Source organism: Amycolatopsis oliviviridis, assembly GCF_014654365.1.
In the GTDB taxonomy this organism is placed as follows: Bacteria; Actinomycetota; Actinomycetes; order Mycobacteriales; family Pseudonocardiaceae; genus Amycolatopsis; species Amycolatopsis oliviviridis.
In genome coordinates, this window is sequence record NZ_BNAY01000006.1 from 55,702 (window position 1) to 169,741 (window position 114,040).

Consider the following 114,040-nt stretch of genomic DNA (forward strand, 5'->3'; position numbering starts at 1 on the left):
CGAAGCACCCGGCCGCAAGGGGGTCGTGAGTGGCGTTTCGGGTTCTAACCCGAAACGCCACTCACGACCACCGGCACCCGAAGCCTTACTTAGCCCACTTAGGACGCGGAGGAGGCACATAGTCCGCGAAGCCGTCCAGAAGCACCGAAGCGTCCGAGTCGATCGAGAGCATGTCCCGGTACCCCGCCGACAGGAAGCCCTCCGACACCATGTGGTCCGCGAACTTCAGCAGCGGCGCGTAGTACCCGCCGACGTCGACCAGCCCGATCGGCTTCTCGTGCAGCCCGAGCTGGGCCCACGTCCACACCTCGAACAGCTCCTCCAGCGTCCCCGCCCCGCCCGGCAGCGCGAGGAAGCCGTCGGACAGGGCGGCCATCTTCGCCTTCCGCTGGTGCATGTCGGCGACGACGTGCAGTTCGGTCAGGCCGGCGTGCGCGATCTCGACGCTGCCCAGCGCCTCCGGGATCACGCCGATCACCTCGCCGCCCGCGGCCAGCGCGGCGTCCGCGACGACACCCATGGTGCCGACCGAAGCACCGCCGTAGACCAGCCCGATCCCCCGCGAGGCCAGCAGCGTGCCCAACGCCCGCGCCTCGTCCGCGTAGCGCGGGTCGAAGCCCATCGACGAGCCGCAGAAGACGCAAACCCGGCGTGGAGCCGCCATCAGTGGGTGTCCTCCCATGCCTGGTACGAGTCCTGCACGACCCGGACTGCGTCGTCGATGTCGTCGGTGACGTGCAGCAGGTCGAGGTCCTTTTCGCCGATCTTGCCCTCGGCGAGCAGCGTCTTGGCGATCCAGTCGTACAGGCCGCCCCAGTAGTCGCTGCCGAAGAGCACGACCGGGAACTTCGTGACCTTCTTCGTCTGCACCAGGGTGAGCGCCTCGAACAGCTCGTCGAGTGTGCCGAAGCCGCCGGGCAGGCAGATGAACGCCTGCGAGTACTTGATGAACATCGTCTTGCGGGCGAAGAAGTACCGGAAGTTGACGCCGAGGTCGACCCACGGGTTCAGGCCCTGCTCGAACGGCAGCTCGATGCCGAGGCCGACGGAGAAGCCGCCCGCCTCGTTGGCGCCGCGGTTGACCGCTTCCATCGCGCCGGGGCCGCCACCGGTCATCACGGCGAAGCCCGCGTTCGCGAGGGCGCCGCCGATCTTGCGGCCGAGTTCGTACTCGGGGTGGTCCCGTTTGGTCCGTGCCGAACCGAACACCGTCACCGCGCGCGGCACCTCGGCCAGCGCGCCGAAGCCCTCGACGAACTCCGCCTGGATCCGCAGCACCCGCCACGGGTCGGTGTGCACCCAGTCGCTCGGCCCCCGCGAGTCCAGCAGGCGCTGGTCGGTGGTGCTGCCCTGGTCACGGCGATCCCGCCGCAGCACGACCGGGCCCTTGTGGCGCTCGATCGGACGTTCCGGGTACTGGCCGTCGGGGAACTCGCTTGTCTCACTCACCCCGCCAAGACTACGACGTCGTCACCGTCCGGAGCGGCAGCATCGCCGCGAACAGGAGTTGTCGGGTACGCGAACGCGGGGCCCGCCCGGACAGGCGGGCCCCGCGATCCCGGTCAGGAACGTCCGGCCAGGGAGAACGCGAGCATCGCCGTCGAGGTGAAGTCGATGGCGGGCTCGTTGCTCGGCCATGAGGCCAGGTCGTCGGTATAGCGGGACTCGGTGGTGTCGAAGGCGTCGTACGGCTTCGTGCACTCCTTCGCCCCGGCAGGGAACGGCAGGTCCGCGAAGTGCTCAGCCCCGTTCGGTCCATTCACGACCGCGCCGTAGAGCACCTTCTCCTCACCCGCGAGGTTGGCCGCCTGGTGGTGCGGGCACTTCGGCGACGTCGTGCCGACACCGACGACCAGCGAGATTCCCCACGCGTTCGCGCCGAGGGTGAAGTTCCGCTGCTGCGAGCCGAACGCCGCGTACCGCCGGTCGCCGGTCACGTCCGCGTACAGCCGCTCGGTCGCGGCGAACCCGAAACTCTTGCTGGCGGCGTCGAAGTCCTTGACCGACACGGCCGTCCGGAAAGGACTCTGAGCCGCGCTCGCGACCCCTTCGTCGAGCTGACGCCGGAGGTCACCGATCAGTTCTTTCGGGCCGAGCGCGGCACCCGGGACGCCGTGCCGCAGGAGCTTCGCCAGTTCGGCGTGCGCCAGCGCGCTGGTGTCGTACAGGTTGAGCGTGCTCTTCTCTTCGAGGTCGATGTACGCCTTCGCCCAGCGCGCCGCCTGCCTCGTCCATTCGCCTGCCCGCGGGTCCCGCAAGGCCTTGCCCGCCAGGGCGAGCTGCGTCGCGCCGAGTTCCATGTCGTCCCGCCAGGACGATTCCGGGTAGTACGCGTGCGGGAAGGCGGTGACCAGTTCGCCGACGTTCTCGGTCTTGGCCTGCGCGAAGACCGAGGCGGCCTCGGCGAGGTACTTCCTTGCCAGCGCGGGGTTCCGCTTCGCCTCGACCTGCGCGCCGAGTGCGAACGCCGCGGCGACGCGACCGGCGAGGTTCGGGCTGAGCGCCGAGCCGCCGGGGTTCGCCGGAAACACCGGACGATGCTTGACGAAGTACTTGGGATCACCGGGTTTCACGTCGAGCGCGTCGTCGTCGTGCGGGTTGCGCCAGACGTCGTGGTCGCCGAGGAAGCCGAACTTGTCGCTGCCCGTCCCGATCCCGACCTGGGCGTAGAGCGTCTTGCTCCGCTGGTCCCACATCTTGTCGAGCCAGTCGAGGCCGAGCTTGACCTCCTTGGCCAGCACCGGGTCGTAGCCCTCGCGGAGCACGTAACCCAGTTCCGCCAGCGAATACGCCGTGTTCGAGGTGAACTTGACGAAGTCGCCCGCGTCGACCCAGCCGCCTTCGACGTCGACCGGCCCGCCGATCGGCTTCAGCGGTTCGGCGATCTCGTCGCCGCCCTCGCCCACGAACACCGGCCAGTCGTAGACCGTGGCTTGTTTGTCGGCCAGATGCGAGGGTTTGCGGCCGAGCCTGCCGGGGATGACGTCGTCGCCGTCGCGCTGCGCCTGGAAGAACTCGTTGGTGGCGCGGACGAGCGGCGTGAACAGCCGGTCCTTGGTGTCCACCCGGAACGTCGGCGACGTCGCCGTGGTCTCGCCGCTGACCACGATCCGGTACTTGCCCGGCAGCCAGACCTTCGACAGGTCGAGCTGGTACACCGCCGGATACTTCGCGTTCCACGCGCCGAGCGAGGTGCCGGTCCGTCCACGGTGGACGGTCCGGCCGCGTTCGTCGACCACCGAGAACGAGCCCGGCGCGCTGGACAGGAGGTAGGCGTACTTGGTTTCGGTGATGCCGTAGCCGACCTGGTCGACCCGGACCTCACCCTGAACCGCCGCCGCGGCCGAAACCGCCGGAACCGTCAAACCCCCGAGGACCAGTGCCGTAACCGCGGCCACCGCCCGGGACCAGGAACTCACCATCATCGGCGCCTCGCCCAATTAGTTAAGAAAGTTTCCTTTTTATGGCGCAAGACGCTAGCCCCCGGGACCCGCCCAGTCAATATGTCCGATTCGCCGGGAGAAAGTCACAGGGTTGAGGCCGTTGTCAGCGGGTATCCCACCGGGATGACCACGACCTGGCATGAGCGCATGACCGGCTGGCACAAGTCGAGCCACACCCACTGGGAAGAGAACGCCTGCGTCGAAGTCGGCACCGACGGCACCCTCGTCGGCATCCGCGACACCAAGCAACGCGAACTCCCGGCCGAGGTCAGGCCGGTTCTCGTGGTCCCGGCGCCGGGTTTCACCGCATTGCTCACCCACTTGTCCCGCTGACCGGCGGAAACCGCCGGGAAATCGTCTACCGTGGTCCGGTGCCGTCCATGCCGCCCGGGGCAGAACCACTCGGCGCGCGAGTCAGGCGGTTGCGCCGGGCACGCGGGCTGACCCAGCGCGAGCTCGCCGAGCCCCGCTACGACCGCGGCTTCCTCGCCAAGGTCGAGTCGGGCCGCCGTCTGCCCTCGGACGACGTGGTGTCCCATCTGGCGCGACGGCTCGGGCTGACCGCGGACGAACTCCGCTTCGGCAGACCGCCGGGCGCCGCCGAAGAACTCACCGGCGCCCTGGAAATCGCCTATCGCCTTTTGCAACAAGGCGGACTCGAGACCGCCGAACGCGAATTCACCCGCGTGGAACGGCTCGCGGCGGAGTACCGGCTACCGGAAGTCCAATGCCACGCGCGGTTCTATCTCGGCGAGGTCCAGTGGCAGCGGTACGACATCCCGTTGGCGGACAAGGGCTTCGCCTACGCGATGGAACTCGCCGGCACCGCCTCGCCCCGGCTGCGCGCGATGATCGTCAACCGCGTCGCCGCCTGCCGGGCGCTTTCGGGAGACCTGGGCGCGGCGGTCGCGCTCGCCGAGAACGCGCTCGCCGGGCTCCGCGCCGCCGGTCCCGTCGATCACGACGCCGAGCTCGCGCTGGTGACCGCGCTGATCCACCCGCTCATCGAAATGGGCGCGCTCCGCCGTGCCCGGCGGGCGGCCGAAGAAGGGCGCCGCGCCCTCGTTTCCGCCCGACGCAAGGACATCTCCGCGCGGTACCACCGGCAGGCCGCGCAGCTGTGGCAGGCGATCGGCCTGGTCGACCGCGCGGAGAAGGACCTCTCGCGGGCGCTGCGGCTGTTCACCTCCATCGGTTACGACCGTGACGCCGCCCGGTGCCGCTGGGCGCGGGGTTTCCTGTGGCGCAGGCTGGGCAAGCTCGACGAGGCACACGCCGAACTGCTGCTCGCGCGCGATCTCCTGGCCAAAGCCGGTTCCCGGGAAGGCGTTCTCGGCGCGACCATCGAACTCGCCGACGTCCGCCGTCGGCAAGGGGCACTCGACGAAGCCGCCGAACTCGCCGAGGGGATCCGGCCGCTTCTGGATCGATCCCCCGACATCGAGGCCAGGGCCGAGGTTCTCCGGTTACTGGGACTCATCGCCCGCGCCCGCGGCGATCTGCCCGGAGCGACCGCGTTGCTCGAAGAAGCCGCCACCGCACAGGAAAATTCCGAATTGCTCGGCGCGCTCGTCGCCACCTCTCTGCATTTGGGCGACACGTTGCGCGCTCGCGGATTAATCGAAGAAGCGTCGGAGGCCTATCGCCGCGGCGTGCGCGCGGCCGCTATGTCCGATTCCGGGCCGTCGGACTGAAAACCATACGAAAGTCGCTATATATCGCGACCGGCGGGAAAATGCTTACTACACAGGGATTTCACTTCGCGTGGAATGATCTTCACGTGTGCCGCTAGGCCATCCGGCCCATTGACGCTCCCGGCGAGCAGCTCCTTTACTTCGAACGTGTCCATCGAGATAACTCCAGTTATCTGAACGGACACGCATCCCCGTCCCCCGCCGTGCTCCCGACCCGGTCGAATTCCCCGCCGCGCCAGTGGCCGTGCCGGGTACACGGTCCTGCCCATGGAAGGTTCCCATGACCGTTCAGCGAGGGCTCAGAACAGGGTTGGCGGCTGTCGCCGGCCTTGCCCTGAGCATGACGTTCCCGGCGATCCCGGCGAACGCGACCACCGCCACCATCCAGCCCGCGAGCCCCGACGCGGTGGCCGCGAGCGCGGCCGACCAGGCCGCCGCGGCTGGTGTAGACCACTTGCGGAAAGGTCCGCAGGAGGGTTTCCACCGGGTCGGGATGACACCGGGTGGCGGAGGCCTCTTCTACGCCGCTTACGAACGAACCTACCGTGGCCTGCCGGTCGTCGGCGGGGACGCGGTGGTGGTGGCCGACGGCGCCGGGCGCGTCCGCGGCACCAGCGCCGCGGAGACCGCGGCGATCTCGGTCGACACCAAGGCCAAGATCTCCGCGGCGAAGGCGACCGAGGTCGCCCGCGGCCAGCTGTCCAAAGTAGACAGTGTCGTGGCGCCGAAGCTCGTCGTGCTCGCGGGGAACTCCCCCAAGCTCGCCTACGAGGTCGTCGTCGCGGGCACCAAGGCCGCCGCGCCGAGCAACCTGCACGTCTTCGTGGACGGCGCCACCGGGGCGATCCTCGACACCCGTGACGACGTCAAGATGTCCAACATCCCGGCCGCCACGAAGGCCACGTCGAACGACGTCAGCACGCTGGGCGCCGGGAACAGCTACTACGTCGGCAACGTCACCATCGACACGACGAACTCCGGCGGCACGTACACCATGCGCGACCCGCAGCGCAGCAACATCAGCTGTGCCCGCCAGAACGGCTCGCCCTACAGCGGACCGGACGACAACTGGGGCAACGGCTCCGGCACCGACCTGGAAACCGCCTGTGTCGACACGCTCTTCGGCGTCCAGACCGAGTGGAAGATGCTGAGCGAATGGCTCGGCCGCAACGGCATCAACGGCAACGGCGGCGGCTTCCCCGCCTACGTCGGCCTCAACCAGGTCAACGCCTACTGGAACGGTTCCTCGACCACCTTCGGGCACTCGCAGGACAACCAGCGCCAGGCCACCCCGATGGACGTCGTCGCGCACGAGTACGGCCACGCCATCTTCCAGACCACGCCGGGCGGCGCGGGCAGCGGCAACGAGAACGGCGGCCTCAACGAGTCCACCGGTGACATCTTCGGTGCCATCACCGAGCACTACGCCAACAACGCCAAGGACCGTCCGGACTACGACGTCGGCGAGGGCGTGAACCTGGTCGGCCAGGGCCCGATCCGCTACATGAACCAGCCGAGCCGGATCTCGGGCAACCCGAACTGCTACTCGTCGTCCATTCCGAACACCGAGGTGCACGCGGCCGCGGGCCCGCAGAACCACTGGTTCTACCTGCTGGCCGAGGGCACCGCGCCGGTCGGCAAGCCTGCCAGCCCGACCTGCAACAACACTTCGATCACCGGTATCGGCATCCAGAAGGCCGCGAAGATCTTCTACAACGGCCTGCTGAAGAAGACCTCCAGCTGGAACCACAAGGCCGCCCGCAAGGCGACCCTGGAGGCGGCGCTCGCGCTGTACCCCGGTTCCTGCACCGAGTTCAACACCACCAAGGCGGCGTGGGAAGGCATCAGTGTCACCGCGGCGACCGGTGAGCCGACCCAGTGCACGCCGTCCGGCCCCGACTTCTCGGTCGGCGTCACCCCGGCGTCGGGCACCGTCAAGCCCGGCGAATCGGCGACCGTCACGGTGAACACCGCGACCGTCAACGGTGCCGCCCAGTCCGTCGCGCTCAGCGCGAGCGGCCTCCCCGCCGGGGCGACCGCGACGTTCAACCCGGAGTCCGTGCAGTCCGGTGCCTCCTCGACGCTCACCATCGCGACGTCGGCGAGCACCCCTGACGGCACCAGCACGATCACGGTGACCGGTACCGCGGCCAGCGGCTCGCACACCGCGCAGTACACGCTGACCGTCGGCACCAGCAGCAACATCCGGACGTTCACCAACGACACCGACTACGCCATCAACGACTACGGCACGGTGAACAGCCCGATCAGCTCGACCGCGACCGGCAACGCCGTGTCCCCGGTGAAGCTGACGGTCACCGGCACGCACACCTGCATCGAGGACCTCCGGATCAGCCTGAAGGCCCCCGACGGCAGCTCGTACTCGGTCAAGGCCACCGGTTCCCTGCCCTGCACCCAGTTCGGCACCAAGACCTACTCGGTCCCGGTGACGAACGAAGTCGCGGCGGGCACCTGGACGCTCGTGGTCTACGACGCCTACTCCGGTGACACCGGCAAGCTCGACAGCTGGTCGATCACCGTCTAGCTCCCCTCGCAGGCGAAGGACTCCTGCCCCCGCCGGGGGCAGGAGTCCTTCCGCAAATCCCGTCAAGGAAGGAAACCCCGGCATGAAGTGGGGAAAGCGAATAGGAGCGGCCGTCGTCGGCATGGCCGCCGTACTGGGTGTCGTCGTGACACCCGCGCAGGCGACCACCAACGCCGCGCCGGACATCTCGCTCGCCAACGTCAAGGCGCATTTGAGCGCGCTGCAGACGATCGCCAACCAGAACGGCGGCAACCGCGCCTCCGGTCGTTCGGGCTACACGGCGTCGGTGTCCTATGTGGCGCAGAAACTGCGCGACGCGGGCTACAACGTCACGCTGCAGACCTGCACGGGCTGCGCGGGCCAGAGCCAGAACGTGATCGCGGAATGGCCGCAGGGTGACGCCAGCCAGGTCATCATGCTCGGCGCGCACCTCGACAGCGTGAGTGCCGGCCCCGGCATCAACGACAACGGCTCGGGTTCGGCCTCGATCCTCGAAGTCGCGCTGACCCTGGCCCGCGAGAATCCGACGATGGCCAAGCGGGTCCGCTTCGGCTGGTGGGCCGACGAGGAGTCCGGCCTGCGCGGTTCCAAGCACTACGTGAACAACCTGCCCGCCGCCGAGCGCACGAAGATCAAGACCTACCTGAACTTCGACATGATCGGCTCCGACAACTGGGGCTACTTCGTCTATGACGACGTCGCCTCGGTCAAGGCGACGTTCGACGAGTACTTCAGGACCATCGGCATCCAGACCGAGGGCGACACCGAGGGCGACGGCCGTTCGGACCACGCGTCGTTCAAGAGCGCGGGCATCCCGGTCGGTGGTCTCGCGACCGGCGCCGGGTACACGAAGAGCGCCGCGCAGGCCCAGAAATGGGGCGGCACCGCCGGGCGCGCGTTCGACAGCTGCTACCACCGCGCTTGCGACACGCTGTCCAACATCCCGGACACCCCGCTGGAGAAGAACAGCGACGCGATCGGCTACGCGCTCTGGAAGCTCGCCGTCGGCGCCTCGACGGGCCCCGACTTCTCGCTCGGTCTCTCCCCGGCTTCCGGCACCGTCCAACCTGGACAGTCGGCGACCGTGACGGTCAACACCACGACGACTTCCGGTGCGGCACAGGCGGTTTCGCTGAGCGCCAGCGGCCTCCCCGTCGGGGCGACCGCGACGTTCAACCCGGCTTCGGTGCAGTCCGGCGCCTCCTCGACGCTCACCATCCAGACGTCGGCGGACACTCCCAACGGCACCAGCACGATCACGGTGACCGGTGACGGGACCGCCGTGGACCGCACGGCGCAGTACACGCTCACCGTCGGCAACGTCAGCGTCCGCACGTTCACCAACGGCACGGACTACCCGATCGCCGACTACGGCACGGTGAACAGCCCGATCACCTCCAGTGCGACGGGTACGGCGACCTCGCCGGTCAAGGTGTCGATCACCGGTACGCACACCTGCTCCGAGGACCTTCGCATCAGCCTGAAGGCTCCCGATGGCAGCTCGTACTCGGTCAAGGCCACCGGTTCGCTGCCCTGCACGGAGCTCGGCACCCGGAACTACTCGGTGCCCGTGACCAACGAGGCGGCTTCCGGCACTTGGACGCTCGTGGTCTACGACGCCTACTCCGGTGACACCGGCACGCTCGACAGCTGGACCATCACAGTCTGACCATCCGAATGGCGAGGGCCATCTCACGAGGACACCCGGCCTCGTGAGATGGCCCTCGTGCGTGAGAACGATTTTCGGACAACCTTTCGATATCTGGTCTAGACCACCCGATCGTCGGTAGCGGGAGCCGGGTACCGCGACCTATGTTGAGCCGAACGGCCGCTTCCTGTTCGTTCACTACCGCTTTCGAGATGGGAGCTGGGTATGTTCGGTCGCGTCTCACGGCTGCTCGCAATCACCGGCGCTGCGGTACTCGCCGTCACCACGCTGGTCGTCCTGACCCCGGCGCAAGCCTCGACGGACGCCGAGGTCTGCGCGGTCAAATCGAAGCCCGCGGGCAAAGTCCTGCAAGGCTATTGGGAGAACTGGGACGGCGCTTCGAACGGCGTCCACCCGCCGCTCGGCTGGATCCCGATCACCGACGCCCGGATCAAAGCCAACGGGTACAACGTGATCAACGCGGCCTTTCCGGTCATCCTGTCCGACGGAACGGCGAAATGGGAGGATGGGATGGACGCGACTGTGAAGGTCGCGACCCCGTCCGAAATGTGCGCCGCCAAGGACGCGGGTGCGACGATCCTGATGTCCATCGGTGGTGCCACCGCGGGGATCGACCTCAATTCGTCCACCGTGGCGGACAAATTCGTCTCGACCATCGTGCCGATCCTGAAGAAGTACAACTTCGACGGGATCGACATCGACATCGAAACGGGTCTCACCGGCGGCGGGAACATCAACACGCTTTCCGCGTCGCAGAAGAACCTCATCCGCATCATCGACGGCGTGCTCGCCGCGATGCCGTCAAACTTCGGGCTCACCATGGCACCCGAGACCGCCTACGTCACCGGCGGCAGCGTCGTCTACGGCTCGATCTGGGGCGCGTACCTGCCGGTCATCAAGAAGTACGCGGACAACGGCCGGCTGTGGTGGCTGAACATGCAGTACTACAACGGAAGCATGTACGGCTGCTCCGGCGATTCGTACCAGGCCGGGACGGTTCAGGGCTTCGTCAAGCAGACGGAGTGCCTCGACAAGGGTCTCGTGATCCAGGGCACGACCATCCGCGTTCCCTACGACAAGCAGGTTCCGGGGCTGCCCGCGCAGGCAGGCGCCGGCGGCGGTTACATGTCGACCGGCCTGGTTTCCCAGGCGTACCGCAGTATTCCAGGGCTCAAGGGCCTGATGACCTGGTCGATCAACTGGGACGGTTCGCGGAGCTGGACCTTCGGGAACAACGTGCGGTCGCTCCAGGGCCGCTGAACCGGCGCGAGTGGGTCGTGAGTGGTAAGTGTCGTTAGAACGACACTTACCACTCACGACCACCTGGACCGACCTCATGAGCCGCCGCTCGGGATCGGATCGGCGTACTCCCCCGAAGGACCCGAGTACTGCTTCCCGTCCGGATAGGGCCACGGGTTCGGGGCGCAGCCGTGCAGGCCCAGCGTCTGCTGCTGCATCACCGGCGCGAGCGCGCCCGGCACGGGGCATTTCTCGTGGCCGCGCCCGAGCCGGTGCCCGACCTCGTGCGTGACCATGTACTGGCGATACGCCGTCAGCGGCGCGCCGTACCCGGGAACGCCGTTCGCCCAGCGCGCCACGTTGAGCACGACACTGTTCCCGTTGCGGCACGAGGTGTAGCCGTCCGGCCTGCCGCACAGCGCGTCGCGCGTCCGAGGCGTGGCGAGGTAGAGCGTGAAATCGACCGGGCCGTCCTGGCCGGCCCGCTGCAGCCGCCATCGCCCGCCGCCGGTCCAGCCACGCGGATCGGCCAAAGTGGACTCGACCGCCTTGGCGAAACCGTCCGGGTTCACGCCTGCGATGTCCGTCTCGACGGCGACGCGATACCGCATCGGCTTCCCTGCTTGCCCGGCGACCGGACCTTCACCGGCGGGAAAGATCCACTGTCCGGATCCCGCCTGCGGAAAGGTGATTTCGGGTGACGACGGCGCCAGCACGGGCTTCGGCGAAGGCGACCCCAGCGACGTCGGCGGAGCGATGACCGGCACCGGTGTGGCCGCGGGAGGCGCGACCTCGTGAGCTTCACAACCGGCGTTCGCCAGGACGCACGCGGCGACGGCCAGGGCACGGCGCACGGTCATCGGTCCTCCCGCAGAACATCGGTCACATCCAGGGATACGGCCCGCGGCCGGGAGAAGTTGTGGGATCGCGCGCGCAACCTTTCGGCGCGTTCGCCCGTATCGTTCTCGGTCATGGGCGAGGAGGTCGGCGGACGACTGCGGCGGCTGCGTGCCGAACGTGGCCTCACCCAGCGCGAACTCGCCGAGCCGCACTACACCGCCGCGTACGTCTCGTCCGTCGAAACGGGAGCGCGGACGCCGTCCGGTGACGCGTTGCGCCACTTCGCCGCGCGACTCGGCGTGGACGTCGGAGAGTTGCTCGGCGTGACCTCGCCCCGCGACGACGTCCGGCTCGATCTGGACATCGCGGCGGCCGCGGCGGACTTCCTCGCCGGGAACGGCTCGGCCCCGAAGATGCGGCGGCTGGCCAGGCGGGCCGAGGAGATCGGCCGCCCCCGTCAGGCCGGGCTCGCCTGGCTGTGGCTCGCGCGGTTCACCGAGGGCGGCACGCGCTCGCGGCTGGTGGCCGCCTCCGAAGCCGCTCTCGCCGACGACATCCCGCCGTACCGCGAACTGGCCGCCGCGCTGCGAGCGAACGTGCTGATCAGTCTGGGCGAGCCGCATCACGCTATGCATCTGCTGGAGACCGCGCTCGACGCGAGCCTCGCCCGTCATCCGCATCCGGTGCTTCTGCTGACACTTCACGCGTACCTCGCCGAAGGGCGGCTCCGGCTCGGCGAAACCACCCAGGCCGCGCATCACGCGGGCGAGGCACTACGCCTGACGCGCGGCGGCGAGGAGATCCTGGCCGAACTCACCGGGAATCAGCACCGGCTGGCCGAGGCGTACCTCGCCGAAGGCCGGGTGCCCGACGCCGTCGCCGCCGTCTCGGTGCTGCACGACCTGCTCCACGAACGCGCCCTGCGGCCGGTGCTCGCCCGGTGCCTTTTCGCGCGGGCTCTGATCCGGCGTGCCGACGACCTCGAAGGCGCTCTCGCGGACCTTCGCGCCTCCCGGGCGGCCGCGGCCGATCACGCCGTCACCTTGGAACTCGCCGACGTCTGCCGCGAACTCGGCCGTCTCGACGACGCCGCCGCGCTGCTCGCCGAAGCGACCGAAGGCATCCCGGCGGGCTCGCCGCTCTCCGCGTCCCTCAAGTTTCAACAGGGCTCACTGGCCTTGGCCCGCGGAGACCTCGAAGGAGCCGAAGCGGGCTTCACGCACGCCATCGACGTCGCCGCTCTTCGCGATGCGCGCGGTGTCTTGGCTGCTTCAGTCGACAAAGCGGGAGAGTTGCTACGCGATCAGGGGCGCTCGGACGAAGCTGCGGATCTACTGCGGCGCGGACTGCTCCTGCTCGGCGCAGAGGAGGACGTCCCGACGTGACCCCAGTGGACTTGGAAGACATCGGCACCCGGTTGGTGGGCCGATTCGGTCCCGGCGCCGAAGGGTGGCTGGCCGGGGTTCCCGGCCTCGCCGCGCGGCTGGCGTCCCGGTGGGGTTTCGAGCTCGGCGAGCTGTTCGACAGCGGAGCCTCGTCCGTCGTCCTGCGCTGCCGGTGGTCCGACGGGACACCGGCAGCGCTCAAACTCAGCCCGGACGGGGCACTGCTGGCCAAGCAGATCGAGATGTTGCGCGTGTTCGCTCCGACGGGCCGGGTGCCCAGCGTGCTGGCCGCCGCCCCGGACGCGGGCGCGATGGTGCTGGAAGAGATCCGGCCGGGCACGGTCGCCGAGGATCTGCCTTCGGACTCCTTGCCAGGACGCTGGGGCGAGCTGCTCACCGCGTTGCATGCCATGGCCCCGCCGTCGGACTGGCCGTGGACGCTGCGCGGCCGGTTCGACGAGGCCTTCGACCGGATCGGCCGGAGGCTGGCCGAACCCGCCATCAACGCCCGGATCGGCCCGGCCGCCTGGCAGCGGGCGATCGATCGTTGCGAGTCCCTGCTGTCCACTCAGGACACGGTCGCGCTGCTCCACGGCGATCTCCACCTCGGCAACGTCCTGGACGGCGGCGCGTCGCGCGGCCTGGTCGCGATCGATCGCGCCCATGTTCGCCCTGGCTAGCTGAGGAATTCGCGCAGCACGGCGGCGACCTGCCGGATCTCGCCCGCCCGCACGTTCTCCTGCCGTGTGTGCGCCAGCGTCGGGTCGCCGGGCCCGAAGTTCACCGCCGGGATCCCGAGAGCCGCGAAGCGCGCGACGTCGGTCCAGCCCAGCTTCGCGACCGCCTTGCCACCGGCCGCCGCGACCAGTTCGGCCGCCGCGGGGGCACTCAAACCAGGCAAGGCACCTGGCGACAAGTCGACAATCTTGAGGTCGTAGCCCTCGAAGATCTCGCGAAGGTGCGCCTCGGCCTCTTCCGCAGAGCGGTCGGGCGCGAACCGGTGGTTGATCGTGAGCACGGCCTCGTCCGGCACGACGTTGCCCGCGACCCCGCCGCCGATCTTCGTGGCCTGGAGGCCTTCGCGGTAGGTCAGGCCGTCGATGTCGACCACTCGCGGCGTGTACTCGGCCAGCCTGCGCAGCGGTTCGGCGAGGCCGTGGATCGCGTTGACGCCCATCCAGCCGCGCGCGGTGTGCGCCCGGACGCCTTCGACGCGGATCTCGATCCGCATCGTGCCCTGGCAACCGCCCTCGATCCCGCCGTTCGACGGCTCGCCGAGGATCGCGAGGTCGCCTTGGAGCCACTCGGGCAGCTCACGCTCGATACGGCCGAGGCCGTTCTTCGTCGCTTCGATCTCTTCGCAGTCGTAGAACACGAAGGTGATGTCATGCCTCGGCTCGCGGAGCGCGGCGGCGAGGTGCAGGAAGACGGCGTCGCCGCTCTTCATGTCGACGGTGCCGAGACCGTGCAGGATCTCGTCGTCGCCGGTCCCCTCACGGCGGACGGGCATGTTCTCGTTCACCGGAACGGTGTCGAGATGCCCCGCCAGCACCACCCGCGAAGGACGGCCGAGGTTCGTCCGGGCGAGGACGGCGTCGCCGTTGCGGATCACTTCGAGATGCGGCGCCTGCGCCTGGAGCGCGGCCTGCACGGTGTCCGCGATCACCTTCTCCTCCTCCGAAACGCTGAAGATGTCCACCAGCGCGGCGGTGAGGTCGACGGGGTCCGCGTGCAGATCGAGCGAAGGCATGCCCGCACCGTACCGGCGCGGCCCCGGGGCTACCGTGAAGGCGTGCGCACCAAAGCGATCCTGCTCGCCCTTCTCCTGGTACTCAGCGGCTGTGGATCGAACGAGGTCCCGGTCACGGTGAAACCCACTCGCAGCGAGGGGCCGGACGTGCTGCCGATCAAGCTGAAAGCGCTGAGCACCGACCAGTGCTACCTGGCGCCGGGGACCGAATCGCCCAAGGGCTGCCAGAAGTACGTGACCGAACTCTCCAGCGCCGCGGGCAGCGTCCGCAAGCGCCGCCCGGATCTGTCGGCGCAGGCCGACCTCCTCGACCGGCCGATCTCCGTCTTCCGGACCGCGAACTGCCAGGACCAGGCCGCTCCCGGCGGTCCGTGCGGCCAGGCACTCGGCGACATGGCGGCTGCGCTGACCAGCGTGAAGAGCCTCGTCGGCGGCTGACGAGGGTCACTGGGTACCGTTCAGGACGTGAGCGAGCAGACCCCTGATCCCGAAACGACCGGCGCCACCGGCGTCGGACTGGCGACCGTCACGACCGACGGCACGGTGCTGGACACCTGGTTCCCGCTGCCCAAGCTGATCGACGGTGCCGACAGCAAGGCCGGCACGGTGCGGCTGACCGCCGAGGAGGCCTCCGAGGCCCTCGGCGAAGCGGCCGCCGCCCAGCTCGGCCCGGACACCGACCGCGGTGTCGAGGTCGTCGCGGTCCGCACGACCATCGCCCGCCTCGCGGACGCCCCCGGCGACACGCACGACGTCTACCTGCGCCTCCACCTGCTGTCGCACCGCCTGGTCCGGCCGCACGGCGCGAGCCTGGACGGCATCTTCGGCCTGCTGGCGAACGTCGTCTGGACCAACCACGGGCCGTGCCCCGTCGAGGGCTTCGAGGCGACCCGGCTGCGGCTGCGGGCGCGCGGAAACGTCACCGTCTACGGCGTGGACAAGTTCCCGCGGATGGTGGACTACGTCATGCCCGCCGGCGTCCGGATCGCCGACGCCGACCGCGCCCGGCTCGGCGCGCACCTGGCCAACGGCACCACGGTCATGCACGAGGGCTTCGTCAACTTCAACGCCGGCACGCTCGGCGCCTCGATGGTCGAGGGCCGGATCTCGGCGGGCGTCGTGGTCGGCGACGGCTCCGACGTCGGCGGCGGCGCGTCGATCATGGGCACGCTGTCCGGCGGCGGCAAGGAGACCATCTCGATCGGCGAGCGCTGCCTGATCGGCGCGAACGGCGGCGTCGGCATCTCGCTCGGCGACGACTCGGTCGTCGAAGCGGGCCTCTACGTCACGGCCGGCACGAAGGTCACCTTCGAGGGCAAGGTCGTGAAGGCGCTGGAGCTGTCCGGCATCTCGGGCGCGGTGTTCCGGCGGAACTCCGGGACCGGCGCCGTCGAGGTCGTCGCGCGCACCGGCGTCGGCATCGAGCTGAACGCGGCGCTGCACGCCAACTGACCTGCGGAACGAGAGCAAGGGACCTTTGCTGTCACTCTCCCCCGGAGAGCGACAGCAAAGGTCCCTTGCTTCTCTCAGGGCCTGGACCACCTTGCCTGTTCACCTAGAATTCATCTTGTGACAGCCGAGACCCTGCCGCGTAAGAACGCCCCTTCGACCACTCCGGCCGCGCTCGGGCTCGGCGACCGCCCCGCGAAAGCCGGGCCGGACGATCCGGCGGCCACCCATGTCCGGGTCAAGCTCGACGTCGAGATCCGCGCGCTCCTCGCCCACGAACCGGGCACCAAATCCGGCGCCGACCCCGAGGATCTGCACCAGATGCGAGTCGCGCTGCGCCGCATGCGGAGCGTCCTCAAACTCTCGGGCCGCCTCGTCGGCCCCGACGCCGAACCCGTGCGCGCCGAACTCGGCTGGCTCGGCCAATCCCTCGGCGACGTCCGCGACTACGACGTCCTCATCGGACACCTCCGCGAGGTCGTCGCCGAGTTCGAGGTGCGCGACCAGCCCGCCGCCCGCCGTCTCGTCTCGAAATTCGTCACCGAACGCGGGGTCGCGAAGCGGCGGCTCACCCGCGCCCTCACCAGCCCGCGGTACGCCTCGATGCTGCAGGACATCGGCCGTCTCGCCCGGCAGCCCGCCACCGTGGAGGCCGAGGAAAGTCCTCAGACGTCGGCCGATCTCGTCGCCGGCCTCGCGAAGCCGCATCGAAAGCTCGCGAAGGCAGTGAAGGCGCTTCCCAGTGATCCCCCGGATGATGACCTTCACGCGCTTCGCATCTACGGCAAGAAGCTCCGCTACGCCGCCGAGATGGCCAAGCCCGCAGCCAAGAAGAAGCAGGCGGAGCGGATCCAGCGGCTGATCAAGGCCACCAAGAACTTCCAGACCGTCCTCGGGGACCATCAGGACGCTTGCGTCGCAGCGGATCGGATGCGAGGTGTCGTGGCCTCTGTCGATGCCGAGATCGCCTTCATCGCGGGACGGATCGCGGAAAAGGAACTGCTGCGCCGTGCCGAGGTCCGCGCCGTGTGGCGCGACGTCTGGGCGGAGGTCGACGCCGCCGCTCAGGCGGTGAGCCCGCGGATATAGCCGTCCGGGCGGATCGACACCTGCCGCCCGTTCTCGGCTTCATAAGCGGCGAAGGCGTGCCCGCCGACGTCCTCGAAGTCCACATCGGACAGTGCGCTGCCCGCGGGCAGGATCCGCCGTGCGCCTTCGGGCGCCGGACCGTCACCGAACACCAGAACCGTCGGCTGCGGACCACGAAACAGCTCGAACAGCCGGACGGGCTTGCCGTTCGCGTCCCTCAGCGGTGCGTCCGGGGCGCGATCACCGGGCCGGATCCGGCCGGTCGCCTCGGGCGCGAGCGGGCCGCCTCGGTAGCCGATGTCGAGCTGACGCGTGTTCTCGCCGCGCTCGTGCGCGTCGTCCGCACCCTCCTTGTACTTCTCGAGGATCTCCGTGCTGACCTTCAGCACCCGCGCGGCGACCCCGCGACGCTCGGGTTCGTAGCTGTCGAGCAGCTCCGGCGCACCGTCGGCGAGCTTCCAGCCCAGGTTGTACGCGTCCTGGACGCCGGTGTTGAGGCCCTGGCCGCCGGTCGGCGGGTGGACGTGCGCCGCGTCGCCGGCGAGGAAGACGCGGCCATCACGGAACCGTTCGGCGAGCCGGATGTTGGGCCGCCACACCGTCGACCAGCTCAGATCGTGCAGCCGGACCCCGCCGCCGGACAGCTCGTCGAGCCGGGACTGCAGCGTGGCCAGTGACGCCTCGACCTCGTCTTCACCCAGCGGCGCGCCGAACTGGAAATGCGGCACCCCGGGCAGCGGCGTGAGCCCGATCCCCCTCATGGGGTCTTCGGGCTTCGCGAACCAGTGCCCGTACGCGCGATCGAGCCCCTCGGCCTGGACGTCGCCCAGCAGCATGCGGATCGATTCGTCGGTGGTGCCCTCGAACGCGATCCCGAGTGCCTTGCGCACAAAACTCTTCCCGCCGTCGGCTCCGACGAGGTAGTCGACCCGGATCCGCTCGCCCGGCAACTCGGCCGTCACGCCGTCGGCGTCCTGCTCGAAGCCGAGCAACGGGGTGCCGAGCTCGACCTGGACGCCGAATTCGGCGAGCCGGTCGCGCAGGATCCCCTCGGTCCGCGACTGGCCGAGGAAGAAGCCGTTCGGGTAAGGCACGTCCGGTGTCGGTTCGGTGAGCTCGGCCATCATCCGCTCGCCGACGACCTCGCCGCCCAGGTGGATCTTCATCGGCACCGGCGCCATCCCCGCGGCCAGCACCGCGTCCAGTACGCCGAGGTCCTCGAAGACCTCCAGCGTGCGCGGCTGCAGGCCGTCGCCGCGCGATCCCTCGAAGAACGTCTCGGCCTTCTCCACGATCCGCACGCCGACGCCGCGGCGTGCCAGGTCGATGGCCAGCGTGAGCCCGGTCGGCCCGGCTCCCGCGATCAGGACCTCGGTCATCTCTCCTCCAGTGAATTATGATTCAGTGAATCTATATTCACTATGATCGTTGCTAGCCTTCCGTGTCAAGGAGGTGCCGATGACGGCGACGAGCCGCAAGGAGAAGGCGGCGGAGACCGAGGCCGCGCTCAAGGACGCGGCGAAGCGCGTTTTCGCGGCGAAGGGGTACCTGAACACCAAGATCACCGACATCACGGCCGAGGCCGGACGCGCGGCGGGATCGTTCTACAACCACTTCGCGGGCAAGGAAGAGCTGCTCGAAGCACTCCTCGCGGACCTCGCGGCGGCGAGCGACGTCAATGCCTCCCTGCCGGAGCACAAAGCCGACTTCACCGACCCGGACGCGGTGCGCTGGCACGTCCGCGAGTACTGGAATTTCCACCGCGACAACGCCGCGACGATGCTCGCGCTGCGCCAGGCCGCGATGGTCAGCGACGACTTCGCGCGCACCTACGCGCGGTTCGGCTCCGATCAGGCGGCCGACCTCCTCGACCATCTCGGGTACATCACCGAGGCGGGGATAGAACTCCCGGCGTCGGAACGGCTCACGCTCGCGATGATGGCCGAGCTGGTCAACGGGTTCGCGCACACGTGGCTGGTCGACCCGTCGGCGTTCGCCGAGGAAGAGGCCATCGAGGCACTGACGCGGTTCATCTACCGGGGTTTCACCGGTCGCGACGTGAGCTGAAGCGCCCCTTCACCGCTGCAATGAGGGGTAGGGCAAAGGTGTCCTGCTCGCTCGCCCGCGAGCCGGCTTCGGACGTTGTGAAAGCCACCTTCACAACCTTCAACGTTGCGAAAGTGGCGTTCACAACACCCCGGCCAGCCAGACCGCGCTGGGTTGGGGGGCGTGAGTGGTAAGTGCTGTTCTCACGGACTTGTATTTACCTATCCACTGGTGTGACTGGCGGTCGGGTGTGGAGGATTGGGGACGTTGAACGTCCTGAATCCTCCACGCTCGGCCTTGGTGATGAGGGATTGGGGACAGCGAACGTCCTGGATCCTTCATCGGCGGGGTACGACCTTGATCAACGGAGGATCGGGGAGGTTGAGTGTCCCCAATCCTCCATTGATCAAGATCTGAGACCGGGCGACCTCACGCGACGGTGAAGGAATTGGGACATCCAACGTCCCAATTCCTTCACCGTCGAGCCCGGCAGCCGCGTATCCGGCACCCACGCGCAGGTCAGGCGTAGGTAGGTAAATGCAGGTCCGCTCTCACGTCACTTACCACTCACGACCACCCCGACCGACACCTCACCCGCCCCATCAGTCACATCAACCACACCGCGCTATGAAAGGCCCCTTCATTGCAAATTTTGCAATGAAGGGGCCTTTCATAGCACGTCGTGAGGCAAGCCAACCGCGCCGAAATCAGGCGGTGAGTCGCTCCACAGCCGCATCGATCCGCTCGTCCGTCGCCGTCAACGCGATCCGGACGTGCCGGCCACCGGTCGGCCCGTAGAACGTGCCCGGCGCGGCGAGGATGCCGCGATCCGCGAGCCAGTCGACGGTGTCGAGCGCGGATTCCCCGCGCGTCGACCAGAGATACAGTCCCGCCTCGGAGTGCGAGATCTCGAAACCGCTGTCCAGCAACGCCTTCCGCAGCACCAGCCGACGGCGCGCGTAGCGTTCCCGTTGCACGGCAAGGGCTTCGTCGTCCTTCAGCGCGGCGACCATGGCCTCCTGCACCGGCCGCGGCACGATCAGCCCGGAGTGCTTGCGGATCTCCAGCAGCCCGGCGACCAGCTTCGGGTCACCGGTGACGAACCCGGCGCGGTAGCTGGCGAGGTTCGCGGATTTCGACAGCGAATGGACGGCCAGCAGACCGTCGAGGGAGCCGCCGTGCACGGACGGGTGCAGGATCGACACGGGCTCGCTTTCCCAGCCCAGCGCCAGATAGCACTCGTCGGAGACCACGACGACGTCGCGTTCCCGCGCCCATTCGACGACTTTGCGCAGGTGGTCGGCACCCAGCACACGCCCGGTCGGGTTCGACGGCGAGTTCAGCCACAGCATCGCGGGCTTCTGCGGGCCCAGCGCGAAAGTGCTGTCCGCGCGAAGCAGGGAAGCACCCGCCAACAGCACGCCGACCTCGTAGGTCGGGTACGCCACCTCGGGGATGACGACCAGGTCACCGGGGCCGAACCCCAGTTGCCGCGGCAGCGACGCGACCAGTTCCTTCGAACCGATCGTCGGCAGCACGGCCGCCTCGGGAACGCCTTCGATGCCGTGCCGCCGCGAAAGCGCCTCGATCGCGGCGGCCCTCAGCTCGGGAATCCCGTGCGTGGTCGGGTACCCCGGGATCTCCGACGCGGACGCGAGCGCCGCGCGGATGCTCTCGGGGACCGGGTCCACCGGCGTACCGATCGACAGGTCGACGATGCCGCCGGGATGTGCCTGGGCTTTCGCCTTGGCTCCGGCGAGGGAGTCCCAGGGGAAATCAGGAAGAGCGACCCGGCTCATTCGCCCTGCGGGGGAAGAGCCTTGATGAAGGCGGGGTCGTGGCTGGTCTTGCCGACCTTGGACGCACCGCCGGGCGAGCCGAGCTCGTCGAAGAAGTCGACGTTGGCCTTGGTGTAGGGGTTCCACTCGTCGGGGACGTCGTCCTCGTAGTAGATCGCCTCGACGGGGCAGACCGGCTCGCAGGCACCACAGTCGACGCATTCGTCCGGGTGGATGTACAGCATGCGGTCACCCTCGTAGATGCAATCCACGGGGCACTCGTCGATACACGCCTTGTCGAGCACGTCGACGCAGGGCTCGGCGATCACGTAGGTCACTGCGTACTCCTGCTTATCTCTGCTTCACCAGTCTGCAACGGACATTACGCGCCCACAGGCGCGCAGGGCCCGCTTAGGCCACCCTTATCCGTACTCCGGGTATGGGCTTTCAGCGGTCCCTGCGGCGAGGCGGCGGAGTGGCCCTGCTGTCCCCAGTGATGACGAACTGCGGCGCGGCGGGCTTCGCCGCTTCCTCGTTCTTCTCCTCGGCGGCCTTTTCCGCGCCCAACGCCCGGTTGAAGCCGTCGGAGATCTCGCGGACCAGGTCTTCGTTGTGCCTGTCGTCCTTGCGCGCGATGCTCATCGGGGTCCCTCCACTGCCTTCCTTGGCACAATCTAACCGTGAACAGTGCGGAAATGCTCGAGCTCACCTGCAGCCAGGCCTGGACGCCCCTGCTGGAGCGCCGGATCGGCGACTGGAGGCTCCGTTGGGCGGACGGGTTCACCGCCCGCGCCAACAGCGCGCTGGCGATCGGTGACCCGGGAAAACCGCTGCCAGACGCCCTGCGGGCGGCCTGTGACTTCGCCCACCATCATGCCATTCCGCCGGTCGTTCAGGTGATCCAGAACACGTCCACGGAAGACGCCATCGCCGCCCACGGCTGGGTCCAGTATGTGGAACACCGGCCCGCGCACGAGGTCTCCGTGCTGACCGGGCCACTCTCGCGTGGGACCTCGGCGGGAGCGGTGGTCCTCGACGAGCCGACGTCCGGATGGTGGGAGATGACGACCGGCGGCGCCGAGCTGGCGGAGGCGCCAAGGCACGTCCTCGGCACCGGCAAGGTGGGCTTCGGGGTCGTGGAACTGGACGGCGTCACGGCCGGGGCGGTGCGCGGCGCGATCGTCGGCGAATGGCTGCACATCGGCAGGCTGGAGGTCCGGGCGGAGTTCCGGCGGCGGGGGCTGGCCCGCGGGCTGATGAACGCGGTGAGCGGCTGGGCGGCCGCTCAGGGGGCCACCGGGATCGTGCTCCAGGTCGCGGTGGCGAACTCCGGCGCGCTGAAGCTGTACGAGAACCTGGGCTGTACGGAGCACCACAGGTACCGCTACTGGGCCCCGGGTCCCGGCGCGTGCGAGGATCGCCCGTCGTGAAGGTCGTCATTTTGGTCGGCGGAGTGGGCGGGGCCCGCTTCCTGCTGGGGGTCAAGCAAGCACTGGGTCTGCCCGCGACCGGTTCCGCGCCGGAATCGCCGCACGAGGTGACCGCGCTGGTGAACACCGGGGACGACGTGTGGATGCACGGTCTGCGCATCTGCCCGGACCTGGACACCTGCATGTACACCCTCGGCGGGGGGATCGACGAAGAGCGCGGCTGGGGCCACTCCGGCGAGACCTGGACGGTCAAGGAGGAGCTCGCCGCGTACGGCGCCGAGCCCACCTGGTTCGGCTTGGGCGACAAGGACATCGCGACGCATCTGATCCGCTCGCGGATGCTGCGCGCGGGCTATCCGCTCTCGCAGGTCACCGAAGCGCTGTGCGACCGCTGGCAGCCGGGCGTGCGTTTGCTGCCGATGTCGGACGACCGCGTCGAGACGCATGTCGTGATCGACGACCCCGAGGATCCAGACCAGCGCAAGGCGATCCACTTCCAGGAGTGGTGGGTGCGCTATCGCGCCGAGCCGAAGGCGCATTCGATCATCGCCGTCGGTGCCGACGAGGCCAAGCCCGCGCCGGGAGTGCTCGACGCGATCGCGGGCGCCGACGTCGTGCTGTTCGCGCCGTCCAACCCGGTGGTCTCGGTGGGCACGACCCTCGGTGTCCCGGGAATCCGCGACGCGCTGCGCAAGACGCGCGCCAAGGTCGTCGGCGTCTCGCCGATCATCGGCGGGAAGGCGTTGCGCGGGATGGCCGACGCCTGCCTGAGCGCGATCGGCGTGGAAACCTCCGCCGAAGCCGTCGGACGGCATTACGGTTCCCGCAAGGAATCCCCGGAGGGCGTGCTCGACGGCTGGCTGGTCTCCGAGGGCGAAACCGTCGACGTGCCGGGTGTCGCCGTCCGCGACGTCCCCCTGCTGATGTCCGATGTGGACGCGACCGCGGCCATGGTGCGCGCGGCCTTCGATCTGGCGGGAGTTTCCGTTGACTGATCACGCTTCCTCGAAGATCGAGATCCTGCCGGTCGAGGGCCTGCCGGAGTTCCGCCCCGGCGACGATCTGACCGGCGCGATCGTCAGGACGGCCCCGTGGCTGCGCTCGGGCGACGTCCTGGTCGTGACCAGCAAGATCGTCTCCAAGACCGAGGGCATGCTGGTCCGTGTCCCGGCCGACCCCGAAGAGCGCGACGCCGCCCGGCGCAAGCTCGTCGAGGAGGAGTCCGTCCGGGTGATCGCGCGGATCAAGCGGACGGTGATCACCGAGAACAAGCTCGGCATCGTGCAGGCCGCGTCCGGGGTCGACGCGTCGAACGTGGCTTCCGGCGAGGTCGCGCTGCTGCCCGCCGATCCCGATGCCTCCGCGCTCGCGCTGCGGAACGGGCTGCGGGAACGGCTGGGGGTCGAGGTCGCCGTCGTGGTCACCGACACCATGGGCCGCGCGTGGCGGGTCGGGCAGACCGACGCCGCGATCGGCGCGTCCGGTCTGCGGGTGCTGCATTCGTACGCGGGCGAGATCGACGGCCAGGGCAACGAACTCGCGGTCACCGAGGTGGCGATCGCCGACGAACTCGCCGCAGCGGCGGATCTGGTCAAGGGCAAACTCGGCGGGACGCCGGTGGCCGTGGTCCGCGGCCTCCAGCTGACCGACGACGGTTCGACGGCCCGCAAGCTGCTCCGGCCCGTCGAGGAGGACCTGTTCCGCCTCGGTACCAACGAATCCCTCGCGCAAGGCCGCCGGGAAGCCGTGCTGGCGCGGCGTTCGATCCGCTCGTTCACCGACGAGCCGGTCGATCCCGAGGTGCTGCGCCGCGCGGTCGGGACGGCGCTGACCGCGCCCGCGCCGCACCACACGAAGCCGGTCCGGTTCGTGTGGCTGCGCGAGGAAGGCTTGCGCCGCAAGCTTCTCGACGCGATGAAGGCGTCGTGGCAGGCCGATCTCGAAGGCGACGACTTCACCCCCGAGCAGGTCGCGAAGCGCCTCAGCCGCGGCGACATCCTGTACAACGCGCCTGAGGTCGTGGTGCCGTTCCTCGTCGCCGAGGGCGCGCACACCTACCGCGACGACCGCCGAAACGCTTGTGAGCACACGATGTTCACCGTCGCCGGTGGCGCGGCGGTGCAGGGCCTGCTGGTCGCGCTCGCCGCCGAAGACCTCGGCTCGTGCTGGATCGGGTCGACCATCTTCGCCGCGGATATCGTGCGCGAGGTCCTCGGCCTCGACGACCGCTGGGAGCCGCTCGGCGCGGTCGCGATCGGCCATCCCGCCGCCCTGCCGCCCGCGCGCGGTCCCGTCGAACCCGGTGAAGGACTTCTCGAACTGTGACCCTGCACGACGATGTTGTGTCCACTTTGTCCGGTTGGCGACCGGCGGACGCCGCCCAGGAATCCTTGCGCCAGGCCTATCTCGGCTTCCTCGCCGCCCGCGACGACGTCTGCCGCCGTGAATGCGCGGCCGGGCACATCACCGCGTCGGCCGTCCTCCTCGACACCGACGCGGAGAACGTGTTGCTCACCTTGCATCCGCGAGTCGGGCGCTGGCTGCAGCTCGGCGGGCATTGCGAGCCGGGCGACGCGACGCTCGCGGACGCCGCCCTCCGCGAGGCGCGGGAGGAATCCGGCATCGAGGACCTGCTGATCGAGCCGGTCCCGGTGCATCTCGACGTCCACCCGATCACCTGCTCGCTCGGCGTGCCGACCCGGCATTTCGACGTACGTTTCGCGGTGCGCGCACCCCGCGGCGCACAACCGGTCCAAAGCGACGAATCGGACGATCTTCGGTGGTGGCCGGTGAATTCTCTGCCGAAAGGGTCGGAAGATCTCGCCGAACTGGTGGAAGCCGCACTGCCCGCGACGTCGGCCGGTTAGGGTGTCGGCTGACGTTTAAGGGGGAATGATGCTGACGACGCTGACGCCATACCTGGACCGGGTCCGGGTCCACAGCAGCGGGGACGGTGACGGCTTCGGCTGGTTCCTGTTGATCTTGGCGATCATCATTATCATCATCGTGATCGTGGTGATCATCGTGAAGGTCAACCAGGCGAAGAAGCCGCCGATGTCCTTCCCGCAGAACCCGAACTTCGGCGGTGGCGGCCCGGCCCCGGGTTTCCCGCCGCCTCCCCCGCCCGCCGGTGGCCCCGCCCCGCAGGGCAACTGGCAGCAGCAGCCCGGCTTCCCGCCGCCGCCTCAGCCTCAGGCCGGTTTCGGCCAGGCGCCCGGCTTCCCACCGCCTCCGGCCCCGGCTCCGATGGGTTTCGCACCGCCGCCCGGCGCCCCGGCGCCGAACCCGTTCGCGTCCCAGCCGCCGATGCCCGCGCCCGGCTTCCCGCCGCCGCCTCCGCAGGCCGGGCCGCCGATGGACCCGGGCGCGGACCGCACGCAGGTCGTCTCCCCGCAGCAGCAGGCGGACGCCGGCGCCGACCGCACCCAGGTAGCCTCGCCCGCGGGTGGCGACCGGACGCAGGTGGTGCCCGGCGGCGCGGGTGACGCCACCCAGGTCGTCCCCGGTGCCGACCGCACCCAGGTCATGCCGCCCCGCCAGTAGGAGCCCACCGCATGGTCCGCGTCGACCCGAATTCGCCGATCCCGCCCTTCGAACAGGTCCGCACCGCCTACGCGACGCGGATCAACGACGGGACGCTGCCCGTCGGGGCGAAACTCCCGACCGTGCGGAAACTCGCCGAAGACCTCGGCATCGCGCCGAACACCGTCGCCAAGGCCTACCGCGAGCTCGAAGAAGGCGGCCTGATCGAGACTCGCGGCCGGGCGGGGACCTTCGTCAGCGCCGTCGGCGACGAGACCCGCGAACGGGCGAGGCAGGCCGCCGCCGACTACGCCGCGCTGACCAGGAAACTGGGGCTCGACCGCGACGAGGCCAAGGCGATCATCGATGCCGCCCTGGGCTGATCTACCCTCCGCTGGGACTAACGAAGGGGGTCTGCCGTGATCGGGATCATTCAGCTGCTGGTCATCCTGCTCGTGCTCGCAGGCGTGGGGGTCGGGATCTTCTTCCTGATCAAGACCCTCAACAAGCCGAAGCCGCCGCCTTACCCACCCCAGTACCCGCCGCAGCCGCCTTATCCGCCGCAGGGCGGTCCTCAGGGGCCTCAGGGGCCGTACCCGCCGCAGCAGTACCCCGGCCCACCTGGCCCGCCCCCGCAGCAGCCGCCGGGCTGGTGACGGGTTTTCTCGAAGTACATGAAGGCCCCCTTCCTTGCGCCTGGCTCCGTGAAGGACCCCTTCATGTACTTGGGCCTGCCGCCGAGGCCTGCCGCCGAGTCACATCGCGCGGTAGTCGCGGAGCTCGATCTTCGGCCCGAACCTCGGGCGGCGGAATCCGGCCGTCGACAGGTAACGCACCGCCCGCTGCCGCTGCGGCGAATACGGCGCCAGCACCTCCGACATCCCGGCGTCGTCGAGTTTCGTGCCGACCAGCGCGTGCCCCACCATCGACGGGATGTTGTAGTCCCCGAAGCTCACCGCGTCCGGGTCTCCCCAGGCGCGCTGCGCGATCTCCGCCGCCGTCCACACCCCGATGCCGGAGACCTTCCGCAGCCACGCCCGTCCTTCGACGCCTTTGAGTTCGACGGCCTTCTCCAGCCGCGGCGCGACCCGGGCCGCGGTGATCAGCGTCGTCCGCCGCTTCAGATCCACTCCGGCGCGATGCCATTTCCAGTCCACAATGGAGCGAATGGCGACCGGCGTCGGCGGCACGCGCAGCCGTGACGGCCCCGGTCCCGGCGCCGCTTCCCCGAACCACCGGCACAACTCGCCCCACGACCGCAGGGCCTCCGCGCTGGTCACCTTCTGCTCCAGCACGGCGAGCACCAGCGCGTCCCATACCCGGCCGGTCGAGCCGAGGCGCAGTCCCGGGTTCAGGCGCCGCGCCGACGCGATGACGTCGTGGTGCGCCACGAATTCGGAGTCGTCGTCGTGCGCGCCCAGCATCGCCGGGACGCCGTCGAGCAGCCTGTCCGCGCCGGGTCCCCAAGCCTCCGCCTCGACCTCGCCGTCCGCGCGCCGCAGCAGCGCGAGCGTGCCAGGACCGTCCGCGGTGTTGGCGGCCAGCCAGGTGACCCCGCCCTCGGTGCGGACGACGTTGGGCGACCGCGACCCACGGCTCAGCGGACCCAGCACCGTGTCCAGGTCGAGCTCGTAGCCGGGGCGGAATCGCACACACGGAAACTACCCCGCACTCGGCTAGGGTTACGCGGGCCACCCGGTGCCCGGCACCGCCGCGGCTAAGCTGATGCCCCCCAACCGTAAGCCGACGGAGGACACCGACGATGACATCGCGACCGGCGAAGGCCTCGATCGTCAGTGGGTACTTCAACCCGCTCCACCAGGGCCATCTCGACCTGTTCGAGGCCGCGCAGGCACGGTCCGGCTACCTGATCGTCATCGTCAACAACGATCCCCAGCAGGTCCTCAAGAAGGGCCGGGTGATCCAGACCGAGGACGTCCGCGCCCGGATCGTCCGCGCGCTGCGCATCGTCGACGACGTGTACGTCGCCGTCGAGCAGGGGCCGGGTATCAACGAGTCGTTCGACCTGATCCGCGCGGCGTACCCGGACACGGAACTCGAGTTCTGCAACGGCGGGGACCGGCGCAACGTCGACGAGCTGCCGGCCGACGAGGTCGAGGCGGGGGCCCGCAACGACATCTCGATGATCTACGGCATCGGTGGCACGGACAAGGCGGACTCCAGCACCCGGATCCTCTCGGACATGGAAGCCTGAGTCCCTCGGAGCCGGCCGTGTGCTCGGCAACTTTGTCGGAAGACGTTTGCGGGTCTGCTGACGGCAGCCGCTCCTAGGGCCTACCCTAGACAACACACAGTCGGCCCTGAACCCAGAGGGCCCCAGGTCAGTCGGGAGGCCTAGGGGAATGGACCCCCGTGCTCGGGCGGACGCCTTGCTCGCACGCGCAAGCGCGCGAGGAGCCTTCGTCGTGACACCGGACAACGCGACGTCTCCGATGGACTCCGCGAACACTCAGCAGATCCCCCGATCGGTGGTCGCCGAGATCGACCGGTCATCGGACCCGGACACGACCACCCAGCTACCGGCCTCACTGATCGCGGAGAACGACCACCCGCTGGCGGGCCCCGAACCGACGACGCGGCTGGACCTGCCGCCGGCGCGGGGCGAGGGCTCGACCCAGCCGCAGCCGTATCCCCGCCGTCCCGGCCTCCAGCCGACCAGGCCTCTGCCGCAGGCGGCGACCCCGCTCACCCGGCGGCCGCCCGCCGCGCCGGTGCAGAGTCCCCTGATCGAGCAGCAGGAGCCGGAGACCGTCGAGAACGAGACCGGCGGCCTGGTGCCGACGGTGAAGCAGAACCCTTCGGGACGCTCGAACCTTTCGCGCCGGCTGGACGGCATCTAGCCCCTCACGCGCATGTCATGAAAGGGCCGTTCAGGACAAAAAATGTCTTGAACGGCCCTTTCATGACATTCGGGAACCGGCTCAGGAAGCCCGGATCACCCGATCGATTTCCTTGATCGCCGCACCCCCGCCATAAGTGGCGTTCGACAGCATCGCGACGTCCAGTCCCTCGCCCGGGTAGTGCCGCATGAGCGAGCAGACGCCGACGTTCCCGCCGTCCTTGTAGTAGTTCCGCACCGAACCGTCCTGCGCCAGGACGAATTCGAGGCCGAAGCCGTACCAGACGCCACTGCTGTGAAGCACCTGCGGCGTCAGGAACTCCTTCGTGCGCTCAGGGCTCAAGAGCCGTTCTTCGCGGATCGCCCGCAGCAGCCGGACGAGGTCGCCGACGGTGCAGTACGCACCCCCATCGGGTGAACCGATCGGCGGGTAGCTGAAGATGTTCTGCTTCCAGCCGGTGACCCGCTCGCCGTCGAGGATCGGGTCCCAGCCCTCGGCGACCCGAGGCTGCGGATCGCGCCGGTCGAAGAACCCCGAATCGGTCATCCCCGCGCGGTCGAGCACGGTCTCCCGGACGTGGTCGCGGTACGGCGTTCCGGTGATCTCCTCGATCACCAGTCCGGCGAGGATATACCCCGAATTGCAGTACCGGCAGCCCTCGCCCGGCGCGAAATTCGGTACCCGGTAAGCGAAATTGGGCAGATGGTCACGCGTGTCGACGACCGAGTACACCGGCTTGTCGACCCACAGCGCCTCGTAGCTCTCGCCCGCTTCCTCGTCGGCGTCGTCGGCGATCCCGGACGTGTGCGTGAGCAGCTGCCGCGTCGTCGCCCCCGTCGCGATCGTCGTGCCGTCGAGGTCGAGGAACTCGCCGATCGGACGGTCGAGGTCCAGCCGTCCCTCGTCGGCCAGGCGCAACGCGGCGATCGCGGTGAGAACCTTGGTGATCGACGCGGTGTCGTACCGGACGTCCGGCGCGTTCGGCACCGACCAGCGGCGGCTGGCCAGGCCGTATCCGCGCTCGAAGAGCGTCTCGTCGCCGCGCCGGATCAGCACGACGCCGGAAAAGCGGTCCTCCCCGGCGCGTTCGGTCAGCCAGGCGTCCAACTCGGCGAAGTCCATGCACCGACGGTAACGACGGCGGGGAGCCGAGTCGCGCGAGTTCCGGTGGCCGGAACGGCTACTTCTGGCGCGTCTCCAGCTTGAGCCGCAACGCGAGCCCGGCCTTCACCGCGAGCATGACCGGCTTCCACAGGAGACCGCGGTGACGGTCCGCGAGGTAGCGGTACGCGCTGTCGTGGTGCGCGCGCAGCATCTTCGCCGAAGCCTGCGAAGTCGAGTGCCCGCCGATGTGCATGACGCTGGACGAAGGCGCGTACACGTTCAGCCAGCCCGCGCGGGTCATCCGATCGCCGAGGTCGACGTCCTCGAAGTACATGAAGTAGCGCGTGTCGAAACCGTCGACCGAGTCGAAGGCCTCCCGGCGGATCAGCTGGCAGGAGCCGGAAAGCCAGCCCGCCGTGCGCTCGACCGGGGTGCCGGTCTCCTGGCGGTACTGCCGCGTCCACGGGTTGCCCGGCCAGATCTTGCCGAACGCCGCGTGCCCGATCCCGCGGCCGAACGACGGCAGCAGCCGGGCCGACGGGTAGACCGTGCCGTCGAGATCGTGGATGAGCGGACCGAACGCGCCACCGCGCGGCCAGCGCTCGGCGACCTCCAGCAGCGCGTCGAGCGAACCGGGCTCCCATTCGAGGTCCGGGTTGACCACGACGACCCAGCCGTAGCTGTCGTCGAGTTCCGCGACGCCCCGGTTGGCGGCCGTGCCGTAACCGACGTTCTCGCCGATGCTGAGCAGCTTGACGTTGTCCCGGCGGGCGGCCTTCTCCGGCGCGCCGTCCGTCGAGTCGTTGTCGGCGACGACGACCTGGACGTCCCGGTCGGTCGCCTTCTCGAGGGTGTCGAGGAACTTCTCGAGGGTTTCGCCGGGGAAGTACGTCACGGTCACGACGGCGATCCCGTCGCCGTAGCTGGGGTGCTCAGTCACGCGGCCATTGTCCACCCGTCACCGAACGCGACTCCGGGCGCCCACCCCGGGCAGCGGCGATAGCAAAGGTCCCTTGCTCCGTCGGCGGCCTCGCCGGGTGCTGGAAAGCGAAAAGCCCGCGAGACGACCGTCCGGACGCGTCGCGGGCTCCCATACTCGGCCCCACCGGGGCCTCGCGCTCGAAGCGTACCGCCATTTCAGCGGCCGCTGGTTGAGGCCGGAACACGACTTGCCACTCAAGACCCTCTCGGCCCGGCGCGGTCTGGTAGTCCGACAGTGTTGCGAAAGCGACCTTCGCAACGTTGAAGGTTGTCAAAGCCACTTTCACAACATCCGAAGCCGGCACGCCGGTGAGTGAACACGACACCTTTGGCCTACTCCTCGATATCACTCACGAAGCAAGTCAGCCCGCTCGCCGCTGCGCGTGCCGGTACCAAGCCTTCGCGTAAGCCTCCCGATGGCGCTCCGCCGTCGTCGCCCACGAGAACTCCTTCGCCCGCAGCTGCGCCGCCTCGGCCAGCTCGGCCCGCCGCGCGGGAGCGTCGAGCAGTTCCGAAATGGCCGCGGCGACGTCTCCGGCGCCGACACCGCAGTAGGCGACGGCGTCCCCGCCGACCTCCGGCAGCGAGAGCCGCCGGGTCGTGAGCACGCTCGCGCCGCACGCCATCGCCTCCAGCACCGGCAGCCCGAAACCCTCGCCGAGACTCGGATAGGCGACCAGTTCGGAGCCGCCGAGGAAGCCGGCGAGCGTGTCGAAGGGCAGGTAGCCGGCCCGGATGACCCGCAGCCGGTGCGGCACGGCGTCCAGGGCGCGTTCGACCTGCGAGTCCCAGCCCGGTTGTCCGGCCAGCACCAACGCGGGCGGGTTCGGCCTGCCGGTCACGGCGTGTGCGAAGCCGCGGATCAGGGCGGGCACGTTCTTGCGCGGTTCCAGCGCGCCGAGGAAGGCGACGTACGGCGTCTTCCCGAGTCCGACCGCCTTGCGCGCGGCCTCGATCTCGGCGGCCGAGGGCGGATGGAACCGGTCCGGTTCGACGCCGTGGTGGATGATCTCCAGCTCGGCGGTCCGCACCTGGCCGACGCGCTCCAGCTCGGCCGCCGTCGCGATGCTCGGCACGACACAGAGCGTCGCGCGGCGAAGCGCCGTCGCGGTCCAGGCGCGGAAGAAGCGCGCCTTCACCGAAGAGTGCAACACCGCGTCGGTGAAGAAGGTCGCGTCGTGCAGCGTCACCACCGAAGCGGCAGGGCTGGCCAGCGGCATCGTGTAGTGCGGTGAATGGACGACGTCGGCGGCGAGCCGCCGGACCAGCCGGGGCAGGGTCGCCTGCTCCCAGGTCAGCCTGGCCGTCCTGGTCGACGTCGACGGCGAGGTGGGCACGATCCGGGCGCCGGGCGCCAGCCGGTCGTACAGCACCGCGTCCCGCGGCTGGCAGACGACGGTGATCCGCGCGCCGTCCGCGTCCAGGGCCGCGACCAGCGAATCCACGTAACGACCGACGCCGCCCCTGTCCGCGGGGACGGCGGTCGCGTCGATCAGCACGCGAGGGTCTTCGGTCACCCTAGGAGGGTACGGCGGCCCGTCACCTCCGCGGTGAGGAACCGACAAACTGATCGCGCTGGTGGAGACCCCAAACGGCGGAAGCGGCACGCCGCCAGGTGAACTCACTCGAACGGCTGAGACCACTGTCACGCAGCGCGGCCGCCCGCTCCGGATGGTCCAGCACGTCCCGCAAAGCGTCGGCAAGCGTTTGCGCCTCCCCCACGGGGACGACGACGCCCGCTCCCCCGGCGACCTCGACCAGCGCCGGGACGTCCGAATGCACCACCGGCACCCCGGCCGCCATCGCCTCGATCAGCGGCAGCCCGAATCCCTCCGCCCGGCTCGGCATCGCCAGCACCGACGCGCCCCGCAGCACGGACGCCAGTTCCGCGTCACTCACCTTGCCCAGCACCCGCACGTCGGCGCCGTGCTCGCGCGCCAGCGCCACCGGGTCGATCCCGCCCCAGCCCGGCTGCCCGGCCAGCACCAGCGGCACCCCGATCCGGCCGGCGGCCTCGATCAGCACGTCGACGCCCTTGCGGGGCTCGATCGTCCCGATCGCGAGCATGTACCGCTCCGGAACGGTGACCTCGGCGAACTCGGAATGCGGCCGGACCCCGTGCGGGATCACGCGCACCGGCACGGACACCGGCACCAGCGCCGCGAGCTCGTCCGCAATCGCTTGCGTGGGCACCGTGAGCGCGGTCGCCTTCCGCGCGGCCCGCGTGATCACCGCCTTGTGCCACGCGACGCCGCGCGGGGTCAGCGTCCCGGGATGCGTCCACGGCACGGTGTCGTGCACCGTGACCGACAGCGTCCGCCCCTTCGGCATCCGGGCGGGCGCGAGCGGCGTCGGCGCGTGGACCGCGTCGCCGCCCGGCCACCACGGCAGCCCCAGCTGCCAGGCCGCGATCAGCGCCCGCGGCGGGATCGGCAGCACTCGCGGCCCCTCGACGCCGTCGACGACCGCGGCTTCGATGTCGGTGTGCCGCGCGACCACGCTCGACACCGTCCAGCCCGGCGGCGCGGTCTCGGCGAGTGCCCGCAGCAGCTCGGCGGTGTAGCGGCCGGTCCCGCCGGGGACCGGCGCCAGCAGCTGCTCGGCGAGCACGACCAGTTCGGGCATGGTCTCTATTCTCTCTGGCATGACCGACGCCGAACCCAGCACCACCGTCGTCGTGGTCACCTGGCGCGGCGCCGCGCACATCACCGCCTGCCTCGACGCCCTCGCCGCGCAGTCCCGCCCGCATCGCACCCTGGTCGTCGACAATGCCTCCGACGACGGGACGGCCGCGTTCCTCGCCGCCCACCCGTCGAAACCCCGGGTGCTGCGGCTGCGGCGCAACACCGGGTACGCGGGCGCCATGGCCGCCGCACTGGACAAAGTGGACACCCCGCTGATGGCGTGGCTGAACGACGACGCCGCGCCCGCCGCGGACTGGCTCGCGACCTGCGAAGACACCCTCGGCAAAGCTCCGCTCGCCGCCGCCGTGAGCGCCCGGCTGACGCTGGCCGACGGGACCGTCCAGTCCACCGGCGTCCGGCTGACCGCCGACGGCCACGGCGCCGACCTGCCCGGATCCGCCGGCGAGATCTTCGGCTTCTGCGGAGGCGCGGCCGTGCTGAACGTCGAGGCCCTCCGCTCCGTCGGCGGCGTCCCGGCCTCCTACTTCTGCTACTACGAGGACACCGACACCGCGTGGCGGCTGCGGCTGGCGGGCTGGGACGTCGTCAGCGCGGACGCCGACGTCACCCATCAGCATGGCGCGAGCACCCGGCCGGGTTCGGTCCAGTTCCACCTGTGGAACGAACGCAACCGCCTGCTGACCCTCCTCCGCTGTGCGCCGAGACAGGTCGCGATCCGGCAGCTGGTGAAGTTCGCGGTGCTCACCCTCGTCCTGCCTCTCCGGGGGAAACCACCGGCGCCGAACTTCCGTCCGAGCCTGAGATGCCGGGCCCTGGGCGCCGTCGCCGCCCGCCTGCCGCGCACGCTGGTCGAGCGGCGGGCCATCGGGCGGCGGGCGGCGCTCGACCGAGGCGCGGTCTGGGAGGCGTGGGCCGGGCTTTAAGCTCTGACAGAAGACGGAGATGAAGGTCGAGTCCGAGAAGGGCCTCGCAGGAGCCCGCCCTCGGCCGAAGGCCCCGCTTCGCGACGGCAGGGCGCCCCGGCACCAGCGGCGAGGGGCAGGCAGACGAGCGCCCTGGCGGCGCGAAGCGGTCGCGGGCTCTTCATTGACACCGTCCAATCGAGTGCAGGGAGTACGGCTTTGGCGCAGGGGGAAACGCAACCGGTCGTCTCGGTGATCGTGGTGAACTACCGGGGAGCGGCCGACACCGTCACCTGCCTGCGCGCCCTCGCTGAACACGATTACCCGAACCTCGAGGTCATCTGCGTCGACAACGCCTCCGGCGGCGAAGACGTGGCCGAGATCAAGGCCGCCGCCCCGGGCGTCAAGCTCGTCGAGTCCCCGGTGAACTCCGGTTTCGCGGGCGGCTGCAACCTCGGTGCCCGGCACGCCACCGGCACCGTCCTCGCCTTCCTCAACAACGACGCCCGTCCGGCGCCGGGCTGGGTGGGCGCGGCCGTCGCCGAACTGCGCGCGCAGCCGACGGTCGCCGCGGTGGCCAGCAAGGTCCTCGACTGGGACGGCACCGGCACCGATTTCGTCGACGCGGGCCTGACCTGGTTCGGCATGGGCTACAAACGCCACGCGGGCGGTCCCCTGGCCGACGTCCCCTCCGCCGAACACGAGATCGCCAAGGACGTCCTGTTCGCGACCGGTTCGGCGATGTTCGTCCGCGCCGGGGTGTTCGCCGAACTCGGCGGGTTCGACGAGCGGTTCTTCATGTTCTACGAGGACGTCGACCTCGGCTGGCGGCTGAACCTGCGCGGCTGGCGCGTGCGGTACGTGCCGGAGTCGCTGACCTATCACAAGCACCACGCCACGATGTCCACTGTGGACGCTCCCGATTCCGGTCGCGAGACGTTCCTGCTGGAGCGCAACGCCCTGGCCGCGCTGTACAAGAACCTCTCCGACGAGACCCTCTCGCGCGCACTGCCCGCCGCGCTCGCGCTGGCCGTCCGCCGGGCGACGGCACGCGGAGACCTCGACGCCACCCAGCTCGACCTCGCCCACGGTGTCGGCCCGGCCGAGACCGGTCCGGTCGAGGTCCCGAGGACCACGCTGGCCGGCGTGCTGGCGATCGACCAGTTCGTCGAGCTGCTGCCGTCGCTCGCGGAGTCGCGCGCCGCCGAACAGGCCGCCCGCGTCCGCACCGACGCCGATCTGCTTCCCTTGCTGCGCAAGGCTTTGGAGCCCGCGTATCCGCTGCCGCGCTATCTGGCCGCGCACGACATCCTGGTCGAGACGTTCGGCATCGACGCACTCTTCGGGCAGCGCCGCAAGGTCCTGGTGATCACCGGCGACGCGATCACCGAACGGATGGCGGGCCCGGCGATCCGCGCGTGGAACATGTCCGCGACGCTGGCCACCGAGCACGACGTCCACCTGGTGACGGTCAACCCGCTCGCCGACCCGCCGCCCGCGCCGTTCCGGGTCAGCGCGGCGACCCGCCGCGATCTGGAGACCCCGATCGCCTGGGCCGACATCATCGTCCTGCAGGGTCACGTGCTGGAACTCGCGCCCTCGCTCAAGAAGCAGTACGCGCACAAGATCGTGGTCGCGGACCTGTACGACCCGATGCACCTGGAACTGCTCGAACAGGGCAAGGGCGTCCCCGACGACAAACGCGCGCTGGACCTGATCGGCGTCACCAAGGTCCTCGACGCGCAGCTGGAACGCGGCGACTTCTTCCTGTGCGCTTCGGAGCGGCAGCGTCATTTCTGGCTGGGTCACCTCGCCGCGATGGGCAGGCTTTCGCCGCGCCTCTACGACGCCGACCCGACCACCCAGTCGCTGCTCTCGATCGTCCCCTTCGGACTGTCCCCCAACGCACCGGTCCGCACCGGACCCGGCCTTCGGTCCACTTTGCACGGGATCGGCGAGACCGATCACGTCGTGCTGTGGGCGGGCGGGGTCTACAGCTGGTTCGACCCGCTCACCCTGGTCCGCGCGATCGAGCAACTACGGCAGCGTCGCGGCGACGTCCGCCTGGTGTTCCTCGGGATGAAGCATCCCAACCCCGAGGTCACCGAGATGGACATCGGGGCGCGCACGATGCTGCTGTCGGACACGCTCGGCCTCACCGGCAAGCACGTGTTCTTCAACCAGCACTGGGTTCCCTACGAGGAGCGCCAGAACTGGCTGCTGGACGCGAACTGCGGCGTCACCACGCACTACGAGCACGTCGAGACGACGTTCGCCTTCCGCACCCGGGTGCTGGACTACCTGTGGGCCGGGCTGCCGATCGTCACCACCGACGGCGACTCGTTCGCCGACCTGGTCCGCGAGGAGAAGCTCGGCGTCGTCGTCCCCGCCGAGGACGTGGACGCGCTGGCCGCCGCGCTGGAAAAGGCGTTGTACGACGAGGAATTCGCCGCGGGCTGCGTCGAGCGGATGGCCGCCGTCGCCCAGCGCTACGCCTGGCCGGAGGCGCTGAAACCGCTGGTGGAGTTCTGCCGGAACCCGCGGCCCGCCGCCGACCGGCTGCCCGGCTCGGACGACCTCGTGGTCACCGCGCCGGTGCGGGGCAAGGAAATGCTGCGCCGCGACGTCGACCTGATCCGCGAGTACCTCGCCGACGGCGGCCCGAAGGAACTCGTGCGGCGCGTCGGCGGCCGGGTGGTCAAGGTCGCCAAGCAGAGGCTCGGCCGTGGCTGATCGTCCGTTGCGCGTCCTGCTCGACGGGACCCCGCTGCTCGGTGCCAGGACGGGTATCGGCCGGTACACCGTCGCCCTGTCCGAAGAGCTCGCCTCGATGTCCGAAGTGGACACTCGCGCGGTGGCGTTCACGTTGCGCGGCTGGCGACGGCTGCGGCACGTGCTCCCGCACGGTGTCCGGGCCCGCGGCATGCCGGTGGCGGCACGGCTACTGCGCAAGGCGTGGCTGCGTTCGCAGCTGCCGCCGGTGGAGCTGTTCGCCGGGCCGACGGACGTCGTGCACGGCACCAACTTCGTGCTGCCGGGACGGTTCCGCGCGGCGGGTGTGGTGACGATCCACGATCTGGCCTTTTTGGACGCTCCCGAGGAACTCGCGCCGAGCGATCACGAACTCCCGCAGCTGGTCCGGCGCGGCGCCCGGCTCGCCGACGCGATCTGCACCCCCACCAACGCCGTCGCCGATCAGGTCGCCGAACGGCTCGACGTGGACCGCGGCAAGATCATCGTCACCCCGCTCGGGGTGAACCCGGCCTGGTTCACCGCGCGCCCGCCGGACCCCGAGCGCCGCAAGGAACTCGGTCTTCCGGACAAGTACCTGCTCTTCGCCGGCGCTCCCGGGCCCCGCAAGGGTTTGCACTGGCTCCAGCAGGCGCACGAGGCGGCGCCGGATCTGCCGGATCTGGTGTTCGTCGGTCCCGGTTCGTTCGCGGTGGGCCCGCGTTCACGGCATGTGGGCTACCTGTCGGACGTGAACCTCCGGCGCGTCGTCGCCGGGGCCAGCGCGCTGGTGCTGCCGTCGCGCGACGAGGGTTTCGGGCTTCCGGTGCTGGAAGCGCTGGCGTCGGACGTGCCCGTCGTGTGCACGGACATCCCGGCGCTGCGCGAGGTCGCGGGGAACTGCGCGAGCCTGGTGCCCTACGAAGACGTCGACGGGCTCGTGGAAGCGCTGCGGATGGCCGTCAGCGATCCGCACGCCGTCGCGACTTCGGCCGCGCGCCGCGCCCACGTCGCGAACTTCACCTGGCGCGCGTGCGCCGAACTCACCGTCGCCGCCTATCGCCAGGCCAGCACCAAACACTGACCTCCCGCGTTTCGTCCTCTGAATGCGGTTCTTGCGTATGCAACTACAGTATTCAGAGGACGAAATGCGACAGGGTCAGGAAGCGAAGTAGGCCTTCAGGGCATCGGTCCAGTCCCGAAGCGGCGTGAGACCCGCCTCGCGCCACGAAGCGTTCGACAGCACCCCGTACGCCGGGCGCTTCGCCGGACGCGGGAACTCCGCCGTCGTACAGGGCTTCACCCGCGCCGGGTCCGCGCCGAGTTCGGCGAAGATCGCTTGAGCGAACCCGCACCACGTCGTCGACCCGCCGCCCGTGCAGTGCAGCACCCGTTGTGACGGACCCTCTCCGGCGACAACGCGACCGGCCAGCTCCAGCAGTCCGGCGGCGAGATCGCGGGACCAGGTCGGCGCGCCGGTCTGATCGTCCACTACGGACAGTTCTTCACGTTCTTTTTCCAGCCGCGCCATGGTCTTCACGAAATTCGACCCGGTCTTGCCGTACACCCAGGACGTCCGCACGATCCAGGACCGCGCCCCCGAACCGAGGACAGCGTCCTCGCCTGCCGCCTTCGTCCGGCCGTACGCGTTGAGCGGCCCCAGCAGATCCGTGACCTCGTACGGCGAAGTCGCGTCGCCGGTGAAGACGTAATCCGTGGACACGTGGATGAGCGGCACCCCGCGCGACGAACACGCCGCGGCGAGCACCCGGGGGCCGTCGGCGTTCACCGCGAACGCCCGCTCCTCGTCGGTTTCCGCCGCGTCGACCGCGGTGTAGGCGGCCGCGTTGATCACCACCGGCGACGTCCCCGCCGCCCGTGCCCGGTCCGCCAGTTCGGTGACCGCGGCGACGACCTTGCCGGTGTCGCGCACGTCCAGCTCCGCGGACGACGGCGTCGCGGAGTCCGGCGCCAGCGCCGCGATGTCCTGCCCCAGCTGGCCGGATCCGCCCGGTACGAGAACACTCAGCACTTTCAGGCCCCCGCGCGGTTCTTCAGCGGCTCCCACCACGAACGGTTTTCGCGATACCAGGCGACCGTGTCGGCCAGACCGTCCTCAAAGGACATCCGGGGCGCGTAACCGAGCTCGGCCGAGATCTTGGCGATGTCCACCGAGTACCGGCGATCGTGGCCCTTGCGGTCCTCGACCGGTTCGACGCTCTCCCAATCGGCGTCGACGGCGGTCAGCAGCCGCCCGGTCAGCTCGCGGTTGGTCAGTTCCGTACCACCGCCGATGTTGTAGACCTCGCCCGGCCTGCCGCCGTCGGCGACGAGCTGGATCCCGCGGCAGTGGTCGTCCACGTGCAGCCAGTCACGCACGTTGAGCCCGTCGCCGTACAGCGGGACCTTCTTGCCGTCGAGCAGGTTCGTCACGAAGAGCGGGATGACCTTCTCCGGGAATTGGTACGGACCGTAGTTGTTCGAGCACCTCGTGACACAGACGGGGAGTCCGTGGGTGCGGAAGAAGGAACGGGCCAGCAGATCCGAGGAGGCCTTCGACGCCGAATACGGCGAATTCGGCTCCAAAGCGTGGTCTTCGGCCCAGGATCCCTCGTCGATCGAGCCGTAGACCTCGTCGGTCGACACGTGGACGAACTTCCCGACCTCGGCCTCGAGCGCGGCCTGCAGCAGGGTCTGCGTGCCGAGCACATTGGTCAGCACGAAGTCGGCGGCACCGGCGATCGAACGGTCCACATGGGACTCGGCGGCGAAGTGGACGACGAGGTCGATGCCTCGCATCAGCTCGCTGACCAGGGCGGCGTCGCAGATGTCGCCCTTCTCGAACCGGTAGCGCGGGTTCTTGCGCACCGGCTCCAGGTTCGCTTCGTTGCCCGCGTACGTGAGCTTGTCGAGCACGATCAGCTCGGCGTCGGCCAGGCTCGGATACGCCCCTGTCAGCACCTGGCGGACGTAATGCGAACCGATGAACCCGGCACCCCCGGTGACCAGCACGCGCATCCCGCGATCCCTCCTTGACGACTTCCCGGTCCGGCGAGTGTGTCACGACCGGGGCAACCTTTCACCAGCCTACGGACGTCTAACACGGAGATCAGTAGAGTCATGGTCGAGGCACGAGTGTGCCCTGGGGAGATTCGTGGAGGACCGCACGTGACCGAGTGGCCCGGGCCACCCATTCCGGCGCGCCGTGGCGGCGTCGCGATGTTCGCCCGCCGCGGGGTGAAGGTCGTGTTCAGCCTGGTCTCGATCACGATCCTGACGCTGACCTGGTGGGGCTGGCAGTTCATCGGCGACCCGTCGCAGGGCTTCGCGACCACGAACATCTTCGAAGACAACGGGCACCCGCCGGCGAAACCGCTGGACGGCGCGATCGACATCCTGCTCGTCGGCCAGGACAGCCGCACCGACGCGCAGGGCAACCCGCTGCCGCGCGAGGTCCTCGACATGCTGCACGCCGGTGTTTCGGACGGCGAGCGCCAGACCGACACGATGATCCTGGTGCACATCCCCCAGAACGGTAAGAAGGCGGTCGCGATCTCCTTCCCCCGTGACTCGTGGGTCGAGATCACCGGCGGTTTCGGCAAGCACAAACTCAACAGCGCGTACGTGTACGCCTACAACGACACGTCGAAGACGCTGCAGCAGCAGGGCAACTCCGACCTCAAGGACGTCGACGCCAAGGCCAAGGACGCCGGGCGCAAGAACCTGATCGCCACGCTGGAGAAGTTCATCGGCAAGCCGAAGATGATCGACCGGTACGCCGAGGTGAACCTGTCGAGCTTCTACGAGATCACCAAGGCGATCGGCGGCGTCGAGGTCTGCCTCAACAACGCCGTCAAGGAGAAGAAGTCCGGCGTGGACCTGCCCGCCGGGAAGTCGACCGTCGAAGGGGTCCAGGCGCTCGCGTTCGTCCGGCAGCGGTACGACCTGCAGAACGGCGACCTCGACCGGATCGCGCGGCAGCAGGCCTTCCTGTCCGGGCTGGCGAACAAGGTCCTCTCCTCCGACGTCCTGATCAACCCGGCGAAGATCTCGGACCTGATCGCCGCGGTGAAGAAGTCGGTCGTGCTGTCGGCGGGCTGGGACCTGCCGGAGTTCGCCGCGCAGATGCGCGGGCTGACCAGCGGGAACGTCGAGTTCCACACGATCCCGACCCAGGGCGACGCGACCATCGGCGGCGCCGCCGTGCTCCGGGTGGACCCGGCGCAGGTGCAGGCCGAGGTCACCCGCCTGACCTCCGACGGCGAGACGGCACCGACCTCGACCCCGGCCACGCTGCCGGGCGCGGAAGCGGTGACCGTCGAACTGTTCGACGGCTCCGGCTCCCCCACGATGGCCACCGAGACCCGGAACCTCTTGCAGGGCAAGGGTTTCAAGCTCGCGGCGGACACCAAGCTCAGCACCCGCAACTCGACGGTCATCCGGCACGCGCCGGGCGACGAGGCCGCGCTGGCCCTGATCAAGCAGGTCTTCGGCACCGCGGTGCAGACCGAGGCGGATCGCGACGTCGCCCCCGGCAAGGTGCGGATCCTGCTCGGCAAGGACTTCAAGGGCGCGTCCACGAACCAGGGCGGCGTGGCCACCACGTCCGCGCCGAAACCGCCGCCCGCCTCGAAGCCCGTTCAGCCGTCCTCCAGTGCCCCGGCGGCGCCCACCACGACGCCGATCGTCGCGGGCGATGTGCCCTGCGTCAATTAATTCCGGGTACTCAGCGTGGCCGACCTCTCCGTGGCCTAGCCTTCTCCTACGATCGGACCAACGGGCAGCGCAAGGGGAGGTGAACAGGGATGGATGGCGAGGACAAAGCCGCCAACGAACAATCCGAACAGTTGGACGCCGAGGATCCGAAGCCGGAAGAGGCCGCCACCTCGGACACCGAGAGTGACGAAAAGCCGCGGTTCGTCCCGACGCCGTACCCGCGTAATCCGCTCCCCCAGCCGTCGACGCCGCCCGAGGACGAGGACGAACCGGTCTCGGGTGTGCTCGACGTACCCGAGCGCCCGCTGCGCCGCGCCGGCCGGTACACCCGCCGGATCGCGGTCGGCCTCGTGTCGCTGCTCGCCCTCGGAACGACGGGCTACGCCTACGTCACCAAGGACCAGTTGCAGAACAACGTCCCCACGACGAACGCCCTGAGCAGGGCCGACGATCCCGCCGCGCCGCCCCCCGACGACGGCGCGAACGACATCCTGCTGGTCGGCAGCGACGCGCGGACCGACGCGCAGGGCAATCCGCTGCCGCTCAAGGTGCTCAAGGAGCTGCGCACCGAGGAGAAGGCGGGCGTCAACACCGACACCATCATCATCCTGCGCATCCCGAAGAACGGCGGGAAGCCTTCCGGCATCTCCATTCCGCGCGACACCTGGACCGACATCCCCGGTCGCGGTCCGAACAAGATCAATTCGGCGTACGGCGTCGCGAAGACCCACTACGCGAACGCGCACCGAGGCGAGTCCGACCAGGCGAAACTCGAACGCGACTCCGATCAGGAGGGTCGCAAGGCACTGGTCCAGACCGTCCAGGACCTGACGAAGATCCGCATCGACCACTACGCCGAGGTCAACCTGCTCGGGTTCTACCTGCTGACCGAAGCGCTGGGCGGCGTGAAGGTCTGCCTGAACCACTCCACCGAGGACAAGGATTCCGGCGCGAACTTCCGGCGCGGCGAACAGACCGTCTCCGGCGGCGAGGCGCTTTCCTACGTGCGCCAGCGGAAGAACCTGCCGCGCGGCGACCTCGACCGCATCGTGCGCCAGCAGACGTTCCTGTCCTCGGCGCTGAACCAGGTGCTCTCGGCGGGCACGCTGACCAGCCCGTCGACGATGGCGGGCCTGATGGACGTCGTGCGCCGGTCGATCGTCCTCGACGAAGGTCTGGACCTGCTGGAGTTCGCGCAGCAGGCGAGGGGCATCGCGTCGGGCGACCTGACGTTCACGACCATCCCGGTGGTGAACATCAACGGCCGCAGCGCCGACGGCCAGAGCATCGTCGAGATCGATCCCGCCGCCGTGCGGAGTTTCGTCGCCGGGCTGGCGGGCCGGGGCGGTGGCGGCGGGGCTTCCGGCGCGGCTCCCCTGCTCGCCGCGTCGAGCGTTCCCTGCGTGAACTAGCGTGAGAGGCGTGAGCCTCACCGAACTGCTGCTGCGGCCCCTGCTCGGGTCGCCCGCGAAACCGCTGATCACGCATTACGACGACAAGCAGGGCAGCCGGGTCGAACTGTCCGTGGCAACCACGGTGAACTGGGCCGCCAAGACGGCGAACTGGCTGGTCGACGAGTTCGACGTCGAACCGGGCGACGAGGTCGCCGTGGTGCTGCCGTCGCACTGGCAGACCGCCGGCGTCCTGCTGGGCGCGTGGTGGTGCGGCGCCAGGGTGGTGACGGAGACCGCGGGCGCGCGGGTGGCGTTCGTCGCGCCCGGTGGCGTTTCCGAGGCGGCCGCGACGGCCGTCGTCTCGCTTCACCCGATGGGTCTCGGCCTGCCCGCCGGTTCCGTACCCGACGGGGCATTGGACTACCTGACCGAGGCCAGGCTTTCGGGTGACCAGTTCAGCCCGTTGTTCCCCGTGCCCGGCGACACCCCGGCGCTGGGTTCGTCCACTGTGGAGGAAGCACTCGCCGAAGCTCGTTCCCGTGCTTCAGATTTGGGCCTGTCCGCCGAGGACCGCGTACTGTCCACTGTGGAGTGGTCCGGCTCCGAGGGAATACTCGCGGGTTTCGTGACGCCCCTCGCGGCCGGTGCGCATCTGGTCCAGGTCACCGACGCGGATCCGGCCAAACTCGCTTCCCGGCGCGAAGCGGAGCGGACGACCGCGGATCTCCCCTCCTGAAGTGTCATGAAAGGGCCGTTCCTGACATATTTCGTCAGGAACGGCCCTTTCATGACATCCGGGTCAGGCGTCCTGAAGCTGCTTCGCCTCACGCTTGCGTCCGAAGAGCACGTGGTCGAGCGACAGCTTCCCGGCGTTGAAGCCGAGCGCGAGCCCGGCCACCGCCAGGACGAGGACGAGTTCGTAACCGCCCTGACCGGTCAGTCCGTTGTCGACGTGCACCGAGAGCAGGGCACCGACGGAGACCACGACGAAACCGAGGCCCACCAGCGGCGTCAGGAAACCGACGATGAACAGGATCGAGCCGACGATCTCCACCGCGATCGCGAAGATCGCCGCGAGCGTCGGCAGCGGGATTCCGGTCTGCTCGAAGAACTTCGCGGTGCCGTCGATCCCGTTTTCCCACTTCTGCAGGCCGTGTGCGAGGAAGACCACACCGACACCGATCCGGCCCAGCAGGAGGGCGACATCCTTGAAACGAGCGAACATCGGGTATCAGCTTTCTGGTCGGTGAATATTCAACTTACCGGGATCACGGTAAGGCACCGGGCGCCCCGGACGGCACCTCCGGAGCGTGATCGACAGGTACCCGACAGGAACCGGGCTCGGTCCTCTGTGGAAGGTCACGGATGTCATTCCCCCGTACGGCGCCGTTTGTCCCGAGCGCCCGAAGGGCAGAATCTGCAGCGTGATGGATGAACGTCTGATCGGCCTCTGGTCGGACCGCATGCTGTTCCCGAGCGATGTCGAGTCCGCCGAACTGGCGTTCCGCGGCGACGGCTCCGGCTGGCTCTATTGGTCGAGCTGGAGCACCGAGTTCACGGTCTCGCGCTACACGTGGGCGGCGTTCGCCCCGGGCTCGCTGGCACTGAAATTCCATCGCACCGTCAACGGCACGTGGTCGATCGACGACGGCGTCACGCGGCACGACGTCGAATCCGACGAGCCGGAGGAATCCGTGATCGAGGTCGGCTACGCGATCGCTCCCGGCGAGGATCCGTTCGGCAATCCGGTGACCCTGCTCTCCCTGGACCGTCCGTTGGACGACCATCTCGCGGGCTCGCGGTTCGCGTGGGTCGACAAACCGGATTCGCTCAGCGATCCGTCCGCCGACGCTCCCCGGCGAGGCCCGTCCAACCCCCGCTGACGGCCAGCAGTTCCAGGACGCGCTCCGCCTGCTCGGCGAATCCGGCCAGGTCGGCGTGCAGCAACGCGATCCGCTCGGCGTCGAGCGGGACCTCGTCGTCGGCCCACAGCTCGATCACCGTGCTGACCGTCCAGACGAGGAACTGGATGATCCGGATGAACTCGTCCGATGGTTCGTCGACGGCGTCGCGGTAGCCCGTCTCGATCTCGTCGCAGGCCGCGACCAGCTCACGCAGCGGCTTGACGACGTCGGCCGCCGTCCCGTCCCACGCGGCGGACGGCCACGTACGATCCCCGAGTTCGAGCCACAACCGCCAGCCGGCGATCAGCTCGGCCTCGTCGTGCGGTGTCCACGACACCGGAGCGAACCAGAACATCCTCCGAGAGTGACACCGGCGGCCCATGATCGCCGTACTTCCGTGAAGCATCTCACCGACGCCTGACCTCACACGCGCGATTGGTCACCTACTCGCGCCCGCGGCTACCGCACTTCGTCACCTAAGCGCGAGATACGCGTGAAGGCCCCCTTCCCTCGGCTGAGCCGAGGGAAGGGGGCCTTCACGCGCTTGAGCGGACTCAGCCCTTGAGCAGGGCGCGCGCCATGACCATGCGCTGGATCTGGTTGGTGCCTTCGTAGATCTGGGTGATCTCTCGGCCGGTTTCGACCCTCCTGGCGATCATGCTTGAAAACTGCCTCTGAGCTGCTGAAACGCCTCTCGACAGTTCTCGGTGGATCTTGGCCCTACCCAACGTCTGACGGCCTGTAGACGGCCTGGCGAACCCTGCCCACACCTCCCCTTCATCCCGATACGAAGCCAGCACGCGGCCGGTGGCATCGGGTCAAGGCACGCTTTCCAGCCTTGACGCGGTGTTACCGGCCGTTGTCACGATCAGGCTTCGGGGTGAAGGAGATCGACAACTGCGCGTAACAGGTGGCGATACACCGACGACCGATATGTCACGACGCTCATTGAGGAGGGCCGATGTTGGCTATCGGGCCATGTGCGCCGCCGCCGGGTGGCGCTGCGCAAGGTGACCCGCTGGCGGCCGCGTCGCCCGGCCGGTGGGCGGAGCGGAGCGGCAGCCCGCCGTGTCGGGAACCGGCGAGGCCGCCCAGGCGAGGGGCTACCTACGCTCCCGGCGCGCCGCCCGGCGGCGGCGCGCCCTTGATCCCATAGAGCCAAATTCGGCAAGTCGCGTCCGATCGCCCAGTTTGAGAGACAACCGGTGGAGGCTATTCAGTGGCAATGCCGCAGGACGACCAGGCAGTAACCCAAGTCTTTGTAAGCTATGCACATGACGACGATGCCGTATTAGACTTCGTCGAAAAGTTTGCCAACGACCTTAAGTACTACGCCTTCGCTGATCACGGACGAGAAATTAAGGTTTTCGTCGACAATCAATCCATCATCTGGGGCGAAGAATGGCGCGCAAAAATCTATGATAGCGTCAAGGGCGCTTCCGCGTTCGTACCTCTTGTAACAATGAGATACCTCGCAAGTCCAATGTGCCGCGAAGAGCTACAACTCTTTGTCGAGTCGGCGCAAAATCTAGGCGTCAAGGAGCTATTTCTTCCAATTGTTGTGCTTGGCCACAAGATGATCACCGAGGATAGCGACAACTTAGCCACCCGTCACGTGGCCAGTCGTCAGTACATTAAACTAAAAGATGCCGTCCTGGATGGCACAACTTCTTCCACGTGGCGAAAAGCGTTAGTTGAGATCGCTAGCAGGCTAGTAGACGGCATTGAGCGCGCCGAGGAGCACCTGACACAAGGCGCGGAACAGCTTGCCGACGAATCAACTCCAACGAGGGCAGGAAATCCGGACACCCGGCCAGATGACGCACCAGGCTTACTGGAGGTCTATGAAATCGCCGTAGAGAACGTCAACAGGTTCGGACCCCTCTTAGCCTCATTTTCGGCAATCTTGGTCGAATTCAAAGAAAAAGTAGACAAACTCCAAAAGCGCGCCCCGAAAGCAGGCGGCAATATTGACCAGCAAGCACTTCTTCGCTTTGCCAACAATTTTTCACCTAGGGCAGTTGAAGCCGAATCACTAGCTAACGAATTGGAGAGAAGTGCGACTCAAGCAGACCAGAGCATCCGCGAAGTTCACCGCATGTTGTCCCAATATGGTAGCGATCAACAAAAAGAGGAATTTAGCGCAGACGTCAACGGCGCAGTCGAAGCGATGGCGCTAATCGCAGAGGCTCAGCGCGGGGCGGATGAAGCCTTAAAGCAATCGAAGTCAATTGAAATTCTAAATGTTCCCGTACGCGCCGCCCTTAAGCCACTGAGAAACGGTTTGAACTCTACAAGTGCCGCACTAAGGACAATGCTTTCATGGAGAGAACTGGCAGATTTCACCTAGTCCAAGGAATATATCTTGTCGGTGCGACATGAGCGCTCCTATTGACCTATGCTCGAACCTGCGAGCAACCCCGCCTCGCTGTTAGCCTGGGGGTATGCGTGGTGCGGGTGATCAGCTCAGCATCGGGGAGCGTATTGCCTTCTACCGGCGGCGGCGTGGTCTGTCGCAGGCGGTTCTTGCTGACTTGGTGGGCCGGACTGAGGACTGGCTGAGCAAGATCGAGCGCGGTGAACGCGAGATCCGGCGCCTGGACGTGTTAGCTGACGTCGCGCGAGGCCTGCGGGTAACGCTGGGCGACCTCCTCGGCGAACCCGTGCTCATGGAGGACGAGGACAAGAACGACGACGTCCCGGCCATCCGAGACGCACTCATGGCCCCTCGACGCCTCTCACGCACCCTGTTCTCCTCGGCCATGTCACCCGAGTACATCGATCCCGCCCCTGTGGCTCAGCTGGTGGAAGGTGTCTGGTCCAGCTATCAGAAGGGCGACCTCGGCCGAGTCGTCGCCGCGCTACCGGGCCTGATCAAGACCAGTCAGGGCATGGAGTCCGCCTCAGCCGATGACGCGGCCTACCGGCGGGCCTGCGCAGCGGTGTCAGCCCGCGTCCACCACCTGGCCGCGACCACGCTGAGCAAGATCGGTGAAGCCGACCTCGCGTGGATCGCGGCAGAACGCGCCATGCAAGCGGCCGACGAGGCAGACGACCCACTGGTCCTGGCCTCCGCTGCCCGTTCCGGAACTCACGCGCTCCTGGCTGTCGGCCGGTTCGACGACGCGCTTGAGCTAGGCGACGTGGCCGCGAAGTGGCTGGTCCCGAGGATGCGCGACGGTGATCCGGCCGCGCTGAGCCTCTACGGAATGCTCTACCTGCGGACGGCCGTCGCCGCTGCTCGGCAACAGGACCGGTCGACGGCGAACGAGCTGCTGTCTCACGCAGGCCGCGCGGCTGATCAGCTCGGCGCGGACGCGAACCACTGGCAAACGGGCTTCGGCCCGGCCAATGTCGAGCTGCACCGCCTGTCGGCGGCGCTGGATCTGGGCGACATTTCGCAGGTGATCGAGTCGGCCCCGAGGATCAGCGTCGACCACCTGCCCGTGGAACGCCAGGTCACGCACCTGATCGACTTCGCACGGGCGTTGAGCCTGGTCGCGAAGGATGATGAGGCGTTGTCGGCGTTGCTGACGGCGGAGCAGAAGGCGCCGGGGATCGTCCGGCACAGTACGGCGGTGCGGGAGGTCGTGCGGTCGATGTATCGCCGTGCTCCGGCGACGGCTGGTAAGAAGTCCTCGCCGTTGTTGGCGTTGGCTGAGCGCTGCGGCGCGGTGAGGTAGGTCGGGTGGCGTCGCGTGTTCTGGGCCTGGTGGGCTCGGGTGCTGGTGGTGTTGAGGACCTTCTTCCGCGCGTGATCCGGCCTCTTCAAGCGGACGGCTGGACGGTCGCGGTGACCTTGACCCCGACGGCTGGGCGCTGGCTGGACGAGAACGGCGGCCGCGCTGAGATCGAGGAGGTCACCGGGTTCCCTGTCCGGGTTGAGCCGCGCTCGCCGGCCGAATCCAGCCCGCATCCGGCCCCGGACTGCTACCTGGTCGCGCCCGCCTCGGCGAACATGGTCGCCAAGCTCGCGATGGGCATCGCCGACAATCAAGCCCTGACGCAGGTCAACGAGGCCATCGGCACACTCAACCTGCCGGTCGTCGTCTTCCCGCGCGTGAACGCCGCGCACGCTCGTCACCCGTCCTGGGAAACCCACCTCGACGCGCTGCGGCGTGCTGGCGTGCGTCTCGTGTACGGGGACGACGTGTGGCCGCTGCATGAACCGCGGAGCGCTCCGGGCCGTGAGCTGCCCTGGTCAGCGGTGCTTTCCGCGGTGAACGAGGCCGTTCCTCTCCCCTGCTAGTACCTACCCGGACAGTTTGTCCGGGGTGAGGCTCCTCACTGGGTGTCTCCTGTGTCCAGCGCGCCCGACCGGGCTCGCCGAGACCGAGACATCGGGAGAGCACACATGGGCATTCACGTGGTGATTCAGCCCCTCGTCGGCTACGGCGCGGCGGTGGTTTCACCATCTCCTGGCGTTCGTCAGCTCGTCGCCGGAAGTGAAGAGACCTCCTTCATCGTCCAGGTGCCCGCCCGTATCGGCGGCCTGATGGACACCGCACGGTTCGCGCAGAGTCTCGCGGCCGCTGCCAGCGAGTTCAGCGAGTGGTGCGAAACCCAGCACCGAACGCGCTCGCATTCCTCTTCCTTCACCGATCACTGGTCCGACGCTGCCGACGAAACCGTCACGCGCAAGAACGACTGATCACACGACATAGGAGCAACAAATGGCTATCTACAAGGGTTTCCGGTTCCCCATCGAGTTCGACGAAGCGTTCGGTCAGGGCTTGGTCATGGTCGGGGAGGTGTCGCCGGACAACGAGTACCAGTCGCGAGAGGACCGGTCTTCGGGTCGTCCGGCTCGTCAGCGCGTCGACGAAGTGACGGGCAAGCGCCAGTGGAAGGTCACGGTGACCGACCCGGACGAGGTCAAGGCGAAGCGGGCGTCGTTCGAGATCACGTTGCTGGCCGATGTGCAGCCGGTGCCGACCACGTCGGAGGTGCTGCCGGGCATGCGGCCGATCGAACTGGAGGGCCTGACGGCTGAGCCCAAGGTGGCCGGTCAGGGCGAGTTCAAATACCAGTCCTACCTGTTCCGCGCGACCGGCTTCAAGGCCGCTGCTTCGGGTGGGGCGTCGAAGTCGTCGCGGACCTCGGGCGCTGCTGAGTCGACGCCCAAGGCTGCGTGATGCCGGGCGGGGTGCCGGGGAACCGCCGTGTGGCCGTGGTTCCCCCGCACCTGGTCCAGGCGTGGGAGATGGCCTATCGCCACTACAGCGCGCTGACGGCCAGGGCAGCATCCGGCGCTGATGCTTTGGCGGCTCATGACTTGGCCGTCGCCTCGGTCGCGGTGGCGTCGTCCTGGCGAGACCTGGCCGCTCATGTCCAGTTGCCGTGGTGGGTTCTCGCGGCCGTGACGGCTGCGGCGGAAGGTTTCGAAGAGAACGCGCGGTCGTGGGAGATGCGCGCTTACAGCGAGGAAGGGCAAGGCCGTGGCGTTCAACGCGATGTGGAAGCCGGGGCCGCAGGCGGTCGCGGGAATGCAGGGCAATGGTTCGGCGAACCCGGCTCTGGTGATCTACCTGGATCCGGACAGCCTGGCGATCCTGCCGCCGTCCGACCCGGCCGTGTGGCCGGAATTCGTCCGGCTCCTTCGCCAAATCCGCGACAGCGCGGACGAACTGGCCGTCTTCCTCGACAAGCACAAGGCGGTGCGCAATGACGACGCCCGGCCGGAATGAGCCGCAAACCCTCCAGGAGGCACACGCGCTCGTCTCGGCTCGCAGGCCGAAACGGGAGGCGAGCCTGGAGACGTGGCTGAAGTTCCATCAGGCCAACGCCCGCGCGTATCAGGCGGCGTCCGATGTGGACCGCTGGCACCACCACGAACTCAAGTACTGGGTGGGCTACGAGGAGCGAAAGGCCAGGGAGGTGGCCGCGCAGATCCAGAAGGAGAAGTCGCAAGTCAGCTGAAAACTGAATGACAGAGCGAAAAACGCACGTGGGGACGTGCGGCGTACAAACACGTCCCCAAACGCTTTTCTTGTCCTGTAAGGCGCAGAAGCGGAATCCGGCTACCAACCTTGCCGCTCCTGCGCTGTCCACAACCTCTGGAAGTGAACAATGACAACGCTAAACGATGGCAACAAGCGACCGCTAGACGGGGTCACCCGAACGCGCTGCACGGTCTGTAAGCGGTTCGCCAAGCTGCTGCCCGGCGAGACGGAATGCGCCCCCTGTCAGGGAATGCTGCCGCTGGATCTGACCGGTGGTGGTCGTCGATGAACACGAACGGGATCGGTGTCCTTCTCATCGGCGGCGGAGTGCTCGGCGTGGTGGTGTGGTTGCTGCACAAGATCGGTCGCGCGCTCGCCACGATCTTGGAAGTCCTGGCGGCGGCCGCACTGGTGTTCATCGCCCTCTGGTGGCTGCTCAAGTCCTTGCTGTGGCTGGGAAAGCAAGTCATCACGCGCTGGCGGACCAGTCTCACCGTGGTGGCGATCATGGCGTGGTGGCAGTACCTCGGGTGGCTGTCCCTGGCGATCGTGACAGCCTCGGTCGTCGCCGTGCTGGCGTCGTGGCGGCTGCTCGACGTCGTGTCCTACGACCACCACTGCGGCCGGTTCCTGCGCTCTTGGTGGATGCGCTGGGCGGTCTACGCGCGCAAGCTCCCGGCCTGGCTGCACGCCTGCGGGCTGAGCATCCGGGACGAGACGCTGCCGGTGGAAGTGACGGTGAACCTGGTCGGCCGTCGACGGTTGCTGTCCCGCAAGGCCGCCTCGGCGTCACGGGCCGTTCAAGTGCCGAAGGTCCTCAAGGTCCGGTCTGGGCCGTCGTGGGATGAGGTGCGGGTGCAGCTCGTTCCGGGGCAGAAGCCCGAGGACTTCGACGAGGCCGCGCGGGCGCTGGCGGTGGCGCGCAAGGTCAAGCGGTGCCAGGTCCGGGAACTGGAGCCCAACGTGGTCTCCATCGACTTCCAGCGCCGCGACCTACTCAAATCCGCGGTGACCTCCCTGCCGGTTCCTGACCTGGTCTCCCCCGATGGGCTCGGCGTGGATCTGCGGCATGTGTGGTCCGGGACCACGGAGTACGGCTCGGACTGGCGGGTTCCGCTGGTCGGCTCGGGAGCGCACTGCCTGACCGCTGGCGCGACCGGATCGGGCAAGAACTCGGTCATGTGGTGCCCGCTGGTGTCGGCCGCACCCGCGATCCGGTCCGGTGTGGTCCGGGTGTCCGGCATCGATCCCAAGGGGATGGAACTCGCCTACGGACGCGGGATCTTCGCCCGGTACGCGGTGACCGGTAAGCAGGCGCTCGAACTCCTCGACGGCCTGCTTGAGGAGATGGAAGCCCGCAAACACGAGTTCGCTGGACGCGTGCGCATGATCCCGATCAGCGTCGAGCATCCGCTAGAGGTTCTGGAGTTCGACGAGATCGGCGCGCTGACCAAGTACACCGACCGCAAGACCCGTGACGCGATCGTGGAAAAGGTCGCGCTCCTCACCACGCAGGGCAGGGCCTTGGGGATCACGGTGCGCGGCTACGTCCAGGAGCCCACAAAGGACACCGTCCCGGTTCGTGAGCTGTTCCCGCGCCGTGTCTGTCTGCGGGTGACCTCGAAGACGCATGTCGGGATGGTCCTCGGTGACGGCGCGTACGAACGCGGTGCGTGGGCGAACCGGATCGGCGATTCCGAAGCGGGGGTCGGCTACGTCTGGGGCGAAGGCGTCCGCGAACCCCTGCGCGTCCGGGCCGGATGGGTCGCCGACGAAGAGATCAAGGCGCTGGAGAACTACGTGACCAACTGTGGCGCTCACGTAGTTGGACTCTCCGAAGGGAGGGCAGCGTGAACCGGCTCATGGTCTTCCTCGACGCAATCCGCGACCACCTCGACTCGTTCGCGCTGCCTCCGACCGCGTCGGTTCGGGTTGGGGTGGGTCCTGATCCGATCACGGTGCAGCTCGACTCTGACCGCCTGGAGGACGTAGCCCGTGGGCTGCTCACCTGGGCTGCCTCGCTTGACGACGTGACGGCTTCGCTGTGGCGTCCTGCGGGCGGCGGGTCGGTGCACCTGGAACCCAGCGGTCGAACTCCCTGCGGCATCCCGGTGGTCGTCTACGGCAGCGTCTGGTTCGACGAAGCCACCTTCCCGGACCTGCCTGCGGGGATGCGGCAAGAGATGCCGGTGTTCGTCCTGCGGCAGTGGAACACGCCTGGAGAGGTGGCCGCCTGATGAGCACCGAGGAATCCGCGGTGACCATGCCGGCCAAAACTCGGGCCGCCCGGATGCGGGAACCGCTGGCGTCGGACGTGGTGAAAGCGACCGCTGAGAAGCACGGGGTCTGTGTTCGGCCGTTCACGATGGAGGTCGGGGACACCGACACCGGAGAGCTTCGCTACGTCCCCGTCCCGTGTGGCTCGACAGTGGAATCGGTGTGCCTGCCGTGTGCCCGAAAAGCGAAGGCGCTGCGACAGGTCCAGTGCCGCGAGGGCTGGCATATCGACACCGAACCGGACTTCACCCCAGAACCACCGACCGAGACCCAAACAGAGCTGTTTGCGTTCCGGGCTGACCTCGTCGCCGCTTACCGGCAAGAGACGGACCAGGCCGAAGCCGACGAGCTGCGGGAGGAGATCCAAGGCGTCGACGAGGAACTTCGGCAACTCGGGATGCGTGGCCGTCTCCCGTCGATCGACCTGCCGACGAAGCGGGCGGTGAAGCGGTCGACGAAGCGGCGGCAGGACGCGCCGAACCTGCCTCGACGGAAGGTCGCGAAGACCACGCTCGGCCGCGAGTACGCCGGACGGTTTCGGCCGTCGATGTTCGTCACGCTCACCTGCGACACCTACGGCCCGGTCCGGTCAGATGGTGCCCCGGTGAACCCATCGACTTACGACTACCGGCGGGCGGCTCGGGACGCGGTGCACTTCTCGGCGCTGGTGGATCGGTGGTGGCAGAACCTGCGGCGCGTGGTCGGCTGGGACGCGCAGTACTTCGCGACCGTGGAGCCTCAACGGCGGGCGGCGCCGCACCTGCACGCGGCTGTTCGGGGTTCGGTGCCGCACGACGTGATCCGGCAGGTCACCGAAGCGACTTATCACCAGGTCTGGTGGCCCAACCATGACCAGGTCGTCTACGTCGACCGGATGCCGCTGTGGGACGGCGACCGCCGGGTGTTCGTCGACCCAGACACGCGCGAACCACTGACCGACTGGGACGACGCGATAGAGACCGTGGAGGACCCGGCGCACGTAGTCACCTTCGGCCGTCAGGTCCACTCCAAGGGCATCCTCGGCGGGACGGAGGAAGCCGGGCGGCACATCGGCTACCTCACGAAGTACCTCACCAAGTCCACCGGTGAAGTCGTCGAAGCCGACACCGTGCGGCAGAAGGATCACCACGACCGGTTGCACGCGGAACTGTCGGTGACACCGTGCTCGCCTCGCTGCGCAGTGTGGCTGCTGTACGGGATCAATCCCAAGGGAGCCAACGGAAAGACCACGCCGGGGCATTGCAAGGGGCGGGCTCATCGGCGGACCACGCTCGGACTGCCGGGGCGTCGGGTGCTGGTGTCCCGGAAGTGGTCAGGGAAGACGCTCGTCGACCACAAGGCGGACCGGAAGGCGTTCGTCCTGGAGGCGCTGGCGGCGGTCGGGATCGAGAAACCGGCACCCGATCCGGCCCGGCTGGTCTGGCGCAAGGTCGACTCCGGCGATCCGTCTGTGCCACCTCGGGACCACCTGGTCATGCACGCCATCTCCGAACGGATCACCTGGAAAGCCGAATACGACAGAGCGCTACTAGCCGCACAGGATCTTTCGGCAACTCCACTAGCAGCCTGAGGGGGACGACATGGACAACGTGAGCAAGGTGGACCGGCTGTGGTCGGTCGAAGACGTCTCGGCCTACCTCGGCGTACCGGTCAAGACGCTCTACCAGTGGAAATGGCTCGGTGAGGGACCGCCGGTACGGAAGATCGGCCGTCACCTCCGATACGACCCGACCAAGGTCCGTGCCTGGAGCACCGACGAGGCGGCGGCCTGATGGGACACATTCAAGATCGCTGGTACCGCCCCGCCCGTGACAAGGAGACAGGAAAGGTCATCCTCAACGGGCGGGGCAAGCCCGTGCTCGAAAAGACCGACCTGTACGGCATCGGCATGCGGTACAAGGTCCGCTACCTCGACCCCGACAACGAAGAGCGCTCGAAATCCTTTCCAGACAAGCAAAAGAAGCGCGCCGAGAACTTTCTCATCGGCGTCGAGGCCGACAAGCGCGAAGACAAGTACATCGATCCGCGGGCGTCATCGAAGGTTTTCCGCAAGCAGGGTGAGAACTGGCTCAAGGCCACCTCACCTGACCCGGCCACCCGCGAGATTCTGCATAGTCGCCTGGAAAGTCAGATCTACCCGACCTTCGGGCACCTGACATTCGGCCAGATCAAGCCGTCCACCATCCGTGACTGGGTGGGCGACATGGACGAACGGGGCCTGTCGTCGAACTATCAGGTTGTCCTGTTCACCATCGTGTCCGGCGTGCTGGACTCAGCGGTGGACGACAGGCTGATTCGAGAGAACCCCTGTCATGCCAAGACGGTTCGCCGACCTGTTGGCGAAAGCCCGCCGGTGGTCGTCTGGCCGGAGGAGCGAGTACACAAGGTGCGGAAAGGACTCGCCGAACGGTTCCGAATCGCCGTCCCGCTGGGCTCTGGGCTGGGCCTGCGGCAAGGGGAAATCCTCGGGTACTCCCCGGACGACATCGACCGGGACGCGATGGTCGTGCACGTTCAGCGGCAGATCAAGACCGTCAAGGGCGTGATGATGTTCGCGCCGCCCAAGGGCGGGAAGACGCGAACTGTGCCGCTCTCCCCCGCCATGCTCGCCGAGATCGACGACCACGAAGACCGGTTCCCGTCCGTCGCGGTCACGCTTCCGTGGAGGAAGCCAGACGGCGAACCTGTGACGGTCAGGCTCCTGATGACGGGCGAGAACGGACGGCTCTACACCGGAGATCTGTTCACCAAGGTCGTGTGGCAAGGCGCGTTCAGGGCGGCTGAGATCGCCTACCGTGGCCGGGCGGACGGCATGCACGCGCTGCGGCACTTCTTCGCCTCGACGCTGCTGTCTCGCGCCGTGTCGATCAAGGAACTCGCCGAGTACCTCGGCCACTCCGATGCCGGGTTCACCCTGCGGACGTACACGCACCTCGTCCCGTCGAGCCACGAGCGGGCTCGGCAGGCCATCGACGCGGTGTTCGGGCGGCTTGGTGCCCATGACGGCCTGGAGGCGGCCTGATCATGAGCAGCCAGAGCCGCCCGAACTACCGGATCAAGATCGAATCAGCCCTTGAGCAGGGCGCGCGCCATGACCATGCGCTGGATCTGGTTGGTGCCTTCGTAGATCTGGGTGATCTTCGCGTCGCGCATCATGCGCTCCACCGGGAAGTCGCGCGTGTAGCCCGCGCCACCGAAGAGCTGCACGGCGTCGGTGGTCACCTGCATCGCGATGTCCGACGCGTACGCCTTCGCGGCGGCGGCGATGTAACCGCCGCGCTTGTCGCCACGCTCGGTCGCCGCGGCGGAGGCGTAGACGAGGTTCCGGGCGGCCTCGATCTTGATGCCCATGTCGGCAAGCATGAACTGGACGCCCTGGAACTCCGAGATCGACTTCCCGAACTGCTTGCGCTCCTTGACGTACGCGATGGACGCGTCGAGCGCGCCCTGCGCGATGCCCAGCGCCTGCGCGCCGATGGTCGGGCGGGTGTGGTCGAGGGTGCGCAGCGCGGTCTTCAGGCCGGTGCCGGGCTCGCCGATGATGCGGTCGGCCGGGATGGTGCAGTTCTCGAAGTGGATCTCGCGGGTCGGCGAGCCCTTGATGCCGAGCTTCCGCTCCTTCGAGCCGACGATGAAGCCGGGGTCGTCCTTGTGCACGACGAACGCGGAGATGCCGTTGGCCTTCTTCTCGGCATCGGGGTCGGTCACCGCCATCACGGTGTACCAGGACGATTCACCCGCGTTGGTGATCCAGCACTTGGTGCCGTTGAGCACCCAGTGGTCACCGTCGAGCTTCGCGCGGGTGCGCATCGAGGCGGTGTCCGAGCCGGCTTCGCGCTCCGAAAGCGCGTAGGACGCCGAGGCCTCACCGGAGGCGATCGAAGGCAGCACGAGCTTCTTGAGGTCTTCCGACGCCGAAAGGATGATCGGCACCGTGCCCAGCTTGTTCACCGCCGGGATCAAGGACGCCGACGCGTCGACGCGCGCGACCTCTTCGATGACGATGCAGGCGGCGATGGCGTCCGCGCCCTGGCCGTCGTAGGCCTCTTCGATGTGGACGGCGTTGAAACCCGACTTGACCAGCGCGTTGTACGCCTCGATCGGATAGCGCTCGTCCTCGTCGACCTCGGCCGCGTAGGGCTCGATCTCCTTCTCCGCGAGGGCACGCACCGCGGCCCGCAGCTCCTCGTGCTCCTCGGCAAGCTGGTACAGACCCGGGCCGTCAGACACCTTCGTCACCTCTTCTAAGCGCGTTTGGGAGTTTGTCCGATGTTAGCGCTCGTTCACATTCTGCGACATCGCGAGCGCTTGTGTCTTTGACCGCAAAGTCCGTACGTTCGGGTGATGCAGCTCACCCCGTTCCCGCGGTCACTCGACTATCCCGAGGTCCCGGTCGGCTCGGTGCTCGCCGGCGCCGCTGCTCGCTGGGGCTCCCGCACGGCCTTCGCCCACGGAGAGCGGAGCCTCACCTTCACCGAGACGTACAGCGCGGCCTGCCGGTTCGCGAACGCCCTGCGTGCCGAGGGCATCGGCCGGGGCGACGTCGTGGCGCTCCACCTGCCGAACTGCCTGGCGTACCCGATCGCGTACTACGGGACGCTGCTCGCGGGGGCCACCTTCAGCCCGGCGAATCCACTGCTCCCGCCGGCCGACCTCGCCTTCCAGCTGGCCGACGCCGGGGCGGTCGCCGCCGTCACCGTCGGCCCGGTCGCCCGCGTGCTGGCTTCGGTCCGCGACCAGACCTCGGTGCGGCTGAGCATCGTCGTCCACCCGCCGGACGGCCTCGCCGAGGGAGAGGTCGAGTTCACGGAGTTCTACTCCGGTCACTCCGACGAGCGGCCGGACGTGGAGATCGACATCTACCGCGACCTCGCCCATCTGGCGTACACCGGCGGCACCACCGGACGGTCGAAAGGCGTCTGCCTGCCGCACCGGAACGTCGTGGTCAACAGCCTGCAGAGTTCCTGCTACCGGCTGGGCGCGGTCCCCCGTGTCGACGCCTCGGGCGAAGTGATCGTCGAGCAGATCGGCGGCCCGGACGAATGGCCGTCCCGGATCGGCACCGGGATCGCCCTCAACCTGACGCCGTGGTTCCACGCGATGGGCACCATCGCCGCGCTCAACGTCCCGCTGCTCGACGGCGGCACCATCGTCCTGCACGACCGCTTCGACCCGGCCGCGTACGTGGCCGACGCCGAACTGCTGCGGGTCACCACCATCGGCGGGGCGCCCGCGCTGTTCGCCGCCCTGCTCGCCTGCCCCGAGTTCCACACGGCCGACCTGTCTTCGGTGCTGACCATCGGCTCCGGCGCGGCGCCGATGAACCACGAGATGATCCGCGCCCTGCAGAACCGCTTCCCCGGCGTGCTCATCATCGAGGGCTACGGCCTCACCGAGGTCACCATGGGCGCCGTCATCGCGCCGGCTTATCGGTCCGCCGTCCGGAAGGTCGGTTCGGTCGGCCTGCCGCTCCCCGACACCGAGATCAAGATCGTCTCGGCCGAAGGCGGCGAGGATCCGTTGCCCGCCGGGGAAAGCGGCGAGGTGTGCCTGCGTGGCCCGCAGGTGATGACCGGCTATCGCAACCGGCCCGAGGAGACCGCGGCCGCGCTCGTCGACGGCTGGCTGCACACCGGCGACATCGGCCTGATCGACGAGGACGGCTATCTGTCCATTGTGGACCGCAAGAAGGACATGCTTCTGTACAAGGGATACAACGTCTTCCCGCGCGAACTCGAAGAACTGCTGATCACCCTGCCCGGCGTCACCGCGGCGGCCGTCGTCGGCAAACCGGACACCGAGGTCGGCGAGCTGCCGGTCGCGTTCGTGGTCCGCAGCGACGAGAACGTCACCGCCGAACAGCTCCTGGAGGCCGTCAGCGCCCGCGTCCTGCCGTACAAACGGCTGCGGGCGATCCACTTCGTCGACCAGATCCCGGTCTCGGCCGCCGGGAAGGTGCTCAAGCGGGAACTACGAAAGCAGCTCGCCGAGTGATCTCCCGCATTTCGTCCTCTGAATGCGGTAGTTCGAAGGCGAACTACCGCATTCAGAGGACGAAATGCGTCAGCTTTCGAGGACGCGTTTGCGCAGCGCGGCGTCCTTGTCGAGTACGAGCTGCTCCAGATCCGCCTGGAACCGGGCCATCTTCGCCTGCAGGCCCTCGTCGGACGCCGCGAGGATGCGGACCGCGAGCAGACCGGCGTTCCGTGCCCCGCCGACGGAAACCGTCGCGACCGGGACACCGGCGGGCATCTGCACGATCGAGAGCAGCGAGTCCATGCCGTCGAGGTACTTCAGCGGCACCGGAACCCCGATCACCGGCAGGACCGTCGCCGAAGCGACCATGCCCGGAAGGTGCGCGGCGCCGCCGGCACCCGCGATGATCGCGCGCACGCCACGCGAAGCGGCCGAAGTCGCGTAGTCGAGCATCCGCTGCGGAGTGCGGTGCGCCGAATAGACGCCGACCTCGTACTCGACGCCGAACTCTTCTAGGGCCTGCCCGGCCGCTTCCATCGTCGGCCAGTCCGAATCGCTGCCCATGATCAGGCCAACCTGCGGCGACATTCTCAAATACTCCTAGTGGATCTCGTAGCCGTCGAGCCAGACGGCGTGGGAAAGCCAGTGCGCGGCGAGCAGCGCGCGATCACGCAACTCCTCCATGCGTTCGCCCACGAGGTTGACGTGGCCGAGTTTGCGGCCGGGACGTTCTCCCTTGCCGTACAGGTGGACGCGGATGTCCGGGTACCGCGCGAACAGGTGGTGCAGCCGCTCGTCCGGCCCCATCTCCGGTGTCTCGGGCGCGCCGAGGACGTTCGCCATCACGCAGGCGGGGGCGATCAGGTCGGTCAGCCCGAGCGGGTAGTCGAGCACGGCCCGCAGGTGCTGCTCGAACTGCGACGTCCGAGAGCCGTCCTGCGTCCAGTGCCCCGAGTTGTGCGGGCGCATGGCGAGTTCGTTGACCAGCAGGCCTCCGTCGGTCTCGAACAGCTCGACGGCGAGCAGCCCGGTCACGTTCAGCGTCGCCGCGATCCGCAGCGCGAGATCCTGCGCCTCCTGCGTGCGCTCGACGCTCAGCCCGGGCGCCGGAGCGAGCACCTCGGTGTTGATCCCGCCGGACTGCACGGTCTCCACGACCGGCCACGCCGCGCCCTGCCCGAACGGGGACCGGGCCACCAGCGCGGACAGTTCGCGCCGCATGACGACCTTTTCCTCGACCAGCAAAGGAGTTCCGGCGTCGAGCAGTTCGGGGACGGTCTCGCGCGCGTGCTGCGCGGTGTCGAGCATCCAGACGCCGCGGCCGTCGTAACCGCCCTGCGCCGCCTTGAGCACCACCGGCCAGGAGTGCTTGTCAGCAAAGGAGATCACGTCGTCCACAGAGGACACTTCGGCGAAGTCGGGGCCGGGGATCTCGAGTCCGGCCATCATCTCGCGCATGACGAGCTTGTTCTGCGCCATCGACAACGCGGCCGGATCGGGCCGGATGGTGACGCCTTCCATCGCGAGCGTCAGCAGGTGCTCACCGGGGACGTGCTCGTGGTCGAAGGTCAGCACGTCGACCCCGGCGGCGAACGAGCGCAGCGCTTCGAGGTCGGTGTGGTGCCCGTGCACGACCTCGCCCGCGACGAGGCCGGCGGATTCGTTCTCCCCGGCGGCCAGCACGCGCAGGGACTGGCCGAGGGAGATCGCCGCCTGGTGGGTCATCCTGGCCAGCTGTCCGCCGCCCACCATGCCCACGATCGGAAGACCGGTTCGTTTGTCCACTGGCCGAAGTTCTCTTTTCCGCTGAGGCCACATTCAATACTGCGAGAGCAGATTACTTGGCCGCCACCGCCGCGACCTGGGCGGACCCGCGTCGCAGCTCCCGCACGGCCAGTCCTGTGATGGCGATCGCAGCGGCGAGGACGTAGACGTTGCCGAGCAGCGACCAGCCCAGCCCCCAGCCGAACTCGGTCACCCCGCCGTTGGGCACGAGCATGATCACGCCGCTCGCGAACAGCACCGCGACGCCCGCGGCCGGAACCCAGGACCGGCGGATGACGAGCAGGACGAGCAGCGGCACCGTCCACACCCAGTGGTGTGACCACGACACCGGCGAGACCAGCAGCCCGTAGAACGCGGTCACCAGCAGCGCCCCGACCGGGTCGCCACGGCGGTGCAGGCGCACGACCAGCCAGACCGCGGGTACGGCGAGGACGGCGGCGATCGCGATGGCGACCGCCAGTGACCACGGCGCGAGTTCCGAAGCGCGGTTCACCAGGCCGTTGAGTGATTGGTTGAAGATCCAGTGCACGGAGCCGACCCGGCTGGGGTCGGTCGCCGATTCGGTCCAGAACCGGACGGCGTCGCCGGGGATCACCGCGAACATCACGGCTTCGAGCGCGACGAACGTGCCGAGCGCCCGCAGCGCGTCCTTCCAGCGGCCGGTGAACAGCAGATGCGGTACGAAGATCAGCGGCGTCAGCTTGATCGCGGCCGAGATCCCGATCAGCACCCCGGCCCAGCGCGAACCGCGGGCCGAAAGCACCAGGACGTCGAGGACGATCAACGCCATCAGGATGAGGTTGATCTGCCCGAGGAAGATCGTCTTCCAGACCGGCTCCAGCGCCAGCGCGCCCGCCGTGGCCAGCGGCAGAACCCACCACCGGGTGATCGGGGCGCCGCACGCGCGGGCGACCACGGAGATCACGACGCTCAGGCAGACCAGGGAGAGCGCGCCGGCGACGCCCCAGGTCAGTCCCGCCGGGACGATCGCGAGCGGCAGGAACAGCGGCGCCGCGGCCGGGGTGTAGGTGAACGGCAGCAGCACCCACGGCGGCAGCGTCGTGAGCGCTTCGCGCGTGTAGAGCGGTTCACCCTTCAGCAGGGTGAGGGCACCGGCGCGGTAGACGGCGCTGTCCGCGCCCAGATGCCATTCGCCGAGCCAGGCGACGACGCCCAGCGCGAGCATCGCCAGCGCGAGCGCGCCCGCCAGCGTGGCCCCGACGACCCGGGGCTCAGCCGCCGGACGCGACTTCAGCATGCTCGTCGTCGCTCCCCACGGCGCCGTCCCCCGTGCCCCGCTTCCGGCGCAGGTACCACCAGCGCCCGGCCAGCGCGAGCGCCAGCACCAGCGGCATGAAGATGTACGCGCTGCCGAGGATGTTCTGCCACACCTTCCAGTGCAGCTCGACGTTGCGGCCGTTCGGCAGGATCAGCAGCACGCAACTGATGAAGACGAAGAACACCGCGAAGGTGCCGAGCCAGCGTTTCCACGCGGTGGCGGGCGTGGTCTTCGGCAGCCGCGAGACCAGCAGGACGACCAGCGGCGCCACCCACACCCAGTGATGGGTCCAGGAGATCGGCGAGATCAGCAGGATCCAGAACGCCGTCACCAGCATCGCCGCGAGCGCCTGCCCCTTGCGGTGGAAGCGCAGCACCAGCCAGATCGCCGGGATCGCGAGCAGCGCGCCGATCCCCATCGCCGCCTTCGACGCCCAGGGCGCGAGTTCGGTGAAGCGGTTCATCAGCGCGTTCAGCGACTGGTTGCCCGCCCAGTGCACCGGGCCGATCCGGCCGGTGTCGGGCAGCGTGTAGGTCCAGTACCGGGCGGCGTCGTGCGGGATGATCAGGAACATCAGTCCCTGCAGCACGATGAACGTGATGAGCCCGCGGATGGCGTCCATCCGGCGGCCGGTGATGAACAGATGCCCCAGGAAGACGATCGGGGTGAGCTTGACCGCGGCCGCGACGCCGACGAGCACCCCGCCCCAGCGGCTGCCCCTGGCCCCGATGACCAGGATGTCGAGCATCACCAGCGCCATCAGGATGATGTTGATCTGGCCGAGGAAGGTCGTGCGCCACACCGGCTCGAGACCGAGGAAGACCAGGAAGAACGCGATCGTGGACCGGGCGGGCGAGGCCCACCAGCGGGGGCCGTCGGTCGACGGCTTCGGCAGCGCGCCGATGGCGATCCGGACGCACAGCGCCAGCGCGAGCAGCGAGACCGCGGTCAGGAGCCCCCAGGCGACCTGCGTCGGAACCAGCGCGAGCGGGATGAAGAACAGCGCCGCCGTCGGCGGATAGGTGAACGGCAGCAACGCCCACCACGGCTCCACCGGAAGCGTGTTCGCGTCGTACAGCGGATCACCGTTGAGCAGTGTCTCGGCGCCGGCGCGGTACACCGCGCTGTCCACGCCGAGCACCCAGTCGTGCTGCCAGCCCCAGATACCGAAACCGATCGCGACCAGCGGGATCACCGACAGGATCAGGATCGATCGCGGCCGGACGGACAAGCGGGCGAGCGACCTCCGCAGCGACAGACGATGCTGCGGGCGGCTCGCCGAAACGTCGCCATTGGTGTCGGCGGGAACAGTCCGGGTCACGGAAACAGGAAATCATGAACCGGGTCGTCGCACCTCGACAGGGTCGGCCGTGACCTGGAGAACGTCTCGCGTCACCCGGCTCAGGACAGTGCCTAGGACCGGGCGAGGGAGCCGAGGAGATCGCACGCCTGGTCGTAGGTCGCCGGGAGCCGGACGGCCGAAATCTGCGGACGGCCGGTGTCCCGCAGCTGGACGTCCACCGAAAGCCGCTCGTTGAGCGCCCTTCGCAGCGCGACGCCGGACGAAGCGAGCCTCGCGTCCTTCGAGACCAGTGCGCCCGCGACGGACGGCCCGAGCGAGGCGACACTCTCCCCGCCGTCGAACACCTGCTTCAAGGCGTCCGCGACCAGGATCATCCCGGTCAGGCGGGGCCAGCCCGCGACCGAGCTGAAGTCCATCGAGACCACGAGCAGGGTGTACACGTCAGCGACCGGCCGCTCGTCACGGCGGGCCTGGCGGTACAGCTCACTCAATCGGGTCCTCAGGTACGCCGCGGTGGGCAGTCCGGTGAGCGGTTCGGTGACTTCGGTGTTCACGAGCTGATCGGTCGCCACGTCCGCCCACGCCAGCGCCGTCACCCGGAGTAACCGGGACGGGGTGGTGTCGACATCCGGTGCGATGAACCCGTCCACCGCGTCCGGGTCGGCGAGCACAGCGTGCAACGCCGCGAGATCCGCGAGCGTTTCCGCCAGCCCGGCACCCGCCGCGGCGCGCGCCCGGCCCAGTCCCGCGAGGGCGGTTTCCGCCACTTCGGCGGAGGCGACCCGGCCGTTCTTGATCACCGCCGCGCAGACGGCGTCGACCTCGGGGAGGCCCCAGTCACTGGGGAAACGCCAGCCCGCCGCCAGGCTGGCCGTCCGCCAGCGGGCCCGCAGGGCGCGAAGAGAGCGATCTCGTTCGAACCGGTTCCAGGCGGCTTGCCCGTCGGGCGCACCAGTCGCCGGTACGTCCACTACCCACCGCCCCTTCCGTTCCGGATCTTTTCGATCTTGCGATCGCTTCACGGTGGGGACGCCGGTCCACGTCGTGCGTGACGGCGTTTTCCAAGGATCTTTCCGAACTCTTCGGTAACCCGTCCTGGGTGAAGGCGTTGCGCTCTCCGGGTCATCGACAGGGCCGCGAGGTGACGTGCGTCGCCCGGTCCGTCACACTGAGCGTGTTCGGGCGTTAGGAAGAGTAGACCCGCCTAACCCGCATGATGAAGGAGTCCCGTGTCCACCGTTCCCGCCGATCTCTCCGGTAAGAGTGACGCCGAGCTGATCGCCGAGGTGCGTGACGGGAAGATCGCGTCTTACGGAACGCTCTACGAACGTCACGCCGGCGCCGCGCACAATCTCGCCCGTCAGCTGGCCCGCTCGAGTTCCGAAGCCGACGACCTGGTTTCGGAAGCCTTCGCGAAGGTGCTGGACACGCTGCGTGGTGGCAAGGGCCCCGACGCCGCGTTCCGCGCGTACCTGCTGACGGCGCTCCGGCACACCGCGTACGACAAGACGCGCAAGGACAAGCGCGTCGACCTGAACGAGGACATGTCCGACGTCGGCGGTGCCGTCGGCGAAGCGCTGACAGTCCCTTTCTCCGACACCGCCGTCGCCGGGCTTGAGCGCACGCTCGCCGCGAAGGCGTTCGCCCGGCTGCCCGAACGGTGGCAGGCGGTGCTGTGGCACACCGAGATCGAGGGACAGAGCCCCGCCGAGGTAGCGCCGCTGCTGGGGCTGACCGCGAACGGCGTCTCCGCGCTCGCCTACCGCGCCCGTGAGGGTCTGCGGCAGGCGTATCTGCAGGTCCACCTGGCCGAGAACTCCGCCGAACGCTGCCGCGCGAGCGCGGACAAGCTCGGCGCGTGGACGCGCGACGGGCTGTCCAAACGCGAACGCGCCCAGGTGGAGAGCCACCTGGACGAATGCGAGAAGTGCCGCGCGCTGGCCGCGGAACTGGCCGACGTCAACACCGGTCTGCGCGGGATCATCGCGCCGATCGTGCTCGGTGGCGCGGCTCTCGGTTACCTGGCGACGACCGGGGCGGGCAAAGCCGCCGCGGCCACCGCGGCCGGGACGGCCCTCACCGCGGGCACGACTTCGGCCGCCGTGGCCGGTGCGGCGGGTTCGAACACGAGCGGTGCCGCCGGTGCCGCCGCGGCCGGACCGCGCCAGTTCGCCACGGTGGCCGGATCGAGCGCGGCCATCGTCGCCGCCGTCGCGGTGGCGCTCGCCGCCGGTGGCGGCACCCAGGAGATCCCGGCGGCCGCGGCCGTCCCGCCGCCCGCCGTGGCACCGGCTCCCACGCCGGCGAAGCCGCCGGTCGTTCCTCCGGCCGTGCCACCCGCGCCTCCTGCTCCGCCCGCGCCTCCCGCGCCACCCGCCCCTCCCGCGGAGCAGCCACCGCCGGCCCAACAGCCTCCGCCTCAGCAGCCGCCGCCCGCATCTTCGCCGGCGATCCCGGCACCACCGGTGATGACGGCGTCGACCCCCGCGGGGGGCATCCGGCTCGAACCGGGCAAGGACGCCGACCTGCCGATCACCGTCCGCAACGACGGTGGCTCGAAGTCCGAACCTGTCGCGGTGTCGCTGGAACTGCCGAAAGGTGTGACGGCCGTTCCCGCCGGTGGCGGCGGCGCGATGGGTGCCAACGGTTTCCGGCAACAGGGACCGGCCCCGATCACGGTGCGCTGCCCCGGTGGCAGCGGCACCGTGACCTGCAAGACCGGTACCGGTCTCGAACCAGGCCAGTCCGCGGTGCTGCTGTTCCGCTTGAGCGCCGACGAAACGGCCACGGAAGGCGTGGTGCGGGGCTCGATCACGGCCGGCGCGCAGATCAGCGTGAAGGTCGAGGTGAAGGTCACGGTGCCGGCGCCGAAGCCGCCGCCGAAGGACGCTCTCACGCTGTCGGCCAAGAGTGACGATCTGTCGGCGTTCCCTTGGAACCGCAATCCGCTGGTGCTGGTCCGCGTCAAGAACACCGGCGAGACGACTAAGCCGGTGACGATCACCCTCGATCACCGCGTGCTCAGCTCCTGGAGCGTGTACGGCATTCCATGCACCCCGACCGCCGAAGGCGCTTCGTGCACTTCGCGCGGCTCGCTGACTCCGGGACGTCAGGCGACTCTGTGGGTCCGGCTGAAGGGCCGCCCGGCGGACAACGTCCCGGTGTCGGTGAACGCCACTCTCGGTACCGCGAAAGCCGGTCCTGAGCGGGTCTACTTCGATTGCTGGCGTCACTGGTGCGACGACAACGCGCTCCTTCCGCCGACCACTGTGCCTTCACTGCCTTCGGTCACTTCGAAGCCTCCGTCCACTTCGCAGATGCCGAAGCCGGGACGGCCTGGGTGGCCTTCGCCGTCGAAGAAGCCTTCGCCTTCCGCGACGTCTTCGGAACCGGCGAAGCAGGAGCCCGCCCCGCCTGCCGCGACCACGAGCGCGCCGCCGCGACCGGGCAAGTCGAAGCCGACCACTCAGCCCAACGGAGTGGTGGACCGCGTCTTCGAGTAGCGTGCCCCGCATGCTGGGGAGGCATCGGGAACTGCTGCGGTTCGCCGTGGTCGGCGGTGCGAGCTTCGTCATCACGATGACGATCAACTACGGGCTCAAATTCACCGTGCTGACCGACAAACCGGTGACCGCGCTGATGATCGGCGTCCTGGTCGCGACCGTTTTCTCGTACGTCGCGAACCGCGAATGGTCCTTTCGTTTCCGCGGCGGTCGCGAGCGCACCCACGAGGCGGCGCTCTTCTTCCTGCTCAGCGCGATCGCGCTCGGCCTCAACGCGCTTCCGCAGCTGATCTCGCGGCACGTGCTCGATCTGGAACAGCCGCACGTCGGGCTGCTGACGCAGGAGATCGCCGATTTCGTCAGCGGCGTCGTCATCGGGACCCTGCTCGGCACGGTGTTCCGCTGGTGGTCGTTCAAGAAATGGGTCTTCCCGGTGGCCGACGCGCGGCCGCGGCTGGTGCGGGGCGAGGGGCGTCGCGCCGACGACATCCCCGAGGACCCGGCCGCCTGACCCGCGGAATCCGGAAACGCCCAAAGCGTCCTATAACGCTCCGCCCATCCCCCTCCCAGCCCATTCCGCGGCCCGCGCGAATTAGACTGGTCGGGTGACCGTGGTCGAAACCGTCCTTTCCCGGACGCCCGAGCCGCTCCGATCGGTGCTGATCAAGCACCGTGAGCTGCTGAAGTTCGCGATCGTGGGCGGCACCACGTTCCTCGTCGACAACGGCGTCTGGTACCTGCTGAAACTCAGCGTGCTGGAATCGAAGCCGACCACGGCGAAGGCGATCGCGATCATCGTCGCGACGATCGTGTCCTACATCCTCAACCGCGAATGGTCGTTCCGGACCCGCGGCGGCCGCGAGCGGCATCACGAGGCTGCGCTCTTCTTCGTGATCAGCGGTATCGCCGTGGTGGTGAACCTGATCCCGCTCTACACGTCGCGGTACATCTTCGATCTCGAAGTGCCGCACGTGACGCGGTTCGTCCAGGAGTTCGCGGACTTCACGAGCGGGTCGATCATCGGCATGTTCCTGGCGATGTTCTTCCGGTTCTGGGGATTCAAGAAGTGGGTCTTCCCCGACGAGCTGGGCCAGCGCCGCCGGGACAGCGACGAGCCGGACGACGACGTCGTTCCCCTCCGCTGAGCACCCACGGGAAAGTACTTGCCAAAAGACATGTGATTGCCTAAGGTCATCCATGTCAACGTTCCTTCACTGATGACGCCGGCCGGGTTCGTACGGTCGAGCGGGACGAATTCGAGGTGATCGCCAAGCGCGAAGAGGACCGCATCCGGTTCGGATGACGGTTGAGCCTTTTCCCGTCTTGGCGGGGATACAGAGCACCGCTCTGTGTCCTTCGCGTTCCCTCGTTTCTTCCAGTGAACGGATTCCTTTCTTGAGCACCGCTCTCGGCGCGCCTCCGCGCGCCCGAAACACCCTTGCCCTCGTCGGGCTCTTCGCCGCCGTCTTCCTGGCGATGCTCGACGCCCAGGTCGTCGCGACCGCCCTGCCGCGGATGGTCGCCGAACTCGGCGGCGCCACGTCGTTCGCCTGGGTCACCACCGCCTATCTACTTTCGGGCAGCGTCAGCGCGCCGGTCTACGGAAAACTCGGCGACCTCTTCGGCCGCAAACGCGTCGTTCTCGTCGCGATCACGCTGTTCGTCCTCGGCTCCCTCGCCTGCGCGCTCGCGCCGACGATGCCGCTGCTGATCGCCGCCCGCGTCCTGCAGGGCATCGGCTCCGGCGGCCTGTTCGTCGCGGTCGCCGCGATCATCGGCGAACTGTTCCCCGGCCGCGAAGGCGCCCGCTATTTCGCCTGGTTCTCGATCTGTTTCGCCGGGTCCTCGCTCGCGGGCCCGGTCGTCGGCGGCGTGCTGACCGACTTCGCGGGCTGGCGGTCGATCTTCGGGCTCAACGTGCCGATCGGGCTGGCCGCGTTCGTCGTCGTCGCGCGCTTCCTGCGGCTCGAACGACGCCGGACGACCGCACCGTTCGATTTCGCGGGCATCGTCGTCCTGTCCGGCGCGATCGTCGGCTTGACGCTGGCGACGCCCTTGTCCGCGTCGATCGGCGTGGTGCTGCTCGTCGCCTTCCTGGCCATCGAACGCAGGGCGGCCGAACCGGTCGTCCCGCTCCGGCTGTTCCGCGCCAGGATGTTCAGCCTGAGTGTGCTGGCCAGTGCCGCGGCCGGGTTCGTCTTCCTGGGATCGGTCAACTATCTCGCGCTCTTCCTGCAGACCGCGGGTGGCGCCGGGCCTTCGGAAGCCGGACTGCTCCTGCTGCCCATGACGCTGGCTGTCGCCGCGTCGTCGATGGTCGCGGGCCGGATCATCGCCAAGACCGGCGCCTACCGCTGGGCACCGATCCTCAGCATGACCCTCGGCCTGGCCGCCGCGCTCGCCATGTCCACAATGGACGAAGCGACACCACTTCCGCTCGTTGTCGCCTACCTCGTCGTGTTCGGCGCCGCGGCCGGGCTCAACATGCAGGTGCTTTCCATGGCGGCGCAACAGACCGTCGCCCGGACCGATCTCGGCGCCGTTTCGGCGACCGTCGGCTTCCTGCGGTCCCTCGGCACCACCGCCGGGCTGACCGTTTTCGGCGCGGTGTTCACCAGTTCGTTCGGCACCGACAGTCCCGCCGGGTACGCCTCCGCGCTCAACGGCGTGTTCTGGGTGATGGTCCCCGCCCTGGCGATCGGCCTCGCCGCTTCCCTCTTCCTGCCGCGCGTTTCCCTGCGGCGCAACCACTAAGGAGTTTTCGATGATTCTGGTTCTCGGTTCCACCGGCAAGATCGGCCGCGAACTCGTCCCCGCCCTGCTGGACAAGGGCGCCCGCGTGCGCGCTCTGACCCGCGACCCCGCCCGCGCCCGGATCGATCCGCGTGCCGAAGTCGCCACCGGCGATCTCGACGCCTTCGACCCGGCTCTGCTCGACGGCGTCGAGCGCGTCTTCGTCCTGACCTCCGGGCACGGTGCCGACCCGCTCGCCCAGGAACGAGCCGTACTCAAGGCCGCGGCCGGTGTCGCGCACGTCGTCAAGCTGTCGACCACCGGAGTCCACTTCGGACAGACCGATCCGATCTCCCTGGTGCACACCGCGGCCGAGCAGGCCGTGCGCGAGGCCGGGCCGGACTGGACGATCCTGCGTCCCGGCACGTTCATGGACAACCGGTTCGCCTGGCTGCACGCCGTGCGCGGCGACGGCGTCATCCGCGTCCCCGAAGGCGATCCGGCGTCCGCGCTGGTGCACGTCCGCGACATCGCCGAAGTCGCCGCGACCGTGCTGGCCACCGACGGGCACGCGGGCAAGACGTACCCGATCACCGGCGGCGAAGCGCTGACGACGCGGCGACAGGTCGAGATCCTCGGCGACACCCTCGGCCGGAAGCTGACTTACGTCGAGGAGCCCGAGGCCGACGCCCGCGCCCGGATGCTCGGCTTCGGCTGGCCCGCTTCGGCGGTCGACGGGATCTTCGAGCTCAAACGGCAGTCCGCCGGGAACGAGGAGATCGTGTTCGACACCGTTCGCGAGCTTCTCGGGCGGGCGCCGCTGACGTTCGGTGACTGGGCCCGGGAGCACGCCGCCGCCTTCGCCTGACCTGTGGAAAGAGAGCAAGGGACCTTTGCTGTCGCCTGGGCTTGGGGGTACATGAAGGCCCCCTTGCTTGCGCCTGGCTCCGTGAAGGACCCCTTCATGTACTTGGGCCTGGCGTGAAGGGCGAGTTTCCTCGGCTGAGCCGCGTGAAGGGGGCCTTCACGCGCACCTGCTGTGACGTGTGAGGTTGCTGGGGGTTTTGAGGTTCCTGAGGCGGTCCGGTGGTCCGTGAAGGACTCCTTGAGGGACCCAGGGTCCGTGAAGGCCTCCTTCACTACCTTCAGGGTAGGCAAGGAGGCCTTCACGGACAGCCCGCGCAATGAACGGTCCTTTCCTTGCAAAATTTGCAAGGAAAGGACCGTTCATAGCGTCAGCAGCGAGGGTTACGGGCGAGGAGAGGAGCAGGGGACCTTTGCTCACCTTAGTTAGCGTGCTAAGCAACGTGAGCAAAGGTCCCTTGCTCCCCCGCCTGGGCCGAAAGGGTTAATCACTTGGGGCAGGTCCCCGCGATACGCGATACTCATCACGCGTTTAATTCCGCCGGTCCGCTGTCCGGACCACGCGTTGTCCGCGACCGGCCCTCTCGCTAACGTGCCGCGTCGGGGAGTACAGGGGGAGACCGAATGACCGAACGCCTGCGCGTGCTCGTGGTCGATGACCATCCGCTGTTCCGGTTCGGGGTCTGCACGCTGCTGGCCAACGAACCCCAGATCGACGTCGTCGGCGAGGCCGCGAGCGGGGCGCACGCGATCAGCGCGGCGAGCGCCCTCGGACCCGACGTCGTGGTCATGGACCTGCATCTGCCCGACATCAGCGGCGCCGAGGCGACCCGGCACATCGTCGCCGAACAGCCCGGTGTCGGAGTGCTCATGCTGACGATGGCGGACGAGAGCGAGTCGGTTTTCTCCGCGATGCGTGCCGGAGCCCGCGGATATCTGCTGAAAGACGCCGAACCCGACGAAATCATCCGTGCGGTTCACGCCGTCGCGAGGCGCGAAGCGATCTTCGGGCCCGATATCGCGACGCGAGTCCTCGGCTTCTTCAACCACTCACAGCCGAATACGGACACAGTGTTCCCGGAACTGACCGTCCGCGAACGAGAGGTCCTCTCGCTCATCGCCGGCGGGCACAGCAACACCGTCATCGCGAGCACGCTCTGCCTCAGCCCGAAGACCGTGCGGAACCACATTTCCAACGTGTTCAGCAAACTCCACGTCGCCGACCGCGCCGAGGCGATCGTGCGTGCCCGCGAAGCAGGGCTGGGCCGGTGAAACCGGCCGTTGAAGGCCGCCGTTGAAAAAGCGACCCCGATAAGGGCGGCTTTTCGGGCAATTCCGGGACCGGAGTCCCATGCGCCCGGGACACCTCACCCGGCAGGGTGAGTAGTGCGGGGGGTGGGGCCCTCGCACCGTTCGAGGGGAAATGGGAATCACATGTTCGAACCGAACAGGACACCGGTGGTCGTCCGCGCCACCGATCCGATCCTGCACAACGGCGTCTGCATGACGCTCCGCTCCCGAGACGACGTCTGGCTGGTGGACGGGGAGACCGCCGACCCGAGCATGGTGGCCCTCCTGGTCACCGACCGCCTCGACGAGGCCATGACGCAGCTGCTGTCCGCGCTGCACCATCAGGGGTTCACCCGCATCGTGCTCATCGCGGGCGAAGTCGACGACAACGAGATCCTCAGCGCCATCGAGCACGGCGTCTGCGCGGTGGCCCGCCGCTCGGAGGCGGGCGCCGACGTCCTGGTCCGGCTGATCAAGGCGGCCGCCGCCGGGGAGGGCGCGCTCCCGCCCGACCTGCTCGGCAGGCTCCTGCACCGGGTCTCGCGGCTGCAACGTCAGGTTTTGCAGCCGCGCGGCCTGCACATGGGTGGCATGAGCAACCGGGAGACCGAGGTGCTCAAGCTGGTCGCGTCGGGGTTCTCGACGCAGGAGATCGCCGACCAGCTCTGCTACTCGCAGCGCACGGTGAAGAGCATCCTGCACGACGTGACCAACCGGTTCCAGCTCCGGAACCGGTCGCACGCGGTGGCTTACGCACTGCGTGAGGGATTGATCTGACGCCGTGATCACCCAGGTCGACGAGGCGTTGTGCCGGCTCATCGCGCCTCATCTGCCGGAGGGGACGGTGGTCCGGCTCGATCCGCCGAAACCCACCTGGCAGACCGAAACACCGGTGTCGACCGTCGATCTGTTCCTCTTCGCCCTGCACGACGCCGGTCCGGGAACCGGCGTCGTGCGGGCGAAGCGGTGCGAACTGTCCTATTTGATCACCGCGCGGGCGGACAAGGTCCGGGACGAGCACACCCTGCTCGACCGATCGCTGCGCGCCTTGCTCTGGACCGAGTTCCTGATGGTCGGCGACCAGCCGCTCCGGCTGGCCATCGGGAAGGCCGATCCGACCAGGCTGTGGGTCGGCCTCGGCCTGCCCGCCAGGGCGGCGTTCGTCGTCACGGTCACGGCGGAGTACCGGGACTGAGCATCGAGGCCCGCCGCAGGACCACCCCGCCGATGGACGCCAGCTGCGCGCCGAACAGCTCGCACCATTCGGCCTCGGTCGCGGGCGGGCCGCATTCACCGGCCCGCCGGGACCATGCCGCGCGGACTTCGAGGCGGTAGCCGAGCAGGCCGGTCAAGGTCAGCCCGTTACGGCTGGCGCCGACGCCGCACGTGCCCCGGTAGACCCAGCCGCCCGGGGGCTGGAACACGGCGCTCTCCTGGACGAACCGATGTCCCGCCGCTCCGGTGACGGTCGCGACCGGGGTGTCGATCCCGCTGACGAACAGGCCTTTCGAAAGCAGGTCCAGGGCTTCGGCCTCCATCCGCTCCACCACCCCGGGCGGACGACGGCAGCCGTACAGGTCCCCGTCGAAGGACAACCGCACGGAAATCGCCACCTTGCCGATCTCCACGGTCGCCGCGGCCACCGGATCCACCGGTGGGCGGTACCGGAACGCCGTCGCTCGCACTCCCCGACGTTAGGTCGGCGCGCTTTCCCTGGCCCTGCCCGATCGGGACGTCCTTCGGGAGGTCTTACCGGGGGACCCGCTCGGCGGGCCAGCGCACCTCGGCCACATCGCCCGGCCGCGGGACCTTCAGGAACAGGCTGAACACCGCGGGCTGCTTGCTCGACAGCTCCAGCCGTCCACCGTCGGCCTCGATGAGCGCGCGAGCCAGGGCGAGCCCGACGCCGGTCGACCCGCCGCCGGAGAAACCGCGTTCGAAGATATGCGGCGCGAGTTCGTCGGGCACCCCCGATCCGGTGTCGGCGACCTCGATGACGACGGTGCCGTCCGTGTCGCCGCGCCGGGCAGCGAGCGTGACCGTTCCCGCGCCGTGGCGCAGCGCGTTGTCGAGCAGGACCCCGACGACCTCGCGCAACCGGCCCGGCGTCGCCCTCACCCTGAGCCCGTCGGTGACGCGAAGCCGCAGATGCCTGCCTTCGGCGCGAAGCAGCTGTCGCCATTCCTCGGAAATCTCCGGAAGCATTTCCGGCAGATTCACCGGTTCCGCGCCGACCTCGCGGGCCGCCCGCGCGGCGGCGAGCAGTTCGTCGAGTGCCTCGGCCAGCCGGTCCGCCTGTTCCTGCGCGGCCTTCGCCTCGTCGACGACGTCCTGCTCAGGATGGACGGTCAGTGGTTCGAGCCGCAGTTGCAACGCGGTCAACCGGCTCCGCAGCTGATGCGAGACGTCGCCGACGAGCTGACGTTCGCGCTGGACGAGCTGCGCGAGCGCCGTCCCGGACGCGTCGAGCGCTTCGGCGACCATGTCGAGTTCGCCGACTCCGTAGCGCTTCGGATCCGGCCGGAAATCGCCGCCGCCGAGTTTGACCGCGCGATCGGCGACGTGTCTCAGCGGTTTCGCGAGCCGCCGCGCGGTCACGGTCGCGACCACCGTCCCGGTGCCCACGGACAACACGACCAGCAGCACCACGAGCAGGGTCACCTGGGTCTGGCGGGTGCGCATCGGACCGGCGGGCATGGCCAGCTCGACCTCGCCGTGCAACGCGATCGGCGCCTTCTCGGACACCACGTCGGAGCCCGGGTCGGAGCCGTACCGCTTCTCCATCTGCCCCTGCGCGCGGACGGTCAGCAACCCGCCCTGCGGGACGGCCACCCGGACCAGGTCGAGGTTGATCGGCTGACCGACGGCGATCTCGCTGTCCAGTGTCGCCGCGATCCCGCGGGCCGAGGACGCCAGGTTCTCCCGGTTGAGGTTCTCGACCAGCTGCCAGGCGGTGATCCCCAGCGGGATGCCCAGCACCGCCGCGGTCACCGCGACGGCGAGCAGGATCGCCAGGAGGATACGACGGCGCATGCTATTCCGCGTTGAAGCGGAAACCGACGCCGCGGACGGTCGCGATCCGCCGCTCGCCGTCGCCGTTCCCGCCAGGTTTGCCTGTCCGGCCCGCCGCCTCGTCGGCCGCGATGGCGAGCTTCCGCCGCAGCCACGACATGTGCATGTCGAGCGTCTTCGAGGTCTTCGATTCGAGGTCGTTCCACACCTCGGCGAGGATCTCGTCGCGGCTGACCACCTGGCCCGCGCGGCTCATCAGCACCCGCAGCAGCTCGAATTCCTTGTTCGCCAGCTGGACCTCGTGCAGGTCCACGGTGACCATCCGGGCACCGAGGTCCATCCGCACTCCCCCGGCTTCGAGCACTTCGGGCGCCCGGCGGCGGAGCAGCGCCCGGATGCGGGCCAGCAGTTCGGCGAGCCGGAACGGTTTCGCGACGTAGTCGTCGGCGCCGGCGTCGAGCCCGACCACGAAGTCGACCTCGTCCGTGCGCGCGGTCAGCATCAGCACCGGGACCTCGGTGCCGCTGGCGCGCAGGCGGCGGCAGACCTCGAGGCCGTCCATCCCGGGCAGCCCGAGGTCGAGGACCAGCAGGTCCACGCGGTCGCTCTCGGTCGCGTCGAGAGCGGCGGGCCCGTCGCCGACGACACGCACCTCGTACCCCTCCCGCTGGAGCGCTCGGGAAAGCGGATCGGCGATGGCCGGGTCGTCCTCGGCGAGTAGCACCATGCTCACCTGGCCAACTCTACGACTGCCGGGCGTGAAAGCATCGTGACCGTGCCTGGCTACGAGAATGATCTGGAACTCGCCACCCGGCTGGCCGACGCCGCCGACGCCATCACCACCGCCCGTTTCCGCGCGCTGGACCTCGCCGTGGAACGCAAACCCGACCGGACCCCGGTCACCGACGCGGACACCGCGGTCGAAGACGCCATCCGTGCGATCCTCGCCACAGACCGGCCGGACGACGCCGTCCTCGGCGAGGAACGCGGCGGTTCGGCCGCGACCGGCCGCGCCTGGGTGCTCGACCCGATCGACGGGACCAAGAACTTCCTGCGCGGCGTCCCGGTCTGGGCGACGCTGATCGCCTTGGTCGAAGACGGCACGCCTGTGGTGGGCATGATCAGCGCGCCGCTGCTCGGCCGTCGCTGGTGGGCCGCCACCGGGGACGGCGCCTGGATGAGCGACTCCGCCGGGGAGCGCCGCATCTCGGTGTCGAAGGTCGCGTCGCTCGAAGACGCGTATCTGTCCACAACGGACCTGAACTCGTGGGTGGAGTACCACTCGCGGGAGAAGTACCTCGACCTCGTCGACGCGTGCTGGGAAAGCCGCGCTTTCGGCGACTTCTGGCATCACTGCCTGGTCGCCGAGGGCGCGCTGGACGTCACCGCGGAATGCATCGTGAACCCGTGGGACGTCGCCGCGGCGCAGGTGCTGATCACCGAGGCCGGTGGCCGGTTCAGCGACCTCGACGGCGAAGCGCGCTACGACAACGGCTCGGCCCTGTCGACGAACGGCCTGCTGCACGACGAGGCCTTGGCGATCCTGAAGCGCTGAACGCGCGTGAAGGCCCCCTTCCCTCGGCTGAGCAGAGGGAAGGGGGCCTTCACGCGCTCGGGGTCACTGCGCGCCGGGAAGCAGGCCGACCGCGCCACGCGCGACCTGCGACCAGGCGAGACGTCCGAAGAGGTAGTGGCAGGCGACCTGTTCGCTGGTGAACCGTGCCCAGTCGTACCGGTTGCCCTGCTCACGCCAGAAGACCTCCCAGGCGGGCTCGGCGCCTTCTTCTTCAGTGCGCATGAGGCACCAGGCGTTGTCGGTCTCCGTGCCGACCGAGACCACCTCGGCCGGCACGCCCAGCGCCGCCAGCCAGCGCAGGATCGTCCCCGTGTTCACCGAACCTCCCCCGTGACGTCCGCCAGGAAGCCCAGCGTGACGAGTTCATCGGCGCCCAGCACCGCGCGGAAACGTACCCCGCCGCCCGGCTGGCCGAACCATTCGGCGGTCACCGAACGCCAGACCGGCAACGGCCGGACGACGCGGTAGCGCCGGTACGCGCCGATCTTGTCCGGTGGCAGCGAGCGCATCGAAAACAGGGTCGCGTCTTCGGCGAACACCCGGCCGTGCTGGTCCCCGAACCGGTCGAGGTGGGTGCCGACGTCGAGCATCACCGGCGTCGCCGGGTCGATACCGCCCTCACCGGGAGGCCACAGATAGCCCGCCTCGCCTATAAAGCGCTCGCGCCAGTCCTCTTGGGACTCCCCGCCCCAGGGGTCGTGTCCGCGGGTCAGTTCCGCCGGAGCGATGACGGCAGGCGTCGTCGGCGATCGCCGGAAACCACTGCTGACGTGCGACAACGCATCCAGGTCGTCCAGTACGCCCGCCTCGGGGTGATCCTGCGGGCCGGAACCGCCGACCGGGAGCGGCAACTGGCGCGCGGGTTTCCCCATCGCGACCGGGAGATGCCCGATCGGGAACATGTGCACGAGGAACAGCGCGATCACGCTCTCCCGCTCGGTCCGCAGCGCCCCCATGGGCGGCAGGGCGGCGGGCTGGGGAACGGGCGGCGGCGGAGCCGCGGGCGGCTGTGGAAAAGGCACCCGCAACGGTGCCACCGCGGCAGGCCACGGTGAAGGCGCGTACGGGGCGCGCACCCCGTGAGGTGGTGTCGGGGCGTCGTGGTCGGCAGGCAGCCGGATCGGCCCCGTTCCGGCCTCGCTCGGATCGGTCACCGCACCTCCCCCAAGGTATCGGTCCCCACGGTGGAAAGGGGAGGCAGCGGACAGGACGCGCTACGACCTTAGCGCCGACCGGCGTTCTCGTCGGCCGATATCCGGAAGCGCGCGCGAGTGGTCGTGAGTGGTAAGTGGGGTTAGAACGGCTCAGCATTTACCGACCTATGCCTGACCTGCGCGAGGTGGCGGTTCAGCGGCCGCCGGGTTCGACGGTGAAGGAATTGGGACGTTGAGTGTCCCGATTCCTTCATCGTCGCGTGGGTCGCCCGGTCTCGGATCTTGATCAACGGAGGATCGGGGACACTCAACGTCCCCGATCCTCCGTTGATCAAGGTCGTGCCGGTCGTGACCGGTGGCAGACGAGGTGACGGGGGAGGATTCCGGACGTTCAACGGCCGGAATCCTCCCCCGTCGACCAGCCGGCATCCGGCACAAGCTCCACCCGACGCCGAGACAAAGCAGAGCTCCGCCGATGACGGATCTGGGCCCGTTCATGCCCCCGAATCCCTCACCAACGACACTTGCCACTCACGACCACCTGGCGTCATCCGGCGAGCGCGTTGACCACCCGGGAGGGACTGGGCCTGCCGAGCTTCCCGGCCATCCACTTGCTCGTCGCCACCAGCGCGTCGAGATCGACACCGGTTTCGACGCCGAGGCCGTCGAGCATCCACACCAGATCTTCGGTGGCGAGGTTCCCGGTCGCGGATTCGGCGTACGGGCAGCCACCCAGGCCACCGGCCGAAGAGTCCACAGTGGACACGCCGCAGCGCAGGGCGGCCAGCGTGTTCGCGAGCGCCTGGCCGTAGGTGTCGTGGAAATGGACGGCGAGGGCGCCGATGTCGGGGAACTGGCCGATCAGCGTCTCGACCTGACCCGCGGTGGCGACGCCGATGGTGTCCCCGAGCGAGAGCTGCGAGCAGCCCAGATCCAGGAGCCGTTTGCCCACCCCGGCGACCTGCTCGGCCGGGACGGCGCCCTCCCACGGGTCGCCGAAGCACATCGACACGTACCCGCGGACGTCGAGACCTTCGGCCCGGGCCCGGGTGACGACGGGTTCGAACATCGCGAACTGGTCGTCGACCGTCGAGTTGAGGTTCTTCTCGGCGAAGGTCTCGGTGGCGCTGGCGAAGATCGCGATATGCGAAACCCCGGCCTCCAGCGCCCTGTCCAGCCCGCGCTCGTTCGGGACGAGCACCGGGTACCGGATGCCTTCGCGGCGGTCGAGCCCGGCCAGGAGCTGCTCGGCGTCGGCCAGCTGCGGCACCCATTTCGGGCTCACGAAACTGGTCGCTTCGAGCGTGGTCAGCCCGGCATCGGCGAGCCTGTCCAGGAATTCGAGTTTGACCTCGACCGGAACGATCGCCTTCTCGTTCTGGAGGCCGTCGCGCGGGCCGACCTCCCAGATCGTCACCCGCTCCGGCAGGGAGTAGACGGACGGGACGCGGTCGGGCAGCCCGAGTTCTCGCGTGCCCATCAACGACGCCGGTTTCCGCGCGGCGGGTGGCCCTGCGGAGGAAGCGGTTCGGTCTGCTGCGGTGCCCCCGCGGGCGGCGCGTAGTCGTCGTACGGGTTGTCGTTGACTTCGCGGTAGATGACCGTGTGCACGCGCTCGACCTTGGGGATGTCGTCGAACTTCAGCGGTTCGTCCGAAGCGGACTCGATCACCAGCGTGCCGCAGCCGAACACGCGGTCCAGCAGCCCGTGCTCGAACTGGACGCTGTTGATCCGCGACATCGGGATGTCGATCCCGGTCCGCTTCAGCACGCCCTCGCGGGCGATCAGCCTGTCCGTGGTCACGATGAAATGCGTCGTGCGCCAGCGGACGAACGGGGCCAGGAAGAGCCACACGACGAGGCCGAGCCCGACGGCGGCGATCGCGATCTCGGAGATGAGGTCCCACGGGGCCGTCGCGTCCTTCGCGATGACGGCCAGCCAGATCCCCAGACCGAGCGTGACGATCAGCGCGAGGAAGGGGAAGATCAGCATCTTGAAATGCGGGTGACTGTGCACCACGACGTGCTCGTTTTCGCTGAGCAAATCGTCCGGATAGGCCACGACGGACGCTCCCAAAGTGTGTTCGGCGCTGGTGAGCTCACCGTACCGGCGAACGGTCCCGGTGGAAGACCGGACGCCGCAAAACACACCGCACGGATCAGGACCCGGCGGGCCGCACGTGGACGACGTCCCCGGCGAACACCGTGTACCGCTCACCACCGGGAACGTCGACCTGGAGCTGGCCGGCGGGATCGATGTCGGCGGCGCGGCCGGTCAGCGCCGAACCGTCGGGCAGCTGGACCTCGACGTCCTGGCCCAGCGTGGCGCAGTGCCGCCGGTAGTCGCCGAGCAGGCCCGCCTCGGCCAGCGAGCCGCCGGCGAGCCGCCAGCGGTGTTCGAGTTCGCCGAAACCGGTGAGCAGCCGGGTGGCGATCTCGGCGCGGTCGGTCTCCGTCGCCCCCTGTTCGGCCAGCGAAGTCGCGGGCAGGCCACCGGGCCCGGCCGGGACGTTCTCGCCGAGCGGCAGCACGTTCAGGCCGATGCCGAGGATCACGGTGGTCTCGTCACCGGCGACGGCCTCCGCCAGGATGCCCGCGCATTTGGCGCGGTCCGGCCCGGCCAGGACGTCGTTCGGCCATTTGAGGACGGCGTCGACGCCCAGGCCCGCGGCGACCTCCCGGACCGCGAGTCCCGCGACCACGGAAAGTGAACCCAAATTGGCGAACGGGACCCCGCCCGGACGCAGCAGGACACTGACGTAGAGGCCCGTTCCCTTCGGCGAAGACCACTGCCGCGCGCGGCGGCCGACCCCGGCCGTCTGCTCTTCGGCGATCAGCACGGTGCGGTCTTCGGCCCCCTTCGCGGCGGCTTCCCGCAGGTCGGCGTTGGTGGACCCGGTGCTCGCCACGACCTGGATCGCGGCGTACCGGCCGGACAGCGCGGCACTCAGACGCTCGGCGTCGAGCGCTCCCGTCTCACTCATCTGCCCAGAATATGAGAGTCCCCCTAACGTGCAAGGCGTTCGCTCGTTACGCAGAGGTGGTCTCCAATAACCTGGACGGCGTGACTGAGCCCGAGTCGGCCCCGAGCGCGCCCGAAACCAGCCCGAAGAAGTCGTGGGCGCATGGCGTGGCGATGCGTGGCCTGGTCGCGCTCCCGCTGGTCGCCGGGCTCGCGACGGCGGGCTGGCTGCTCGCGGGCGGCAACGATCCGGCGCCCGCCGACGGGAACCAGCCGGTGCCGGTCCCCGCCGCCAAGCAGGATCCGGCCACCGTCGGCGGCGGCGCGGGTCCGTCGGTCCTCGAAGTCAGCGCGCCGGTCAAAGCGCAGGAGACCCCGAAGGGCGTCCGGCCGCTCGAAGAGTGGGCCACGAAACTCGCCGGGCCGCTCGACATCCCGGCGAAGTCGCTCATCGGCTACGCGAACGGCGAGCTGGCGCTGCGCGGCGAACAGCCGAACTGCCACCTTTCCTGGGTCACGCTGGCCGGGATCGGCGCGGCGAGCTCGAACCACGGACGCGGCGGCGACAACCCGCTCGGCCTTTCGGCACCGCAGTGGAAGAAGCACGGTGCGTCGATCCCCGGGATCGCGAAGCCCGCGCTGGCCGACCCCGACTCCGCCTCGGTCGCCGCCGGACGCGCGCTGTGCGCTTCCGGGGCCGACCTCGGTGGCGGCAACGGCTGGTGGAAGGCGATCGCCGGCTACCAGGGCGGCAAGGGCAACGAGGCCGAACTGTTCCGCCAACGCGTCCTGGGCAACGCCCAGCTGTACGCGACCCTGTCCCTCGATCCCGCGCGAGGCTCGACCCCCGCGGTGAAGGCGACCCGGTTCGCCCTCGGTCAGCTGGGACTCCCGTACGTGTGGGGCGGCAACGGGCCCGAAGCGGGCGCGGCGGGCTTCGACTGCTCCGGGCTCACGAAGGCGTCCTACGACGAGGCCGGGGTCGCTCTCCCGCGGACCGCGGACAGCCAGTTCCGGGCGCTGCCGCAGGTGCCCGGCGGCCAGGAGCCGAAGCTCGGCGACCTCGTGTTCTACGGGAACCCGGCGACGCGGATCCATCACGTCGGGCTGTACCTCGGGAACGGCTTGATGATCAACGCGCCCACGCAGGGCCAGGCGATCCAGATCCACACTTACCACTCGAAGGGCGACGACTACACCGGCGCGGGCCGCCCCAGCTGAGTCGCGAGCGCCACGCTCGAGACGGTGAGCGTCCCGTGCGTGGCGCTCGGGGCACCGGCGGCGCGGGTCAGAAGTGAGTGGCGAGCCAGTCGAGGGCGGCCGCGGAGTGGCGGAGCACCGAGATGTGACCGTCCTCCGGAAACAGCCGTGCCTCGGCCGTGGCGCACTGCCGGGCGAGCCACTCGGCGTGCCCGACGGGCGCGATCCGGTCCGCGCCGCCGTGCAGCAGCAGCACCGGCGCCTTGACCTCGGACGGCTGGAAACCCCAAGGCGCGACATACGCGAGATCGTCGTCGATCGGCGCGCCGAGGCCACCTTCGAGAGCGGGACCGACGACGTCGAGGAACCACTTCCAGTCACCCGACAAGGCCGCGTGATCCGCCGCGGTGAACATCTCGGCGTCGTACTGGGCGGCCGCCTCGTAGCGTTCCTTTTCGTCCCGTCCCGCCAGCGCGGCCGTCAGCGAGCCGACGCCCGCCGCGCCCATTCCCGCGAACCAGTCCAGGCCGTCGGCGCCGTACGGGGCCATGCCCGCGACGCCGACCATCGCCGAGACCCGCTCCGGCAGCAGCGCCGCGCAGGCGAACGCGTGCGGTCCGCCACCGGAATGCCCGAAGACCGCGAACCGCTCGATCCCCAGAGCGTCGGCGACCTTCTCGACGTCCGACGCCGCCGACGCGACATCCCGGCCCGGACGCGGCGACGAACCGCCGTAGCCGGGCCGGTCGTAGGAGACCCACCTCAGCCCGAGCCGTTCGGCGGCCGGGAACAGCGGTGACGGCGGCGCGCCGATGTTCGGGGTCCCGTGGTGCCAGACGACCACCGGACCGGGGCCGCCGGTGTCGTAGACGTGCAGTGTGGCCCCGTCCCCCAGGTCCACGTCGGACTCGTTCACCATGGGCCGAGCGTAGGTGAGACGACCGACAGAAACCCGCCGCGTCGGGCACCCTGGACCCATGTCGCGCTATCACGAGATCAAGCACCGGGTGGCCACGACCTTCCAGCGGCACGTCGGCAACCCGATCCTCGGCCGGTTGCCGAACCAGCCGCTCCTGGAGACCACCGGCCGCAAGTCCGGGGAACCCCGGCGGACCCCGGTCGGCGGCCGCAAGGTGGGCCGCGAGTTCTGGATCGTCTCGGAGTTCGGCGAGAAGTCGCAGTACGTCCGCAACATCCAGGCCGATCCGCGCGTCCGGGTCCGGCTCAAGGGCCGGTGGCACAGCGGCACGGCGCACCTGCTCCCGGACGACGACCCCCGCGCCCGGCTGAAGGCCCTGCCCCGGTTCAACAGCGCCGCCGTCCAGGCGATCGGCACGGATCTGCTCAGCATCCGGGTCGATCTCGACGACTGAGTTTTGCCTTGACGCCAAGGGCAAGGTTTACGCTCGGGACATGCGGATCGGCGAACTCGCCGCGCGGACCGGGACCACCACGCGCGCGCTGCGTTTCTATGAGTCACAAGGGCTTCTCGACGCACGGCGCGCGTCGAACGGGTACCGGGAGTACGACGAGGACGACTACCGCCTGGTGAACGAGATCCTGACCCTGCAAGCGGTCGGGCTCAGCTTGGAGGACACCAGGCCGTTCGTCGACTGCCTGCGCGCCGGTCACGAGACCGGTGACTCGTGCGCCGATTCGATCGAGGTCTACCAACGCAAACTCGCCGAGGTGGACGCCTGTCTTGCCAGGCTCAACGACGTACGGGACAGCCTGCTGACCAAGCTGGCGGGCGCGCTGAAGACGCCGCCGGGACCGTGTGTCGTCGTGCCGCTAACCGAGGAGACCTGAATGTCCCTTTCCGTCGTCACCGACGAAACCTTCCGAGAACTGGTCCTGGAACAGGACAAGCCAGTCCTGGTGGACTTCTGGGCGCAGTGGTGCCCGCCCTGCCACATGATCGTCCCGGTGCTCGCCGAGATCGCCGAAGAACGCGCCGACGTGCTGATCATCCGCAAGCTCAACTCCGACGAGAACCCGCTCACGGCACGGGATTACCAGGTCATGTCCCTGCCGACGCTGATCCTCTTCCGGAACGGCCGTCCTGTTTGGACGACCGTCGGGGCGCGTCCTAAGGCGCGGCTGTTGGCCGACCTGGACGCCGTCCTGGAGACGGCCGCCGCCTGACCGCCTCCCGGATGTCATGAGGCCCACCACCACGGGGGCAGGCCGCAACATCCTCCGTCCACAAGGGACAGAACTTTCGATCAGGACGCCCGTTTTGAGCGCTTTGCCCGACTTTGCGAAGACGAGCGCGAGGTGTCACTGAGGGTGAGGGGTGTGTGGAAATAGGGACGTTCAACGTCCCTATTTCCACACACCCCTACACGACCGGACCGGTCACGCGGGACTGTGTGGATTTCGGTGCATCCAACGCACCAAAATCCACACAGCCAGTGCCCTGAGCCCTACATCGCGCAGAGCCACTGACCTGACCACGAACACGACACCTTTGCCCTACTTCTCAATAACCCTCTTCGCCACTCGCGACCTCACGCGAAATAGGACATAAATGCATCAAACGGGCATCAGATCGACGCCTGGTGTCCAATATGGACATACGAGGTGCGGCCGCTGGCCGTCCTGGAGACGGCCGCCGTCTGACCGCCTCCCGGATGTCATGAAAGGGCCGTTCCTGACGAATTTCGTCAGGAACGGCCCTTTCATGACATCCCGGAGCCGGCCCCGGCCCGGTAATTGTGTTGCGCCCGCGGCCGTCCGTTCGCATCCTTCACCCCATGACCTCGACCCTCGCCTTCCTGCCGTCGCCCACCGTCGTCCGACGGGTGCGGGTGCAGCAGCGGAAGACGTCCTGGCGGAGGCCGGCACCGGTCCGGCCGTGAGCGCCGCGCTCGTCGCGGGCCTGCTCGCCGGGTATGGCATCGCCATACCGGTGGGCGCGGTCGGGACCTATCTCGTGGTCCTGACGGCTCGCGCGGGACTCAGGATCGGCGCGTACGCCGCATTGGGCGTCGCCACGGCCGACGGCCTCTACGCCCTGATCGCGGTCCTCGGCGGCAGCGGCCTCGTCCGGATCATCCAGCCGATCGCCGAGCCGCTGCGCTGGGTTTCGGTGGCGGTACTGCTCGCCTTGTCCGTCCACATCGGAATCACCGGGATCCGGAATTTCCGCGACTCCGCGAAAGCCGAGCTGACCGGACCGGCCGCGATCGGACCGCTGAAGGCCTACGTGAGCCTGCTCGGGATCACGCTGCTGAACCCGACGACGGTGATCTACTTCGCCGCGCTCGTACTCGGCAGCGAGGACATGGCCACCGCGACCACACCGGAGCACGTGGTCTTCGTGCTCGCGGCGTTCGCGGCGTCGGCGAGCTGGCAGCTGCTCCTCGCGGGCGGCGGCGCGGTGCTGGGCAAGGCGCTGACCGGACGTCGTGGCCGGCTGGCGACCGCGCTCGTGTCCAGCGCGCTCATCGCCGGGCTCGGCATCCGCCTGATCTGGTGACACCGGAAATGAATCGAGGACCGTGGCTGTCCGCATCGGTTGCCAGGCTGTGCCCATGACCGAAACCCAGGAACGCCTCGCTTCCCTCCACTCCTACCTCGCCTACCGTGACGCTGCGAAGGCGCTCCGCTGGCTCGAAAGCGCCTTCGGCTTCGAAACCGTCATGGAATTCCCTGACGACAAGGGCCGGATCCTGCATTCGGAACTGCGGCTCGGCGGAGCCTCCATCATCGTGTTCAGCGCGGAGGAGGACTACGACCGCGCGACCCGCAAGGGGGAAACGGTCGGCCACGGCCTCTACGTCAGTCTTCCGACACAAGAGGCCGTGGACGCCGTTTTCGCCTCCGCCATCGAAGCCGGCGCGACGACGGTCTGGAAGCCCGAGAACACCGAATGGGGCAACTACCGCTTCCGCGTCGACGATCTCGAAGGCTACGAATGGACGTTCGGCACGCACATCCCAGGAGAACCGCAAACCGACTGGAGCTAAAGCAAGCGCGCGAACCACTCGTTCATGCGGCGAAGCAGATCCAGCTGGTTTTCCCGCTTGCGGAACGAATGCCCTTCGCCGGGATAGACGACGAGGTCGTGTTCGACGCCGAAGTGCCTTAGCGCACGGTGGAAGTATTCCGCCTGGGACAACGGGACGTTCGTGTCGTCCGCGCCGTGCGCGATCAGCACCGGGGTCTCGATCTTCGACGCGTAGGAGATCGGGCTCAGCCGGTCGTGCCGGTGCGGGCCTTCCCCTTCCCAGCCGGTACTTCCGCCGAGCACGGCATCGTAGGGACCGAATTCGCCGGTCCCGGCGAGCATGCCCCAGTCGCAGATCCCGGCCACCATCAGAGCCGCCTTGAACCGGCTGGTCTGCCCGACCGCCCAGGCTGTCATGAAACCTCCGTGACTCCCTCCCATGATCCCCAGCCGGTCCGGATCGGCGACCCCTTCGGCGACGAGCAGGTCGATCCCGGTCTCGATGTCCCTCCATTCTTCGAGGCCGACACGTCCGGCGACCGAAGCGGCGAACTCATGGCCATGGCCTTGTCCCCCACGGGGATTCGGCAGGAAGACGGCGTGTCCCGCCGACGCCGGCCATTGCGCGGACGGGAACCAGGCGAGCCGGAACCCGTCCGCGTGCCGGTCGTACGGTCCGCCGTGCGGGATCGTGATCAGGGAGAAAGGTCCGTCCTCCCGCGTCTTGCCCGGCGGAAGGACGAGCAAGCCGTCCAGAGTGAGGCCATCGAAAGCCTGGTAGGACAAGCGTTCCTGCGATCCCCAGGTGATCCCGGCGAACTCCGGCACCAGGTCACTGACGCGCGTCAAAGCTCCACCCACAGGTCCGCTGTGGATATTTTTCGGATGAGAAGCGGTGCTCAGCACGATGGCCACGATTTCGCCGTTCGAAGCGATCGCGTCCGCTTGCCCGCGCCAGAACGCCACTTCGCCGGACCCGAGCCGATGAAGGGCGGTGTCGAGCCCGTCGGCGACGAGCATCAGCGGAGCGCCGGAATCGACCTGCGCGAGCCTGATCGGGCAGGCCGATTCCGGCGCCAGGTTCCGGTGCTCCCCCGTTTCCACGGGAACGTCGAAGACCGCCCGGCCACCCACCCTCTCCAGGGTCGCGAGATACGCGACGTGCCAGCTGTCGCCATCCCGCCACCAGACCGGGCTCTCGGCCTCGAACGAGGTCTTCCCGAGCTCTCGCCGTTCCCCGGTTTCCAGATCCAGCACGGAAAGCCGGGGTTCGAGCCCGCCGGGATCGAGTTCGGGCGTCAGCCAGGTGAGGACGGCGAGCGCCTTTTCGTCCTGACGACCGGCGACGTCGACCACGTGGTCTTCGATCAGTGTGGTGATCTCGCCGGTCTTCGGGTCGAAGCTCCGCAGCCGCGCCGGACGGAGGCCTTCGCTCCAGACCCAGATGTCCGCGGCCGGCGTCTCGTCCTCGGCGAGGAACACGATCCGGTCGCGCATCGGGACGAACCCGGTGATCTCGCTCCCCCAAGCGAACAGCTGTCCGTCCACCGTGTGGATCCGGCCGTCCCGCAGGAAGTAGAGGGAATCCGACGACCATTTCGGCGAGGAGCCCGCGGCCACCTTCCGGGGCTTCCCGCCGCCGTCCGCGAGCCAGATCTCGGGGGCGCCTTTGGCGACGGTCTCGACCTGGTACGCGATCCGGAGTCCATCCGGGGACAGCGCGGGTTCCGACGGGACATGATGATCGACGATCAGCTCAGCAGTCAGCATGCCTTCATACTGCCGACAAAGCCTTCCCCAGGTTGTCGAGCCAGGTTCCGGTGCCCTGCTCCCGCCAGCTCGGTTCTTCTTGCCCGTCGAGGAAAGTGCCCTGTTCGATCAGCGTCAGCCGGGTGCCGTCACCTTCGGCTTCGAGCAGCACCGTCGTGACCGACACGGTCGCGAGGACGTCTTTCGCGGAGAGCGTCCCCGAGTAGATGATCCGCTCGTTCTCGGCGATGTCCTCGTAGCGCGCGTCGAAGACCATGTTCTTCCCGTCATCGGGAGGACCGGTGGTGATCTCGCGGCCGCCGACGCGGAAGTCCAGGGAGTGCCGGCCACCGGGAACGGTGAACCAGCCGGCTTTCGCGGCGGGGTCGGACCAAGCCGCGAAGACGCGTTCCGGCGAAACGGGGTAGACGCGCTCAAGGGTGAAAGTGGCGTGTTTGACGGTCATGACCTTGTCCCTTCGTCGGTGTCCAGGAAGCCACCAAGGCGGTCGAGCCGGTGTTCCCAGCCGGTGCGCTGCCCGCCGAGCCAGTCCTCGGCCATCCGCAGGCCGTCCGGTTCGAGGTGACAGGTCCGCACGCGGCCCGCCTTTTCCGACCGGACGAGCCCGCAGGCCTCCAGCACCTGGAGGTGCTGCATCACGGCGGGTAGCGACATCGACAACGGCTGAGCGAGATCCTTCACCGAGGCGGGGCCCCGGGTGAGGCGCTCGATCATCTCGCGGCGCGTCCCATCGGAAAGCGCCTTGAACACCTGGTCCATCCGTTGGTTAGGCACATGCTTAACTATCCGCCCACGCCGAGCGATAGTCAAGTAGATGCTTAACTTTCTAGCCCTCCGCGATCATGCCTTCGACGAGCAGCCACTGCGAGGCGAGGTAGGAAGTCAGCACGAAGGTCTCCAGATTCGCTCGCACCCGCTCGCTGGTGACGAAGTTGCGGCGAATGAGGATCGCCAGGTCCGACGCGGAGAACAGCAGCGCACCGGCGGCGATCCAGGTCCGGCGATCACCCGACGGGACCACCATCCCGCCCGAGACCTTGGCCTTCGGCGCCAGCACCGGGTCGGCCGCGAGAGTCGACGTCGTGCTCAGCAGACCTCCGTAGGCCGAAAGCACCGAAGACACCGGAGACGGCTTCGGCAGTGTCATCGCGACGGCGGCCGCCGCCCAGGCCCCGAGCCGGGGCGGCGCGGTCGCGGCGCGCGGACGAGCACCGCGACGCCACAGCAGCACGGAATACAGCACCTGCATCACGCCGAACGACGTCGCGCCCTTGATCAGCTCGCGATCCTCGTCGGACCTGCCCATGAAGTGGTCGCCCGCCCCGGCCGCGACCAGCGCCGCGACGAGCAGGCCCTTCTCGCCCGGCGCGAGCTTCCGCGCCCGCGCGACCCGGGCGGCGAGCACCGGGACGGCGGCGGGTTTGGCCGCCAGCTGCAGCTTCCGATTGCCCGTCCTGGCCGAATACACCGTGCCGATCGCGGCGGCGCCGAACAGCACCCGTTCGGCGAACTTGAGGGCCTTCACCAACCACCTCCGGAACTTATTTCTGGGTAAGTTACCAGGAGGTCAGCTCGCTGGACGTCTTCTAGACGGCTTCGCGGAAGGTGTTCCGGTACGCGCTCGGCGAGACTCCCAGCGCCGCCTGCAGGTGCTGGCGCAGCGACGCGGCGGTACCGAAGCCCGCCTCGGCGGCGACCTTGTCCACTGGCAGATCCGTCTCTTCGAGCAGCTGACGGGCCCGTTCGATCCGCTGCTGGGTCAGCCACTGCAGCGCCGAGATCCCGACCTCGTCGCGGAATCGCCGGGTGAACGTCCTCGTGCTCATCGCTTCTTTCGCCGCGAGTTCGCGCAGGGTCAGCGGCCGGTCGAGGTTCTCCAGCGCCCAGGCCCGTGCCGCCGCCGTCGACGAGGACTGCGGTTCCGGCACCGGCCGCCGGATGAACTGCGCCTGCCCGCCCTCGCGATGCGGCGAGACGACCGTTCCGCGCGCGACCTCGTTCGCGACCGCGGCGCCGTGATCGCAGCGGATCATGTGCAGGCAGAGATCGATCCCGGACGCGACGCCCGCCGAGGTCAGCACGTTCCCGTCGTCGGTGTAGAGCACGTTGGGATCGAGGGCGACCTTCGGGAACTTCGCCTGGAAGTCCAGTGCCGAGCGCCAGTGCGTGGTCGCCTTCCGGCCGTCGAGCAGGCCCGCGGCGGCGAGCACGAAGGCGCCGGAGCAGATCGACGCGATCCGGGCGTCCGGCCGGATCAGCTCCAGCGCCCGCGCGAGCGGTTCGGTCAGGTCCTGCCCCGAGGGTTCGTACTCGATGGACGACGCCGGGATGACGACGGTGTCGGCCTCGGCCAGCACCTCCGGGCCGTGCGAGACCGCGACGGTGACGTCGGCGTCGGTCCGGATCTGCCCGGGCTCCGGCGTGCAGGTGACGACCTCGTAAAGCGGCTCGCCGTCGGCCGATTTGGCCGTACCGAACAGCCTGGTGACGATGCCCAGCTCCATCACCAGCATCCCGTGCCGGACCAGCACGGCGATCCGATGACGGCCAGGACGCGTGAAAAAGGCCATGGCCTGATTCTTGCACATGTTGGCCATCGGGCCACTCGCGGCGAACGACCGGCCGCGCGACGGTGAGGACATGAACGTGCTGTGGATCTTCGCTCACCCTGAACCCCGTTCCCTCGGCGGCTCGCTGCGTGACGAGGGCGTGCGCGCCCTTCGCGCGCAGGGCGCCGACGTCCGGGAATCCGACCTGTACGCGATGAAATGGAACCCCGTCGTCACCGCCGACGACTTCGGCTCGGCCGCCGGAAGCGACCGGCTGTTCGTCGCCCCGACGTCGAAGGACGCGTTCCAGGCAGGTGAACTCAGCGCCGACATCCGCGCCGAACACGAAAAACTGGCGTGGGCGGACACCGTGATCGTCCAGTTCCCCCTGTGGTGGTACGGAATGCCCGCCATCCTCAAGGGCTGGTTCGACCGCGTCTTCGTCAAGGGTTTCGCGTACGGCGTCCAGCGTCCCGACGGCCGGACGGCCCGCTACGGCGAAGGCGCGCTGGCCGGGAAACGCGCCATGGTCGTCCTGACCACGGGCACGCCGGAGGCCGCGATCGGACCACGCGGCGTCAACGGCGAGATCAACGAAATCCTGTTCCCGCTGCAGCACGGAAACCTGTGGTACACGGGAATGTCCGTCCTTCCTCCGCTGACGATCTGCGGCGCCGACCGCCTCTCGGCCGAGCAGTACGACGCCGCCGCGGAAGCGCTGCGGGAGCGCCTGCGGACACTGTCCACCCAGGACCCGATCCCGTTCCGCCATCAGAACGGCGGCGACTACGACGACCATCTCGTTCTGCGCGACGACCTCGCGCCCGGCCGGAGCGGCCTCGGCGTCCACCTCGGCGGTTGACCTAATATCACGTCACGGTTATATTCCCCCTGAGGCACATTAGGAGGTAACCGTGAACCCTCGCGCCCGGTTGGAAACCGTCGGGGAACGTCCGGCACTGCGGCTCGAACGCCGTCTCGCGCACCGCCCGGAGCGCGTCTGGCGGGCCGTCACCGAACCGTCGGAGCTCGCGAAATGGTTCCCCGCGGCGGTCGTCGTCGACCTGCGACCGGGCGGGACCATCGAGTTCACCTTCGAGGGCGAAGAGACCCCGACGACGGGCGAGGTCCTCGAAGCCGACGAGCCTCGCGTGTTCGCGTTCAGCTGGAACGACGACGTGCTGCGCTGGGAGATCAGCCCGGACGGTGACGGCAGCCGGCTGCTGTTCACGCATACGTTCGGCCGTGGGGAACCCGCCATCGCCAGGATCGCGGCGGGCCGCACCGCCGCCGGCTGGGACAGCTGCCTCATCGCGCTCACGGCCTCGCTCGACGGCGAAGAGTACGAGCAGTCGAAGGACTGGGTCGGCCCCATCGAGGCGTACGTCGAGGAGTTCGGGCTCGCGGACGGCGAAGTCCTGGAAACCGGCGACGGCAAGGTGATCCGCTTCCGCCGCGACCTGGTCTGGAAACCCCTCGACGAGGTCTGGGCCCTTCTCATCGCCGAAAAGACCGAGGGCACGGTCACCCGCGAAGAACCGCCGCGGCTGCTGGAGTTCTCCCTGCCGCGCGGCGGCGTCGTCCGCTGGGAGTTCTCCCACTCCGACCTCGAAGGCACCATGGTCGAGGTGACCCAGACCGTCCCGGCCGGACACGAAGACGTCGTGCCCGAGGCGCTGCGAAACTGGCGCGAGAAGCTGAAGGAGTTCTTCGCGGCGGCGCACGGAAGCTGATCTCCACCCAGGGGATGACCTCCACCGGATGGACGCGGCCGCCCCGTCCGTCCGGCTAGGTTTTCCGTATGAAACAACCGTCGGGGCTCTCCCGCCGCGTCGCGAACACGATCGACGCGCTCCTCGCGTTGGTTCTCGTCGTCGCCGTCGGCGGGAACCTGTCGGCGGGAACCTGGACGTTCCTCGTCGCCCTCCCGCTGTGGCTCGCGTGGGCGACGGTCGCCGCCAGCGGTCTCGCGATCGCGCTCCGCCGTCACCGGCCCCTGGTCGCCTACGGCCTGGGCCTGGGCAGCCTGGTCCCAGGCCTGCTCGCCGGGAACGGGCTGGGCCCGGCCGCGCTGCTGGCCACGGGATGCGCCCTGTACACGGTGGCGCTGGAACACCATCGGATCCGTTCGCTGATCGCGATGGGCCTCGGCCTGGTCGTCGTCATGATCTTCGAACTCCTGCGGCTCGGGCCGAACACGATCGCGTCGACGGCCTTCGCGGGCGGCGGGGTGGTGGGCTCGTGGGCGCTGGGCTGGATGACGCGGCAGCGGCGCGCGAACCTGGCCCAACTCGCTGAGACCCAGGCCGATCAGGCCGTTTCCGATGAACGCCTGCGGATCGCCCGCGAGATGCACGACGTCGTCGCGCACAGCATGAGCCTGATCGCGGTCAAGGCGGCCGTCGGCAACCACGTCGCCCAGGAGCAACCCGAAGAGGCGCGGGAAGCGTTGCGGGTCATCGAACTCACCAGCCGCGAAACCCTCGTCGAACTCCGGCGGATGCTCGGCGTCCTGCGCTCCGGCGACGGCACTCCCGAGGCCGCGCTCGGCCCCGCGCCGAAACTCTCCGACCTGCGGACGCTCGCCGAACGCGCCGGACAGGCCGGGGTGCGCGTCGAGCTGACCGGCGAGCTGATCGACGACCTGCCCGAGGGCGTCGCGCTTTCCGTCTACCGCATCACGCAGGAGGCAGTGACCAACGTCGTGAAGCACGCGGGGCCGTCGGCCTGCCGGATCACGATCACCGAGGAACCGGGCGAGGTCAGCGTCGAGATCGTCGACGACGGCCGCGGCGAAGGCTCGCCCGCGACCGCCGGGGGCCACGGTTTGATCGGCATGCGCGAACGCGTCGCGGTCTACGGTGGTGACTTCGAAGCGGGACCACTGCCCGCCGGGGGATTCCGGGTGTACGCGCGGCTGCCGTACGCCGCCAAGGAAGTGGGGACACGATGATCCGCGTACTGATCGCCGACGACCAGGCGCTGCTGCGCGGCAGCTTCCGCGTGCTCGTGGACAGCGCCCCGGACCTCGAAGTCGTCGGGGAGGCGGGCGACGGTGCCGAAGCGGTGGAACTGGCCGAGAAGGAACGCCCCGACGTCGTGCTGATGGACGTCCGCATGCCGGAGATGGACGGGATCGAGGCGACCCGGCGGATCTGCGCGTCGAACGCCACCGAAGGCGTCCACGTGCTGATGCTGACGACCTTCGACCTCGACTCCTACGTCTATTCGGCGCTGCGCGCGGGGGCGAGCGGATTCCTGCTGAAGGACACCCCGCCCGCCGAGCTGCTGACCGCGATCCGGGTCGTCGCGGCCGGCGAAGGACTGCTCGCGCCGTCGATCACGCGCCGGCTCATCGCCGAGTTCGCCCGGCTGCCCGAACCCGGCCAGCGCGTCGCGGCGTCACTCGACAACATCACCACGCGCGAGAGGGAGGTCCTGGGCCTGATCGCGCGGGGCCTGTCGAACGACGAGATCGCCGGGACGCTGCACCTCGGGCTGGCGACGGTGAAGACGCACATCAGCCATCTCCTGCACAAGCTCGCGGCCCGGGACCGGGCTCAGCTGGTGATCGCGGCCTACGAGTCCGGCCTGGTGCGGGCGTCGGTCTAGAGAGTGAGAGGGAGAGGCGTCGGTAAAGGTGGTCGTGAGTGGTAAGTGTCGTTCTAACGACACTTACCACTCACGACCACCTTTACCGAGCTGGGCCCGCCGCCCCTCCCTTCTCCCCGCCGCCGCCTCCCTCTCCCCCTACGCCCTTCCCTCCGCCGAAGGACGTTGCCTACGCCACACGCGAAGTGACCGTCGAGTAGCTAGGCTGCGGTTTCATGAGCAGTGCGACGGAGCCGCTCGGGACGCCGCCCGAGAACGAACCGGACATCCACACCACGGCCGGCAAGCTGGCCGACCTGTACCGCCGGTACGACGAGGCGGTGCACGCGGGTTCCGCGAGGGCGGTGGAGAAACAGCACGCCAAGGGCAAGAAGACCGCCCGCGAGCGGATCGACCTGCTGCTGGACGAGGGCTCGTTCGTCGAACTGGACGAGCTGGCGAAGCACCGCTCGGTCAATTTCGGCCAGGAGAAGAACCGGCCCTACGGCGACGGCGTCGTCACCGGCTACGGGACCGTCGACGGCCGCCCGGTGTGCGTGTTCAGCCAGGACGTCACCGTCTTCGGCGGCTCGCTCGGTGAGGTGTACGGCGAAAAGATCGTCAAGGTGATGGACCTGGCGATCAAGACCGGCCGCCCGATCGTCGGCATCAACGAGGGCGGCGGCGCGCGGATCCAGGAAGGCGTCGTCTCGCTCGGGCTGTACGGCGAGATCTTCAACCGCAACGTCAAGGCGTCCGGCGTCATCCCGCAGATCTCGCTGATCATGGGCGCCAACGCGGGCGGGCACGTCTACTCCCCGGCGCTGACCGACTTCGTGGTGATGGTCGACAAGACCTCGCACATGTTCATCACCGGCCCCGACGTCGTGAAGACCGTGACCGGCGAAGAGGTCTCCTTCGAGGAACTCGGCGGCGGGCGCACGCACAACACCCGTTCGGGCAACGCGCATTACCTCGGTTCCGACGACGAGGACGCCATCGCCTACGTCAAGGAACTGCTCTCGTTCCTCCCGGCGAACAACCTGTCCGAGGCTCCGCTGTTCGAGACCGACGCGGCGCCGGGCGGGTTCTTCGACGACGTCACCGAGTCCGACCGCGAGCTCGACACGCTGATCCCGGACTCGCCGAACCAGCCGTACGACATGCACGAGGTCATCAACCGCGTCGTCGACGACGGTGACTTCCTCGAAGTGCACGAGCTGTTCGCGCCCAACATCCTCGTCGGCTTCGGCCGGGTGGACGGGCGCAGCGTCGGCATCGTGGCCAACCAGCCGACCCAGTTCGCCGGCTGCCTCGACATCGACGCGTCCGAGAAGGCCGCGCGGTTCGTGCGCACCTGCGACGCGTTCAACATCCCCGTGCTGACCTTCGTCGACGTCCCGGGCTTCCTGCCCGGCACCGATCAGGAGTGGAACGGCATCATCCGGCGCGGCGCGAAGCTGATCTACGCCTACGCCGAAGCGACCGTCCCGCTCGTCACCGTCATCACCCGCAAGGCGTACGGCGGCGCGTACGACGTCATGGGCTCGAAGCACCTCGGCGCGGACATCAACCTGGCCTGGCCGACCGCGCAGGTCGCGGTCATGGGCGCGCAGGGCGCGGCGAACATCGTGCACCGCAAGACCCTCGCCGCGGCCGCCGCCGACGGCAAGGACGTCGACGCGCTGCGCGCCGAGCTGATCCAGGAGTACGAGGACACGCTCCTGAACCCGTACGCGGCGGCCGAGCGCGGTTACGTCGACTCGGTGATCGTGCCCGCGCACACCCGCGGCCACATCGCGAAGGCGCTCTCGCTGCTCCAGGGCAAACGGGAGACGCTGCCGCCCAAGAAGCACGGGAACATCCCGCTGTGAGCGCGCCGGAAACGCCGCTGCTGCGGGTCGTCAAGGGCGATCCGAGCGACGCCGAACTCGCCGCGCTGACCGCCGTCGTCGCGGCGGCGGCGAGCGCGCGGGCACCGGAACCGGCGCCGAAGCGGGAGTCGTGGTGGGCGGACAAGGCCTCGCTCGTGCGGGCCCCGCTCGCCCCCGGCGAAGGCGCCTGGCGGGCCTCGGCACTTCCTCGCTGAATCGGCCTATTCCACGACCGCGCGGATCGGGCTTTCGCGGGCTATCGTTGCGGAACTGGCTGTCCGGCTCGTCCGGTTCGCCAGGTCTTCGGTATCCGCGATCGCCCCAGAAAGCCGTGCGTGACGAACCAAGACCAGCTCTCCGCCGAATTGCGCCGTCTGCGCAAGGCCGCCGGGTTGTCCGGAACCGAGGCGGCGAGGCTCACGAGCCTCAGTCAGTCGAAGGTCTCGCGGGTCGAAACCGGCGCGTTCATGCCGACCGAGGAACAGGTCGTCGCGCTGTGCCGGGCCTATCGGGCGCCCGCGAAGATCCGGCGGGAACTGGTCGCGATCACGCGGGACCTCCGTGAGGAGGCGTCGTCGGCCCGGGTCGTCTTCCAGCGCGGTGCCTGGCGGATGCAGCAGCGCATCGGCAAGATCGAGACGGCGTCCGCCCGCATCCGGAGTTTCCAGCCGACCATCGTGTTCGGCCTGCTCCAGACCCGCGCCTACATCACCGCGCTGTTCGGCGACTCCCTGCCGGACACCGAACGCGACCAGACGGTCGACGCCCGGCTGGAGCGCCAGCGGATCCTCGACTCCGACCGTGAGTTCCACTTCGTGGTGACCGAAGGCGCGTTGCGCTGGAACATGGGCGGGGCGGCGACCATGCAGGCCCAGCTCGACCACCTCATCGAGCTGTCGTGCCGCGGCCGGGTGCGCCTCGGCGTGATCCCGTGGACCACGGCGGTGTCGGTCCCCGTCCTCCACGGTTTCGACATCTACGACTCGCGCGCGGTGCTTCTCGGGACGCAGACGGCCACGGCACTCGTCACGGACGAACGCGAAGTCGCCGACTACGAAAAGAACTTCGCCGAAGTCGAGCGCTACGCCACGTACGGCGACGTCGCCTGCTCTCATCTGGCGCGGATCGCGGCCGACTACCGAAAGCTCGCGGTCGAACCACTTCGGTGACCAAAGACCCTTTGCGCTATGCACCCTGAGAGTGCATCGTGAGTAAAGCGGCTGTCGGTGAAGGTCCCTTTTCGTGCGCCGAACGCGATCGGCCGAGCCGTTCACCGACCATTCGGAACAGATCACCCGATATCGCCAACCTTGCTGCGCCGCAACCCGTCTACTTGCCGAAACAGTCACTGGGGAAAGGCCCTCCTATGACCACCACCTGGCACGAGAACCTGACCGGCTGGCACAAGTCGAGCTACACGCACTGGGAAGAGAACGCCTGCGTCGAGATCGGCGGCGCGCCCGGTGTCGTCGGCATCCGCGACACCAAACAGTGGGCGCTGCCGGACGAGACCCGGCCGATCCTGGTCCTCCCGGCCGCGTCCTTCACCGCGCTCCTCGATCACCTCGGTCGATGAACGACGTCGCCGAGCCGTACATGGTCCACCATCCGCAGGAGATGGCGGGCCAGCTGATCAACGGCAACTGGATCGTCGCACGGTGGGAACACCTCGGCGAGAACGAAGACCTGGACCACTGGATCGCCGTCCTGCGCGAGTACTGCGAAGCGCTCGACGTCGATCCGTACGTCATCAACATCCCGCGCAAGAGCCTGACGATCGTCTTCAACGGCGCGCTGCCGGCGCCGACGTTCGAACAGCTCGAGAATTCGGTAGCGGCCATCGAGTACCACCGCTTCCTCGAGCGCGAAATCGGGCCGAGACCGCTGAATTAGGCGTCTCCGCCGTCCTGGGGGCATACCTCGGCTTCAGGTCTTCGGTCACCGTGACGACCACACCTTCCCGCCGGTAGGCAGACCCCCGCTTCCTGCCTTGTCGGGGACGCCGGTCTCCCGGCGCCGCCGCATCGCCTCGGTCGTTTCGATCCCTCTCGCTCGCTCGTACCTTGCACCCATCTGCGCACACTGTACGCAGATGCGATCAGCGTGCGCGCAGGCAGGAATCACTTGAAGACGACCTGGGTTCTGACTTATATTCCACGTGGAATAATCGACAAGGAATCTCCCAGGAGGAACACCCATGGCCGCGAAGCTCACCCCGCTCGCCATGGCGGTGCTGGAACTCCTTCACGAGCGGGCCATGCATCCCTACGAGATGGCACAGCTGATGAAGGAGCGGTACGTCAGCACCCGGGTCAAGGTGAAGGCCGGGTCGCTCTACCACACGGTGGATCGCTTGGTGCAGAACGGTTTTGTCGAAGCCGTCGAGACCCAGCGGGACGGGAAGCGCCCTGAGCGCACCGTGTACGCGATGACGGAGGCCGGTCGCGACGAGTTCGTCGACCGCGCGCAGGACATGCTGGGCACCCCGGCCGAGGAGTACCCCGAGTACCTCAGCGCGCTCGCCGTCATCGACGAACTGGGCCCGGAGATGTCGATCGCCCAGCTCAAGCATCGCGTGCTGCGGCTGCAGGCCTCCGTCGCCTCCGACCAGGTCGTACTCGAAAACCTGGTCAACGAACACAAACTCCCCGAGGTCTATTGGCTCGACTGGTCCTACGCCACCGCGCGGCGGGCCTTCGAGCTCGAGTGGACCCGAAAACTGCTCGACGACCTGGAATCCGGCCGTATCCGGTTCCAGGGCCACTGCAAGCCACACCTGAACCTGGTCACCGAGGAAGACAGCGATGAACGCAAGACAAGCTAATCCCTGGGCCGCGCTTTCCGCGCTGTGCCTGGGTTTCTTCATGATCCTGCTGGACACCACGATCGTCTCGACCGCGATTCCCGCGATGCTGCGCGAACTCGGCGCCGGGTTGAACGCCATCGTCTGGGTGATCAGCGTCTACCTGCTCACCTACGCGGTACCGATGCTGTTCGCCAGCCGCCTCGGTGACCGCTTCGGCCCGAAGCGCGTCTACCTGGCCGGGCTCGTGGTGTTCACGCTGGCCTCGCTGTGGTGCGGCCTGTCCGGCTCGGTCGAGATGCTCATCGCCGCCCGCGCGGTGCAGGGCCTCGGCGCCGCTTTGATGACGCCGCAGACCCTGGCGTTCATCAGCCACCTGTTCCCGCCGTCGAAGCGCGGACCCGCGATGGGCCTCTGGAGCGGGGTCGCCGGGATCGCGGCCATCGTCGGGCCGCTGCTCGGCGGCGTCCTCGTCGACCACCTCGGCTGGGAATGGATCTTCTTCGTCAACCTGCCGGTCGGCGTGGTCGCGCTCGCGCTGGCGCTGCTCAAGGTGCCGGACTGGCAGCCGAAGCACTCGCATTCCTTCGACGTGCCGGGAATCCTGCTGTCCGGCGCGGGGCTGTTCTGCGTCGTCTACGGCGTCCAGAACGGCCAGCATTACGACTGGGGCCGGGTGTTCGGGCCGATCACCGTCTTCGAGATCATCGGCTTCGGCGTCGCCCTGCTGATCGCTTTCGTGGCGTGGCAACGGTTCAACCACAAGGAACCGCTGCTGCCGCTGGGTGTGTTCGGAAACCGCAACTTCTCCGCCGGGACGCTGACCTCGGTCACCGTCGGCTTCGCGATGACCGGCATGTTCTTGCCGCTGGTGATCTACATCCAGGCCGTGCTGGGCGAGTCGCCGACGATGTCCGGTCTGCTGTTCGCGCCGATGTCGTTGCTGGCGGGCATGATCGGCCCGTTCGTCGGCCGCGCCTCGGACAAGGTCAACGGCAAGATCCTGCTGATCATCGGCCTGACCGCACTGGCCGCGGGGATGGTGCTGGTGACGCTGATCGCCCGGGCGGGCGCGAACGCGTGGACGCTCACCCCGGCGCTGCTGGTGGCGGGCGCCGGTATCGGGTTCATCTTCGCGCCGATGGGCAACCTGGCGATGAGTTCGGTCGAACCGCGGCTCGTCGGGACCGCGTCGGGCATCTTCAACACCGCCCGCCAGGTCGGCGGGGTGCTCGGCAGCGCCGCCGTCGGCGTGCTGCTGCAGGCGCGGATCAGCGCTTCGATCGCCGACGAGGCGGCGACCGCCGCGAACGCGTTGCCGGAGCAGTACCGGGCGCCGTTCACGGAAGGCATCGCGAAGGCCGCGGAATCGACCGGGGAGTTCGGCTCGTCCGGGCCCGCGACGTTGCCCGGCCTGCCTTCCGATGTCGCCGAACAGGCTCAGCGGCTCGCGCTCAACGTCGTCCACAATGGACTGACCGACGCGGCGCGGGTGACGCTGCTGCTCCCGGCGGCGGTACTGCTGCTGGGCGTGCTGGCCGCGCTCACCATGCGGCGTCCGGCTTCTCGCGCTCCGCACACCCCTGTCCCCGAACCCGTCGCCAGCGCCGCCTGACCCTCTGCCGCGAGTGTCATGAAAGGGCCTTTCCTGACGTTTTTCGTCCTGAACGGCCCTTTCCTGACATCGGGCGGGCCCACCACCGGCGCAATGAACGGTCCTTTCCTTGCGAAATTGGCAAGGAAAGGACCGTTCATCTCATCCGCGGGAGGGCGGAGGTCTAGCGCCGGTACCGCAGCCCGTAGCCGTACGGGTACAGCGCCTTCTTGCCGTCACCGACGTTCACCGGTTCCTGCGCCGCACTGGCCGGCCAGCTGAACGTCAGCTTCCCGGTCGGGTTGTAGTCGCCATAGAGGACATCGGCGACACCGGCCCCTTCGCTACCGGGGAGCCACGCGGCGACGAGGCCGTCGAACTGAGGCAGTTGCGCGGCGATGTCGAGCGGGCGGCCGGACACGGTCACCACGACGACCGGGACGCCGGAGCCCTTCAGTTTGGCGATCGTGGCGAGGTCTTCCGCGTCGAGCCCGAAGCCGTTCGGACGATCTCCCTGCCCTTCGGCGTACGGCGTTTCGCCCACCACGGCGACCGCGACCCGGTAGCTCTTGTCGATTCCGTTACCCGCACGGTCATAGGTCACCGTGGTTCCCTTCCCGGCGCCCGATTTCAGGCCGTCGAGGATGGTCGTGCCCGGGATGACCGGACCGCTCTGGCCCTGCCAGGTGAGCGTCCAGCCGCCCGCCTGGTTGCCGATGTCGTTCGCGTTCTTGCCCGCGACGAAGATCTTGTTGTCCTTCTTCGCCAAGGGCAGCACACCGTCGTTCTTCAGCAGCACCTGGGATTCGCGGACGGCCTGCCGGGCCAGTTCGCGATGTTCCTTGCCGCCGAACGTCTTCTGGAGGGAACGGTCGGTGTACGGGTGCTCGAACAGGCCGAGCTCGAACTTCTGCGCCAGGATGCGGCGGTTCGCGTCGTCGATCCGGTCGCGCGAGACCCGGCCCGCCTGGACCTCGGCCTTGAGGTAGGAAATGAACTGCGGCGCGTCCCACGGGACCATGAACATGTCGATGCCCGCGTTGACCGAAAGCCGCACCTCCTCGGGGGTGAAGCCTTCCTTGCCGTCGATCTGGTTGATCGCGTTGTAGTCCGAGATCACCAGCCCCCGGAACCGCAGTTCCTTCTTGAGGACGTCGGTGATCAGGTACTTCTGGGCGTGCATGCGCACCCCTTGGAAGCTGGAGAACGAGATCATCACCGAGCCGACGCCGCGGTCGATCGCCTCGCGGAACGGCGGCAGGTGGATCTGGCGCAGTTCGCGTTCGCTGATCTCGGTATCGCCCTGGTCGACGCCCTTCGTCGTGCCGCCGTCGCCGATGTAGTGCTTCGCCGTCGCGAGTACCGAACCCGGCTTCTCCCCCAGCCTGCGTCCTTGCAGGCCGGTGATGGCCGACGCGTTGGCGATGGCGTCACGCGGGGATTCGCCGAAGGACTCGTAAGTCCGGCCCCAACGGTCGTCGCGGGCGACGCAAACGCACGGCGAAAAGTCCCACTGCGGACCGGTTCCGGCGACTTCCAGCGCCGTCGCGCGGCCGATCTTCTCGACCAGGCGCGGGTTACCGGCGGCGCCGAGACCGATGTTGTGCGGGAAGATTGTCGCGCCGTAGACGTTGTTGTGGCCGTGCACGGCGTCGACGCCGTAAAGCGTGGGAATGCCGAGCGGCGTCGAAACCGCGGCCTTCTGGTACGAGTCGACCATGTCGGCCCAGCCGGTCGGCGTGTTGCTGGCGGGTACCGAACCGCCGCCGGACAGCAGGGACCCCAGTTTGAGCGCGGCGGCCCCCTCGGGGGTGACCGCGCCGCGTTCGGCCTGCGTCATCTGGCCGATCTTGTCGTCGAGACTCATCCGCTTGAGCAGGTCGTTCACCCGCGCGGACGTCGAAGCGTGAGGGTTCTTGTACAGCGGCGCCGGGCTGGCCGACGCCATCGGCGCAAGGGCAGAACCGGCCACGAGCAGGCCTGCGAGCACTGTGGTTTGCGTCGTGCGAAGTGATCTTCTGACGCGGAGGCGGGACGACATTGGTTCCTCCGTAGCTCGAACGATCCATATGTTGCGCGCCACAACAAACTAGCTCCACGTCCGGGTGTTCCAGGTCACAATCGGGCAACGGAGGACCGTCGAGTACCTTCCGGAGGTGCGTTTCGTCCTCGCTTCCCAGTCCCCCGCCCGCCTCGGTGTCCTGCGTTCCGCCGGCTTCGATCCGAGCGTCGTCGTCTCCGGCGTCGACGAGGACGCGGTGGCCGCGTCCCTGACCGATCCGGCCCCGGTGGAGCTGGTCCGCGCACTCGCCGTCGCGAAGGCCGAAGCCGTCTACGAGACGCTCGCCGGAACGCACGCCGACATGGTCATCGTGGGCTGCGACTCGATGCTGTCGATCAACGGCGAGATGGTCGGGAAGCCGCTCACGCCCGAGGCCGCGCGCGAGCGCTGGGCGTCGATGGCGGGCAAGACCGGTGAACTTCTCACCGGCCACTCGATCATCCGCGTCGAGAACGGCGCGAGGACGAAGGAAGCCTCCGGGACCGAAGGCACCACTGTTCGCTTCGGCACACCTTCACAGGAAGAGATCGAGGCGTACATCGCGTCCGGCGAACCGCTTCAGGTCGCCGGTGGCTTCACCTTGGACGGTCGCGGCGGCTGGTTCATCGAGGGAATCGACGGCGATTTCTCGAGCGTCATCGGGATCAGCCTCCCGCTGACCCGGCGGTTGCTGACCGAGGTCGGCGTGAGTGTCATCGATCTCTGGACCCGTCCCGCATCTTGAGACAGCTCCCACACGATCGGGTGATCCGGAAGAGTCCTGGTTCGCCGAACGTTCTTCACGTTCGGCCAATCAGGAAACTTTCACGCACCGGAGTCGCCCCGTGTCTTTCATTCGGACCTACACCAGGCCAAGGGTCTTCGCGGCGGCTGTCCTCGGCTCGCTCGTCGTGGGCGCCCTGCTCGGCGTCCTCGCCAGGTCGACCGAGGCGAGCTGGCTGACCGACCTGCTCGACCAGATCGGCACGATCTTCACGACGTTGCTGCAGATCGCGGTGATCCCGCTGGTCTTCACGGCGATCGTGGTCGGCATCAACAGCCTGCGCAACCTCGGCGGCGGCAAGAAGGCCGCCCGGCTGGGTGGCAAGACCGTGCTGTGGTTCGCGATCACCTCGTTCATCGCGTCGCTGATCGGCATCGCCGTCGCGAAGCTGTTCAACCCGGGCAGCGGCGGTCTCGGCGAAGGTGTCGCGGCGACCGCGAAGAACGCCGACAAGGCCACCAAGAGCGTCGACAACTGGGGCTCCTGGAGCGCCTTCGTCGAAGGCTTCCTGCCGAAGAACTTCTTCACCGCCTTCACCGAGGGCTCGACGCTGCAGGTGCTGTTCCTCGCCGTGCTGATCGGCGCGGCCGCCTACAGCCTCGGCGACAAGGCCAAGCCGTTCGTCGACTTCACCACCAGCGTCTTCGAGATCATCCAGCGCTACCTCGGCTGGATCGTCCGGCTCGCCCCGATCGGCATCATCGGCCTGATCGGCGCCGCGGTCTCGAACTACGGTGACGCCCTGTTCCGGCCGCTGCTCACCACCACTCTCGCGGTGTACGTCGGCTGCTTCGTGGTGCTCCTGGTGGTCTACCCGATCCTGCTCCAGTTCGTGGCGAAGGTCAGCCCGCTGAAGTTCTTCTCGAAGGCGGGTACGGCGATCCAGTTCGCGTTCGCTTCGCAGTCCTCGGCCGCGACGCTGCCCCTGACCCGGCAGTCCGCTGTGAACCTGGGCGTCCAGCCCGCGTACGCCGCCTTCGCGACTCCGCTGGGCAGCGCCACGAAGATGGACGGCTGCGCCGCGGTGTTCCCGGCGATCGGCGCGATCTTCATCGCGAACCTGTCCGGTGTCTCGCTGAACTTCTGGCAGTACCTCGGGATCGTCGTGGTCGCCGTGCTCGGCGCGCTGGCCACCGCGGGCACCACCGGCTGGCTGACCGCGCTGACCCTGACCACCGCGTTCATCGGGCTCGACGCGCAGCAGGTGGCGCTCGGGATCGCGCTGATCTACTCGGTGAACCCGATCATGGACATGATCCGGACCGCGACCAACGTCGCGGGCCAGATCGTCGTGCCGGTCGTCGTCGCCCGCGGCGAAGGCCTGCTGGACGACGACGTGCTCAACTCGCCGACGGACCCTTCGCCCACTGACAACGGCGAAGCGGCCACTGCTCCTTCGGCTTCTGCTTCGGATTCGGAGAAGGAGCCCGCCGCTGCCGGCGCTCAGTAAGTCCTTGTGAGTACATGAAGGCCCCCTTCCTTGCGCCTGTCGCAAGGAAGGGGCCTTCATGTACTTGGGCTGGGCTGGGCTCAGGGGCACGGGCGCAGCTCCGCCTTCGTCAGTCTCACGTCCGGCCACCCCTTCAGTTCCGAAGGCGCGGTGTACCGCCGCGTGCAGCCCACCGAGCCGCGGCCGACGTCGTAGACCTCCGCGAGCACCGGCGCCGCCGCGCACCGGGCCGACCCGGACTGCGCGCCGGGGCATTCGTGCCGCACGACGATGACGTCCGCGACGCCGTCGGCCGTCACGTCGCTCAGCGCGACCGTGCCGGCGTCGGAGAAGTACGGCTTCCCGGTGTCCCGCCAGATCCCGCCGCGCGAGACGAACAGTTCGCCCGCCGAGCCGCCTCCCGTTTCACCGCGCACCAGGCAGACCGGCGTCGCGCCGTCGACACAGCGCAAAGAATCGCCCTTGAGGGTGACCCCCATGTCATTGATCATCAGCGGGATCACCGTGTCGGCGCCGATCTTGACCACGCCCTGCTTCCCGGTTTCGTCGGCCAGCAGCACGACGGGCACCCCGCCGACGGTCATCGCGCCGATCTCCCGGCAGGCCGAGTGACCGCAGTTGACTCCGGGCGTGGCGGGGCCGGGTTCGGGCACCGGGTAGGCGCCAGGCGCTCCACCGGGTGTCGGGGCCTTCGGGCGGAGCAGGATCACGGCCACGATGACGCCCGCCGTCACCACCACCGCCAGCAGCGCGGTGAACAGCACGGATCGCGATGCCCGCGCTTCCTGAGTCCGCATATCCGAGAGCGTAAGTGATCTAGCACAGAGTGCACGTCTATGTTGTTCCTGTGACGAACCCCGGACTGCCCAACGCCCTGTTCCTCCCCACGGCGAAAAAGCCGAAGGACTTCACGAGTGCCGAGATCGAACTCCGCGCGACCAAGGACGGCCGGATGGCGCTGGTCGCCTTCAGTTCGGTGCAGCGCCTGGTCGAATGCTGCGGCCCGCACCAGCCGTGGGCCCTGGTCAAGGCGGAGCACCTCGGCCGGATCTACCAGACCCAGCCGTACGACCTGATCGTGCTGGATTCCGACCTTCCGGAAGAACTGCGACACCGCGAAGCCCTCGTGTAAGGCCTGATAGGAGAACCGCGGCACCGCGAGACGCTGATATAAACAGATGTCACCGGGTGGCCTTGCTCTCACTAATCGGGGCGGGAACTTCCGTAAACTGCTGCGGAGCCGCATCGGGGCGGCCCGACGTGCGAACGCAGGAGGTACGGCGTGACCGAGCAGGCCGGCACAGGTGGTCCGGTGACCAAGATCCTGATCGCGAACCGCGGGGAGATCGCGGTACGGGTGATCAGGGCGGCGAAGGACGCCGGGCTGACCAGCGTGGCCGTCTATGCCGATCCGGACCGTGACGCACCCCACGTCCGTCTCGCGGACGAGGCCTTCGCGCTCGGCGGCACCACCGCCGCCGAGAGCTACCTCGTCTTCGACAAGCTGCTCGACGCCGCGAAGCGCTCGGGCGCGGACTCGGTCCACCCCGGTTACGGGTTCCTGTCCGAGAACGCGGACTTCGCGCAGGCGGTGATCGACGCCGGGCTGACCTGGATCGGGCCGAGCCCGCAGGCGATCCGCGACCTCGGCGACAAGGTCACCGCGCGCCACATCGCGTTGCGCGCCGGGGCCCCGCTCGTGCCCGGTACGAAGGACCCCGCCAAGAACGCCGACGAGATCGTCGCCTTCGCCGACGAGCACGGCCTGCCGGTGGCGATCAAGGCGGCGTTCGGCGGCGGCGGCCGCGGCCTGAAGGTCGCCCGCACCCGCGAGGAGATCCCGGAGCTCTTCGAATCCGCGACGCGTGAGGCGATCTCCGCCTTCGGCCGCGGCGAATGCTTCGTCGAGCGCTACCTGGACAAGCCGCGTCACGTCGAGGCCCAGGTCCTCGCCGACCAGCACGGCAACGCGATCGTCGTCGGCACCCGCGACTGCTCGCTGCAGCGCCGCCACCAGAAGCTGGTCGAGGAGGCGCCCGCGCCGTACCTGACCGACGAGCAGCGCAAGCGCATCCACGAGTCCGCGAAGGCGATCTGCAAGGAAGCCGGTTACTACGGCGCCGGCACCGTCGAGTACCTCGTCGCCGTCGACGGCACGATCTCGTTCCTCGAAGTCAACACGCGACTGCAGGTCGAGCACCCGGTTTCCGAGGAGACCACGGGCCTCGACCTCGTGCGCGAGATGTTCCGCATCGCGCGCGGCGAGAAACTGCGCATCACCGAGGACCCGGAACCCCGGGGCCACTCGATCGAATTCCGCATCAACGGCGAGGACGCCGGCCGCGGCTTCCTGCCCGCGCCCGGCACCGTGACGAAGTTCGTCGCGCCGAGCGGCCCGGGAGTCCGGGTCGATTCGGGGGTCGAGTCCGGCAGCGTCATCGGCGGCCAGTTCGACTCGATGCTCGCGAAGCTGATCGTCACCGGTTCGGACCGGCAGAACGCGCTCGAGCGCAGCCGCCGGGCGCTGGCCGAGATGGTCGCCGACGGCATGGCGACGGTCCTGCCGTTCCACCGCGTGATCGTGGACGACCCGGCGTTCATCGGCGACGAGAACGGGTTCAGTGTGCACACCCGCTGGATCGAGACCGAGTTCGAGAACACCATCGAGCCGTTCGTCGCTCCCGAAGCCGCCGAGGCCGAGGAAGAGGCGCCCCGCCAGAACGTCGTCGTCGAGGTCGGCGGGCGTCGGCTCGAAGTGTCGCTGCCCGGCGGGTTCTCGCTCGACGCCGGTGGCGGCGGCGGGACCGCGGTCAAGGCCAAGCCGCGCAAGCGCGCGGGCGGCACCAAGGCGGCGGTGAGCGGCGATGCGGTCACCGCGCCGATGCAGGGCACCATCGTCAAGGTCGCCGTCGAAGAGGGCCAGCAGGTCGAGGCGGGCGAGCTGGTCGTCGTGCTCGAAGCGATGAAGATGGAGAACCCGGTCACCGCGCACAAAGCGGGTACCGTGACCGGCCTTTCGGTCGAGGTCGGCGCCGCTGTGACGCAGGGAACGCAGCTGTTCGAGCTGAAAGACTGACGAATGTCGTGGTTGCCGGGGCCTCGCTCGGCCTATCCTCGAAAGGGTGAGCGAGGTTCCGTCTCCGCAGCTGCGGATCAGTGATCAGGATCGCGAGTCCGCGCTGACCGCGCTCGGCGAGCACATGAGCGTGGGCAGGATCGACATCGACGAGTTCGGTGAGCGGTCCGCCCGGATCACCGCGGCCAAGACCCGCGGTGAGCTGTCCGAGGTCTTCCTCGACCTGCCCGAACCGCATCCGGGATACGACGCGCCCAAGACCGTCGTGAGCGAACCGGCGAAACCGGCGTCGCCGTGGGCGGGCATCTCGTCGACGCAGCGGGTCATGGGCGCGCTGCTGCCGCTCCTGTTCATCGTCACCATCGTGTTCATCATCGGCACCGGCGCCAGCTGGTGGTTGATCGCCATCCCGATCGGGATCAGCGTCGCCGGTGAAGGTCTCTGGGGCAAAGGCTGGGAGAACGCCCACAAGAAGCTCGGGAAGCAGCGTCGACGGGAACTGGACGGCTGATCCGCCCGTAGACTCGGAACGTGAGTGCCGAGAGACCGGACATGCGGCTGAGCGACGCCGAACGCCAAGACGCGCTCGAAGCGCTGGAAGAGCATGTCCGCACCGGCAGACTCGACCTCGACGAGTTCGGTTCGCGCTCGGCCAAGATCAGCGCCGCGAGGATGGCGAGCGAACTGGAACCGCTGTTCACGGACCTGCCCTCGCCCCGTCCCAGCGCCCTGCTCCCCCTGCCGCCGATGCCCGGCGTCGCCCAAGCGTCGGCGAAGAACGACGTCCAGCCGTCGAAGTGGCTGACGGCCAGCGCCGTGCCGATCGCCGCGGCGGTCGCGATCGCCTTGTTCTTCTTCACCCGCGGCACGTTCCTGGTCTTCCTGCTCCCGCTGGCGGTCGCGCTGATCATGAGCCGCCGCCGCTGAAGGCTCCGGTTACCCTCGAAGGGTGGAACCGGTGGAGATCAACGCGGGCGAGTACTACCTGCGGCAGCTGCGGGCGGACAAGGCGCTCGACGACCGTCCGGCGCTGGTCGCGGCCTTCGCCGACCCGACGCACCGCAAGTACGTCCTGAACTATCGCCTGCGGGACCTCGACGAGGCGACCGAGTACGTCGCGTTGCGCGCGGCGCAGTGGGCCGGCGACGAACGCTGCTCCTGGGCGGTGGCCGAGCCGACGACCGGGGATCTGCTGGGCGAGGTCGGCCTGCGGGATCTCGATCTCGACGTCGGCTACGCGGAGGCGTCGGTCTGGGTGCGCGCGGCCTCGCGGGGCAAGGGCGTCGCGAGCACCGCGCTCAACGCGGCCCTGCGCTTCGGTTTCGGCGGGCTCGGCCTGCGCGAGGTCAGCTACCGCTACGAAGAGACGAACCAGGTCTCGGCCTCGGTCGCCCGCAAATGCGGGTTCACCCTGATCGGGCCCGAACTGGAACCTGCCCCGACCGGGGAACGCCTCATCCGCTGGCGCCGTACCGCCTGACCTGCGTTTAGCGGGCTAATCGCGACGCGTTTAGTCCTCTGAATGCGGTAGTACGCGTCACGAACCACCGCATCCAGAGGACGAAACGCGGTGGTCGGCGACACCGACTACCGCATTCAGAGGACGAAATGCGTGGGGTCAGAAGGGGTAGGTCGGGGGTGGGTTCCGGACGGTGACCCAGCGGGTCTCGGTGAACGCCTCGATGTTCGCCGCCGCGCCGCCGAAGCGGCTTCCGGTGCCCGAAGCGGCGACGCCACCGAAGGGGCTGTTCGCCTCGTCGGAGACGGTCTGGTCGTTGATGTGCACGATCCCGGTCGGGACGCGGTCGGCCAGCTCCAGGCCTTTGAGGACGTCGCGGGTGACGATCCCCAGCGAGAGCCCGTATTCGCTCGCCGTCGCGAGGCGGACGGCCTCCTCCGCGTCGGAGAACCGCACGACCGGCGCGACCGGGCCGAAGATCTCCTCGGCGACAGCGGGCGCCGTCGGCGGCACGTCAGCGAGCACCGTCGCGGAGTAGAACAGCCGGTCGTATTCGGCGCCGGCGGCGACCCGCGCCCCCGCCGAGACGCTGGCGGTGACGAGTTCGTGGATCTTGTCCCGCTGCCCGGCGTCGATGATCGGCCCGAGCGCGACCTCGTCCCGCGCCGGGTCGCCGACCCGCAACGCGGCCGCCTTCGCCGCCAGCCGCTCGACGAAATCGTCGTAGAGCCGCTCGTGCACCAGGTGCCGTCCGGTGGTCATGCAGATCTGGCCCTGGTGGAAGAACGAACCGAACGCGGCGACACCGGCGGCCTCGTCGACGTCCGCGTCGTCGAGCACGATGAGCGCGGAGTTCCCGCCCAGCTCCAGATGTGCCCGCTTCAGATGCTTTCCGGCGAGTTCGCCGACCTTGCGTCCGGCGCCGGTCGAGCCGGTGAACGAGATGACCCGGACCGCCGGATGCGTCACCAGCGTCTCGCCGACGTCGGCGCCGCCCGGCAGCATCTGCAGTACACCCGGCGGCAGGCCCGCTTCCTCGAAGATTCGCGCGAGCACGACGCCACCGGTGACGGCGGTGCGCGGGTCCGGCTTCAGGATGACCGCGTTGCCCAGCGCGAGCGCCGGGGCCACCGAACGGATGCCGAGGATGATCGGCATGTTGAACGGCGAGATCACCGCGACCACACCGGCCGGGACGCGGCGCGCCATCGAAAGACGCGGTTCCTCACTCGGCAGGAGTTCGCCGTACGGACGGCCGGGCAGCGCCGCCGCCTCGTAGCACTCCTGTTCCGCGACATGCAGCGAAAAGCCCGCCACGCCCGGCACGGCGCCGACCTCGCGGACGTTCCACCAGCGGATCTCGTCGGCGTACTCGGACCACAGCCTGGCCGCCTTGCGCAGGACGGCGGCGCGCTGGACGTGCGGTGTCGCCGCCCAGGCCCGCTGCGCCTCGGCCGCGGTTTCCGCCGCTTTCGCGGCGTCTTCGGCCGAGGCGATCCCGATGCTTCCCAAGGCCGCGCCCGTCGCGGGTTCGGTGACCTCGCGGGTGCCGCCGGTACCGGGAACCCACGAGCCTCCGGCGAAGATCCGGTCCGTCCACGTCGACGAGTCGAGAAAAACCACTGCGCCACCTTCCAGGTCGGGGAGGGCCGACGCTATGCCAGATTCACTCGATCAGGCAACGATCTCTGCGCGCGTGGCACACCACGCGGCAGGAACGATCAACTCACCGGTTCGATGATCCCCGTCCGGGCTTCCGGCGCGGCCGAACGCAGCGCGTCGGCGGCCTCGTCGCTCGGCTGCGACTGGGACTCCCGTTCCGCGTCGACCCGCGCCGTGTACACCTCGACTTCGCGCTTCTCCTGATCCTTCGACCAGCCGAGCACTTCGCCGACCAGCGTCGCGACCTGAGCCGCGCAGTCGACGCCGCGGTGCGCGTACTCGATCGAGATCCGCGTCCGGCGGGCCAAGACGTCTTCCAGGTGCAGCGCGCCCTCGTGGCTGGCCGCGTACACGACCTCGACGCCGAGGTAGTCCGGAGCGTGCTCCAGCGGCTTCAGCAGTTCCGGCCGTCCCTCGCCGAGCGCGAGGACCTCGTGCACCATCGAGCCGTACCGGTCGAGCAGGTGACGGACGCGGTATGGGTGCAGCCCGTGCTCGGAAGCCAGGTGGTCGGCCTGGTTCACCAGCGCGTGATAGCCGTCCGCGCCGAGCAGCGGCACCTTGTCCGTGATGGACGACTGCGGCCTGCCGGGGAGATCGACGGCCGCGGCGTCGACGGCGTCGGCCGCCATCACCCGGTAGGTCGTGTACTTGCCGCCCGCGATCGCGACCAGTCCCGGCGCGACCCGCGCGACCGCGTGCTCACGCGAAAGCTTCGACGTCTCTTCGCTTTCCCCGGCGAGCAAAGGCCGGAGTCCCGCGTAGACCCCTTCGATGTCGTCGTGCGTCAGCGGTGTCGCGAGCACGGTGTTGACGTGTTCGAGGAGGTAGTCGATGTCGTGCTTCGTCGCGGCGGGATGCGCGAGGTCGAGGTTCCAGTCGGTGTCGGTGGTCCCGACGATCCAGTGATTGCGCCACGGGATGACGAACAGCACGGACTTCTCGGTGCGCAGGATCATGCCCGATTCCGAGACGATCCGGTCGCGCGGGACGACGATGTGCACGCCCTTGCTCGCGCGGACGCGGAACCGGCCGCGGCCACCGGAAAGCCGCTGCAGCTCGTCGGTCCACACGCCGGTGCAGTTGACCACCGCGGACGCGTGGATCTCGGTCTCGCGGCCGTCCTCGACGTCACGCACGCGAACGCCGGAAATGCGGTCCGCCTCGCGGAGGAAACCGACCACCTGGGTGGAGGTGCGCACCACGGCGCCGTAGTGCGCGGCGGTGCGGGCGACGGTCATCGTGTGCCGCGCGTCGTCGGATTGCGCGTCGTAGTAACGGATCCCGCCGATCAACGCGGACCGCTTCAGCGCCGGGACCATCCGCAGCGCCCCCGCGCGGCTCAGATGTTTCTGGCCGGGGACCGACCGCGCGCCGCCCATCGTGTCGTACATCAGCAGGCCGGCCGCGGTGTACGGACGCTCCCAGATCCGGTGGGTCAGCGGGTACAGGAAGCTCACCGGCTTCACCAGATGCGGCGCGATCGTCGTCAGCATCAGCTCGCGTTCCCGCAGAGCTTCCCGCACCAGGCCGAATTCCAGCTGTTCGAGGTACCGGAGCCCGCCGTGGAAGAGCTTGCTGGACCGGCTCGACGTCCCCGAAGCGAGGTCGCGCGCTTCGACCAGGGCGACCCGAAGACCACGCGTGGCGGCGTCGAGCGCGGTGCCCGCCCCGACCACTCCGCCACCGATGACGACGAGGTCGAACTTGTCCTCACCCAGCCGCTGCCACGACTCTTCCCGCTTGAGCGGTCCCAGCCTGGCGGGGCTGTTTTCGGCTTCGCGCTGAGAGCTTGCCACGTGACATTCCTCCTTGATGCCGCTGTGGCTCCAGCATCGCACGATCGGCCGCGACGGGTCCGTTATGCGGGTGACACGTGTGGCGTAACCCTCGTCGATCTTGAAAGAATTCGTCCGCTCAACGCCTGGAAGGAACAAATACGCGACGGTAACGTGCGTCGGACGTGGGTCGGCAAGGGCGCCGTAGCACACCGTGTACGACCCTGCGCGGAATGTCCAAAGTGGAGGTCGTACGGTGAGTGTGGGAGCCATATTCGTCTGGGAGCTGCTGGGAACGGCGGTCCTGATCCTGTTGGGTAACGGCGTGGTCGCCAACCACGTGTTGCGGAAGAACAACGGCCACAACGGTGGCGTCGTGATGATCACCCTCGGCTGGGCGTTCGCGGTCTTCACCGGTGCCAGCATCGCCGCGCCGAGCGGCGCGCACCTCAACCCGGCGGTCACGCTGGGCCTCGCCATCGCCGACAAGACGAAGTGGGCGGACGTCCCGATCTACTTCGCGGGGCAGATGATCGGCGCGATCCTCGGTGCCGTGCTCTGCTGGGCCACCTACAAACTGCAGTTCGACGACCACCCCAACCGCGACGAGACGCTAGGCATCTTCTCGACCGCGCCGCAGATCCCGAACAAGACCTGGAACCTGGTCACCGAGATCATCGGCACCTTCGTGCTGGTGGCGTGGATCCTGCTCAGCCCGGTCTACGCCAACGCCTCGGGTGAGGGCGGCACGCCGACCTTCGGCAACTCCGCGCTCGGTTACGCGGGTGTAGCGTTCGTCGTGCTGGTCATCGGCCAGTCCCTCGGTGGCCCGACCGGTTACGCCATCAACCCGGCTCGAGACCTCGGCCCCCGCATCGCGTACGCGTTCCTGCTGCCCATCAAGAACAAGGCCAACCCGAACTGGGGCTACTCCTGGGTTCCCGTCGTCGGCCCGCTCGTCGGCGGCGGCCTGGCCGCCCTCCTGTTCCTCGCCGTCCACAACCTGACCTGAGACTGGAGTTTCGATGACTTCGTACGTAGCCGCGATCGACCAGGGCACCACGTCGACCCGCTGCATGATCTTCGACCACTCCGGCCGCGTGGTCGCCGTCGACCAGCGGGAGCACGAGCAGATCTTCCCGAAGGCGGGCTGGGTCGAGCACGACGCCGAGGAGATCTGGGAGAACACGCGGGCCGTCGCGGCGGGTGCGCTCGCCAAGGGCGACCTGGTCGCCGGCGACATCGTCGCGGTCGGCATCACCAACCAGCGCGAGACCACGCTGGTCTGGGACCGCACCACCGGCAAGCCGGTGTACAACGCGATCGTCTGGCAGGACACCCGCACCGACAAGATCGTCAGCGACCTCGGCGCCCTCGGCGGCGGGCAGGAGCGCTACCGGGCGAAGGTGGGCCTGCCGCTGGCGACCTACTTCTCCGGACCGAAGATCAAGTGGATCCTCGACAACGTTGACGGCGCCCGCGCGCGGGCCGAAGCGGGCGACCTGATCTTCGGCAACATGGACACCTGGGTGCTGTGGAACATGACCGGCGGGGTCGACGGCGGCGTGCACGTCACCGACCCGACCAACGCGTCGCGGACCATGCTGATGGACCTCGACACGCTGACCTGGGACGCCGGGATCGCCGAAGAGATGACGATCCCGCTGTCGATGCTGCCGGAGATCC

General features: G+C 68.7%; 117 protein-coding genes (1 of these 117 cut by a window edge). 75 read left to right on the forward strand and 42 right to left on the reverse strand.

The genetic code is table 11. From position 1 onward, the window contains the following. Positions 1-85: 85 nt before the first annotated feature. The 3 genes from IE302_RS25425 to IE302_RS25435 form a co-directional block, all read right to left on the reverse strand. Positions 86-664 (reverse strand): LOG family protein, encoded by a 579-nt coding sequence (locus IE302_RS25425; protein ID WP_125680437.1) that lies wholly within the window; start codon positions 662-664, stop codon positions 86-88. Further along, on the reverse strand, positions 664-1,449 hold the full coding sequence (locus tag IE302_RS25430) for an LOG family protein (protein ID WP_191257001.1): 786 nt from the start codon (positions 1,447-1,449) through the stop codon (positions 664-666). The genes IE302_RS25425 and IE302_RS25430 overlap by 1 nt, the downstream gene beginning before the upstream one ends. A 113-nt stretch (positions 1,450-1,562) precedes the next feature. Then, positions 1,563-3,425, reverse strand: a complete 1,863-nt coding sequence (locus IE302_RS25435) for a glycoside hydrolase family 9 protein (protein WP_191257002.1) — start codon at positions 3,423-3,425, stop codon at positions 1,563-1,565. 141 nt (positions 3,426-3,566) lie between these two features. Between IE302_RS25435 and IE302_RS25440 the strand changes: the two genes are divergently transcribed. The 5 genes from IE302_RS25440 to IE302_RS25460 all read left to right on the forward strand — a co-directional run bounded on the left by IE302_RS25440 (position 3,567) and on the right by IE302_RS25460 (position 10,611). Then, the gene (locus IE302_RS25440) at positions 3,567-3,776 is read left to right on the forward strand and encodes a DUF397 domain-containing protein (RefSeq protein ID WP_229907933.1); all 210 of its coding nucleotides are present in this window, start codon (positions 3,567-3,569) and stop codon (positions 3,774-3,776) included. A gap of 38 nt (positions 3,777-3,814) precedes the next feature. Then, positions 3,815-5,137 carry a helix-turn-helix domain-containing protein gene (locus IE302_RS25445; RefSeq protein ID WP_373308022.1) on the forward strand — a complete coding sequence of 441 codons (1,323 nt, stop codon included), beginning with the start codon at positions 3,815-3,817 and terminating at the stop codon, positions 5,135-5,137. 280 nt (positions 5,138-5,417) lie between these two features. Continuing rightward, positions 5,418-7,682 (forward strand): M4 family metallopeptidase, encoded by a 2,265-nt coding sequence (locus IE302_RS25450; protein ID WP_191257003.1) that lies wholly within the window; start codon positions 5,418-5,420, stop codon positions 7,680-7,682. 82 nt (positions 7,683-7,764) lie between these two features. Next, a complete protein-coding gene (locus IE302_RS25455; RefSeq protein ID WP_191257004.1) occupies positions 7,765-9,351 on the forward strand; it encodes a M28 family peptidase in 1,587 nt (528 codons plus the stop codon). 204 nt (positions 9,352-9,555) lie between these two features. After that, positions 9,556-10,611, forward strand: coding sequence for a chitinase (locus tag IE302_RS25460; protein WP_191257005.1), 1,056 nt, complete (start codon positions 9,556-9,558; stop codon positions 10,609-10,611). Positions 10,612-10,685: 74 nt separating this feature from the next. On the opposite strand, the gene IE302_RS25465 is transcribed toward IE302_RS25460, so the two are convergent. Continuing rightward, the gene (locus tag IE302_RS25465; protein WP_191257006.1) at positions 10,686-11,450 is read right to left on the reverse strand and encodes a DUF3152 domain-containing protein; all 765 of its coding nucleotides are present in this window, start codon (positions 11,448-11,450) and stop codon (positions 10,686-10,688) included. Positions 11,451-11,561: 111 nt separating this feature from the next. On the opposite strand from IE302_RS25465, the gene IE302_RS25470 reads away from it, so the two are divergent. Both IE302_RS25470 and IE302_RS25475 read left to right on the forward strand, forming a co-directional pair. Continuing rightward, positions 11,562-12,815: a helix-turn-helix domain-containing protein gene (locus IE302_RS25470; RefSeq protein WP_191257007.1), complete on the forward strand. Its 1,254-nt coding sequence runs from the start codon at positions 11,562-11,564 to the stop codon at positions 12,813-12,815. Beyond that, complete coding sequence (locus tag IE302_RS25475; protein ID WP_229907934.1) at positions 12,812-13,495, forward strand: aminoglycoside phosphotransferase family protein; 684 nt, start codon at positions 12,812-12,814, stop codon at positions 13,493-13,495. The genes IE302_RS25470 and IE302_RS25475 overlap by 4 nt, the downstream gene beginning before the upstream one ends. On the opposite strand, the gene dapE is transcribed toward IE302_RS25475, so the two are convergent. Then, positions 13,492-14,565, reverse strand: coding sequence for a succinyl-diaminopimelate desuccinylase (gene dapE / locus IE302_RS25480; RefSeq protein WP_191257008.1), 1,074 nt, complete (start codon positions 14,563-14,565; stop codon positions 13,492-13,494). The two genes, IE302_RS25475 and dapE, sit on opposite strands and share 4 nt — an antisense overlap. A 42-nt stretch (positions 14,566-14,607) precedes the next feature. On the opposite strand from dapE, the gene IE302_RS25485 reads away from it, so the two are divergent. The 3 genes from IE302_RS25485 to IE302_RS25495 all read left to right on the forward strand — a co-directional run bounded on the left by IE302_RS25485 (position 14,608) and on the right by IE302_RS25495 (position 17,103). Continuing rightward, positions 14,608-15,003, forward strand: a complete 396-nt coding sequence (locus tag IE302_RS25485) for a hypothetical protein (RefSeq protein WP_191257009.1) — start codon at positions 14,608-14,610, stop codon at positions 15,001-15,003. Between the two features lie 27 nt (positions 15,004-15,030). Then, the gene (gene dapD / locus IE302_RS25490; RefSeq protein ID WP_191257010.1) at positions 15,031-16,017 is read left to right on the forward strand and encodes a 2,3,4,5-tetrahydropyridine-2,6-dicarboxylate N-succinyltransferase; all 987 of its coding nucleotides are present in this window, start codon (positions 15,031-15,033) and stop codon (positions 16,015-16,017) included. Positions 16,018-16,134: 117 nt separating this feature from the next. After that, positions 16,135-17,103, forward strand: a complete 969-nt coding sequence (locus IE302_RS25495; RefSeq protein ID WP_191257011.1) for a CHAD domain-containing protein — start codon at positions 16,135-16,137, stop codon at positions 17,101-17,103. Here the strand turns inward: IE302_RS25495 and IE302_RS25500 are convergent. Continuing rightward, positions 17,079-18,482, reverse strand: a complete 1,404-nt coding sequence (locus IE302_RS25500; RefSeq protein WP_191257012.1) for an FAD-dependent monooxygenase — start codon at positions 18,480-18,482, stop codon at positions 17,079-17,081. The genes IE302_RS25495 and IE302_RS25500 overlap by 25 nt on opposite strands. 79 nt (positions 18,483-18,561) lie before the next feature. Here IE302_RS25500 and IE302_RS25505 point away from each other — a divergent pair, with 79 nt between their 5' ends. Further along, positions 18,562-19,170 (forward strand): TetR/AcrR family transcriptional regulator, encoded by a 609-nt coding sequence (locus tag IE302_RS25505; RefSeq protein ID WP_191257013.1) that lies wholly within the window; start codon positions 18,562-18,564, stop codon positions 19,168-19,170. Positions 19,171-19,856: 686 nt separating this feature from the next. Here the strand turns inward: IE302_RS25505 and dapC are convergent. From dapC to IE302_RS25520, 3 genes are all read right to left on the reverse strand, one after another. Beyond that, positions 19,857-20,948, reverse strand: coding sequence for a succinyldiaminopimelate transaminase (dapC, locus tag IE302_RS25510; RefSeq protein ID WP_191257014.1), 1,092 nt, complete (start codon positions 20,946-20,948; stop codon positions 19,857-19,859). Further along, positions 20,945-21,265 (reverse strand): ferredoxin, encoded by a 321-nt coding sequence (fdxA, locus tag IE302_RS25515; RefSeq protein ID WP_005155436.1) that lies wholly within the window; start codon positions 21,263-21,265, stop codon positions 20,945-20,947. The genes dapC and fdxA overlap by 4 nt, the downstream gene beginning before the upstream one ends. 109 nt (positions 21,266-21,374) lie before the next feature. Continuing rightward, entirely contained in the window at positions 21,375-21,569 is a 195-nt protein-coding gene (locus IE302_RS25520) for a hypothetical protein (protein WP_191257015.1), read from the reverse strand. Positions 21,570-21,622: 53 nt separating this feature from the next. Here IE302_RS25520 and IE302_RS25525 point away from each other — a divergent pair, with 53 nt between their 5' ends. Genes IE302_RS25525 through IE302_RS25555 form a run of 7 tightly spaced genes read left to right on the forward strand, consistent with a single transcriptional unit; the run spans position 21,623 to position 26,535 of the window. Beyond that, positions 21,623-22,357 (forward strand): GNAT family N-acetyltransferase, encoded by a 735-nt coding sequence (locus IE302_RS25525; RefSeq protein ID WP_191257380.1) that lies wholly within the window; start codon positions 21,623-21,625, stop codon positions 22,355-22,357. Continuing rightward, positions 22,354-23,352, forward strand: coding sequence for a 2-phospho-L-lactate transferase (cofD, locus tag IE302_RS25530; RefSeq protein WP_191257016.1), 999 nt, complete (start codon positions 22,354-22,356; stop codon positions 23,350-23,352). The genes IE302_RS25525 and cofD overlap by 4 nt, the downstream gene beginning before the upstream one ends. Next, a complete protein-coding gene (locus tag IE302_RS25535; RefSeq protein ID WP_373308023.1) occupies positions 23,288-24,682 on the forward strand; it encodes a coenzyme F420-0:L-glutamate ligase in 1,395 nt (464 codons plus the stop codon). The genes cofD and IE302_RS25535 overlap by 65 nt, the downstream gene beginning before the upstream one ends. Then, positions 24,679-25,224 carry an NUDIX hydrolase gene (locus tag IE302_RS25540; RefSeq protein WP_191257018.1) on the forward strand — a complete coding sequence of 182 codons (546 nt, stop codon included), beginning with the start codon at positions 24,679-24,681 and terminating at the stop codon, positions 25,222-25,224. Before IE302_RS25535 ends, IE302_RS25540 begins: the two co-directional genes overlap by 4 nt. A 28-nt stretch (positions 25,225-25,252) precedes the next feature. Next, on the forward strand, positions 25,253-25,900 hold the full coding sequence (locus IE302_RS25545; protein WP_229907935.1) for a hypothetical protein: 648 nt from the start codon (positions 25,253-25,255) through the stop codon (positions 25,898-25,900). A gap of 11 nt (positions 25,901-25,911) precedes the next feature. Then, entirely contained in the window at positions 25,912-26,262 is a 351-nt protein-coding gene (locus tag IE302_RS25550; RefSeq protein ID WP_191257020.1) for a GntR family transcriptional regulator, read from the forward strand. A gap of 36 nt (positions 26,263-26,298) precedes the next feature. Next, positions 26,299-26,535, forward strand: coding sequence for a hypothetical protein (locus IE302_RS25555; RefSeq protein WP_229907936.1), 237 nt, complete (start codon positions 26,299-26,301; stop codon positions 26,533-26,535). A 99-nt stretch (positions 26,536-26,634) separates the two neighbouring features. On the opposite strand, the gene IE302_RS25560 is transcribed toward IE302_RS25555, so the two are convergent. Beyond that, positions 26,635-27,531 carry a DNA-3-methyladenine glycosylase family protein gene (locus IE302_RS25560; protein ID WP_191257021.1) on the reverse strand — a complete coding sequence of 299 codons (897 nt, stop codon included), beginning with the start codon at positions 27,529-27,531 and terminating at the stop codon, positions 26,635-26,637. Between the two features lie 110 nt (positions 27,532-27,641). Here IE302_RS25560 and IE302_RS25565 point away from each other — a divergent pair, with 110 nt between their 5' ends. Both IE302_RS25565 and IE302_RS25570 read left to right on the forward strand, forming a co-directional pair. After that, on the forward strand, positions 27,642-28,094 hold the full coding sequence (locus tag IE302_RS25565) for an adenylyltransferase/cytidyltransferase family protein (protein ID WP_191257022.1): 453 nt from the start codon (positions 27,642-27,644) through the stop codon (positions 28,092-28,094). Positions 28,095-28,305: 211 nt separating this feature from the next. Continuing rightward, on the forward strand, positions 28,306-28,740 hold the full coding sequence (locus IE302_RS25570; RefSeq protein WP_229907937.1) for a hypothetical protein: 435 nt from the start codon (positions 28,306-28,308) through the stop codon (positions 28,738-28,740). Between the two features lie 81 nt (positions 28,741-28,821). Here IE302_RS25570 and IE302_RS25575 read toward each other — a convergent pair whose 3' ends face one another. The 4 genes from IE302_RS25575 to IE302_RS25590 form a co-directional block, all read right to left on the reverse strand. After that, entirely contained in the window at positions 28,822-29,862 is a 1,041-nt protein-coding gene (locus IE302_RS25575; protein ID WP_191257024.1) for a serine hydrolase domain-containing protein, read from the reverse strand. A gap of 58 nt (positions 29,863-29,920) precedes the next feature. Then, positions 29,921-30,784 carry a glycosyltransferase family 2 protein gene (locus IE302_RS25580; RefSeq protein WP_191257025.1) on the reverse strand — a complete coding sequence of 288 codons (864 nt, stop codon included), beginning with the start codon at positions 30,782-30,784 and terminating at the stop codon, positions 29,921-29,923. 403 nt (positions 30,785-31,187) lie between these two features. Beyond that, positions 31,188-32,324, reverse strand: coding sequence for a glycosyltransferase family 4 protein (locus tag IE302_RS25585; protein WP_191257382.1), 1,137 nt, complete (start codon positions 32,322-32,324; stop codon positions 31,188-31,190). A 40-nt stretch (positions 32,325-32,364) separates the two neighbouring features. Continuing rightward, positions 32,365-33,450, reverse strand: a complete 1,086-nt coding sequence (locus IE302_RS25590) for a glycosyltransferase family 4 protein (RefSeq protein WP_191257026.1) — start codon at positions 33,448-33,450, stop codon at positions 32,365-32,367. Positions 33,451-33,469: 19 nt separating this feature from the next. Here IE302_RS25590 and IE302_RS25595 point away from each other — a divergent pair, with 19 nt between their 5' ends. The 3 genes from IE302_RS25595 to IE302_RS25605 all read left to right on the forward strand — a co-directional run bounded on the left by IE302_RS25595 (position 33,470) and on the right by IE302_RS25605 (position 38,186). Then, positions 33,470-34,393 (forward strand): glycosyltransferase family 2 protein, encoded by a 924-nt coding sequence (locus tag IE302_RS25595; RefSeq protein WP_191257027.1) that lies wholly within the window; start codon positions 33,470-33,472, stop codon positions 34,391-34,393. Positions 34,394-34,591: 198 nt separating this feature from the next. Next, the gene (locus tag IE302_RS25600) at positions 34,592-37,105 is read left to right on the forward strand and encodes a glycosyltransferase (RefSeq protein WP_191257028.1); all 2,514 of its coding nucleotides are present in this window, start codon (positions 34,592-34,594) and stop codon (positions 37,103-37,105) included. After that, a complete protein-coding gene (locus tag IE302_RS25605) occupies positions 37,098-38,186 on the forward strand; it encodes a glycosyltransferase family 4 protein (protein ID WP_191257029.1) in 1,089 nt (362 codons plus the stop codon). The genes IE302_RS25600 and IE302_RS25605 overlap by 8 nt, the downstream gene beginning before the upstream one ends. A 75-nt stretch (positions 38,187-38,261) precedes the next feature. Here the strand turns inward: IE302_RS25605 and rfbD are convergent, their stop codons facing one another. Next, positions 38,262-39,134 carry a dTDP-4-dehydrorhamnose reductase gene (gene rfbD / locus IE302_RS25610; protein WP_191257030.1) on the reverse strand — a complete coding sequence of 291 codons (873 nt, stop codon included), beginning with the start codon at positions 39,132-39,134 and terminating at the stop codon, positions 38,262-38,264. 2 nt (positions 39,135-39,136) lie between these two features. Beyond that, positions 39,137-40,120, reverse strand: coding sequence for a dTDP-glucose 4,6-dehydratase (gene rfbB, locus IE302_RS25615; protein ID WP_191257031.1), 984 nt, complete (start codon positions 40,118-40,120; stop codon positions 39,137-39,139). A gap of 150 nt (positions 40,121-40,270) precedes the next feature. Between rfbB and IE302_RS25620 the strand changes: the two genes are divergently transcribed. The 3 genes from IE302_RS25620 to IE302_RS25630 all read left to right on the forward strand — a co-directional run bounded on the left by IE302_RS25620 (position 40,271) and on the right by IE302_RS25630 (position 43,948). Continuing rightward, the gene (locus IE302_RS25620; protein WP_191257032.1) at positions 40,271-41,818 is read left to right on the forward strand and encodes an LCP family protein; all 1,548 of its coding nucleotides are present in this window, start codon (positions 40,271-40,273) and stop codon (positions 41,816-41,818) included. Positions 41,819-41,907: 89 nt separating this feature from the next. Then, positions 41,908-43,230: an LCP family protein gene (locus IE302_RS25625; RefSeq protein ID WP_191257033.1), complete on the forward strand. Its 1,323-nt coding sequence runs from the start codon at positions 41,908-41,910 to the stop codon at positions 43,228-43,230. Between the two features lie 10 nt (positions 43,231-43,240). Beyond that, positions 43,241-43,948 (forward strand): TIGR03089 family protein, encoded by a 708-nt coding sequence (locus tag IE302_RS25630; protein WP_191257034.1) that lies wholly within the window; start codon positions 43,241-43,243, stop codon positions 43,946-43,948. A gap of 63 nt (positions 43,949-44,011) precedes the next feature. Here the strand turns inward: IE302_RS25630 and IE302_RS25635 are convergent, their stop codons facing one another. Next, positions 44,012-44,437: a DoxX family protein gene (locus IE302_RS25635; RefSeq protein ID WP_191257035.1), complete on the reverse strand. Its 426-nt coding sequence runs from the start codon at positions 44,435-44,437 to the stop codon at positions 44,012-44,014. Between the two features lie 202 nt (positions 44,438-44,639). On the opposite strand from IE302_RS25635, the gene IE302_RS25640 reads away from it, so the two are divergent. Further along, the gene (locus IE302_RS25640) at positions 44,640-45,095 is read left to right on the forward strand and encodes a hypothetical protein (protein ID WP_191257383.1); all 456 of its coding nucleotides are present in this window, start codon (positions 44,640-44,642) and stop codon (positions 45,093-45,095) included. Here the strand turns inward: IE302_RS25640 and IE302_RS25645 are convergent. Further along, positions 45,043-45,471, reverse strand: a complete 429-nt coding sequence (locus IE302_RS25645; RefSeq protein WP_005155464.1) for a hypothetical protein — start codon at positions 45,469-45,471, stop codon at positions 45,043-45,045. The two genes, IE302_RS25640 and IE302_RS25645, sit on opposite strands and share 53 nt — an antisense overlap. 870 nt (positions 45,472-46,341) lie before the next feature. Between IE302_RS25645 and IE302_RS25650 the strand changes: the two genes are divergently transcribed. The 12 genes from IE302_RS25650 (at position 46,342) to IE302_RS25705 (ending at position 56,357) form a co-directional block, all read left to right on the forward strand. Then, positions 46,342-47,466: a toll/interleukin-1 receptor domain-containing protein gene (locus IE302_RS25650; protein WP_191257036.1), complete on the forward strand. Its 1,125-nt coding sequence runs from the start codon at positions 46,342-46,344 to the stop codon at positions 47,464-47,466. A 94-nt stretch (positions 47,467-47,560) separates the two neighbouring features. Then, positions 47,561-48,799: a helix-turn-helix domain-containing protein gene (locus tag IE302_RS25655; protein ID WP_191257037.1), complete on the forward strand. Its 1,239-nt coding sequence runs from the start codon at positions 47,561-47,563 to the stop codon at positions 48,797-48,799. Positions 48,800-48,804: 5 nt separating this feature from the next. Further along, positions 48,805-49,365 (forward strand): flavoprotein, encoded by a 561-nt coding sequence (locus IE302_RS25660; protein WP_191257038.1) that lies wholly within the window; start codon positions 48,805-48,807, stop codon positions 49,363-49,365. A gap of 105 nt (positions 49,366-49,470) precedes the next feature. Next, positions 49,471-49,767 (forward strand): hypothetical protein, encoded by a 297-nt coding sequence (locus tag IE302_RS25665; protein ID WP_093935085.1) that lies wholly within the window; start codon positions 49,471-49,473, stop codon positions 49,765-49,767. 22 nt (positions 49,768-49,789) lie between these two features. Continuing rightward, a complete protein-coding gene (locus tag IE302_RS25670; protein WP_093935086.1) occupies positions 49,790-50,251 on the forward strand; it encodes a hypothetical protein in 462 nt (153 codons plus the stop codon). A 303-nt stretch (positions 50,252-50,554) separates the two neighbouring features. Next, a complete protein-coding gene (locus tag IE302_RS25675; protein WP_191257039.1) occupies positions 50,555-50,803 on the forward strand; it encodes a hypothetical protein in 249 nt (82 codons plus the stop codon). Then, entirely contained in the window at positions 50,781-51,035 is a 255-nt protein-coding gene (locus tag IE302_RS25680; RefSeq protein ID WP_191257040.1) for an AMED_5909 family protein, read from the forward strand. Before IE302_RS25675 ends, IE302_RS25680 begins: the two co-directional genes overlap by 23 nt. A 308-nt stretch (positions 51,036-51,343) precedes the next feature. After that, a complete protein-coding gene (locus IE302_RS25685; protein WP_191257041.1) occupies positions 51,344-52,912 on the forward strand; it encodes an FtsK/SpoIIIE domain-containing protein in 1,569 nt (522 codons plus the stop codon). Further along, positions 52,909-53,295 carry a hypothetical protein gene (locus IE302_RS25690; protein WP_191257042.1) on the forward strand — a complete coding sequence of 129 codons (387 nt, stop codon included), beginning with the start codon at positions 52,909-52,911 and terminating at the stop codon, positions 53,293-53,295. The genes IE302_RS25685 and IE302_RS25690 overlap by 4 nt, the downstream gene beginning before the upstream one ends. Then, on the forward strand, positions 53,295-54,905 hold the full coding sequence (locus tag IE302_RS25695; protein ID WP_191257043.1) for a replication initiator: 1,611 nt from the start codon (positions 53,295-53,297) through the stop codon (positions 54,903-54,905). Before IE302_RS25690 ends, IE302_RS25695 begins: the two co-directional genes overlap by 1 nt. A 10-nt stretch (positions 54,906-54,915) precedes the next feature. Then, on the forward strand, positions 54,916-55,107 hold the full coding sequence (locus IE302_RS25700) for a helix-turn-helix transcriptional regulator (RefSeq protein ID WP_044854561.1): 192 nt from the start codon (positions 54,916-54,918) through the stop codon (positions 55,105-55,107). Next, entirely contained in the window at positions 55,107-56,357 is a 1,251-nt protein-coding gene (locus tag IE302_RS25705) for a tyrosine-type recombinase/integrase (protein ID WP_191257044.1), read from the forward strand. The genes IE302_RS25700 and IE302_RS25705 overlap by 1 nt, the downstream gene beginning before the upstream one ends. 44 nt (positions 56,358-56,401) lie before the next feature. On the opposite strand, the gene IE302_RS25710 is transcribed toward IE302_RS25705, so the two are convergent. Further along, on the reverse strand, positions 56,402-57,574 hold the full coding sequence (locus IE302_RS25710) for an acyl-CoA dehydrogenase family protein (RefSeq protein ID WP_191257045.1): 1,173 nt from the start codon (positions 57,572-57,574) through the stop codon (positions 56,402-56,404). A gap of 105 nt (positions 57,575-57,679) precedes the next feature. On the opposite strand from IE302_RS25710, the gene IE302_RS25715 reads away from it, so the two are divergent. Beyond that, positions 57,680-59,329, forward strand: coding sequence for a class I adenylate-forming enzyme family protein (locus IE302_RS25715; RefSeq protein ID WP_191257046.1), 1,650 nt, complete (start codon positions 57,680-57,682; stop codon positions 59,327-59,329). A gap of 69 nt (positions 59,330-59,398) precedes the next feature. Here the strand turns inward: IE302_RS25715 and purE are convergent, their stop codons facing one another. The 5 genes from purE to IE302_RS25740 form a co-directional block, all read right to left on the reverse strand. Continuing rightward, positions 59,399-59,899, reverse strand: a complete 501-nt coding sequence (purE, locus tag IE302_RS25720; RefSeq protein WP_191257047.1) for a 5-(carboxyamino)imidazole ribonucleotide mutase — start codon at positions 59,897-59,899, stop codon at positions 59,399-59,401. A gap of 12 nt (positions 59,900-59,911) precedes the next feature. Next, positions 59,912-61,096 carry a 5-(carboxyamino)imidazole ribonucleotide synthase gene (locus IE302_RS25725; protein ID WP_191257048.1) on the reverse strand — a complete coding sequence of 395 codons (1,185 nt, stop codon included), beginning with the start codon at positions 61,094-61,096 and terminating at the stop codon, positions 59,912-59,914. 52 nt (positions 61,097-61,148) lie between these two features. Next, the gene (locus IE302_RS25730) at positions 61,149-62,354 is read right to left on the reverse strand and encodes a glycosyltransferase 87 family protein (RefSeq protein ID WP_191257049.1); all 1,206 of its coding nucleotides are present in this window, start codon (positions 62,352-62,354) and stop codon (positions 61,149-61,151) included. Continuing rightward, positions 62,329-63,696: a glycosyltransferase 87 family protein gene (locus IE302_RS25735; protein WP_191257050.1), complete on the reverse strand. Its 1,368-nt coding sequence runs from the start codon at positions 63,694-63,696 to the stop codon at positions 62,329-62,331. Before IE302_RS25735 ends, IE302_RS25730 begins: the two co-directional genes overlap by 26 nt. Before the next feature lie 92 nt (positions 63,697-63,788). Next, complete coding sequence (locus tag IE302_RS25740) at positions 63,789-64,649, reverse strand: GGDEF domain-containing protein (RefSeq protein ID WP_191257051.1); 861 nt, start codon at positions 64,647-64,649, stop codon at positions 63,789-63,791. Positions 64,650-64,907: 258 nt separating this feature from the next. Between IE302_RS25740 and IE302_RS25745 the strand changes: the two genes are divergently transcribed. The 8 genes from IE302_RS25745 to IE302_RS25780 all read left to right on the forward strand — a co-directional run bounded on the left by IE302_RS25745 (position 64,908) and on the right by IE302_RS25780 (position 73,263). Beyond that, entirely contained in the window at positions 64,908-67,181 is a 2,274-nt protein-coding gene (locus tag IE302_RS25745) for a sigma-70 family RNA polymerase sigma factor (protein WP_191257052.1), read from the forward strand. 10 nt (positions 67,182-67,191) lie between these two features. Then, complete coding sequence (locus IE302_RS25750; RefSeq protein WP_191257053.1) at positions 67,192-67,692, forward strand: GtrA family protein; 501 nt, start codon at positions 67,192-67,194, stop codon at positions 67,690-67,692. Positions 67,693-67,786: 94 nt separating this feature from the next. After that, complete coding sequence (locus tag IE302_RS25755; protein WP_191257054.1) at positions 67,787-68,326, forward strand: GtrA family protein; 540 nt, start codon at positions 67,787-67,789, stop codon at positions 68,324-68,326. Between the two features lie 250 nt (positions 68,327-68,576). Further along, entirely contained in the window at positions 68,577-69,935 is a 1,359-nt protein-coding gene (locus IE302_RS25760; RefSeq protein WP_191257055.1) for an MDR family MFS transporter, read from the forward strand. A 10-nt stretch (positions 69,936-69,945) separates the two neighbouring features. After that, positions 69,946-70,782, forward strand: coding sequence for an NAD(P)H-binding protein (locus IE302_RS25765; protein WP_191257056.1), 837 nt, complete (start codon positions 69,946-69,948; stop codon positions 70,780-70,782). Between the two features lie 620 nt (positions 70,783-71,402). Beyond that, positions 71,403-72,050, forward strand: a complete 648-nt coding sequence (locus IE302_RS25770; RefSeq protein ID WP_191257057.1) for a response regulator — start codon at positions 71,403-71,405, stop codon at positions 72,048-72,050. Between the two features lie 162 nt (positions 72,051-72,212). Continuing rightward, a complete protein-coding gene (locus tag IE302_RS25775) occupies positions 72,213-72,845 on the forward strand; it encodes a helix-turn-helix transcriptional regulator (RefSeq protein WP_191257058.1) in 633 nt (210 codons plus the stop codon). Between the two features lie 4 nt (positions 72,846-72,849). After that, a complete protein-coding gene (locus tag IE302_RS25780) occupies positions 72,850-73,263 on the forward strand; it encodes a Pvc16 family protein (protein ID WP_191257059.1) in 414 nt (137 codons plus the stop codon). Here the strand turns inward: IE302_RS25780 and IE302_RS25785 are convergent. The 3 genes from IE302_RS25785 to IE302_RS25795 form a co-directional block, all read right to left on the reverse strand. Next, positions 73,241-73,753 (reverse strand): hypothetical protein, encoded by a 513-nt coding sequence (locus IE302_RS25785; protein ID WP_229907939.1) that lies wholly within the window; start codon positions 73,751-73,753, stop codon positions 73,241-73,243. The genes IE302_RS25780 and IE302_RS25785 overlap by 23 nt on opposite strands. A gap of 64 nt (positions 73,754-73,817) precedes the next feature. Next, complete coding sequence (locus tag IE302_RS25790; protein ID WP_191257060.1) at positions 73,818-75,101, reverse strand: sensor histidine kinase; 1,284 nt, start codon at positions 75,099-75,101, stop codon at positions 73,818-73,820. Position 75,102: 1 nt separating this feature from the next. Further along, positions 75,103-75,807: a response regulator transcription factor gene (locus IE302_RS25795; RefSeq protein ID WP_191257385.1), complete on the reverse strand. Its 705-nt coding sequence runs from the start codon at positions 75,805-75,807 to the stop codon at positions 75,103-75,105. Positions 75,808-75,849: 42 nt separating this feature from the next. Here IE302_RS25795 and hisN point away from each other — a divergent pair, with 42 nt between their 5' ends. Continuing rightward, the gene (gene hisN, locus IE302_RS25800) at positions 75,850-76,635 is read left to right on the forward strand and encodes a histidinol-phosphatase (RefSeq protein ID WP_191257061.1); all 786 of its coding nucleotides are present in this window, start codon (positions 75,850-75,852) and stop codon (positions 76,633-76,635) included. Between the two features lie 63 nt (positions 76,636-76,698). On the opposite strand, the gene IE302_RS25805 is transcribed toward hisN, so the two are convergent. The 5 genes from IE302_RS25805 to IE302_RS25825 form a co-directional block, all read right to left on the reverse strand. After that, positions 76,699-76,974: a hypothetical protein gene (locus IE302_RS25805; protein WP_191257062.1), complete on the reverse strand. Its 276-nt coding sequence runs from the start codon at positions 76,972-76,974 to the stop codon at positions 76,699-76,701. After that, positions 76,971-77,810: a TNT domain-containing protein gene (locus tag IE302_RS25810; RefSeq protein WP_191257063.1), complete on the reverse strand. Its 840-nt coding sequence runs from the start codon at positions 77,808-77,810 to the stop codon at positions 76,971-76,973. Before IE302_RS25810 ends, IE302_RS25805 begins: the two co-directional genes overlap by 4 nt. A gap of 547 nt (positions 77,811-78,357) precedes the next feature. Next, on the reverse strand, positions 78,358-79,290 hold the full coding sequence (locus IE302_RS25815) for a hydroxymethylglutaryl-CoA lyase (protein ID WP_191257064.1): 933 nt from the start codon (positions 79,288-79,290) through the stop codon (positions 78,358-78,360). Further along, a complete protein-coding gene (locus tag IE302_RS25820) occupies positions 79,290-79,871 on the reverse strand; it encodes a PH domain-containing protein (RefSeq protein WP_191257065.1) in 582 nt (193 codons plus the stop codon). The genes IE302_RS25815 and IE302_RS25820 overlap by 1 nt, the downstream gene beginning before the upstream one ends. A 97-nt stretch (positions 79,872-79,968) precedes the next feature. Further along, positions 79,969-80,793, reverse strand: coding sequence for a biotin--[acetyl-CoA-carboxylase] ligase (locus IE302_RS25825; protein ID WP_191257066.1), 825 nt, complete (start codon positions 80,791-80,793; stop codon positions 79,969-79,971). Between the two features lie 80 nt (positions 80,794-80,873). Between IE302_RS25825 and IE302_RS25830 the strand changes: the two genes are divergently transcribed. Then, complete coding sequence (locus tag IE302_RS25830; protein ID WP_191257067.1) at positions 80,874-81,992, forward strand: C40 family peptidase; 1,119 nt, start codon at positions 80,874-80,876, stop codon at positions 81,990-81,992. A 67-nt stretch (positions 81,993-82,059) separates the two neighbouring features. Here the strand turns inward: IE302_RS25830 and IE302_RS25835 are convergent, their stop codons facing one another. After that, positions 82,060-82,890, reverse strand: a complete 831-nt coding sequence (locus IE302_RS25835; RefSeq protein WP_191257068.1) for an alpha/beta fold hydrolase — start codon at positions 82,888-82,890, stop codon at positions 82,060-82,062. 58 nt (positions 82,891-82,948) lie between these two features. Between IE302_RS25835 and IE302_RS25840 the strand changes: the two genes are divergently transcribed. From IE302_RS25840 to IE302_RS25860, 5 genes are all read left to right on the forward strand, one after another. After that, positions 82,949-83,344 carry a nitroreductase family deazaflavin-dependent oxidoreductase gene (locus tag IE302_RS25840; RefSeq protein WP_191257069.1) on the forward strand — a complete coding sequence of 132 codons (396 nt, stop codon included), beginning with the start codon at positions 82,949-82,951 and terminating at the stop codon, positions 83,342-83,344. A 40-nt stretch (positions 83,345-83,384) separates the two neighbouring features. Then, on the forward strand, positions 83,385-83,780 hold the full coding sequence (locus IE302_RS25845; protein ID WP_191257070.1) for a MerR family transcriptional regulator: 396 nt from the start codon (positions 83,385-83,387) through the stop codon (positions 83,778-83,780). After that, on the forward strand, positions 83,781-84,116 hold the full coding sequence (gene trxA / locus IE302_RS25850; RefSeq protein WP_191257071.1) for a thioredoxin: 336 nt from the start codon (positions 83,781-83,783) through the stop codon (positions 84,114-84,116). Positions 84,117-84,828: 712 nt separating this feature from the next. After that, positions 84,829-85,452: a LysE/ArgO family amino acid transporter gene (locus IE302_RS25855; protein ID WP_191257072.1), complete on the forward strand. Its 624-nt coding sequence runs from the start codon at positions 84,829-84,831 to the stop codon at positions 85,450-85,452. A 55-nt stretch (positions 85,453-85,507) separates the two neighbouring features. Next, positions 85,508-85,942, forward strand: a complete 435-nt coding sequence (locus IE302_RS25860; protein ID WP_191257073.1) for a VOC family protein — start codon at positions 85,508-85,510, stop codon at positions 85,940-85,942. Here IE302_RS25860 and IE302_RS25865 read toward each other — a convergent pair. The 5 genes from IE302_RS25865 to IE302_RS25885 all read right to left on the reverse strand — a co-directional run bounded on the left by IE302_RS25865 (position 85,939) and on the right by IE302_RS25885 (position 90,290). Then, entirely contained in the window at positions 85,939-87,693 is a 1,755-nt protein-coding gene (locus tag IE302_RS25865) for an alpha/beta hydrolase family protein (RefSeq protein ID WP_191257074.1), read from the reverse strand. The two genes, IE302_RS25860 and IE302_RS25865, sit on opposite strands and share 4 nt — an antisense overlap. A 4-nt stretch (positions 87,694-87,697) precedes the next feature. Continuing rightward, positions 87,698-88,138: an SRPBCC family protein gene (locus IE302_RS25870; protein ID WP_191257075.1), complete on the reverse strand. Its 441-nt coding sequence runs from the start codon at positions 88,136-88,138 to the stop codon at positions 87,698-87,700. Next, entirely contained in the window at positions 88,135-88,452 is a 318-nt protein-coding gene (locus IE302_RS25875; RefSeq protein WP_191257386.1) for an ArsR/SmtB family transcription factor, read from the reverse strand. The genes IE302_RS25870 and IE302_RS25875 overlap by 4 nt, the downstream gene beginning before the upstream one ends. A 67-nt stretch (positions 88,453-88,519) precedes the next feature. Continuing rightward, a complete protein-coding gene (locus tag IE302_RS25880) occupies positions 88,520-89,218 on the reverse strand; it encodes a lysoplasmalogenase family protein (protein WP_191257076.1) in 699 nt (232 codons plus the stop codon). 61 nt (positions 89,219-89,279) lie between these two features. Then, positions 89,280-90,290: a GlxA family transcriptional regulator gene (locus tag IE302_RS25885; RefSeq protein ID WP_191257387.1), complete on the reverse strand. Its 1,011-nt coding sequence runs from the start codon at positions 90,288-90,290 to the stop codon at positions 89,280-89,282. 43 nt (positions 90,291-90,333) lie between these two features. Between IE302_RS25885 and IE302_RS25890 the strand changes: the two genes are divergently transcribed. The 11 genes from IE302_RS25890 (at position 90,334) to IE302_RS25940 (ending at position 100,125) form a co-directional block, all read left to right on the forward strand. Then, positions 90,334-91,104, forward strand: coding sequence for an NAD(P)H-dependent oxidoreductase (locus IE302_RS25890; protein WP_191257077.1), 771 nt, complete (start codon positions 90,334-90,336; stop codon positions 91,102-91,104). Positions 91,105-91,156: 52 nt separating this feature from the next. After that, the gene (locus IE302_RS25895) at positions 91,157-91,975 is read left to right on the forward strand and encodes an SRPBCC family protein (RefSeq protein WP_191257078.1); all 819 of its coding nucleotides are present in this window, start codon (positions 91,157-91,159) and stop codon (positions 91,973-91,975) included. A 68-nt stretch (positions 91,976-92,043) separates the two neighbouring features. Beyond that, on the forward strand, positions 92,044-93,195 hold the full coding sequence (locus IE302_RS25900; protein ID WP_191257079.1) for a sensor histidine kinase: 1,152 nt from the start codon (positions 92,044-92,046) through the stop codon (positions 93,193-93,195). Continuing rightward, the gene (locus IE302_RS25905; protein WP_191257080.1) at positions 93,192-93,854 is read left to right on the forward strand and encodes a response regulator; all 663 of its coding nucleotides are present in this window, start codon (positions 93,192-93,194) and stop codon (positions 93,852-93,854) included. Before IE302_RS25900 ends, IE302_RS25905 begins: the two co-directional genes overlap by 4 nt. 215 nt (positions 93,855-94,069) lie before the next feature. Continuing rightward, entirely contained in the window at positions 94,070-95,707 is a 1,638-nt protein-coding gene (locus IE302_RS25910) for an acyl-CoA carboxylase subunit beta (RefSeq protein ID WP_191257081.1), read from the forward strand. After that, complete coding sequence (locus IE302_RS25915; RefSeq protein WP_191257082.1) at positions 95,704-95,922, forward strand: acyl-CoA carboxylase subunit epsilon; 219 nt, start codon at positions 95,704-95,706, stop codon at positions 95,920-95,922. The genes IE302_RS25910 and IE302_RS25915 overlap by 4 nt, the downstream gene beginning before the upstream one ends. A 120-nt stretch (positions 95,923-96,042) precedes the next feature. After that, on the forward strand, positions 96,043-96,876 hold the full coding sequence (locus IE302_RS25920; protein WP_191257083.1) for a helix-turn-helix domain-containing protein: 834 nt from the start codon (positions 96,043-96,045) through the stop codon (positions 96,874-96,876). 197 nt (positions 96,877-97,073) lie between these two features. Then, positions 97,074-97,283: a DUF397 domain-containing protein gene (locus IE302_RS25925; protein ID WP_191257084.1), complete on the forward strand. Its 210-nt coding sequence runs from the start codon at positions 97,074-97,076 to the stop codon at positions 97,281-97,283. Next, on the forward strand, positions 97,280-97,600 hold the full coding sequence (locus tag IE302_RS25930; RefSeq protein ID WP_191257085.1) for a hypothetical protein: 321 nt from the start codon (positions 97,280-97,282) through the stop codon (positions 97,598-97,600). Before IE302_RS25925 ends, IE302_RS25930 begins: the two co-directional genes overlap by 4 nt. 304 nt (positions 97,601-97,904) lie before the next feature. Next, positions 97,905-98,531, forward strand: a complete 627-nt coding sequence (locus IE302_RS25935; protein ID WP_191257086.1) for a PadR family transcriptional regulator — start codon at positions 97,905-97,907, stop codon at positions 98,529-98,531. Continuing rightward, positions 98,512-100,125, forward strand: a complete 1,614-nt coding sequence (locus IE302_RS25940) for a DHA2 family efflux MFS transporter permease subunit (RefSeq protein WP_191257087.1) — start codon at positions 98,512-98,514, stop codon at positions 100,123-100,125. Before IE302_RS25935 ends, IE302_RS25940 begins: the two co-directional genes overlap by 20 nt. A 163-nt stretch (positions 100,126-100,288) precedes the next feature. Here the strand turns inward: IE302_RS25940 and IE302_RS25945 are convergent, their stop codons facing one another. Next, entirely contained in the window at positions 100,289-102,094 is a 1,806-nt protein-coding gene (locus tag IE302_RS25945) for a glycoside hydrolase family 3 protein (RefSeq protein WP_191257088.1), read from the reverse strand. A 166-nt stretch (positions 102,095-102,260) separates the two neighbouring features. Here IE302_RS25945 and IE302_RS25950 point away from each other — a divergent pair, with 166 nt between their 5' ends. Together IE302_RS25950 and IE302_RS25955 are read left to right on the forward strand one after the other, a co-directional pair. Then, complete coding sequence (locus IE302_RS25950; RefSeq protein ID WP_191257089.1) at positions 102,261-102,890, forward strand: Maf family protein; 630 nt, start codon at positions 102,261-102,263, stop codon at positions 102,888-102,890. Positions 102,891-102,990: 100 nt separating this feature from the next. After that, the gene (locus tag IE302_RS25955; protein WP_191257090.1) at positions 102,991-104,379 is read left to right on the forward strand and encodes a dicarboxylate/amino acid:cation symporter; all 1,389 of its coding nucleotides are present in this window, start codon (positions 102,991-102,993) and stop codon (positions 104,377-104,379) included. Positions 104,380-104,459: 80 nt separating this feature from the next. On the opposite strand, the gene IE302_RS25960 is transcribed toward IE302_RS25955, so the two are convergent. Continuing rightward, positions 104,460-105,143, reverse strand: coding sequence for a hypothetical protein (locus IE302_RS25960; protein WP_191257388.1), 684 nt, complete (start codon positions 105,141-105,143; stop codon positions 104,460-104,462). Between the two features lie 83 nt (positions 105,144-105,226). Between IE302_RS25960 and IE302_RS25965 the strand changes: the two genes are divergently transcribed. From IE302_RS25965 to IE302_RS25985, 5 genes are all read left to right on the forward strand, one after another. Next, positions 105,227-105,511 (forward strand): SAV_915 family protein, encoded by a 285-nt coding sequence (locus IE302_RS25965; protein ID WP_191257091.1) that lies wholly within the window; start codon positions 105,227-105,229, stop codon positions 105,509-105,511. A 150-nt stretch (positions 105,512-105,661) separates the two neighbouring features. Next, positions 105,662-107,455, forward strand: coding sequence for an acetyl/propionyl/methylcrotonyl-CoA carboxylase subunit alpha (locus IE302_RS25970; protein WP_191257092.1), 1,794 nt, complete (start codon positions 105,662-105,664; stop codon positions 107,453-107,455). 46 nt (positions 107,456-107,501) lie between these two features. Next, positions 107,502-107,966: a DUF1707 SHOCT-like domain-containing protein gene (locus IE302_RS25975; RefSeq protein ID WP_191257093.1), complete on the forward strand. Its 465-nt coding sequence runs from the start codon at positions 107,502-107,504 to the stop codon at positions 107,964-107,966. A gap of 41 nt (positions 107,967-108,007) precedes the next feature. Further along, positions 108,008-108,382, forward strand: coding sequence for a DUF1707 SHOCT-like domain-containing protein (locus tag IE302_RS25980; RefSeq protein WP_191257389.1), 375 nt, complete (start codon positions 108,008-108,010; stop codon positions 108,380-108,382). Positions 108,383-108,404: 22 nt separating this feature from the next. Further along, entirely contained in the window at positions 108,405-108,935 is a 531-nt protein-coding gene (locus tag IE302_RS25985) for a GNAT family N-acetyltransferase (protein ID WP_191257094.1), read from the forward strand. Positions 108,936-109,073: 138 nt separating this feature from the next. Here the strand turns inward: IE302_RS25985 and IE302_RS25990 are convergent, their stop codons facing one another. After that, positions 109,074-110,537: a benzaldehyde dehydrogenase gene (locus IE302_RS25990; protein WP_191257095.1), complete on the reverse strand. Its 1,464-nt coding sequence runs from the start codon at positions 110,535-110,537 to the stop codon at positions 109,074-109,076. A gap of 98 nt (positions 110,538-110,635) precedes the next feature. Next, positions 110,636-112,375, reverse strand: a complete 1,740-nt coding sequence (locus IE302_RS25995; protein WP_191257096.1) for a glycerol-3-phosphate dehydrogenase/oxidase — start codon at positions 112,373-112,375, stop codon at positions 110,636-110,638. 235 nt (positions 112,376-112,610) lie between these two features. Between IE302_RS25995 and IE302_RS26000 the strand changes: the two genes are divergently transcribed. Continuing rightward, entirely contained in the window at positions 112,611-113,366 is a 756-nt protein-coding gene (locus IE302_RS26000; RefSeq protein ID WP_191257097.1) for an MIP/aquaporin family protein, read from the forward strand. A gap of 13 nt (positions 113,367-113,379) precedes the next feature. After that, a protein-coding gene (gene glpK / locus IE302_RS26005; RefSeq protein WP_191257098.1) for a glycerol kinase GlpK crosses the window boundary here: on the forward strand, positions 113,380-114,040 show its 5' portion. Its footprint extends 854 nt past the window's final position; the window shows 661 of its 1,515 coding nt (coding positions 1-661); the start codon lies at positions 113,380-113,382; the stop codon falls past the right edge of the window.

Bases quoted from the DNA above. Each gene is read 5' to 3' on its own strand.
- IE302_RS25635 (WP_191257035.1), bottom strand. From the start codon at position 44,437: ATGTTCGCTCGTTTCAAGGATGTCGCCCTCCTGCTGGGCCGGATCGGT.
- IE302_RS25590 (WP_191257026.1), bottom strand. From the start codon at position 33,450: ATGCCCGAACTGGTCGTGCTCGCCGAGCAGCTGCTGGCGCCGGTCCCC.
- IE302_RS25815 (WP_191257064.1), bottom strand. From the start codon at position 79,290: ATGGGCACGCGAGAACTCGGGCTGCCCGACCGCGTCCCGTCCGTCTAC.
- IE302_RS25980 (WP_191257389.1), top strand. From the start codon at position 108,008: ATGCGGCTGAGCGACGCCGAACGCCAAGACGCGCTCGAAGCGCTGGAA.
- IE302_RS25595 (WP_191257027.1), top strand. From the start codon at position 33,470: ATGACCGACGCCGAACCCAGCACCACCGTCGTCGTGGTCACCTGGCGC.
- IE302_RS25625 (WP_191257033.1), top strand. From the start codon at position 41,908: ATGGATGGCGAGGACAAAGCCGCCAACGAACAATCCGAACAGTTGGAC.
- IE302_RS25715 (WP_191257046.1), top strand. From the start codon at position 57,680: ATGCAGCTCACCCCGTTCCCGCGGTCACTCGACTATCCCGAGGTCCCG.
- IE302_RS25750 (WP_191257053.1), top strand. From the start codon at position 67,192: ATGCTGGGGAGGCATCGGGAACTGCTGCGGTTCGCCGTGGTCGGCGGT.
- dapC (WP_191257014.1), bottom strand. From the start codon at position 20,948: ATGAGCCGGGTCGCTCTTCCTGATTTCCCCTGGGACTCCCTCGCCGGA.
- IE302_RS25840 (WP_191257069.1), top strand. From the start codon at position 82,949: ATGTCGCGCTATCACGAGATCAAGCACCGGGTGGCCACGACCTTCCAG.
- IE302_RS25520 (WP_191257015.1), bottom strand. From the start codon at position 21,569: ATGAGCATCGCGCGCAAGGACGACAGGCACAACGAAGACCTGGTCCGC.
- IE302_RS25775 (WP_191257058.1), top strand. From the start codon at position 72,213: ATGTTCGAACCGAACAGGACACCGGTGGTCGTCCGCGCCACCGATCCG.
- IE302_RS25575 (WP_191257024.1), bottom strand. From the start codon at position 29,862: ATGGACTTCGCCGAGTTGGACGCCTGGCTGACCGAACGCGCCGGGGAG.
- IE302_RS25685 (WP_191257041.1), top strand. From the start codon at position 51,344: ATGAACACGAACGGGATCGGTGTCCTTCTCATCGGCGGCGGAGTGCTC.
- IE302_RS25890 (WP_191257077.1), top strand. From the start codon at position 90,334: ATGAACGTGCTGTGGATCTTCGCTCACCCTGAACCCCGTTCCCTCGGC.
- IE302_RS25670 (WP_093935086.1), top strand. From the start codon at position 49,790: ATGGCTATCTACAAGGGTTTCCGGTTCCCCATCGAGTTCGACGAAGCG.
- IE302_RS25450 (WP_191257003.1), top strand. From the start codon at position 5,418: ATGACCGTTCAGCGAGGGCTCAGAACAGGGTTGGCGGCTGTCGCCGGC.
- IE302_RS25795 (WP_191257385.1), bottom strand. From the start codon at position 75,807: ATGGTGCTACTCGCCGAGGACGACCCGGCCATCGCCGATCCGCTTTCC.
- IE302_RS25470 (WP_191257007.1), top strand. From the start codon at position 11,562: ATGGGCGAGGAGGTCGGCGGACGACTGCGGCGGCTGCGTGCCGAACGT.
- IE302_RS25930 (WP_191257085.1), top strand. From the start codon at position 97,280: ATGAACGACGTCGCCGAGCCGTACATGGTCCACCATCCGCAGGAGATG.
- IE302_RS25900 (WP_191257079.1), top strand. From the start codon at position 92,044: ATGAAACAACCGTCGGGGCTCTCCCGCCGCGTCGCGAACACGATCGAC.
- IE302_RS25655 (WP_191257037.1), top strand. From the start codon at position 47,561: ATGCGTGGTGCGGGTGATCAGCTCAGCATCGGGGAGCGTATTGCCTTC.
- IE302_RS25730 (WP_191257049.1), bottom strand. From the start codon at position 62,354: ATGCTGAAGTCGCGTCCGGCGGCTGAGCCCCGGGTCGTCGGGGCCACG.
- IE302_RS25505 (WP_191257013.1), top strand. From the start codon at position 18,562: ATGACGGCGACGAGCCGCAAGGAGAAGGCGGCGGAGACCGAGGCCGCG.
- IE302_RS25425 (WP_125680437.1), bottom strand. From the start codon at position 664: ATGGCGGCTCCACGCCGGGTTTGCGTCTTCTGCGGCTCGTCGATGGGC.
- IE302_RS25925 (WP_191257084.1), top strand. From the start codon at position 97,074: ATGACCACCACCTGGCACGAGAACCTGACCGGCTGGCACAAGTCGAGC.
- rfbB (WP_191257031.1), bottom strand. From the start codon at position 40,120: ATGCGCGTGCTGGTCACCGGGGGTGCCGGGTTCATCGGTTCGCATTAC.
- IE302_RS25910 (WP_191257081.1), top strand. From the start codon at position 94,070: ATGAGCAGTGCGACGGAGCCGCTCGGGACGCCGCCCGAGAACGAACCG.
- IE302_RS25935 (WP_191257086.1), top strand. From the start codon at position 97,905: ATGGCCGCGAAGCTCACCCCGCTCGCCATGGCGGTGCTGGAACTCCTT.
- IE302_RS25545 (WP_229907935.1), top strand. From the start codon at position 25,253: ATGCTGACGACGCTGACGCCATACCTGGACCGGGTCCGGGTCCACAGC.
- IE302_RS25875 (WP_191257386.1), bottom strand. From the start codon at position 88,452: ATGGACCAGGTGTTCAAGGCGCTTTCCGATGGGACGCGCCGCGAGATG.
- IE302_RS25640 (WP_191257383.1), top strand. From the start codon at position 44,640: ATGGATGAACGTCTGATCGGCCTCTGGTCGGACCGCATGCTGTTCCCG.
- dapE (WP_191257008.1), bottom strand. From the start codon at position 14,565: ATGCCTTCGCTCGATCTGCACGCGGACCCCGTCGACCTCACCGCCGCG.
- IE302_RS25700 (WP_044854561.1), top strand. From the start codon at position 54,916: ATGGACAACGTGAGCAAGGTGGACCGGCTGTGGTCGGTCGAAGACGTC.
- IE302_RS25860 (WP_191257073.1), top strand. From the start codon at position 85,508: ATGACCGAAACCCAGGAACGCCTCGCTTCCCTCCACTCCTACCTCGCC.
- IE302_RS25535 (WP_373308023.1), top strand. From the start codon at position 23,288: ATGTGGACGCGACCGCGGCCATGGTGCGCGCGGCCTTCGATCTGGCGG.
- IE302_RS25865 (WP_191257074.1), bottom strand. From the start codon at position 87,693: ATGCTGACTGCTGAGCTGATCGTCGATCATCATGTCCCGTCGGAACCC.
- IE302_RS25695 (WP_191257043.1), top strand. From the start codon at position 53,295: ATGAGCACCGAGGAATCCGCGGTGACCATGCCGGCCAAAACTCGGGCC.
- IE302_RS25550 (WP_191257020.1), top strand. From the start codon at position 25,912: ATGGTCCGCGTCGACCCGAATTCGCCGATCCCGCCCTTCGAACAGGTC.
- IE302_RS25665 (WP_093935085.1), top strand. From the start codon at position 49,471: ATGGGCATTCACGTGGTGATTCAGCCCCTCGTCGGCTACGGCGCGGCG.
- IE302_RS25905 (WP_191257080.1), top strand. From the start codon at position 93,192: ATGATCCGCGTACTGATCGCCGACGACCAGGCGCTGCTGCGCGGCAGC.
- IE302_RS25765 (WP_191257056.1), top strand. From the start codon at position 69,946: ATGATTCTGGTTCTCGGTTCCACCGGCAAGATCGGCCGCGAACTCGTC.
- IE302_RS25770 (WP_191257057.1), top strand. From the start codon at position 71,403: ATGACCGAACGCCTGCGCGTGCTCGTGGTCGATGACCATCCGCTGTTC.
- trxA (WP_191257071.1), top strand. From the start codon at position 83,781: ATGTCCCTTTCCGTCGTCACCGACGAAACCTTCCGAGAACTGGTCCTG.
- IE302_RS25460 (WP_191257005.1), top strand. From the start codon at position 9,556: ATGTTCGGTCGCGTCTCACGGCTGCTCGCAATCACCGGCGCTGCGGTA.
- purE (WP_191257047.1), bottom strand. From the start codon at position 59,899: ATGTCGCCGCAGGTTGGCCTGATCATGGGCAGCGATTCGGACTGGCCG.
- IE302_RS25525 (WP_191257380.1), top strand. From the start codon at position 21,623: ATGCTCGAGCTCACCTGCAGCCAGGCCTGGACGCCCCTGCTGGAGCGC.
- IE302_RS25650 (WP_191257036.1), top strand. From the start codon at position 46,342: ATGCCGCAGGACGACCAGGCAGTAACCCAAGTCTTTGTAAGCTATGCA.
- IE302_RS25825 (WP_191257066.1), bottom strand. From the start codon at position 80,793: ATGAGTGAGACGGGAGCGCTCGACGCCGAGCGTCTGAGTGCCGCGCTG.
- IE302_RS25565 (WP_191257022.1), top strand. From the start codon at position 27,642: ATGACATCGCGACCGGCGAAGGCCTCGATCGTCAGTGGGTACTTCAAC.
- IE302_RS25500 (WP_191257012.1), bottom strand. From the start codon at position 18,482: ATGACCGAGGTCCTGATCGCGGGAGCCGGGCCGACCGGGCTCACGCTG.
- IE302_RS25645 (WP_005155464.1), bottom strand. From the start codon at position 45,471: ATGTTCTGGTTCGCTCCGGTGTCGTGGACACCGCACGACGAGGCCGAG.
- IE302_RS25870 (WP_191257075.1), bottom strand. From the start codon at position 88,138: ATGACCGTCAAACACGCCACTTTCACCCTTGAGCGCGTCTACCCCGTT.
- IE302_RS25940 (WP_191257087.1), top strand. From the start codon at position 98,512: ATGAACGCAAGACAAGCTAATCCCTGGGCCGCGCTTTCCGCGCTGTGC.
- IE302_RS25835 (WP_191257068.1), bottom strand. From the start codon at position 82,890: ATGGTGAACGAGTCCGACGTGGACCTGGGGGACGGGGCCACACTGCAC.
- IE302_RS25440 (WP_229907933.1), top strand. From the start codon at position 3,567: ATGACCACGACCTGGCATGAGCGCATGACCGGCTGGCACAAGTCGAGC.
- IE302_RS25885 (WP_191257387.1), bottom strand. From the start codon at position 90,290: ATGGCCAACATGTGCAAGAATCAGGCCATGGCCTTTTTCACGCGTCCT.
- IE302_RS25465 (WP_191257006.1), bottom strand. From the start codon at position 11,450: ATGACCGTGCGCCGTGCCCTGGCCGTCGCCGCGTGCGTCCTGGCGAAC.
- IE302_RS25845 (WP_191257070.1), top strand. From the start codon at position 83,385: ATGCGGATCGGCGAACTCGCCGCGCGGACCGGGACCACCACGCGCGCG.
- IE302_RS25680 (WP_191257040.1), top strand. From the start codon at position 50,781: ATGACGACGCCCGGCCGGAATGAGCCGCAAACCCTCCAGGAGGCACAC.
- IE302_RS25790 (WP_191257060.1), bottom strand. From the start codon at position 75,101: ATGCGCCGTCGTATCCTCCTGGCGATCCTGCTCGCCGTCGCGGTGACC.
- IE302_RS25705 (WP_191257044.1), top strand. From the start codon at position 55,107: ATGGGACACATTCAAGATCGCTGGTACCGCCCCGCCCGTGACAAGGAG.
- IE302_RS25435 (WP_191257002.1), bottom strand. From the start codon at position 3,425: ATGATGGTGAGTTCCTGGTCCCGGGCGGTGGCCGCGGTTACGGCACTG.
- IE302_RS25455 (WP_191257004.1), top strand. From the start codon at position 7,765: ATGAAGTGGGGAAAGCGAATAGGAGCGGCCGTCGTCGGCATGGCCGCC.